The sequence below is a fragment of the Tenacibaculum haliotis genome, from assembly GCF_025215075.1.
In the GTDB taxonomy this organism is placed as follows: Bacteria; Bacteroidota; Bacteroidia; order Flavobacteriales; family Flavobacteriaceae; genus Polaribacter; species Polaribacter haliotis_B.
In genome coordinates this window covers 57,672-173,014 of the sequence record NZ_JAOBTH010000026.1, presented here as the reverse complement: position 1 = coordinate 173,014, position 115,343 = coordinate 57,672, and the positions used below count along the sequence as shown (strand labels likewise).

98 protein-coding genes and 1 pseudogene (2 of these 99 cut by a window edge) are annotated in these 115,343 nt (G+C 29.8%); 51 read left to right on the top strand and 48 right to left on the bottom strand.

The window, feature by feature from the left end:
* The 8 genes from lpxD to fabG form a co-directional block, all read left to right on the top strand.
* Positions 1-421 carry the 3' portion of a UDP-3-O-(3-hydroxymyristoyl)glucosamine N-acyltransferase gene (gene lpxD / locus N2251_RS06895; protein ID WP_260586011.1) on the top strand. It extends 620 nt beyond the left edge of the window, so 421 of the gene's 1,041 nt are visible here — the last part of the coding sequence; its start codon lies beyond the left edge, outside the window; the stop codon is at positions 419-421.
* Entirely contained in the window at positions 414-1,805 is a 1,392-nt protein-coding gene (locus tag N2251_RS06890; protein WP_260586010.1) for a bifunctional UDP-3-O-[3-hydroxymyristoyl] N-acetylglucosamine deacetylase/3-hydroxyacyl-ACP dehydratase, read from the top strand. The genes lpxD and N2251_RS06890 overlap by 8 nt, the downstream gene beginning before the upstream one ends.
* A 4-nt stretch (positions 1,806-1,809) precedes the next feature.
* Positions 1,810-2,595 (top strand): acyl-ACP--UDP-N-acetylglucosamine O-acyltransferase, encoded by a 786-nt coding sequence (lpxA, locus tag N2251_RS06885; protein ID WP_260586009.1) that lies wholly within the window; start codon positions 1,810-1,812, stop codon positions 2,593-2,595.
* A 64-nt stretch (positions 2,596-2,659) separates the two neighbouring features.
* Positions 2,660-3,226: an elongation factor P gene (gene efp, locus N2251_RS06880; protein ID WP_260586008.1), complete on the top strand. Its 567-nt coding sequence runs from the start codon at positions 2,660-2,662 to the stop codon at positions 3,224-3,226.
* A gap of 36 nt (positions 3,227-3,262) precedes the next feature.
* Positions 3,263-4,189 carry a UDP-3-O-(3-hydroxymyristoyl)glucosamine N-acyltransferase gene (locus tag N2251_RS06875; RefSeq protein ID WP_260586007.1) on the top strand — a complete coding sequence of 309 codons (927 nt, stop codon included), beginning with the start codon at positions 3,263-3,265 and terminating at the stop codon, positions 4,187-4,189.
* Between the two features lie 65 nt (positions 4,190-4,254).
* A complete protein-coding gene (sucD, locus tag N2251_RS06870; RefSeq protein WP_260586006.1) occupies positions 4,255-5,133 on the top strand; it encodes a succinate--CoA ligase subunit alpha in 879 nt (292 codons plus the stop codon).
* A gap of 104 nt (positions 5,134-5,237) precedes the next feature.
* Positions 5,238-8,207 (top strand): M16 family metallopeptidase, encoded by a 2,970-nt coding sequence (locus N2251_RS06865; RefSeq protein ID WP_260586005.1) that lies wholly within the window; start codon positions 5,238-5,240, stop codon positions 8,205-8,207.
* 92 nt (positions 8,208-8,299) lie between these two features.
* Positions 8,300-9,046: a 3-oxoacyl-[acyl-carrier-protein] reductase gene (gene fabG, locus N2251_RS06860; protein ID WP_260586004.1), complete on the top strand. Its 747-nt coding sequence runs from the start codon at positions 8,300-8,302 to the stop codon at positions 9,044-9,046.
* A 189-nt stretch (positions 9,047-9,235) separates the two neighbouring features.
* Here fabG and fahA read toward each other — a convergent pair whose 3' ends face one another.
* A complete protein-coding gene (gene fahA / locus N2251_RS06855) occupies positions 9,236-10,519 on the bottom strand; it encodes a fumarylacetoacetase (RefSeq protein ID WP_260586003.1) in 1,284 nt (427 codons plus the stop codon).
* Positions 10,520-10,710: 191 nt separating this feature from the next.
* Here fahA and glyA point away from each other — a divergent pair, with 191 nt between their 5' ends.
* Entirely contained in the window at positions 10,711-11,985 is a 1,275-nt protein-coding gene (gene glyA / locus N2251_RS06850) for a serine hydroxymethyltransferase (protein WP_260586002.1), read from the top strand.
* 89 nt (positions 11,986-12,074) lie between these two features.
* On the opposite strand, the gene N2251_RS06845 is transcribed toward glyA, so the two are convergent.
* Positions 12,075-13,418, bottom strand: coding sequence for a DNA recombination protein RmuC (locus tag N2251_RS06845; protein WP_260586001.1), 1,344 nt, complete (start codon positions 13,416-13,418; stop codon positions 12,075-12,077).
* A gap of 103 nt (positions 13,419-13,521) precedes the next feature.
* On the opposite strand from N2251_RS06845, the gene N2251_RS06840 reads away from it, so the two are divergent.
* The 5 genes from N2251_RS06840 (at position 13,522) to N2251_RS06820 (ending at position 18,413) form a co-directional block, all read left to right on the top strand.
* Positions 13,522-14,073 carry a 1-acyl-sn-glycerol-3-phosphate acyltransferase gene (locus N2251_RS06840; protein WP_260586000.1) on the top strand — a complete coding sequence of 184 codons (552 nt, stop codon included), beginning with the start codon at positions 13,522-13,524 and terminating at the stop codon, positions 14,071-14,073.
* Between the two features lie 115 nt (positions 14,074-14,188).
* Positions 14,189-15,517 (top strand): DEAD/DEAH box helicase, encoded by a 1,329-nt coding sequence (locus tag N2251_RS06835; RefSeq protein ID WP_260585999.1) that lies wholly within the window; start codon positions 14,189-14,191, stop codon positions 15,515-15,517.
* A 136-nt stretch (positions 15,518-15,653) separates the two neighbouring features.
* On the top strand, positions 15,654-15,845 hold the full coding sequence (locus tag N2251_RS06830) for a cold-shock protein (RefSeq protein WP_260585998.1): 192 nt from the start codon (positions 15,654-15,656) through the stop codon (positions 15,843-15,845).
* 251 nt (positions 15,846-16,096) lie between these two features.
* Entirely contained in the window at positions 16,097-16,561 is a 465-nt protein-coding gene (locus tag N2251_RS06825) for a cold-shock protein (RefSeq protein ID WP_260585997.1), read from the top strand.
* 316 nt (positions 16,562-16,877) lie between these two features.
* The gene (locus N2251_RS06820) at positions 16,878-18,413 is read left to right on the top strand and encodes an SDR family NAD(P)-dependent oxidoreductase (RefSeq protein ID WP_260585996.1); all 1,536 of its coding nucleotides are present in this window, start codon (positions 16,878-16,880) and stop codon (positions 18,411-18,413) included.
* 148 nt (positions 18,414-18,561) lie between these two features.
* On the opposite strand, the gene N2251_RS06815 is transcribed toward N2251_RS06820, so the two are convergent.
* The 3 genes from N2251_RS06815 to N2251_RS06805 all read right to left on the bottom strand — a co-directional run bounded on the left by N2251_RS06815 (position 18,562) and on the right by N2251_RS06805 (position 22,272).
* On the bottom strand, positions 18,562-18,975 hold the full coding sequence (locus N2251_RS06815; protein WP_260585995.1) for a helix-turn-helix transcriptional regulator: 414 nt from the start codon (positions 18,973-18,975) through the stop codon (positions 18,562-18,564).
* Positions 18,976-19,568: 593 nt separating this feature from the next.
* On the bottom strand, positions 19,569-20,897 hold the full coding sequence (locus tag N2251_RS06810) for a sensor histidine kinase (RefSeq protein WP_260585994.1): 1,329 nt from the start codon (positions 20,895-20,897) through the stop codon (positions 19,569-19,571).
* A 1-nt stretch (position 20,898) separates the two neighbouring features.
* Positions 20,899-22,272: a sigma-54-dependent transcriptional regulator gene (locus tag N2251_RS06805; RefSeq protein ID WP_260585993.1), complete on the bottom strand. Its 1,374-nt coding sequence runs from the start codon at positions 22,270-22,272 to the stop codon at positions 20,899-20,901.
* Positions 22,273-22,436: 164 nt separating this feature from the next.
* Here N2251_RS06805 and N2251_RS06800 point away from each other — a divergent pair, with 164 nt between their 5' ends.
* From N2251_RS06800 to N2251_RS06785, 4 genes are all read left to right on the top strand, one after another.
* Positions 22,437-23,681, top strand: coding sequence for an efflux RND transporter periplasmic adaptor subunit (locus tag N2251_RS06800; RefSeq protein WP_260585992.1), 1,245 nt, complete (start codon positions 22,437-22,439; stop codon positions 23,679-23,681).
* An 86-nt stretch (positions 23,682-23,767) separates the two neighbouring features.
* On the top strand, positions 23,768-24,469 hold the full coding sequence (locus N2251_RS06795; protein ID WP_260585991.1) for an ABC transporter ATP-binding protein: 702 nt from the start codon (positions 23,768-23,770) through the stop codon (positions 24,467-24,469).
* A gap of 18 nt (positions 24,470-24,487) precedes the next feature.
* Positions 24,488-26,914, top strand: coding sequence for an ABC transporter permease (locus N2251_RS06790; RefSeq protein WP_260585990.1), 2,427 nt, complete (start codon positions 24,488-24,490; stop codon positions 26,912-26,914).
* Positions 26,915-26,916: 2 nt separating this feature from the next.
* Positions 26,917-29,331 carry an ABC transporter permease gene (locus tag N2251_RS06785; RefSeq protein ID WP_260585989.1) on the top strand — a complete coding sequence of 805 codons (2,415 nt, stop codon included), beginning with the start codon at positions 26,917-26,919 and terminating at the stop codon, positions 29,329-29,331.
* A 466-nt stretch (positions 29,332-29,797) separates the two neighbouring features.
* Here the strand turns inward: N2251_RS06785 and N2251_RS06780 are convergent, their stop codons facing one another.
* The 8 genes from N2251_RS06780 to N2251_RS06745 form a co-directional block, all read right to left on the bottom strand.
* Entirely contained in the window at positions 29,798-30,607 is an 810-nt protein-coding gene (locus tag N2251_RS06780) for a helix-turn-helix domain-containing protein (protein WP_260585988.1), read from the bottom strand.
* 116 nt (positions 30,608-30,723) lie between these two features.
* Positions 30,724-31,356: a nitroreductase family protein gene (locus N2251_RS06775; RefSeq protein ID WP_260585987.1), complete on the bottom strand. Its 633-nt coding sequence runs from the start codon at positions 31,354-31,356 to the stop codon at positions 30,724-30,726.
* Positions 31,357-31,366: 10 nt separating this feature from the next.
* The gene (locus N2251_RS06770) at positions 31,367-32,029 is read right to left on the bottom strand and encodes an NAD(P)H-binding protein (protein WP_260585986.1); all 663 of its coding nucleotides are present in this window, start codon (positions 32,027-32,029) and stop codon (positions 31,367-31,369) included.
* A 1-nt stretch (position 32,030) separates the two neighbouring features.
* Positions 32,031-32,615: a TetR/AcrR family transcriptional regulator gene (locus N2251_RS06765; RefSeq protein WP_260585985.1), complete on the bottom strand. Its 585-nt coding sequence runs from the start codon at positions 32,613-32,615 to the stop codon at positions 32,031-32,033.
* Positions 32,608-32,982: a DoxX family protein gene (locus N2251_RS06760; protein WP_260585984.1), complete on the bottom strand. Its 375-nt coding sequence runs from the start codon at positions 32,980-32,982 to the stop codon at positions 32,608-32,610. Before N2251_RS06760 ends, N2251_RS06765 begins: the two co-directional genes overlap by 8 nt.
* Before the next feature lie 161 nt (positions 32,983-33,143).
* Positions 33,144-34,151 carry a hypothetical protein gene (locus N2251_RS06755; protein ID WP_260585983.1) on the bottom strand — a complete coding sequence of 336 codons (1,008 nt, stop codon included), beginning with the start codon at positions 34,149-34,151 and terminating at the stop codon, positions 33,144-33,146.
* Positions 34,152-34,164: 13 nt separating this feature from the next.
* Positions 34,165-35,268: a mechanosensitive ion channel family protein gene (locus tag N2251_RS06750; protein WP_260585982.1), complete on the bottom strand. Its 1,104-nt coding sequence runs from the start codon at positions 35,266-35,268 to the stop codon at positions 34,165-34,167.
* Between the two features lie 77 nt (positions 35,269-35,345).
* The gene (locus N2251_RS06745) at positions 35,346-35,807 is read right to left on the bottom strand and encodes a GbsR/MarR family transcriptional regulator (RefSeq protein ID WP_260585981.1); all 462 of its coding nucleotides are present in this window, start codon (positions 35,805-35,807) and stop codon (positions 35,346-35,348) included.
* Positions 35,808-36,131: 324 nt separating this feature from the next.
* On the opposite strand from N2251_RS06745, the gene N2251_RS06740 reads away from it, so the two are divergent.
* On the top strand, positions 36,132-36,776 hold the full coding sequence (locus N2251_RS06740) for a response regulator (protein ID WP_260585980.1): 645 nt from the start codon (positions 36,132-36,134) through the stop codon (positions 36,774-36,776).
* Positions 36,777-36,904: 128 nt separating this feature from the next.
* The gene (locus N2251_RS06735; protein WP_260585979.1) at positions 36,905-37,324 is read left to right on the top strand and encodes a hypothetical protein; all 420 of its coding nucleotides are present in this window, start codon (positions 36,905-36,907) and stop codon (positions 37,322-37,324) included.
* Between the two features lie 232 nt (positions 37,325-37,556).
* Here the strand turns inward: N2251_RS06735 and N2251_RS06730 are convergent, their stop codons facing one another.
* On the bottom strand, positions 37,557-38,168 hold the full coding sequence (locus N2251_RS06730) for a DEAD/DEAH box helicase (protein ID WP_260585978.1): 612 nt from the start codon (positions 38,166-38,168) through the stop codon (positions 37,557-37,559).
* 770 nt (positions 38,169-38,938) lie between these two features.
* On the opposite strand from N2251_RS06730, the gene N2251_RS06725 reads away from it, so the two are divergent.
* From N2251_RS06725 to N2251_RS06700, 6 genes and pseudogenes are all read left to right on the top strand, one after another.
* A complete protein-coding gene (locus tag N2251_RS06725) occupies positions 38,939-39,613 on the top strand; it encodes an NUDIX hydrolase (protein ID WP_260585976.1) in 675 nt (224 codons plus the stop codon).
* Between the two features lie 241 nt (positions 39,614-39,854).
* Positions 39,855-40,133, top strand: a pseudogene (locus N2251_RS06720) (nucleoside 2-deoxyribosyltransferase domain-containing protein); the annotation flags it as partial.
* Positions 40,134-40,143: 10 nt separating this feature from the next.
* Positions 40,144-41,598 (top strand): nicotinate phosphoribosyltransferase, encoded by a 1,455-nt coding sequence (locus N2251_RS06715; RefSeq protein ID WP_260585974.1) that lies wholly within the window; start codon positions 40,144-40,146, stop codon positions 41,596-41,598.
* Positions 41,599-41,931: 333 nt separating this feature from the next.
* Positions 41,932-42,693, top strand: coding sequence for a phosphoribosyltransferase family protein (locus N2251_RS06710; protein ID WP_260585973.1), 762 nt, complete (start codon positions 41,932-41,934; stop codon positions 42,691-42,693).
* Between the two features lie 813 nt (positions 42,694-43,506).
* Positions 43,507-44,706 (top strand): multidrug effflux MFS transporter, encoded by a 1,200-nt coding sequence (locus tag N2251_RS06705; RefSeq protein WP_260585972.1) that lies wholly within the window; start codon positions 43,507-43,509, stop codon positions 44,704-44,706.
* Positions 44,707-44,710: 4 nt separating this feature from the next.
* The gene (locus N2251_RS06700) at positions 44,711-45,406 is read left to right on the top strand and encodes a pseudouridine synthase (protein WP_260585971.1); all 696 of its coding nucleotides are present in this window, start codon (positions 44,711-44,713) and stop codon (positions 45,404-45,406) included.
* A gap of 101 nt (positions 45,407-45,507) precedes the next feature.
* On the opposite strand, the gene N2251_RS06695 is transcribed toward N2251_RS06700, so the two are convergent.
* The 16 genes from N2251_RS06695 to N2251_RS06620 form a co-directional block, all read right to left on the bottom strand.
* Positions 45,508-45,990: an Lrp/AsnC family transcriptional regulator gene (locus N2251_RS06695; protein ID WP_376741002.1), complete on the bottom strand. Its 483-nt coding sequence runs from the start codon at positions 45,988-45,990 to the stop codon at positions 45,508-45,510.
* An 80-nt stretch (positions 45,991-46,070) separates the two neighbouring features.
* Positions 46,071-47,123: a M14 family metallopeptidase gene (locus tag N2251_RS06690; RefSeq protein ID WP_260585969.1), complete on the bottom strand. Its 1,053-nt coding sequence runs from the start codon at positions 47,121-47,123 to the stop codon at positions 46,071-46,073.
* A 1-nt stretch (position 47,124) separates the two neighbouring features.
* Positions 47,125-48,591 carry an aminotransferase class V-fold PLP-dependent enzyme gene (locus N2251_RS06685; protein WP_260585968.1) on the bottom strand — a complete coding sequence of 489 codons (1,467 nt, stop codon included), beginning with the start codon at positions 48,589-48,591 and terminating at the stop codon, positions 47,125-47,127.
* Between the two features lie 215 nt (positions 48,592-48,806).
* Positions 48,807-50,198: a phosphoglucosamine mutase gene (gene glmM, locus N2251_RS06680; protein ID WP_260585967.1), complete on the bottom strand. Its 1,392-nt coding sequence runs from the start codon at positions 50,196-50,198 to the stop codon at positions 48,807-48,809.
* Positions 50,199-50,393: 195 nt separating this feature from the next.
* Positions 50,394-50,750 (bottom strand): hypothetical protein, encoded by a 357-nt coding sequence (locus N2251_RS06675; protein ID WP_260585966.1) that lies wholly within the window; start codon positions 50,748-50,750, stop codon positions 50,394-50,396.
* 108 nt (positions 50,751-50,858) lie between these two features.
* Positions 50,859-52,634, bottom strand: coding sequence for a 30S ribosomal protein S1 (rpsA, locus tag N2251_RS06670; RefSeq protein ID WP_260585965.1), 1,776 nt, complete (start codon positions 52,632-52,634; stop codon positions 50,859-50,861).
* A 376-nt stretch (positions 52,635-53,010) separates the two neighbouring features.
* Positions 53,011-54,372, bottom strand: a complete 1,362-nt coding sequence (locus N2251_RS06665; protein ID WP_260585964.1) for a TlpA family protein disulfide reductase — start codon at positions 54,370-54,372, stop codon at positions 53,011-53,013.
* Positions 54,373-54,418: 46 nt separating this feature from the next.
* Positions 54,419-54,889 carry an alpha/beta fold hydrolase gene (locus N2251_RS06660; protein ID WP_260585963.1) on the bottom strand — a complete coding sequence of 157 codons (471 nt, stop codon included), beginning with the start codon at positions 54,887-54,889 and terminating at the stop codon, positions 54,419-54,421.
* The gene (locus tag N2251_RS06655; RefSeq protein ID WP_260585962.1) at positions 54,876-55,361 is read right to left on the bottom strand and encodes an alpha/beta fold hydrolase; all 486 of its coding nucleotides are present in this window, start codon (positions 55,359-55,361) and stop codon (positions 54,876-54,878) included. The genes N2251_RS06660 and N2251_RS06655 overlap by 14 nt, the downstream gene beginning before the upstream one ends.
* 247 nt (positions 55,362-55,608) lie before the next feature.
* Positions 55,609-57,174 (bottom strand): GMC oxidoreductase, encoded by a 1,566-nt coding sequence (locus N2251_RS06650; RefSeq protein WP_260585961.1) that lies wholly within the window; start codon positions 57,172-57,174, stop codon positions 55,609-55,611.
* A 115-nt stretch (positions 57,175-57,289) separates the two neighbouring features.
* The gene (locus tag N2251_RS06645; RefSeq protein WP_260585959.1) at positions 57,290-58,156 is read right to left on the bottom strand and encodes a YkgJ family cysteine cluster protein; all 867 of its coding nucleotides are present in this window, start codon (positions 58,154-58,156) and stop codon (positions 57,290-57,292) included.
* Between the two features lies 1 nt (position 58,157).
* Positions 58,158-58,772 (bottom strand): IMPACT family protein, encoded by a 615-nt coding sequence (locus N2251_RS06640; RefSeq protein WP_260585957.1) that lies wholly within the window; start codon positions 58,770-58,772, stop codon positions 58,158-58,160.
* Positions 58,772-59,635: an EamA/RhaT family transporter gene (locus tag N2251_RS06635; protein ID WP_260585955.1), complete on the bottom strand. Its 864-nt coding sequence runs from the start codon at positions 59,633-59,635 to the stop codon at positions 58,772-58,774. The genes N2251_RS06640 and N2251_RS06635 overlap by 1 nt, the downstream gene beginning before the upstream one ends.
* Positions 59,632-60,246, bottom strand: coding sequence for an HAD-IA family hydrolase (locus N2251_RS06630; protein WP_260585954.1), 615 nt, complete (start codon positions 60,244-60,246; stop codon positions 59,632-59,634). Before N2251_RS06630 ends, N2251_RS06635 begins: the two co-directional genes overlap by 4 nt.
* Positions 60,239-61,330, bottom strand: a complete 1,092-nt coding sequence (ribD, locus tag N2251_RS06625) for a bifunctional diaminohydroxyphosphoribosylaminopyrimidine deaminase/5-amino-6-(5-phosphoribosylamino)uracil reductase RibD (RefSeq protein WP_260585953.1) — start codon at positions 61,328-61,330, stop codon at positions 60,239-60,241. The genes N2251_RS06630 and ribD overlap by 8 nt, the downstream gene beginning before the upstream one ends.
* Before the next feature lie 5 nt (positions 61,331-61,335).
* The gene (locus N2251_RS06620) at positions 61,336-61,797 is read right to left on the bottom strand and encodes an LEA/WHy family protein (RefSeq protein ID WP_260585952.1); all 462 of its coding nucleotides are present in this window, start codon (positions 61,795-61,797) and stop codon (positions 61,336-61,338) included.
* Positions 61,798-61,848: 51 nt separating this feature from the next.
* On the opposite strand from N2251_RS06620, the gene N2251_RS06615 reads away from it, so the two are divergent.
* Complete coding sequence (locus tag N2251_RS06615; protein ID WP_260585951.1) at positions 61,849-62,349, top strand: GNAT family N-acetyltransferase; 501 nt, start codon at positions 61,849-61,851, stop codon at positions 62,347-62,349.
* 2 nt (positions 62,350-62,351) lie between these two features.
* Entirely contained in the window at positions 62,352-63,239 is an 888-nt protein-coding gene (gene prmC / locus N2251_RS06610) for a peptide chain release factor N(5)-glutamine methyltransferase (protein WP_260585950.1), read from the top strand.
* Here prmC and pdxR read toward each other — a convergent pair.
* The gene (gene pdxR, locus N2251_RS06605) at positions 63,229-64,707 is read right to left on the bottom strand and encodes a MocR-like pyridoxine biosynthesis transcription factor PdxR (protein WP_260585949.1); all 1,479 of its coding nucleotides are present in this window, start codon (positions 64,705-64,707) and stop codon (positions 63,229-63,231) included. The genes prmC and pdxR overlap by 11 nt on opposite strands.
* 79 nt (positions 64,708-64,786) lie before the next feature.
* Between pdxR and N2251_RS06600 the strand changes: the two genes are divergently transcribed.
* Genes N2251_RS06600 through N2251_RS06575 form a run of 6 tightly spaced genes read left to right on the top strand, consistent with a single transcriptional unit; the run spans position 64,787 to position 68,992 of the window.
* Entirely contained in the window at positions 64,787-65,305 is a 519-nt protein-coding gene (locus N2251_RS06600) for a DinB family protein (RefSeq protein WP_260585948.1), read from the top strand.
* Positions 65,305-65,595, top strand: a complete 291-nt coding sequence (locus N2251_RS06595; protein WP_260585947.1) for a DUF1272 domain-containing protein — start codon at positions 65,305-65,307, stop codon at positions 65,593-65,595. Before N2251_RS06600 ends, N2251_RS06595 begins: the two co-directional genes overlap by 1 nt.
* 3 nt (positions 65,596-65,598) lie before the next feature.
* Positions 65,599-66,114, top strand: coding sequence for a GNAT family N-acetyltransferase (locus tag N2251_RS06590; RefSeq protein ID WP_260585945.1), 516 nt, complete (start codon positions 65,599-65,601; stop codon positions 66,112-66,114).
* Position 66,115: 1 nt separating this feature from the next.
* Positions 66,116-66,772, top strand: coding sequence for a pyridoxamine 5'-phosphate oxidase family protein (locus tag N2251_RS06585; RefSeq protein WP_260585944.1), 657 nt, complete (start codon positions 66,116-66,118; stop codon positions 66,770-66,772).
* Positions 66,773-66,810: 38 nt separating this feature from the next.
* Positions 66,811-67,722 (top strand): ATP-grasp domain-containing protein, encoded by a 912-nt coding sequence (locus tag N2251_RS06580; RefSeq protein WP_260585943.1) that lies wholly within the window; start codon positions 66,811-66,813, stop codon positions 67,720-67,722.
* Positions 67,712-68,992 carry a hypothetical protein gene (locus N2251_RS06575; RefSeq protein WP_260585942.1) on the top strand — a complete coding sequence of 427 codons (1,281 nt, stop codon included), beginning with the start codon at positions 67,712-67,714 and terminating at the stop codon, positions 68,990-68,992. The genes N2251_RS06580 and N2251_RS06575 overlap by 11 nt, the downstream gene beginning before the upstream one ends.
* A gap of 80 nt (positions 68,993-69,072) precedes the next feature.
* Here N2251_RS06575 and N2251_RS06570 read toward each other — a convergent pair whose 3' ends face one another.
* Complete coding sequence (locus N2251_RS06570) at positions 69,073-69,909, bottom strand: outer membrane beta-barrel protein (protein WP_260585941.1); 837 nt, start codon at positions 69,907-69,909, stop codon at positions 69,073-69,075.
* A 119-nt stretch (positions 69,910-70,028) separates the two neighbouring features.
* Between N2251_RS06570 and N2251_RS06565 the strand changes: the two genes are divergently transcribed.
* From N2251_RS06565 to N2251_RS06545, 5 genes are all read left to right on the top strand, one after another.
* Entirely contained in the window at positions 70,029-71,207 is a 1,179-nt protein-coding gene (locus N2251_RS06565; protein ID WP_260585940.1) for a class I SAM-dependent methyltransferase, read from the top strand.
* A 125-nt stretch (positions 71,208-71,332) separates the two neighbouring features.
* Complete coding sequence (fdhD, locus tag N2251_RS06560; protein WP_260585939.1) at positions 71,333-72,133, top strand: formate dehydrogenase accessory sulfurtransferase FdhD; 801 nt, start codon at positions 71,333-71,335, stop codon at positions 72,131-72,133.
* The gene (locus N2251_RS06555; protein ID WP_260585938.1) at positions 72,126-74,420 is read left to right on the top strand and encodes an FdhF/YdeP family oxidoreductase; all 2,295 of its coding nucleotides are present in this window, start codon (positions 72,126-72,128) and stop codon (positions 74,418-74,420) included. Before fdhD ends, N2251_RS06555 begins: the two co-directional genes overlap by 8 nt.
* Before the next feature lie 51 nt (positions 74,421-74,471).
* Entirely contained in the window at positions 74,472-75,092 is a 621-nt protein-coding gene (locus N2251_RS06550; protein WP_260585937.1) for an SPOR domain-containing protein, read from the top strand.
* A 13-nt stretch (positions 75,093-75,105) separates the two neighbouring features.
* A complete protein-coding gene (locus N2251_RS06545) occupies positions 75,106-76,626 on the top strand; it encodes a hypothetical protein (protein WP_260585935.1) in 1,521 nt (506 codons plus the stop codon).
* A gap of 637 nt (positions 76,627-77,263) precedes the next feature.
* On the opposite strand, the gene N2251_RS06540 is transcribed toward N2251_RS06545, so the two are convergent.
* From N2251_RS06540 to N2251_RS06510, 7 genes are all read right to left on the bottom strand, one after another.
* Positions 77,264-78,148: a PorP/SprF family type IX secretion system membrane protein gene (locus N2251_RS06540; protein WP_260585934.1), complete on the bottom strand. Its 885-nt coding sequence runs from the start codon at positions 78,146-78,148 to the stop codon at positions 77,264-77,266.
* Positions 78,149-78,181: 33 nt separating this feature from the next.
* Positions 78,182-84,838 (bottom strand): T9SS type B sorting domain-containing protein, encoded by a 6,657-nt coding sequence (locus tag N2251_RS06535; protein ID WP_260585933.1) that lies wholly within the window; start codon positions 84,836-84,838, stop codon positions 78,182-78,184.
* 218 nt (positions 84,839-85,056) lie between these two features.
* On the bottom strand, positions 85,057-85,194 hold the full coding sequence (locus tag N2251_RS06530) for a hypothetical protein (RefSeq protein WP_260585932.1): 138 nt from the start codon (positions 85,192-85,194) through the stop codon (positions 85,057-85,059).
* Positions 85,195-85,370: 176 nt separating this feature from the next.
* The gene (locus tag N2251_RS06525) at positions 85,371-85,505 is read right to left on the bottom strand and encodes a hypothetical protein (protein WP_260585931.1); all 135 of its coding nucleotides are present in this window, start codon (positions 85,503-85,505) and stop codon (positions 85,371-85,373) included.
* 54 nt (positions 85,506-85,559) lie between these two features.
* Positions 85,560-86,645 (bottom strand): hypothetical protein, encoded by a 1,086-nt coding sequence (locus tag N2251_RS06520; protein WP_260585929.1) that lies wholly within the window; start codon positions 86,643-86,645, stop codon positions 85,560-85,562.
* Between the two features lie 197 nt (positions 86,646-86,842).
* A complete protein-coding gene (locus tag N2251_RS06515; RefSeq protein WP_260585928.1) occupies positions 86,843-89,701 on the bottom strand; it encodes a sensor histidine kinase in 2,859 nt (952 codons plus the stop codon).
* Positions 89,702-89,791: 90 nt separating this feature from the next.
* Positions 89,792-90,541: a LytR/AlgR family response regulator transcription factor gene (locus N2251_RS06510; RefSeq protein WP_260585927.1), complete on the bottom strand. Its 750-nt coding sequence runs from the start codon at positions 90,539-90,541 to the stop codon at positions 89,792-89,794.
* Between the two features lie 189 nt (positions 90,542-90,730).
* On the opposite strand from N2251_RS06510, the gene N2251_RS06505 reads away from it, so the two are divergent.
* Positions 90,731-92,407 (top strand): RluA family pseudouridine synthase, encoded by a 1,677-nt coding sequence (locus N2251_RS06505; protein ID WP_260585925.1) that lies wholly within the window; start codon positions 90,731-90,733, stop codon positions 92,405-92,407.
* A 240-nt stretch (positions 92,408-92,647) separates the two neighbouring features.
* Here the strand turns inward: N2251_RS06505 and lon are convergent, their stop codons facing one another.
* On the bottom strand, positions 92,648-95,104 hold the full coding sequence (gene lon / locus N2251_RS06500) for an endopeptidase La (protein ID WP_260585924.1): 2,457 nt from the start codon (positions 95,102-95,104) through the stop codon (positions 92,648-92,650).
* A gap of 223 nt (positions 95,105-95,327) precedes the next feature.
* Between lon and N2251_RS06495 the strand changes: the two genes are divergently transcribed.
* The 3 genes from N2251_RS06495 (at position 95,328) to N2251_RS06485 (ending at position 97,171) form a co-directional block, all read left to right on the top strand.
* Positions 95,328-96,005: a tetratricopeptide repeat protein gene (locus tag N2251_RS06495; RefSeq protein ID WP_260585923.1), complete on the top strand. Its 678-nt coding sequence runs from the start codon at positions 95,328-95,330 to the stop codon at positions 96,003-96,005.
* Positions 96,006-96,010: 5 nt separating this feature from the next.
* Positions 96,011-96,541 carry a YfiT family bacillithiol transferase gene (locus N2251_RS06490; RefSeq protein ID WP_260585922.1) on the top strand — a complete coding sequence of 177 codons (531 nt, stop codon included), beginning with the start codon at positions 96,011-96,013 and terminating at the stop codon, positions 96,539-96,541.
* A gap of 72 nt (positions 96,542-96,613) precedes the next feature.
* Positions 96,614-97,171 carry an HNH endonuclease gene (locus N2251_RS06485; protein ID WP_260585921.1) on the top strand — a complete coding sequence of 186 codons (558 nt, stop codon included), beginning with the start codon at positions 96,614-96,616 and terminating at the stop codon, positions 97,169-97,171.
* A 1-nt stretch (position 97,172) separates the two neighbouring features.
* Here the strand turns inward: N2251_RS06485 and N2251_RS06480 are convergent, their stop codons facing one another.
* The 4 genes from N2251_RS06480 to N2251_RS06465 all read right to left on the bottom strand — a co-directional run bounded on the left by N2251_RS06480 (position 97,173) and on the right by N2251_RS06465 (position 101,979).
* Positions 97,173-97,787 carry a LysE family translocator gene (locus N2251_RS06480; protein WP_260585920.1) on the bottom strand — a complete coding sequence of 205 codons (615 nt, stop codon included), beginning with the start codon at positions 97,785-97,787 and terminating at the stop codon, positions 97,173-97,175.
* A gap of 50 nt (positions 97,788-97,837) precedes the next feature.
* Positions 97,838-98,872 (bottom strand): quinone-dependent dihydroorotate dehydrogenase, encoded by a 1,035-nt coding sequence (locus N2251_RS06475; protein ID WP_260585919.1) that lies wholly within the window; start codon positions 98,870-98,872, stop codon positions 97,838-97,840.
* Between the two features lie 133 nt (positions 98,873-99,005).
* On the bottom strand, positions 99,006-101,432 hold the full coding sequence (gene pheT / locus N2251_RS06470; protein WP_260585917.1) for a phenylalanine--tRNA ligase subunit beta: 2,427 nt from the start codon (positions 101,430-101,432) through the stop codon (positions 99,006-99,008).
* 253 nt (positions 101,433-101,685) lie between these two features.
* Positions 101,686-101,979 carry a hypothetical protein gene (locus N2251_RS06465; protein ID WP_260585916.1) on the bottom strand — a complete coding sequence of 98 codons (294 nt, stop codon included), beginning with the start codon at positions 101,977-101,979 and terminating at the stop codon, positions 101,686-101,688.
* A gap of 103 nt (positions 101,980-102,082) precedes the next feature.
* Here N2251_RS06465 and N2251_RS06460 point away from each other — a divergent pair, with 103 nt between their 5' ends.
* The 3 genes from N2251_RS06460 to N2251_RS06450 are packed head-to-tail and all read left to right on the top strand — an operon-like array spanning position 102,083 to position 104,709.
* Positions 102,083-102,709, top strand: coding sequence for an NUDIX hydrolase (locus N2251_RS06460; RefSeq protein ID WP_260585915.1), 627 nt, complete (start codon positions 102,083-102,085; stop codon positions 102,707-102,709).
* A 56-nt stretch (positions 102,710-102,765) separates the two neighbouring features.
* Positions 102,766-103,596, top strand: a complete 831-nt coding sequence (locus tag N2251_RS06455) for a lysophospholipid acyltransferase family protein (protein WP_260585914.1) — start codon at positions 102,766-102,768, stop codon at positions 103,594-103,596.
* A gap of 21 nt (positions 103,597-103,617) precedes the next feature.
* Complete coding sequence (locus tag N2251_RS06450; protein ID WP_260585913.1) at positions 103,618-104,709, top strand: M42 family metallopeptidase; 1,092 nt, start codon at positions 103,618-103,620, stop codon at positions 104,707-104,709.
* A 74-nt stretch (positions 104,710-104,783) separates the two neighbouring features.
* On the opposite strand, the gene N2251_RS06445 is transcribed toward N2251_RS06450, so the two are convergent.
* From N2251_RS06445 to N2251_RS06435, 3 genes are all read right to left on the bottom strand, one after another.
* Positions 104,784-107,303: a PIG-L family deacetylase gene (locus N2251_RS06445; protein WP_260585912.1), complete on the bottom strand. Its 2,520-nt coding sequence runs from the start codon at positions 107,301-107,303 to the stop codon at positions 104,784-104,786.
* Between the two features lie 210 nt (positions 107,304-107,513).
* Positions 107,514-108,128 (bottom strand): energy transducer TonB, encoded by a 615-nt coding sequence (locus tag N2251_RS06440; protein ID WP_260585911.1) that lies wholly within the window; start codon positions 108,126-108,128, stop codon positions 107,514-107,516.
* Between the two features lie 74 nt (positions 108,129-108,202).
* Positions 108,203-109,630, bottom strand: a complete 1,428-nt coding sequence (locus N2251_RS06435; RefSeq protein ID WP_260585910.1) for an ATP-dependent DNA helicase — start codon at positions 109,628-109,630, stop codon at positions 108,203-108,205.
* A gap of 102 nt (positions 109,631-109,732) precedes the next feature.
* Between N2251_RS06435 and N2251_RS06430 the strand changes: the two genes are divergently transcribed.
* The 3 genes from N2251_RS06430 to N2251_RS06420 are packed head-to-tail and all read left to right on the top strand — an operon-like array spanning position 109,733 to position 111,826.
* Complete coding sequence (locus N2251_RS06430) at positions 109,733-110,467, top strand: hypothetical protein (protein WP_260585909.1); 735 nt, start codon at positions 109,733-109,735, stop codon at positions 110,465-110,467.
* Positions 110,442-111,272, top strand: coding sequence for a DUF3822 family protein (locus tag N2251_RS06425; RefSeq protein ID WP_260585908.1), 831 nt, complete (start codon positions 110,442-110,444; stop codon positions 111,270-111,272). Before N2251_RS06430 ends, N2251_RS06425 begins: the two co-directional genes overlap by 26 nt.
* Positions 111,272-111,826: an RsmD family RNA methyltransferase gene (locus N2251_RS06420; RefSeq protein WP_260585907.1), complete on the top strand. Its 555-nt coding sequence runs from the start codon at positions 111,272-111,274 to the stop codon at positions 111,824-111,826. The genes N2251_RS06425 and N2251_RS06420 overlap by 1 nt, the downstream gene beginning before the upstream one ends.
* 59 nt (positions 111,827-111,885) lie before the next feature.
* Here the strand turns inward: N2251_RS06420 and N2251_RS06415 are convergent, their stop codons facing one another.
* The gene (locus tag N2251_RS06415) at positions 111,886-113,505 is read right to left on the bottom strand and encodes an ABC-F family ATP-binding cassette domain-containing protein (protein ID WP_260585906.1); all 1,620 of its coding nucleotides are present in this window, start codon (positions 113,503-113,505) and stop codon (positions 111,886-111,888) included.
* A 182-nt stretch (positions 113,506-113,687) separates the two neighbouring features.
* On the opposite strand from N2251_RS06415, the gene N2251_RS06410 reads away from it, so the two are divergent.
* Both N2251_RS06410 and N2251_RS06405 read left to right on the top strand, forming a co-directional pair.
* Entirely contained in the window at positions 113,688-115,043 is a 1,356-nt protein-coding gene (locus N2251_RS06410; protein ID WP_260585905.1) for a hypothetical protein, read from the top strand.
* 172 nt (positions 115,044-115,215) lie between these two features.
* Positions 115,216-115,343 carry the 5' portion of a DEAD/DEAH box helicase gene (locus tag N2251_RS06405; protein WP_260585904.1) on the top strand. It continues 1,732 nt past the right edge of the window, so the window shows 128 of its 1,860 coding nt (coding positions 1-128); its start codon is at positions 115,216-115,218; its stop codon lies off the right edge, out of view.

Genomic DNA, 115,343 nt, shown 5'->3' with positions numbered 1-115,343 from the left:
TAATGTTGATATCGGAGCAAATTCAACAATAGATAGAGCTACATTAGGATCAACAATTATTAGAAAAGGAGTGAAGTTAGACAATCAGATACAGGTTGCTCATAATGTAGAAATAGGGAAAAATACCGTAATAGCATCACAAACAGGTATTGCAGGTTCAACAAGAGTTGGTGAGAGTTGTATGATTGGTGGCCAAGTAGGTATTGTTGGGCATATTACAATAGGTAATAATGTACGAATACAAGCACAATCAGGAATAGGTAAAAGTATAAAAGATAATGATGTAGTTCAAGGAACACCAGCTTTTGGATATTCAGATTATAGTAAATCATACGTTAATTTTAAAAACTTACCAAAGCTAGCATCAACAGTATATAAAATTGAAAAAGAGTTAAATGCTCAAAAAATAGAAAATGAGTAAGCAACAAAGAACAATACAAAACGAAATTACATTATCTGGTGTAGGATTGCATACAGGTAATGAAGTAACAATGGTATTTAAACCAGCTCCAATAAATCACGGATTTGCATTTGTAAGAGTTGATTTAGAAGGTTCACCTATAATACAGGCAAAGGCAGAATTTGTAACCAATACTCAAAGAGGAACAAATATTGAGAACAAAGGTGTACAAATTCAAACATCAGAGCACGTTTTAGCAGCTGCTGTAGGTTTAGATATTGATAATTTAATTATAGAAATTAATGCATCTGAACCACCTATTATGGACGGTTCTTCAAAGTTTTTTATTAAAGCGTTAGAAGAAGCAGGAATTGTAGAGCAAGATGCTGACATTGTAGAATATGTTGTAAAAGAAATTATAACATATAAAGATGAAGTTACGGGGAGTGAAATTATCTTAATGCCTTCGGATGAATATCAAGTTACTACAATGGTTGATTTTGGAACTAAAATTTTAGGAACTCAAAATGCAACATTAGATAAAATTTCTGACTTTAAAGAGCATATTTCAGCAGCAAGAACTTTTAGTTTTTTACATGAAATAGAAATGTTATTAGAGCATAATCTTATTAAAGGAGGTGATTTAAATAATGCAATTGTATATGTTGATAAAGAATTATCAGCAAGCACAACTGAAAAATTAAAGAAAGCTTTTAATAAAGAAGATATTAAAATACAGTCTAACGGAATTTTAGATAACCTAGAATTACATTGGGCAAACGAAGCTGCACGTCATAAATTATTAGATGTAATTGGTGATTTGGCATTAGTTGGTACTCGTATAAGAGGTAAAGTTATAGCTAATAAACCAGGACATTTAGTGAATACATTATTTGCTAAAAAACTGGCTAAAATTATTAAATTAGAGAAACGTAATAACGTTCCTAAATATGATTTAGATCTTCCGCCATTAATGGATATTCACCAAATAATGGACATACTACCTCACAGGCCTCCATTTTTATTGATAGATCGCATTTTAGAATTGTCAGACACGCATGTTGTTGGTATGAAAAATGTTACTATGAATGAGCCTTTTTTTACAGGTCACTTTCCTGGAGCACCAGTAATGCCAGGGGTTTTACAAGTAGAGGCAATGGCGCAATGTGGTGGGGTTTTGGTCTTAAATACGGTACCAGATCCTGAAAATTACTTAACTTATTTCATGAAAATGGATAAAGTTAAATTTAAGCAAAAAGTATTACCAGGTGATACATTAACTTTTAAATGTGAGTTGATAACACCTATTAGAAGAGGTATTTGTCATATGCAGGCTTATGCTTATGCAAACGGAAAGGTAGTGGCAGAAGCAGAATTAATGGCACAAATAGCAAAAAAACAATAGTTTTATGAATCAACCACTTGCATACGTACATCCACAAGCTAAAATTGCTAGAAATGTAGTAATAGAGCCTTTTACAACCATACATTCTAATGTTGAAATTGGTTCAGGAACTTGGATAGGTTCTAACGTAACAATTATGGAAGGAGCTCGTATCGGTAAAAATTGTAGAATTTTTCCAGGAGCAGTAATTTCAGCAATTCCTCAAGATTTAAAATTTGATGATGAGGAAACAACTGTTGTAATTGGTGATAATGTTACTATAAGAGAATGTGTTACTATAAATAGAGGTACTTCTGACAGAATGAAAACTGTTATTGGAGACAATTGTTTAATAATGGCATATTGTCATATTGCACACGATTGTTTTGTTGGTAAGAATTGTATTTTTTCTAATAATACTACTTTAGCAGGTCATGTTACTATTGGCGATAATGTAGTATTAGCAGGTATGGTTGCTGTTCATCAATTTGCTTCAGTAGGTAGTCATGCATTTGTAACAGGAGGATCTTTGGTTCGTAAAGATGTTCCGCCATATGTAAAAGCAGCTCGTGAACCATTATCATACGTAGGTATTAATTCGGTAGGTTTACGAAGAAGAGGCTATGCAATTGAGAAAATAAGAGAGATTCAGGATATATACAGAATATTATTCCAACAAAACTATAATTATTCACAAGCGATTGATATTATAGAAGCAGAAATGGGAGCAACTTCTGAACGTGATGAAATTATACAGTTTATAAAAGATTCGCATCGTGGTATTATGAAAGGATATTTTAAATCAAATTAAGCATAAAAATTAAATAGTTGAAAAATTGATAAATAATTATTTCAACATAAAAATAAATTAAAGAATGGCTACAACATCAGATATTAAAAACGGATTATGCATGAGATACAACAACGATATTTATAAAGTTGTTGAATTTTTACATGTAAAACCAGGAAAAGGACCTGCTTTTGTGAGAACAAAATTAAAAAGTGTAACTAACGGTAAAGTAGTTGATAATACATTTCCTTCAGGAAGAAAAATTGATGATGTTAGAGTTGAAACGCATAAGTTTCAATATTTATACAGAGAAGGTGAAACGTTTCATTTTATGAATCAAGTTGATTATTCTCAAATTACATTAGAGAAAAGTGCTTTAGATTCACCTGATTTAATGAAAGAAGGTGAAGTGGTAACTATTATCATTAATTCTGAAGATGATATGCCTTTATCTGTAGATATGCCAGCAAGTGTAATTTTAGAGGTTACACATACAGAACCTGGAGTGAAAGGAAACACAGCAACAAATGCTACAAAACCTGCAACGATGGAATCTGGAGCAATTGTAAATGTACCTTTGTTTATTAATGAAGGAGATAAAATTAAGGTAGAAACTACCAAAGGAACTTATCAGGAAAGAGTTAAAGAATAAAACAATTCCCGCTTTAGCGGGAATTTCTTTTTTATAATGAAATTTAAACAAACACAAACCTTAGAACAAATAGCAACCTTATTAAAGGTTGAGTTTGTAGGTGATAAAAATTTTCCTGTAAAAGGAATTAATGAAATTCATGTTGTAGAACATGGTGATATTGTTTTTGTAGATCATCCAAAATATTATGATAAAGCATTAAACTCGGCGGCAACCACTATTTTAATCAACAAAGAAGTAGCTTGTCCTGAAGGAAAATCTTTATTGATTTCAGATGATCCTTTTCGTGATTTCAATGAAATTACCAAACATTTTAATCCGTTTATAGCATCAAAAGCAAGTATTTCTAACACAGCCATTATAGGAGAAGGAACAATCATTCAACCAAATGTTTTTGTTGGAGATAATGTTACTATCGGAAAAAACTGTGTTATTCATCCAAATGTTACTATTTATACCAATTCGGTTATTGGTAATAATGTAACTATTCATGCCAATACTGTTTTAGGAGCTGATGCTTTTTATTATAAAAACAGACCCGAAGGATTTGATAAATTAATTTCAGGAGGAAGGGTTGTGCTAAAAGATAATGTAGATTTAGGTGCTTCTTGTACTATTGATAAAGGTGTAACAGGTGATACGACAATTGGTGCAGGAACAAAAATAGATAATCAAGTACATGTTGGTCATGATACGGTTATTGGTAAAAAATGTTTAATCGCATCTCAAACAGGTATTGCAGGTTGTGTTATTATTGAAGATGAAGTAACAATTTGGGGACAAGTAGGAACCAATAGCGGAATTACAATAGGAAAAGGCGCTGTAATACTCGGACAAACAGGCGTAACAAAATCTGTAGCAGGAGGAAAATCGTATTTTGGTACACCAATTTCAGAATCAAGAGAAAAGTTAAAAGAGTTAGCAGGAATTAAACATCTGCTTAGAGAACAAAAAAAGAAATAAAAGCTTTACAAATCGATTACAAAAAACTATTTTTGTGAAGCTTAAAATTAAATAAAAATATACCAATGAGTGTTTTAGTAAATAAAGATTCAAAAATTATAGTTCAAGGATTTACAGGTAGTGAAGGTACTTTTCACGCTGGTCAAATGATCGATTACGGTACAAATGTCGTAGGAGGTGTAACACCAGGTAAAGGAGGTCAAGAGCATATCGGTAAACCAGTTTTTAATACAGTTGATGAAGCTGTGCAAAAAGTAGGAGCAGATACCTCTATTATTTTTGTACCACCAGCATTTGCTGCTGATGCTATTATGGAGTCTGCTGAAGCAGGAATTAAAGTAATTATTTGTATTACTGAAGGAATTCCTACTGCTGATATGGTAAAAGTTAAATCTTATATCGATCAATTAGAAGGTTGTACTTTAGTTGGTCCTAACTGTCCAGGAGTTATTACTCCAGATGAAGCTAAAGTTGGTATTATGCCAGGTTTTATCTTCAAAAAAGGTAAAGTAGGTATCGTTTCTAAATCAGGAACGTTAACATATGAAGCTGCTGATCAGGTTGTAAAACAAGGATTTGGTATTACTACAGCAATTGGTATTGGTGGAGATCCAATTATTGGAACTACAACAAAAGAAGCTGTTGAGTTATTAATGAACGATGAAGAAACTGAAGCAATCGTTATGATTGGTGAAATCGGTGGAAACTTAGAAGCAGAAGCTGCTCGTTGGATTAAAGCTGACGGTAACCGTAAGCCAGTTATTGGTTTTATCGCAGGACAAACTGCACCAGCTGGTAGAACAATGGGGCATGCAGGTGCAATTGTAGGTGGTGATGATGATACTGCTCAAGCAAAAATGAAAATTTTAGCAGAAAACGGAGTTCACGTTGTTGAATCTCCAGCTAAGATTGGTGAAATGGTAGCAAAAGTGTTATCTAAATAATTTATCAGTATAAAAACTGTTAAATTTTCATAATATATTATTTTTTAATCCGTTGAATTTGTAAATTCAACGGATTTTTACATTTAATAAAAAAATAAACCTTCATGAAAACAATTAAATTGCTATTCATTAGTATGTTACTTACTATCGCAATAGGATGTAAGCAAACAAAAACTTCAGAAAAAGAAGTTAAAACCGAGCAACAGTCAGATGCTAGCGGTTACAATTACGAAACGGTTACAAATGATCCAACAGGATTACGTTTATATACTTTAAACAATGGTTTAAAAGTATATTTAAGTAAAAATACGGATGAGCCTAAAATTCAAACCTATATTGCTGTTCGTGCAGGTTCTAATTACGATCCTAAAGAATCAACAGGATTAGCACATTATTTGGAGCACATGGTTTTTAAAGGGACTGATAAAATAGGAGCTCTTGATTGGGAGAAAGAAAAAAACTATTTAGATACTATTTCTAATTTATATGAAAAACACAGAGCAGAAAAAGATGCAGATAAAAAGTTAATTATATATAAAGAAATTGATAGAGTTTCTTTAGAAGCTTCTAAACATGGTTCTTCGGGTGAATATAAAAAAATTGTAAATTCTTTAGGTGCTACAGGTACCAATGCACACACTTGGTTTGAAGAAACGGTATACAAAAATAAAATACCTGCAAACGAATTAAACAAATGGTTAAACTTAGAATCTGAGCGTTTTAGTACGTTAGTATTACGTTTATTTCATACAGAATTAGAAGCTGTTTTTGAAGAGTTTAATAGAGGGCAGGATAACGATGGAAGAAAGCGTTATGCAATGATGTTAAAAGATTTATTTCCTAAACATCCATATGGGCAACAATCTACTATTGGTACAGCTGCACATTTAAAAAATCCATCAATGGTTGATATTCATAACTATTTTAACAAATACTATGTGCCAAATAATATGGCAATTGTTTTAGTAGGTGATTTAGATTTTGATGCAACCATGAAACAAATTGACGCTACTTTTGGTAAATTCGAAAAGAAAGAATTAACACACCCAACATTACCAAAAGAAGAAGCGATTACAACTCCTATTATGAGCGAAGTTTTCGGACCAACATCAGAAAGTATTTCTATAGCATACCGTTCTGGTGGTGTAAATACTGAAGATGAGAAGTTTGTAACACTTTGTGATATGATTATGGCAAACGGTAATGCTGGTTTAATCGATTTAAATTTAAATCAAAAACAAGCTGTACAATATGCTGGTTGTTCTCCAACATTTTTAAATGATTACGGATATCACTCTTTTTCAGGTGCACCTAAATCTGGTCAAACTTTAGATGAAGTTAAAGACTTATTATTAGCGCAAATTAAAAAATTAAAGAAGGGAGAATTTGATGAATGGATGATTGATGCTGTTGTAAATGATTTAAAATTAAGTCAAACACGTCAGTATGAAAACAACACTGCTTTAGCTTCTGCTTATTTTAATGCATTTATTCACCATGAAAATTGGGATAATAAAGTGCGCTTTTTAGATGATTTAAAAAAAATATCTAAACAAGAATTGGTTGATTTTGCAAATAAATTTTATCAAAATAATTACGTGGTAACTTATAAGCGTAAAGGAGAAGATGAAAATATTGTAAAAGTTTCTAATCCAGGAATTACACCAGTAAATTTAAATAGAGGGAAGAGTTCTGAATTTATCACCGAATTTAATAAAATTAAATCAGCACCATTACAACCTAAATTTGTAGATTATAAGACTGCAATTAAAGAAACTACAACTGAAAACGGAATTAAAGTTTCTTATGTAGAAAATGAAAATAATGATTTATTTGACATGAATATTATTTTTGATATGGGTAGTGATAATGATAAGAAATTATCTTTAGCTGCAGGATATTTAGAATATGTTGGTACTGATAAATATACGAATGAAGAAATTAAAAAAGAGTTTTATAAATTAGGTATTTCTTATTACGTAAGTGCAGGTAACGATAAAACATATGTAGGTTTAAATGGTTTAAAAGAAAACTTATCTAAAGGGTTAGAGTTATTAGAACATTTATGGGACAATGCAAAAGCAGATCCTGAAGCATATGATAAATATGTAGCAAAAATTCAGAAAGGTCGTGAAAATGGAAAAACTCAAAAAGGGAATATTTTATTTACAGGTTTAATGAACTATGGTAAGTATGGTGAAAACTCTAGATTAAGAGACATCATGCAAGTTGATGAGTTAAAAGCTATAAACCCTGAGGAATTAGTTGCAATAGTTAAAGATATGAAAAACTATAAGCAACGTATTTTCTATTATGGTAAAGATGTAAATGCAGCGGTAGCTTCTTTAAATAAAAACCATAAATTATATGGTGAATTAAAAGAGTATCCAGTAGCAAAAGAATACAAAGAAACTGAAACTGGTGGAAATGTTTTCTTTACAGATTATGATATGGTGCAAACTGAGTTAATGTTTTTAGCAAAAGGAGCACCTTTTAAAGCTGAGAATTTAGCAGCATCAACATTGTTTAATACCTATTTTGGTAGCGGATTATCATCAATCGTTTTTCAAGAAATTAGAGAATCTAAATCTTTAGCATACTCTGCATTTGCATCGTATAGTAACGCTTCTAAAAAAGGAGATTCTAATTATGTTATGGCATATGTTGGTACACAAGCTAATAAATTAGAGCAAGCTGTAGATGCTATGATGGATTTAATGAACAACATGCCAGAGGCTGAAAAGCAATTTAATGCAGCAAAAGAATCTACATTAAAAAAGTTAGCAGCGCAACGTATTACTAAATCAAACATTTTTTGGACTTATGAAGGTTTAAAAAAACGTGGAATTGACAATGACCATAGAGAAGCAATGTACAATACCATTAAGAACATGAAAATGGAAGATTTAAAAGCATTTTTTGATAAAAATGTAAAAGGTGAATCTTATAACGTAATGGTAATTGGTAATAAAAAAGACTTAAATGTTGAGTCTTTGCAGAAATTAGGTAAAATTAAAGAGCTAGATATCGACTATTTATTTAATTATGTAAATGAGAAAAAGATAAAATCTTAATAAAATAATTTATAACTATTTAAAATCCTGCTAAAGAGTATTCTTTAGCAGGATTTTTATTTTTATATTTGATCTATCAAAACAACTAGATAATGAAATTATTAGAAAATAAAACAGCTATTATAACCGGAGCTTCTAGAGGAATCGGTAGAGGAATAGCTTTAGAATTTGCAAAACAAGGTGCAAATATTGCTTTTACATACAGTTCTTCAGTTGATGCGGCAAATGCATTAGAAAAAGAATTGACAGATTTAGGTGTAAAAGCGAAAGGATATCAGTCAAACGCAGCAGATTTTGATGCAGCTCAGGAATTAGCGAAAGAAGTACATACAGAATTTGGAAGTATTGATGTATTGATAAACAATGCTGGTATTACAAAAGATAATTTGTTAATGCGTATTTCTGAAGATGATTTTGATAAAGTAATTGAAGTGAATTTAAAATCGGTTTTCAACTTAACAAAAGCTGTTATTCGCCCAATGATGAAACAACGTAAAGGATCTATTATAAACATGAGTTCTGTTGTTGGATTAAAAGGAAATGCAGGTCAGGCTAATTACGCAGCATCAAAAGCTGGTATTTTAGGGTTTTCTAAATCAGTAGCATTAGAGTTAGGTTCAAGAAATATTAGAAGTAACGTAGTTGCTCCTGGATTTATTGAAACAGAAATGACCGCAAAATTAGATGAAAAAGTAGTGGAAGGATGGCGTAATGAAATTCCTTTAAAAAGAGGAGGAACTCCAGGAGATATTGCAAATGCTTGTGTGTTTTTAGCTTCTGATATGAGTGCATATATTACAGGACAAACATTATCTGTAGATGGTGGAATGTTAACTTAAGATATACATATAAAAACAAAAAAGCAGCAATTTTAAATTGCTGCTTTTTTGTTTTTAGCGTTTTTATGAGCTTTATTTCAGAAGGCAGGATTTATTAAAAAGCCAAAATGTTTTTTGGTAGCTATATAAAAAAGCCTGAATAATAAAATAATTATTCAGGCCTAATTTATTTAAGATCAAAAATAGATTTTATAATTCAGTGGCAGGTAAAATTTTACCAGTACATTCTCCAAATCCGATACGAACATCATCATTTTGAGAATATCCTCTCATAATAACAGTATCGTGGTCGTTGATGAATTTACGCTCAGAACCATCATTCATTTTTATTGGGTTTTGACCTCTCCAAGTTAATTCTAACATCGAACCAAAACTATCTTTTGTAGGTCCAGAAATAGTACCAGAACCCATCATATCTCCAGCATTAATAGGACATCCGTTTACGGTATGATGCGCTAATTGTTGCGCCATAGTCCAATACATGTACTTAAAGTTCGAATTACAAACTACAGTTTCTTCTTTACCTTCTGGTTGAATAGCCATTTGTAAATTAATATCTAAACTATCTTTACCTTCTTTCTTAAGATAAGGTAAAGGTTCATGTACTTGCTTTGGGTTATCAACTCTAAAAGGCTCTAAAGCATCTAAAGTAACAATCCATGGTGAAATTGTAGAGGCAAAGTTTTTACCTAAGAAAGGTCCTAAAGGCACATATTCCCAAGCTTGAATATCACGAGCAGACCAATCATTAAATAAAACTAATCCAAAAATATATTCATCTGCATCTTCAATCGGAATTCTATCTCCTAAATCATTAGCTACAGTTGTAATAAAAGCCATTTCTAATTCAAAATCTAATAATTTTGAAGGTCCAAAGTTAGGCGTTGTACTTCCTTCACTAGGACGTTGTTGTCCAACAGGACGACGTACTGGTGTTCCTGATGGAATGATAGAAGAACTTCTACCATGGTACCCAATAGGAATGTGCAACCAGTTTGGTAACAATGCATTTTCAGGATCTCTAAATAAAGAACCAACATTGGTTGCATGTTCTTTACTTGCATAAAAATCGGTATAATCACCAACAGAAACAGGAAGCTGCATTTCAACTTCATCCATTCTAAAGATTACTTCGGCTTTATGTTCGGCATTGTCACGTAATTTACCATTAGTAACATCAAAAATATCCGCAATTCTATTACGAACTAAACGCCAAGTTTTACGTCCGTCAGCAATAAAATCATTTAAGGTATCTTGTAAAAAAATATCATCTGTTAAAGGGATACCTTCAAAGTAACCTAGTTGATGTAAAGCACCTAAATCAATAGCAAAATCACCAATTCTTGTACCAATTGTTATAATATCATCTTTCGTAATGAATACTCCGAAAGGAATATTTTGAATAGGAAAATCAGAGTTTTTTTCAACATTTAACCAAGATTTTCTATTAGGATTATTTGCAGTTATTTTCATCGAAGTAGTTGTGTTTAATTTTAGAATCAAACCTACATATTTTTTTCAATTAAAACCAATATCAGCATAAGAATTTATAAATTTTATAGAAATAATTAAGAAGTTAATTTCTGTTTAAAATAAGATAAGAATTGCATAAAAATTAATTAATAAAATTAGTACTTTTGGTTACTTATTTAACAACACATAAGATGCAAAAAGATCATCAAATATTCGATTTAATTCAAGAAGAGAAAGAACGTCAGCTAAATGGTTTAGAGTTGATTGCTTCTGAAAACTTTGTGAGCGAACAAGTAATGCAAGCGCAAGGTTCTATTTTAACTAATAAATATGCTGAAGGATATCCCGGTAAACGTTATTACGGTGGATGTGAAGTGGTAGATATTGTAGAGCAAATTGCAATTGATAGAGCTAAAGAATTATTTGGCGCTGAATATGTAAATGTGCAACCACACTCTGGTTCACAAGCAAATACCGCTGTATTTGCAGCGTGTTTAAATCCTGGAGATACTATTTTAGGTTTTGATTTATCTCATGGAGGGCATTTAACTCATGGATCTCCTGTAAATTTTTCGGGTAAATTATACAATCCAGTTTTTTATGGTGTAGATAAAGCAACCGGAAAAATTGATTATAATCATTTAGAGCAGCAAGCAAAAGAACATAAACCAAAATTAATTATTGCAGGAGCTTCGGCATATTCTCGTGATATGGATTTTGAAAAATTCAGAGAAATTGCTGATAGTGTTGGTGCTATTTTAATGGCAGATATTTCGCATCCGGCAGGTTTAATTGCAAAAGGAATTTTATCTGATCCTTTACCACATTGTCATATTGTTACTACAACAACGCACAAAACGTTACGTGGACCACGTGGTGGAATGATTATGATTGGGAAAGATTTTGAAAATCCGTTTGGATTAAAATTAAAATCAGGAAAATTAAAGAAAATGTCAACTTTGATAAACTCTGCGGTTTTCCCAGGAAATCAAGGTGGACCATTAGAACATGTTATTGCAGCAAAAGCAATTGCTTTTGGAGAGGCATTAACTGATGAATTTTTAGAATATCAATTACAGGTAAAAGAAAACGCAACAGCTATGGCGAAAGCTTTTGTTGCTAAAGGATACGATATTATTTCTGGAGGAACAGACAATCACTGTATGCTAATTGACTTACGTAATAAAAATCTTACAGGTAAAGAAGGGGAAGATACTTTAGGGAAAGCAGATATTACAGTTAATAAAAACATGGTTCCTTTCGATACTCAAAGTCCGTTTGTAACTTCTGGTATTCGTGTAGGTACTGCTGCTGTAACTACTCGTGGTTTGGTTGAAGAAGATATGCAAACTATTGTAGATTTAATTGACGAAGCGTTAATGAATGTTGGAAACGACGATGTTTTAAAGCAAGTAGGAGAGAAGGTATACGATTTAATGCATGACAAAAGATTATTCGTAATGTAAACCACTAAGTGGTTATTAGATATAAAAAAGTCCACCTGATTTAGGTGGACTTTTTTGTGTTTAATATTTATAAAAAAGAATGTTGCTTTTTATTCATTTTCTCGAGCTCTTTCAACAATATTTTCGGGCAATGTTTTTTTAGCTTTCGCACCCATTTTCTTCAGTTTTTCGACACTCGTTATAAGATTACCTCGACCATCTACTAACTTATTCATTGCAGCATTGTAATCATCTTTAGAGGCATCTATTTTTTTTCCTATGCCTATTAAATCTTGTAGTAATCCATCAAATTTATCATATAAAGCACCTGCTTGTCTGGCAATTTCTAACGCGTTTCGCTGTTGTTTTTCATTATTCCACATGGTATCAATAGTACGCAAAGTAGCTAATAACGTAGTTGGCGTAACAATAACAATATTTTTTTCAAATGCTTTATTATACAATGAATTATCCTGATTTAAAGCAATGGCAAATGCCGGTTCGATAGGTATAAAAAGTAGTACAAAATCAGGAGATTCTATCTTATAAAGATCTTCATATTTTTTTTCAGATAGTTGGGTTACATGTCTTTTTAAAGAATTAATATGTGCTGTTAAAAAACGTTCTTTCTCTAAATCATCATCTGTATTTACATATTGTTCATAAGCGGTTAGTGAAACTTTCGAATCGACAATCATTTTTTTATTATCAGGTAAATGAATCACCACATCTGGTAAAACACGTTTGCCATCATCATTTGTAAAAGACTGTTGCACAAAATATTCTCTATCTTTCTCTAATCCAGATTTTTCTAAAACACGTTCTAGTACTAACTCCCCCCAATTTCCTTGAATTTTATTATCACCTTTCAAGGCTTTTGTTAAATTGATAGTTTCTTTACTCATTTGTAGGTTCATCTCTTTTAAACCTACAATTTGTTGACGTAAAGCTGAATGATAATCGATACTTTCTTTATGTGTTTTATCAACTTTATCTTCAAAAGTTTTAATTTTTTCTTGAAGCGGATGTAAGATGTTTTTAATATTTTCTTTATTCTGTTCTGTGAATTTACTTGACTTCTCCTCTAAAATTTTATTAGCCAAGTTTTCAAACTCTTTGGTAAATTTATCTTGTAGTTTTTCTACTTCAATTTTGTTTTCGTTAAGCTTTATTTGAAGGTTTTTTAATTCCTCATTTTTTCTAGCTAATTCAACATTTAAGAATTCTTTTTCTCTGCGGATTTCTTCCGTTTCTTTTGCTTTATCAGTGAAACGACCTTGAATTTCAGTTTTTTGAATTTCTAAATTAGAAGAATTTATTTGTTGAGTTGTTATTTTTTTTTCTAAATCTGCAAACTGTTGTTTAACTTTTAATTTTGATAAAAGATAACCGATAACAAAACCAAAAATTAAGGTGCACAAGGCAACAATGCCAATTAAAAGAGAAGTATTCATTAGAATTTCGTAAGTTTATATGCTAACAAATATAACGTAAGATTGGTTAATTTTGTTTGAATTTTATATAGAAAAGCGTAATTTTGAATTTTATAATTAATAGATGATATCTAAATTTATATTTACAAAAATTTTAGGATGGAAGTTTGATGGAGAGTTTCCGAAAGAACTTAAAAAATACGTATTAATAGGAGCACCACACACTAGTTGGGAAGACTTTTATGTGGGTTTATTCTCTAGAAACATCACAAAAACCAAACTTAATTTTGTAGGGAAAAAATCATTATTTAAACCTCCTTTTGGCGTTTTTTTTAAAGCTTTAGGTGGAGCACCGATAGACAGAACTAAAAGTACAAATGTTGTTGATGCAATTATTGATATTTTTAATTCAAAAGAAGAATTTAAATTAGCAATTTCTCCTGAAGGTACAAGGCAATATGTAGATAAATGGAAAACAGGATTTTATTACATTGCTAAAGGTGCTAATATACCAATTGTAATGCTTGGTTTCGATTTTGAAAATAAGCAAGTAAAGTTATCAAAGCCGTTTTATGTAACGGATGATATAAAAGCTGATTTTGCTCATTTTTATGAATTTTATAAAGACATTAAAGGTGCAAAACCCGAATTATTTAATAACAAAAACCTGCTTTAAAAGCAGGTTTTTATTTTTAATAATAACATTATTTATAAGTCGTTATTTGAATAAAAGGAATATGAATTGATAGTATTTCTTATAAGTGTGATTATCTTTGCATAAAAAATATTTTATGCCAAAACAGTTTTCAGATTTAGGAATTAATACAGAATTACAACAGAGTTTAGCCGATTTACAAATTTCTGTACCAACAGATGTACAGGAAAAGGCAATTCCTGTGATACTAAATCAAAAAGAAGATGTAGTTGTATTGGCAAAAACCGGAACAGGTAAAACAGCTTCTTTTGGTTTACCTTTATTACAATTAATTGATGTAACTTCACCTAAAGTACAAGCAATTGTATTAGCTCCTACGAGAGAATTAGGGCAACAGATATATAATAATCTTATATCATTTTCAGCTAATAGTCCAAAAATATCAATCGCAGCAGTTTGTGGAGGAATACCTATTAAACCACAAATAGAACGTTTACAGTCTGATACACATATTGTTGTGGCAACACCAGGTCGTTTGGCTGATTTAATAAAAAGAAATGCGATAGATGTTAAGCATATAACGCATTTTATTTTAGATGAAGCTGATGAAATGGTAAGTGCTTTAAAAGAAGGATTAGATAGTATTATTAAAGAAATTCCGAAATCGAGAAGAACATTATTGTTTACGGCAACAATGCCTGGAACGATAAAACAATTGGTGCAAAATTATATGTCAAAACATGTAATTAATGTTGAAGCAGACATGACAACAGTTGGTCACCAAGGTATCAATCATCAATATGTTGTAGTAGCACCAATAGAAAAATTAGAAGTATTACTTCATTTTTTAAATTCAAAAATTGGTCAGCGAGGTATTATTTTTTGTAAAACGAAAGCTGCAGTTAACAAATTGGCTAAGAATTTAGCGATAAACAAATTCTCTTCAGGAGCCATTCATGGTAGTTTAACACAAGGAATTCGTGATCGAATTATGGGGCAATTTAGAGAAGGACATATAGATATATTAGTTGCTACCGATTTAGCAGCTCGTGGTATTGATGTAAAAGAAGTTTCTTATGTAGTAAACTATCATTTACCAGATACTTATGATGCTTACGTACATAGAAGTGGTAGAACGGCTAGGGCAGGAGCAACCGGACTTTCGTTAACTATATTGCAAGAGGAAGAAGTAAAAGATATTGCAGATTTTGAAAAGGAACTAGGGATTAGTTTCAAGCCATTTAAAAAGGCAGATGCTAAAAGTATTGAAGAAAATAATGGCTTAATATGGGCTAATAAAATATTTAAAACCAAACCTAACCGTAACGTTTCAGAAGATTTTAAAGCAAAAATAAAAACAATCTTTCATCATTTAACAAAAGACGAATTGGTAGATAAAGTATTAGCTAATTATTTAGCACAATCTAATACTACGAAAGTGGAAAAAGACAAAAAAAGAAAATAATAAGTTGGTTTAAATGAGCCATAACTAATATGACATACAAGATTTATTAAAAATAAATCAATTAATATGTATTTTATCAAAAATATGGCACCATCTTTGCAAACTGAATAAGTATTATAAATTTAATTACATTACAATGAGTAAAGGAATAGTAAAGTTTTTCAATGACACTAAAGGATTTGGTTTCATCACTGAAGAAGGAGTAACAAAAGATCATTTCGTACACGTTTCAGGTTTAATCGATGAAATTCGCGAAGGAGACGAAGTAGAATTTGATTTAGAAGAAGGAAAGAAAGGACCAAATGCGGTTAACGTAAAAGTTATCTAAAAAATATACTTTAAGTTTTAAAAGTCCATCATTCTTTGATGGACTTTTTATTTTCATAGAATGTAATTAGAAGTAATACTTTTTCTTTTAAATTTAGGTTTAAAAGAATTTTTAAGTGAAAAAATCAAAAAAAATCAAAAAAAATACGTAATTTAGGATTATATTGGGGCGATTATGATAATCTCCAATGAAAGGTATTTATCAATACTCTAAATTATAACTAGTATTAAAATTATATATTAATTAATCTTATGGCAAAATCTCAGCAATCATTTAATAAGAATGAAAAAGAGAAAAAGCGTTTAAAAAAACGTGAAGATAAAAGAAAGAAAATGGAAGCTCGAAAGGCTGATATAAGGGAAAATGGACCAACTGGAATTGAATTTGCATATACAGATGCTTATGGAAATTTAAGTGCTACTCCTCCTGATCCAGATCAAGTAATAGAAGAAATCAGTTTAGAGGATATTCAAGTAAGTGTACCTAAAACTTTAGAAGGAGATAAAGAAGCATTTGATCCTGTTAGAAAAGGAACTGTTTCTTTTTTCGATTCATCTAAAGGATTTGGATTTATCATCGATTCTGCAGATCAAGAAAAATACTTTACACACGTTAGTGGTATTATTGATCAGATTTCAGAAAACGATAAAGTAAGTTTCGAACTTGAAAAAGGGATGAAAGGTATGAATGCTGTAAAAGTAACATTGGTTAAATAATTAATCTTACTTTAATGATTATTGCTTTTTTAAGAGCAACTATAAATAAAAAAAGAGATTTACCAATATTGGTAAATCTCTTTTTTTTGATTTTAGCATTAAAAAATAGCTATTATAAAGTATTTTTTATTCTTTAATAGATAAAATAAATTCATTAAAAATAGGTAATTTCGCGCCTAGATATAAAGAGTATAGCAGAGATTTTTATTTTAAAGCTATGACCTAGATATCGAAGGAGTATTCTGAAGCTATTTCAGAATAATTTGTATAGTAAAAGGATATTAAAACTTCTAAAATAAAAATAAATAATTTGTTTATGAGTGAAGAAAAATCGAATATAGACATTGCATCTTGTATTACGACTTTACAACAATTATTGGAAGATACAAACCAACTTTTTGAATTACCAGAAGCCCAAAGAGTAGCATTATTTAAGGCTGCAGGTGAATTAACTAGGCCAAATCGTACTGAGTTTGAACGCCGAAGAAAAGATGCTAAAAAGGCAGCGAAGCGTAAAATGATTGCGAAAGATACACACGCAAGAAAAACTACAGGAATTCGTTCTGCTCGTGAAGCAGCATTATTTGTGGCACCTAAATTATTAGCAGCAGCTGCCATTGATGAAGATACTTTAGAGTTAGAATCTGCCAGAAACTGTTACGTTTGTAAAACCATGTTTACAAAACTCCATCATTTTTACGATACGATGTGTAAAGATTGTGGTGATTTAAATTATGCTAAACGTTTTCAAACTACTGATTTAAAAGATCAAGTAGCTGTAATTACAGGTTCGCGTTTAAAAATTGGTTATCATATTACCTTAATGTTATTGCGTTCAGGTGCAACAGTTGTAGCTACTACACGTTTTCCGGCAGATTCTGCTATCCGTTTTTCTAAAGAAGAAGATTATAAAGATTGGAGCGACCGCTTGCATATTCATGGTCTTGATTTAAGACACATACCTAGTGTAGAAATTTTTTGTAATTATATAGAGCAAAAATACGATCGATTAGATATTTTAATTAATAATGCTGCTCAAACAGTAAGGAGACCATCAGGATTTTATTTCCACTTAATGGAAAATGAAAAATTACCTGTTGATAAGCTTCCGAAGTTAGCGCAAAGATTACTAAAAGATCATGAAAGTTGTTTAGAAGAATTATCGAGTTTAAGTATAGGTCCTTCTAAAACAGATAAAAATAACGTGTTGCCTGTTACTTGGCATGGACCAGAACCAGGAATAGGGTTACGTAATTCAGCAGAGTTATCTCAAATTCCGTATAGTTTTGATAACTCTTTACAAACATCAGAAGTATTTCCTGAAGGACAATTAGATGCTGATTTACAACAAGTAGATTTAAGAAAAACCAATAGTTGGCGTTTACGATTAGGTGAAATAGAAACTACAGAAATGGTAGAAGTGCAATTGGTAAATGCTGTTGCCCCTTTTGTTTTATGTAATCGCTTGTCTAACCTAATGATGAAAGAAAACACTGGTAAGAAGCATATTATTAACGTAACTGCTATGGAAGGAAAATTCCATCGCTTTAAAAAAGTAGATAGGCATCCACATACTAATATGGCAAAAGCTGCTTTAAATATGTTAACACATACTTCTGCTTCTACATTTGCAAAATCAGGTATTTATATGAATGCGGTAGATACAGGTTGGGTTACAGATGAAGACCCTGCTGAATTATCTAAAAAGAAAGTTGAAGTTCATGATTTTCAACCACCGTTAGATATTGTTGATGGTGCTGCAAGAGTTATGGATCCTTTAATTGATGGAATTAATACAGGTAAACATTGGTGTGGAAAATTTTTAAAAGATTATTTTCCTATTGATTGGTAATATCTAACCTGAGCTAATAAAATAATACCATTTAAAAATGTCCCGTAGTAATTTTAAAATTACTACGGGACATTTTTTATTAGATATAAAAGCTCATTTAAAATCTAAATTATTTTCTTTTAAAGTGGTATTTAATAAAAGGACTGATTTATTGGTTAAACTCTTCAAAACTTCCGTCAGTATATAAAAGAACAACTTTTCGTAGTTTTTTTGTGTTTCCTGACAATTGCATATTTGAATTAATTACAGGTTCTTCTTCGGATATCGAATTTTCAGAAAATAGAGAAGGAGCTTCTTTTTCTTTTTTAATGTTTACTGTTGATTTTTCAATAGCGATTTCTTTTTCTTTTTTAGGAAAAGATCCTTCATTATATAATAACCAGTACAAATCTACTTCTGGAAATTTATCAACCACTTTCATAACAAAATCTAAACTTGGTTTGTTTCTGCCCGACAATAGGTGAGATATGCTAGAGCGTGGCACTTCTATACTATCCGCAAAAGTTGACGATGTTAAATCGTAATGAGCAATTATTTCTTTTAATCGAGTAAGTAAATCCATAGATAAGTTACAATTGTGAATTACATATATGAATTGTAAAGATACACAATTGTAAATTAAGGTAGGTAATTCAACAATACAACTTAATAACCTCTATTGTAGTCTATTAAAGCTATAGGTAATCGGTTATAAATTGCTAAAAAACAGATACTTATGGTTTTGTTATAGAGATTTTCAATAGTTTATACGGATTAGGTCGCTGTTATTAAAGGAATCAACTAGATACATTTGTAAATATATAACTTTACTTAGATGTTAGGTTACATATGTAAACAGCTTGTTTATTAATGCAAAAGAGGTATATTTAATAACGCATAAATAGAACTATAGCGATTAAAAATCAATAAGTGTATAGTATTTAAGGGCTTTAAAGAATACTTAATTAATATATATAAGTATATATATAAGCATATATATTAATTAACAGATAAACCACTTCATTTAAGATATATAAACTTAAAATAAGGTGATAATGAAGTATTTAATCATATTTACAATTGTAAATATCAATAATTCAGAGCATTTTTAGAATAAATCCTATTACTGTTTTAAAAAGCAAAAACACTTATAAATACATAGTTTACAATTGTGAATTACTTAATATTTATAAAAGTTAACTTAAAACAGGTCTCATTTGTATGTGATACAAACCGAATCGTTCCGTTGTGAGCTTCCATAATACTTTTACTTAAAGTTAAACCAATTCCAGAACCGTCTTTTCGAGTTGTAAAATATGGAATAAAGATGTTGTCTTTAATATCATTAGAAATTCCAATACCGTTATCTATAACAGATAAGTTTATTCGGTTATTCTCTTGATGTAATTTAATTGTGATTTTTGGATTTTCTATAGCAACTAAAGCATACAAACAATTAGATAATAAATTTATAAGTACTTGTTCTATTTGTTGTTTATCAGCATTAATAATTATCTCTTTAGAAACATCGAATTCTATATGTATTTTTTTAGATAAAAATTCTTGTTGAAAAAGTGTTAAAGTATTTTTAATAATTATAGTAAGATCTACTTCTACTTTTTGTGGCAAAGGTAATTCAGCTAACTTTCTATAAGTATCTACAAAAGATGTTAAATGGTATGAACGACGTTTAATTATTTGCAACCCTTGCGATAACTCTTGTATTGTTTCTTCATCAGTTTGATCTTCTTGTAAAAGAGAATCTAAATTTTCGGCTAAACTACTAATAGGAGTAATGGTATTAATTATTTCGTGCGACATTACATTCATTAATTTATACCAAGCTTCTTTTTCTTTCTTATCAATTAATTGCTGAATCGTTTCTAAAGAAATAATTAAATATTCATATTGATTGGTTTGTGTTACCGAGGTTTTTAAGAAAAAACTTTCTTTTATATCATTTACATCAATACTAATAGTATGCTTAACTTCTTCCCATTTAGATATGAAGTTAGCTAGGTTACCTAGTTTACCTTTTAATAAATTCCAATTATAAAATTTTGGTATTTTTAAAAATTCGGTAAACGCTTTATTAATTTGAAATACTTCAATTTGTAGATTCGTATCTTTTCTTAAAATAAGAATACCTGTACTTAAACTTTCTATAATATTGGTAAGAATTAACGCTTCAGAAGTTTTTAAAAGACTTTTCTTTCGGTTTTTTTCTAATAATAAAGCAGTTTTGTTGTGTAACGGGTTTTCTCTTTTTTTAGATGAAAAAGTATTCGAATAATCATCATGCAATAAACAATCTATCGATTTTTCGATATCAGCAAACAGTTTTTTTAGATAATCAAAAAATAAGAATAGTTGAAAAATAAACAAAAAAGAAAACCCAATAGTGTTAATTGAGTATCCGTTTAAATAGGTGAAAAAAACTAGAATTCCGTTTATTATCAATAGCAAAACTCTAATAAGTATCTGAATAAATTGAGGTTTTCCCATTTTATAATTGATGTTTTTCTAAGCGTCTATATAGTGCAGCTCGGGTTAAACCTAAATCTTTTGCGGCACGAGAAATATTACCTTGATGCTTTTGCAACGCTTGTTCTATTAACAACTTTTCAGTTTCTTCTAAGTTTAAACTATTAGCCAATGTAGCTTCTAGTTTTTTAGTTGAAAAATGTAAATCTTCTAACTGAATTTCAGTATTATCTGTTATAATTACTGCACGCTCTACAATATGTTCTATTTCTCTAATATTTCCAGGCCAATGATATTTTTTTAATCCACTAATAGCTTGTGTACTAAATCCGTTTATTTTCTTTCTGTATTTCTGGTTTAGTTTCTTCAAAAAATGATTAGCTAGTAACTCAATATCACCAATACGATCTCGAAGCGGCGGTAAGTTTAATTCGATGGTATTTATTCTAAACAACAAATCTTGACGAAACAATTGCTCTGCTACCATTTTATGAACATTTGCATTTGTAGCACAAATAATGCGCACATCAATAGCTCGTTCTTTACCTTCACCTAAACGTGTTATTTTTCTGTTCTGAACAACAGTTAATAATTTAGATTGTAAATGGAGTGGAAGGTTACCTATTTCATCTAAAAAAATAGTACCGCCTTTTGCTAATTCAAATCTACCAATAGTATCTTTATGAGCATCCGTAAAAGCTCCTTTTGTATAACCAAATAATTCACTTTCAAATAAATTTTCATTTAAAGAACCTAAATCGACATGAATAAAAGGATGGTTTTTTCTTTCGGATTTTAAATGTATTTCTTTTGCAAATACGTATTTACCTGTTCCGTTTTCACCTAAAATTAAAATAGTAGCATCTGTAGGTGCAACTTTTTGCGCCAAGCCAACCGCCGATTTCATTGCTGGAGAAGTACCAATAATATGTTCTGTTTGTTGATGAAAATCTTTATCGTTTAATTTTTGAACGGTTTGTAATTGTGTTGTTTTTCGTTTAGAACGTGATAATTCTATTCCCGAATTTACAATTCCGTATAACCTCTCAGTATTCCAAGGTTTTAATATAAAATCAGTAGCTCCTTTTTTAATAGCATCAACAGCTAAATTTACACTACCAAAAGCTGTCATTAAAAGCACGGTAGTTTCCGGACTAACTTCTTTAATATGCTTTAACCAATACAAACCTTCTTTACCATCTTCATAACCAATACGGTAATTCATATCTAACAAAACAACATCTATATGGGTTGAAGAAGTTAAATGATTACTTATTTTCTTCGGATTATTAGCCGTGATAATTTCGGTGAAATATTTCTTTAAACTTATTCTGGCAGAAAATAAGATATCATCATCATCATCTACTATCAATATGGTTGCTTCTTTTTTTCTCATACTACATAGTTAGTCAATTGTTTGAATATGAACAAAAAAATGTTCGTTTTTGAACACCTGAGAACTTAGTTGAAAACTTAAACACCTGTTTATTAGTAATTTACATATATATTTTCTAGTGGCACATTTATGGACTTAACTATGCCAAACGAAGACAAATTATAATGGATAAACAGATACAGACAAAAAATAAATCAACTAAAAAGATGCTATTATGGGGAATTCCAATCGTCTTATTAATATGTATTATTTTAATGAATTTAACACGTAAAAAACAAGTTAACATTAATAAAGATAATTTAAGTATTAGAGAAATTACTCGAGGAGATTTTGAAGATGTAATTTTATTTAATAGTACAGTTGAGCCAAAAACGTCTGTTTTAGTAAATGTTATTCAGGGTGGTTCAGTGTCTGAAATTTTTGTTGAAAGCGGGCAAATGATTAAAAAAGGAACGCCTTTATTAAAAGTTTACAACCCCAATGCTGAATTAAATTACTTAACGCAAGAAACAGCAATGATCGAGCAGATTAATAATTTAAGAAATTTACGAGTAAGTATTAAAAATCAGCAATTAAGTTTAGATCAGCAATTATTGAGTATTAATAATGATTTTAGAAATGCAAAACGTCAATATGATTTAGATAAGAAATTATTCGAGAAAGGAGTTGTAGCAAAAAATGATTATGAAAAATCTGCTCAAGAACACTCGTATCAAAAAGAGAGAAATGGCGTAATTAAAAAAAGTGTTTCAGAAGAAAAAAGGAGTAGAGATTTACAATTAATAAGTATAAATTCATCGTTAAATAACATGGGAAAAAGCTTAGAGTTATTACGTAAAAACAAAGAAAATTTTACTGTAAAAGCGCCGGTAGATGGTTTGTTATCTTCTTTTAACCCAATATTAGGAGAAAATTATAATCAAGGACAACCAATCGGAAAAATGGATGTTTTAGACGGTTATAAATTAGTAGCAAATGTTGATGAATACTATATTTCTAAACTTAAAAAGGGAATTAAAGGAAGCGTTTCTGCAAATAATGAAAATTATAAAATAGTCTTATCAAAAATTTATCCTGAAGTACAAAACGGACAATTTAAAGTAGAATTATTGTTTGAGAAGGATACTTTATCAAACAACATAAAAAGAGGTATGTCTTTAAATAGTAAAGTGTTTTTATCTGGTAAAACAAAAGCTTTATTAATACCTAAAGGATTGTTTTATCAAAGTACAAATGGTAAATGGGTTTTTGTTTTAGATTCGGATAATAAAGCAGTAAAAAGAAACATTAAAATAGGTAGAGAAAATCCTTTTTATTACGAAATTATTGAAGGTTTAAAGGAAGGAGATAAAGTAATTACCTCTAGCTATGATGATTTTGAAAAGATGGAAGAGGTAAATATAAATTAGAGTTTAAAAGTTGTAAAGTAATAAAGTTAATGTCAGTTCGAGCGGAGTCGAGAACTGTTAAATAAAAAATTAAAAAACATATTAAAATGATAAAAATAACAAATTTAGTAAAGGTTTACAGAACAGAAGAAGTAGAAACAACAGCTTTAAATAAGTTGAGTTTAGAAGTTAAAAAAGGAGAGTTTGTTTCAATTATGGGAGCATCAGGTTGTGGTAAATCAACTTTATTAAACATTATTGGTTTGTTAGATGCGCCAAACGAAGGAAGCTATTTATTTGATGAAACAGAAGTGGCAAAGTTTAATGAAAAAGAAAGATCAAGCCTGCGTAAAGCAAATATTGGTTTTGTTTTTCAGAATTTTAATTTAATTGATGAGTTAACAGTATACGAAAATGTAGAACTTCCTTTAATTTATAATAAGGTAAAAGCATCCGAAAGAAAAGTTAGAGTTACAGAAATTTTAGAACGGATTGGTATTGCGCATAGAGCAAAACATTTTCCGTTACAATTGTCTGGTGGTCAGCAACAAAGAGTAGCTGTAGCTAGAGCTTTAGTAACGAATCCTAAATTAATTTTAGCCGATGAACCAACAGGTAATTTAGATAGTAAAAGTGGTAATGATGTAATGGAATTATTAACTGAATTGCATGCTTCTGGAGCTACAATTGTTATGGTTACACACTCATCTTACGATGCTAAATTTTCTTCAAGAATTATTACTTTAAAAGACGGGGAAGTAATTTCTGAGAAAAAGAATGAGCATAAAGTTGATGTTTTAATTAACTAATCTAAAAAAGAAAAATTTATGTATCAAATATGGTTAAAAATATTTTTTAGGAATAGCAAAAAAAACTGGTTAAATACAATTATTAATATTAGTGGTTTAACCTTAGGTTTGGCTGGTTTATTAATTGTTTTATTATACTTAAACGAAGAGAAAAGTTATAATCAATGGAATCCTAATAAGGATGATGTTTATCGAGTAAACCTAAAACAGGCTAAAAATGATGAAGTTTGGTATACCGTAAATGCCGGAATGTATTTAACATTTCCAAAAGAGTTACCAGAAGTAACAGCATCTATAATGGTAAAACCATTTTATAGGAGTAAGGTAATTCAGTACAAAGATGGTTATGAATTTAATGACAAAACAATATTTACAGAACCTCAATTTTTTGACTTTTTCCCTTTTGAAATTATAGCAGGATCTTCTCAGAAATTTACTGAAACAAGAAAGAATATTGCATTATCAAAAGCATATGCTGAAAGAATTTTTAAAGGAGATAAAGCGGTAGGTAGTACGGTAAAAATTGATGGGGAAAATTATATTGTAAGCTGTGTATATGAAATTCCGAAGAATTCACATCACGAACCTGAAGTTTTAATTCAGTTTGATGAAGCATTTGAAGTTAATTGGGGAAATCATAATAATGAAGTTTTTTGCAGAATTACTAAAGGAACAGATTTGGAAGATTTACAACAAAAAATGAATCAAGTTATTATTGAAAAAGCATATAGACCTGAGGTTGAAAGTCATGGAATGACAATTCCAGAGTTTGATAAAAAATACGGAATTCCAACAGTACTTTTAGACAAACTAGATACGTTGTATTTGCATAATACTGCAAAAAGAGCAGGACCGAGCGGAACAGGAAATTATCAACTATTAATGGTTTTATTAGGTTTATCTATTCTTTTAATTGTTATTTCTTGTGTAAATTTCATCAATTTATCTGTAGCTACAGGAAGCCAAAGAGCTAAAGAAGTAGGAGTAAAGAAAACACTTGGTTTGCCTAAAAAACATTTACTTTTTCAATATATATTAGAAATTGTTTTACAAGGATTTATATCATTTCTTTTTGCTTTGGTAATTGTAGAATTATCGTTACCATTTTTTAATGAATTTGTTGAAACTGAAATTTCAATTTTACATTCAAATTCATTAATAACGTTATTTTTTACGGCAATATTTATATCTCTTTTTGTAGGTAGTATTCCTGCAATATATCTTTCTAATTTTAAAGCTATTGAAGTATTAAAAGGAAGTGTTTCTAAAAGTAAAAAAGGAAATTTAGCTAGAAACATAATGTTAGGATTACAGTTTTTAATTTCTGGTTTTTTTATTATTAGTATGTTAATTGTAGGAAATCAAATTAACTATATGATGGAAAAAGAGTTAGGTTTTGATAAGGAACAAGTACTTTCTGTAGATGTTTATAGTATGCCTAATAAATTTCAAAAATATAAATTAGCAAAAGAAGTTTTATCTAAAAAAGAAAGCATTATTGCTGTAACAGCAAGTATGTTCGTTCCAGGAGAAGGCTATGTAAATGGTACTGGATTAAGGCATAAAGTAAACGACAAAAGTTTAAATACAGCATCAAACGTTGTAGATTATAATTATATAGATTTTGCTAAAATTGAAATACTAAAAGGTAGAAACTTTTCTGATGAAAAAGCAACAGATAAAACCAATAAAATTATAATAAATGAAACAGCTGCTAAAGCATTAGGTATTTATAACAATCCTTTAGGAGAAAAATTAGCTTTAGGTTGGCTTGAAGACGAAGATGAATCAAACTCATTTGAAGTAATAGGTATGATTAAAGATTATCATTTTGATGGTTTTGATTCTAAAATAGCACCTATGTTTTTAGTACCATGGGAAGGTTTAGAGTTTACACATGGTTGGATTCCTGCAATTCAATTTAAAATAAAACCTAATAATATGGATAGTTCTATTGCAGAAATAGAAACATATTGGAGACAAAATATAGATGTAAAGTATCCTTTTTCATATGAGTTTTTAGATACGAAATTCGCCAAAACGTATAAAAAATATCAGAAGCAACAAACATTGTTTTTAGTGCTTTCTTTATTAGTTATTTTAATTTCTTTATTAGGGTTATTTGCTTTGGCAACCTTAACAATTCAGCAACGATTAAAAGAAGTAGCAATTCGTAAAACATTAGGCGCATCAGTAAATGAAATTATGATTCAGTTATTACAAAATTTTTTAAAGATTGTAATAATCTCTTCAGTAATACTAGTTCCTATTGCTTATTATTTTATGCAAAACTGGTTACAAAACTTTGTTTACAGAATAGACATGCCAATACTACCATACATAATAACGCCAATTATTTTAATTGTCTTAGTGCTCGCTGTCGTTGGTTTTAAAGCTTATAAAGCAACAAAAATCGATTTAATTAAATATTTGAAATTCGAATAATTATGTTTAAAATATGGTTTAAAATATTTTTTAGAAATAGTAAAAAGAATTGGTTAAATATAGTCGTTAACATATTTGGTTTAACTTTAGGTTTTGCTGGGTTATTATTGGTGTTATTATACTTAAATGATGAAGAAAGTTATAATATTAAGAATCCAAGTGCAAATGAAGTTTACAGAGTAATTCATAAAATGTCTGATGGAGAAATTTGGGCAAGTAGTAACAATTTAGAAGGAGAAAAATTTAATGATGAAATACCTGAAATAAATAACTTTTATTTAAGTAATAGCTGGACTCATAACACGCTAATTAAAGTGAATGGGAAACAATCATATGTTAGAAATGTGTTAAAAGGAACGTCTAGTTTCTTTGAGTTTTTTCCTTTTCAGATAAAAGAAGGTAGTTCAGAAGCTTTTAAGCAAGGTAGAAACCATTTAGCTATATCAGAAGAACAAGCTAAAAATTTGTTTGGAAAAACATCTGCAATTGGAAAAACAATTGATTTTCAAGATAGAAGTTTTATAGTTACAACTGTTTATAAAATAACTGGTAAGCATTATTTTATGCCAAAAATGGTCATTCAGTTTAAAGAAGATTTAGAAGGAAAATGGGGTAGTTTCTCAAATAATTTGTTTGTTAAAACAAATATAGGTTCAGACTTAAAAGAATTAAATAAGAAAGTAAATGCTGTTTGGTTTAAAAATGTTACAGAACCAGAAGCTAAAAAAGATGGTTTATCAATAGAAGATTTTTTCGGAAAAAATGGAACAACTGTTATTCTTGAACCGTTAAAAGACATTCGTTTAAAAACAATTGCAGATGATGCTGGGCCAGAAGGGAAAGGAAATTATCAATTAATTTTAATAATGTTATCCTTATCAGTTTTATTAATCATTATTTCTTGTGTAAATTTCATTAATTTATCAATTGCTTCAGCAACACAAAGAGCAAAAGAAGTTGGAGTTAAAAAAACGCTAGGACTTTCTAAACTTGCTTTAACACAACAATATGCTTTAGAAATTGTTTTACAAGGATTTATAGCATTCATTTTATCATTAGTTTTGGTAGAACTTATTTTGCCATCATTTAATGACTTTATGAATAAAGAAATTTCAATTTTAAATATAGAATTACTTTTAAAAGTTGGAATCTTAGCATTACTTATTTCATTAACTGTTGGTTTTATTCCAGCTATTTATTTATCAAAATTTAAAGCTGTTGAAGTTTTAAAAGGCAATATTTCAAGAAGCAAACAAGGTGTTTTTGCAAGAAATATTATGCTAGGTGTTCAATTTTTAATTTCTGGGTTCTTTTTAACAGGTTCAGTCGTCATTTATAATCAAGTAAATTATATGATGAATAAATATCTTGGTTTTAAAGGAGAACAAGTTGTTATTGTATCACTCAATGATTTTGATAATAGATTTAAAAAATATGAACTCGCTAAAAAGGAATTAATAAAACATCCAAATATTGATGTGGTTACAAGTAATTCCTTTACAATTGGAGGAGGGAGTTCAATGTCTACAAATGTAGATTATAAAGCCCTCTCAATACAAGCTTATGCAAATGCTTTTGATTTTAATTATTTGAAAACAATGGAAGTAACTTTGTTAAAAGGTAGGTTTTTAGACAAAAATAAAGCTTCAGATACTATTAATAATATTTTAATAAATGAAACATTAGCAAAAGAGCTTAATATTTATGATGACCCAATTGGAAAAAAAATAAAACCAGGTTTTAGTGATGAAACCAATAAAGTTAAAGTTTTTGAAATTGTTGGTATGGTTAAAGATTACCATTCATTTGGTTTAGATCGTAAAATAGTACCAACTTTTATGTTTCATTGGAATACTTTTGACTGGATTAAACAAAATTTTTGGCAAATACAGTTTAAGATAAAACCAAATAATGTATCAGAGACTTTAAAGCACATAGAGAATTATTGGAAAGAGAATGTAGAGCAAGGCTACCCCTTTAATGCACAGTTTTTAAACAAACGCTTTGCTAAAACGTTTAAAAAGTATCAAAATCAAAAAACATTATTTTTAATATTAACTTCTGTTGTGATTATTATTTCTTTATTAGGGTTATTTGCTTTAGCAACATTAACAATTCAGCAGCGATTAAAAGAAGTTGCTATAAGAAAAACATTAGGTGCTTCTATTAAAGAAATTATGGTTGAACTAATAAAAAGTTTTTTAAAAATTACTTTAATTTCTTCAGTAATATTAATTCCTATTGCATATTATTTTATGCAAACCTGGTTGCAGAATTTTGTTTATAGAATTGATATGCCAATACTACCATATGTTTTAACACCAATTATTTTAATTGTTTTAGTATTCGCTGTTGTTGGTTTTAAAGCTTATAAAGCTACGAAAATTGATTTAATTAAATATTTAAAATTCGAATAGTATTTTTGATTATTTAATGCATAAAAAAGGGCAAATTAAATTGCCCTTTTTTATCCCCTAATTTTTTAATATGTTTTCCCCTTATAAACATATTATACTTGTGTGTTATACAAATGTAAAAACTTTATAGTGCTTATAAATGTAAATAATCGTATATGTTTATTTTTTTAACATATTAATTGTTATTATGATTATTTATGAGCTTAAGTAATAAGATAAATACATGTTTGTGAAAGTAATAATTAATTTTACTTAACTTGTTATAAAAATAAAAATTCTTATTCTTTTTTTTAAACTAGAAAAAAATGAAACTTTAGAACACAAAAAAAAGTGCGAAAAAAATAATTTTCGCACTTTTTACCACTAACTATTTTTTGTTTAATACATTTTATTTAAAAGATGTTAAATTCTAAACGTTATCCAAATATAATCATCTATTAAAAATAGTAACTGTAAATAATCGTAATTATAAATCTTTGGAATATGCTTTTATCAAAGGATATTCTTTTTTAAAATATTCTTTAGGAGTTTTTAACATAAACAATTTAAAGTCTTTTATAAAGTGAGAATGATCGTGATAATTATACATATAAATAAGATCATTTAAATCTATTTCATTATTTTCATATTTTCGCATTAGTCTTGTAAAACGAATCAATCTAATATATTTACCAGGTGTTAAACCAATAATTTTTTTAAATTTTGTTTCTATAGATTTTTGAGAAAAAGGAATGATTTTTAGGAGATCTGCCATCTGAATCATTCCGTCATTTTCAGAAATATATGTAATAGCTTTATCAATAAACACAACATCTTTATCAACAATTAATTCTAAATTATCTATAAACTCTATTATCTCTTTTATAAAATCAGAGACGTTTTTTTCATGCTTTAAAAAAATAGGGTTTAATTTTTTAAATAATTCATCATTGACTTTCTCTAAAGAAACATGATTATTTGTGAACATTGAAACGTTTTTTCCTAAAATTTTATATAAGGCAGTAGGATGTAAATTTATTCCTAAATTAAAACTCTCATTATTTAAAAAGTATTCATAGTTACATGAAAACTGACCAACGATGGTTAAACTTTTAAAAGAGATTGTCTTTTTTTTATGAACGATTATTTGTTCTCCTCCAAAAAAATATGCTAAAGCTGGTAAAGTAGTAGGTATAATCGTTGCTGCAAATGGTAAGTCATCTTGCGTAAAAGCTAAGCTAAAAACATTATTTATAAGCCCTCTACTATCTTTTTTATCATAAAAATTAAATTCCATTTGTTTTTCTAAGTTTATGAGCAATTTTAATTATTTGTTGTTCTTTTCCTGAAAATAAATTTTGGCAAGATTTAAAAAAGACCCCTTTTCCTTTTTCAATAAACTTTTTACAAAAATTATGCTATTACAGTAACTAAATCTTTCATAGGTTTTCTAACCTTTACCAAGTTAACTAACCAATCTTCAGCTTCTTTTCTATATCCTAACGGTAATAAAACAGCGCTACGTAACCCTTTTTCGCGTAATCCTAAAATTTTATCAACAGCGTCTGGTTCAAACCCCTCTAAAGGTGTTGCATCTACACCTTCATAAGCAGCAGCTATAATGGCATGAGAAAAAGCAATATATGCTTGTTTAGCAGCGTGAATAAAATTTTCCTCAGCATCTTTTTGAGGGTACATACCTAATAACATTTGACGATAATTCTCCCAACCTTCGTTTTTAAAACCACGAATTTCATTCGTTAAATCGAACATATAGTTAATTCTTTCTACAGTATACGTGTCCCAGGCAGCAAAAACGAGTAAATGTGAGCAATCGGTAATTACAGATTGATTCCATGCAATTGGCTTTATCTGTTCTTTTATTTCTTGATTTTTAACTACAAATATTTCAAAAGGTTGTAATCCGCTTGATGTTGCAGCCAATCGTGCAGCTTCTAAAATACGTGTTATTTTATCCTCAGCTACTTTTTCGCCATTCATCGCTTTAGCAGCGTATCTCCAGTTTAACTTATCTAATAATTCCATAATTAATAATTTATATTGATGCTATTTTTTTTATTTCGTTTGAAGTAATAATGACTTCAGTATTGTTTGTTTTATTTGCTAAGTTTAGCATTGCTTGTGCAATAGTTTCAGCATTTATGATTTTGTACTGTTTTAATTTTCCGATAAATAATGGTTGAACAACTTTAAATACAAGCAACCCTATTTTTTCTAAAAATCTATGTTCTTTACGATTACCACCAATTAAAGAAGGTCTTAAAATAAACGTGTTCTTTATGTTTAGAGATAAGACAGCGTATTCCATTTCTCCTTTTGTTTTATTATAAAATACATTACTTTTTTTATTTGCTCCCATTGCAGAAACCACTAAAAAAGTAGCTATATTATTTTCTTTTGATAACTTAGCTGCTGTTACTGTAATACCGTAATCTATTTGTTTATAAGTGTTTTTGTCTGGCGTTTTTTTTGCTGTTGTGCCAATACAACAAAACACTTCATCCGCAGTAAAATCATTTTTAAAATCAGCTAACTTTAAAATGTCTCCTATAAACTGAGTTACTTTATTAGGTAACCCTTTAATTTTAGCTCGTGAGAATAATTTGATATTATTGTAGTTATCATCTTCAATTAATTTATGCAGTACAAGTGATCCTGTTAACCCTGTTGCTCCTAATATAATGGCTGTTTTTTTCATATTAATTACAAACTTTTATACTATTCCAAGCCGATTGATAAGCTTCTTCTAGATGAGTTTTATTTAATGTAAATGCACCACGTTTTTGAGAAGTCATTAAAAAAGATAACGGATTTATAGCGTAAGCATATAATAAATAATCAGACATCGATTTAATAATTCCTTCTTTTTTACCACGAGTCCAAAGGTCTAGTAGGGGTTGTAAATGCTTAATACCTTCTTGTCTACTTAGTTCATCAATCATTGGTGTATTATTACATTGCGCTAAAAACATGGCATTTTCACATTCTCTTAATTTAAAGTCTGCAATACGATGCCATATTAATTTAAACCCTTCTTCTACAGCTATTTTTTCATCAAAAGTTGCAAAAGCATAATCAGTATATTTTGCTTTAACGTCTATATATGTTTGGTTTACTAAATCTTGTTTGTTTTCAAAATATAAATAAATAGTCGCAGGCGAAACGTTTGCCATTTTCGCAATTTTACTCATTGGTGTAGCATGAAAACCATTATTATTAACCAACCCGATGGTTGCTTTTACAAGTGCATTTCTTTTATCAATACTTTTTTGAAGTTTAGCCATTATTTGTTTTTTTTCTAAGTTTGTAAGCCAAAGCAATTAAAACAAACTGCATTGGTAATCGTATTAGAGCTGCTTTATGGCTACCAATTGCGGGAACATCAGAAAAGACATCCCATATATGTATTGGTAGAAAAATTAGCATTAAAATTAAGATTCCACTTGCAGCTATATATTTGTATTTAGGAATTAGTAACATTATTGCCAAGGCGATCTCAATAATTCCTGAAGCAAAGACAATAAAAGTTTTATATACCAAGAAGTTGGGTACGAATGGACTAAAAAAATCAGGTTTAATAAAATGTTGAACTCCAGCATTTAGTATAAATAGTGCTAATAGTATCCGTAAAATATTCCAGAATGGTTTCATAAAGTTCTTTTAGATTACTAAGATACGAAAAAAATGAATATTCATTCTTTTTTATATTGAAATAAAAAATAAGCGTTCGTAAATATCTAGATTATAGACTTAAACGAACGCAGTTTTTATAGCAATTAATATCTATAAAATAGAGCGGGGGACTCTTACTATTATTTTTTAGTTTTTTTCTTTGCAAAAGGATCTATGGAAATACCTATTTGAAAGTATCCGGTAGCTTTTTGAGTATTTTGATAGATGTAATCTTTTGATGAAGCTCCTTTTTCTGTTAAACGATTGCTGATAAAATTTTGCAAACCTCCTTGAAAAGTACCTATCAAAAAATTATTAAATCGGTATTCATACATAACACCCGATTTAATTTCTAATTGACTGTATTCAAATGTTTCGGTATAAGCAGGGTTGTCTTTTATATTTACATAAAAACCATTACCGCCAAAACTACTACCAATTGAAAATCTACCATTTTCACCAACGAATCTTCTAAATAATAGACGTTGTGGTAGTATAAAATCTAATTCCCATTTAGAGTTTTTAAATTTGTGACTGTATGAAAAAGTAGGAAAAAAAGGTATTTGAGATGTTGGATCAACAAAAACAATGGCACCTAAAGTCATCATGGTACGTTGCGTTCTTTTTAAAATAAAAGATAAACCAACTAAACCTTTAACACGTTCTAAGCCTTTATTATTTCCATCAACAATAAATGAAGCATTATAAATTACAGGTTTTTTAAAAAGTGATGAGAAATAGGTTGAACTTATTGCTGTAGAAAAATTATGAAAATTTACAGTTCCGTTTTGTTCGAATATAGGTTGATTAGTTTCATTTACATTCTCAAATTCAAAGGAATTTAATAGATAATTTAAAGAACCAGTAACAGCCCATTTTCTGTTTTTTGATCTATGCAAAGGAATATTTGCAGATGCTTTAAAAGTATGTTGAGTCTTTATTTTAGCGTTATTAAAATTAACTCCTAATAACTCAGAATCAAAATTACGCGCTAATGACTGTCCGTATTCAAAATTAAGTAAACGAGCATTCGGAAATTTTTCTTTTACACTAATAGCTGTTCTTTTTTGTAACGATGCTGATTTTTCTTGTGCATTTGCAATTGATACGATAAAAAGAAGCGCTATAATTATTTTAAACTTATTCATTTTTAGGGAGTTCTTATTTTCTATTAAATTTATCTATTTGTTGATCTTGAAAAACCATTGTTCTGTGAGGAAAAGGAATTTGAATACCTTCTTTATCAAAACGTTTTTTAATACTTTCATATAAATCACATTTCATAACAAAGGCTTTGTCAAAATTTTCGGCCCAGGCCCAAGCACGTAATGTTACTGCTGAATCTCCTAGATTTATAACTCGAATAACAACCTTTTTTACATTGTTATATTTATCTAATTCACTACGATGATCTAGTATATTAGGATGATTTTCACACTCTTCTCTAAGAACATGTTTAGCTAAATCAATATTACAATTGTATGAAATACCGACTTCTATCCACTGGCAACACATACGTTCACCTAAATCATAATTAATCAACTTTTCTTTGTTAATTACTGAGTTAGGAATAACAATCATCTTGTTTTCATAATTTCTTATAATTGTATGGCGTAAGGTAATATCTGTAACACGACCTACCATTGTTTCATCTAGTTTAATGATATCACCAATTTTAAAAGGCTTAAAAGAGATGATAAAAACTCCGCCAACTACATTCGCCAAAGCTTCCTGAGAAGCTACACCTGCAATAACGGCAAGTACACCAGCACCACCTAAAGCGGTTTGGGCAATACCACGTAAAGAAGGGAAAGCAAGTATGGCTAATATGGCGCCAATAAAATAAATACTAATAAAAGTGATATAGCTTAAAAATTTATAGCTCGTTGGATCTTCGTTGTTCTTTGTTTTTTTGTCAATAGTACGCGTAAACCATGTTTTTGTTAATGATGCTGTGGTTATTGTTAGTACAGCTACGATGCCTAAATAAAAAACAAGGTAAAAATTTTCGGTAGCAGTTTTGTAGCTTTCTTTATCAATAAATATAAAAGCAAGTGCCATAATACCTAATACAATCCACAAAGAATTTAATATTTTTTGTGTTAGATGAATTGTTTTAGGTATTTCATTTGGACGTTTCTTTCGTGATTGCTTTTCTAATAAATTATGAAATAATTTGGTAAAAAAACGAAAGACTAAAACGACACAGATAACTATAAGTGCATATATGATTGCTTGTTTATTTGCAGTCCAAAATTTAATCATTTTACTTTTTGATGTTTTTTAGTTTTGTGTTAATTGATTAGTTCTGAATTAAAAGAACTATTTTTTGTAAAAAAAACTTATTTATTTTTCCAATTTTCAATCAATTTAATACTCTCTTTTTGATAATACTCTATAAATTGCGTAAAGTCTTTTAGTTGTGAATTAAATTCGGGTGTTTCGTTAGTTCTGTTATTAAGTATCTGAAGTACAACTTCGTTATAGCTTGTAAGTGCATTAATGCTATCTTTAAAGGAATTTCTCCATTGACCTAGTTTGGTATGAAAATACCTTTTTCGATCTCCTGGTTTTGTTTTGTAACCAATACGTTTTAGCATTAATAAATTATTAATAGCATTGCTAGTTGCACTTTTACTCAACTCTAAATTTTTACGAATCTCATCAAATGTTAGTTCAGGAGTATCAGCTACAATAAGTAGTGCATCAACACGAGCAGAGGCAGGTGACAATCCCATTCCTTCTTGAACGACTCCAAAACTCTCAATGAGTTCTTTTTGTTTTTGGCTAAGCTTATTTTTCATAATTAAAAGCAAATGTAATTAGTTTTTTAAGTTCTGCTATTATGAAATTTAAAAATAATTATCTGTTTCTTAAAATATTTTGGTTCCTATAATAAATTTAAAGAACCTTTAAAATAGTTATTGAAACTACTATAAAATTATTATTTACTAAGCTAGTTTTAGTATACTTTTGTTTTATCAATTTATTAATTACATATTTAAAGTTAGTACGCTATTTATTTTTAAGACAGAATAAAGATATTTAAAGACGAATTTTAAATTAACGCTACATTAAATAAAGCTAGCCTAATAACAATAAGTGGTTCTCTTAGAAGAATAAAAATTATGACAACACAATACTCTATAATTATAGCAGATGATCATAGCATGTTTTTAGATGGTTTACGTAGCATTCTTTCTGAAGAAAAAAACATAACGATAGTACTAACCGCTACTAAAGGAACGCAGGCGCTTAAATATTTACAAATTAATACGACTAAAAAAATAGATTTAGTGATTACTGATATTAACATGCCAGAAATGGATGGTATCACATTAAATGATGCTATTAAAACGCAGTTTCCTACAACAAAAACGTTAGTAGTAAGTATGTTAGAAGATCCTGTAAAAATACAGCAATTAATAACCGCTAATGTGAATGGCTATTTATCTAAAAATGCTGAAAAAACAGAGCTATTAAAAGCTATTAAAACGATTTTAAAAGGAGATAATTATTTTTCACCAAGAATAAAAAACATATTGATGGAAGCAATGTTTGTTGCCAAATCTAAACCTGAAATTTCTTTAACTAAAAGAGAAAAAGAAGTGTTAAAACTTATCGCTAAAGAATTTACAACGAAAGAAATTGCTGCTCAATTATTTTTAAGTACACATACTATAGAGAGTTATCGTAAAAATTTAATTTCAAAATTAAGTGTACGTAATATTGCTGGATTAACACGTTATGCAATGGAACACGGGATTTTATAGTAGCTTACATTTAAAGGTATCCCTGAAAATAGGGAGGTAAATTTCACGGTATTTGGTCTTAAATATATTTAGTGATTCATGCAACTTTGCAACATACAATTACACTAATCTATTAAAAACTAAAAATTATGATTTACGGAATTACATTAATCCTTTTAAGTATTATCGCAGTACCATCTTTGATTTTAGCAAAAAAACCAAATGCACAAGAGTTATTAGATAAAATTGAACCATACCAAGGTTGGATAGGTTTAGTTTTTTGTTTAGCAGGTGTTTGGGGAGTTATCTCTGCTTTTTTAAATATGGGATGGATTACATCATTACCTATTTGGTGGATTACTCTTTTAGCAGGAAGTTTAGTTCAGGCAGTACTAGGTTTTATGTTAGGTTTTGGGATGATTAATAAAATATTACTGAGTAAAAACGAAGCAGCACTACAAAAAGCAGCAGCATTAAGAGAAAAATTAGCGCCAAAATTAGGGAAGTTAGGTGTTTTTGGTCTTATCGTTGGTGGTTGGATGATTGTAGCTTCTTTACTTTTTATATAAGCTTAAGAAACATTGAACAAGAAGGGGGATCTAAAAATTAGTTTTTTTAGATTATTTAAAGCCTGTACAATTATAAATTGTACAGGCTTTTTTATTTATTGATGTTTTCAAATAAAATTAAAGAGCGCTATAATTTATATATAACAAACAACACTTATTAAATAGTACTGAGTAAGCTTAACTTCCTGAATGAAGAATTTTATAAAATTTATTTCAAATCTTGTTTAGCTAGTTAAACAGTAATTGTCTTGGCATATTGCATAAAATAAGATTCTAAACGCTTTAGAATCGGGTGCATTTTTTTTGAATATAATACAAACTGACATTTATTAAGACTCTGAGTAATTGACATAAGAGCAGTATATGAAGCATTATTAACTAAAAAATCAGCATCATGTATACTAAATATCTTTAACTGAGAAATACTTAAACCTTCTAACAAAAGTAACTTGTTTACAATTTTAGGAGTCGCTATTAGAACATCAACACCTTCAAATATTTCTGATTTTAACACATCAATATGCAATTTTTCATCACCTAAATATACACGTAACGGGTGATATCTAGTGTATTTTAAAAAAGCATTATGAAGTTCAGTAGCTTTTTTATTATCTCCTACTAAAACAATGGCTCTTGGGGCATTACCAACAGCTTCAAATTTTAATTTTTGTAAAGTAGTTAGTATTAGTGTGGTTGTTTTTCCGCTACCTTCTGGAGCAGTACAATAAATATTAGCACCGCTTTTTATTACAGGAATACTCGCTTTCTGAAAAGGAGTAGGTGTTGTTATTTCAAGAGATTCTAATTTCTCTTTTATATCGGAATGTAATTTTTTAAAAGGCATAAAAATAAAAAGGATAACTGTTTAGTATACTATTTTTAGTAAGAAATGCAAATATACAATTAAATGGATGCTATTATATTTTTGTTAAAAATATAATTAAAGTTTAACAGCTGCTTATTAATAGGCAATAGTTTAAACTATATTAATTTTTTCTACCTATAAAATGTATTTGATAATAGCAAAATTAGTTGGTATTAGTATTAAATGCACAGGCAGTAATATTTGGTTTCATGCACAGCTATCAAGGATTTGTAGGAGTGGTTAATAGCTTTCTTTTTTGGGTTGATTTATTTAATAACCAAGCGAAAACTATTTCCTTTACTATTTACATATATGATTTTTGACATACTTATTTATGATTTCATTGTCTGTTTTTGATGCTTCACTATAAATAAAACAACAACTTTATCTCATAAAATTCTAGCCTAATAATAATAATAATGATAATAAGTTATTTCTAGGTTATCATCCAACGGGTAATTATCTAGAAAATACAATGAGATGTAATCTGAATTTACTTGAAAATAGTGTATTGAAAAAATCAAAACATTTGCACTATAATGTTCTGCGTTATCTTATTTTGCTTTGGTAAAAGCCGTTTGCAGAAACAATCTTACTTTTATTTTTTTCTTCTCAAATGTTTCTTTAAAAATGTAATAGAATACGTTTTGTCCGAAGCGACGATAGGAGTGAAGTGGTAATGTGTATTGAATGGAATTATAGTTCTAATTATTATTTTTGCATATATTAGCGTAATAAATACGCATAAAATGCAACAAGCAATTAAACTTTCTGTAGATGCTGTAGTCTTTGGCTATGAAGAGCAAACAATTTCTGTACTACTTATTAAAAGAAAATATGAACCTTTTAAAGGAGAATGGGCAATTCCTGGAGGCTTTGTTTTAAACAATGAATCTTTAGAAGAAGCAGTAGAGCGAGAACTTAAAGAAGAGACAGGTATTAAAATTAACTACTTAGAACAGCTATATACTTTTGGTAACCCTAAAAGAGATCCTAGAAGTCGAGTAGTATCTGTTGCTTATTTTGGTCTAATTAAACCTAGTGCTTTTAAAATATTTGCATCAACCGATGCAGAAGCAGTACAATGGTTTAAAATTGATGAACTACCAAAGTTATCGTTTGACCACAAAGAAATCTTGAAAATGGCTATTACCAGATTACAAGGTAAAATAACATATGAACCAATTGGTTTTGAGTTATTAGACACTAAGTTTCCTTTTTCAGATTTAGAAAAACTATATACAACCTTATTAGGAAGATCAATAGATAGACGCAATTTCAGAAAAAAAATGTTAAGTCTTAATGTTTTAGATGAGCTCGATGAAAAAGTTTATAAAGGTTCAGGAAGACCTGCTAACTTGTTTAAATTCAATAAACAAAGATATTTCAAATTAAAGAAAGAAGGAATTTTTTTCGAGATTTAGTAAAGTAAAATCAGTTTTATGTAAAAAAACACAAATAAACTTGTGCGAAATCTAAATCAATTATATATTTGTGTTATAATTACGCAAATACAATTATTTTGGTTTATACATCAGAGAAACAATTACCACAAGAGAAAGGAAATTATGTTTTCTTAGCAGGAAGTATTGATAAAAGATATTTTGGTAACTGAAGAAAAACAATAATTGAAGAAATAGGAGATAGTAATATTATTTAGACCCTACAAATAGGAATCACGATAAATTGAGTGATAAAGAAATGAAGCTACATATTCAATGGGAGTTAGATACTTTATCAAAAGCAGATATCATTTTATTAAACTTTCTTTCTGACTCAAAATCACCAATATCTCTTGTTGAACTAGGTCTTTACGTAGCCTCTAATAAATTAATTATTATATGCCCTAAAGAGTTTTATAAGAGTAAATATGTATATACATTGTGTGAGAAATATAACACACCAATATTTGATAATATAAATAAAGCATTAGTTAAATTTTAAAAAAGAAATTATGAACGGATTATTATTAACTGACGGTTACAAAACAGGACATCACCAACAATATCCTAAAGGAACAGAAGAAGTTTATTCTAACTGGACACCTAGAAGTAATAAATATGCTCCAAAGGGTTGTGATAAAGTAGTTTCATTTGGACAACAATACGTTTTTCAATGGTTACACGATTATTTTCAAGATAATTTCTTTTCAAAACCTAAGGCAAAAGTTTGTAATGAGTTAAAGGAAGAATTGTCTTTGTATTTAGGTACTGATTATGATGTAACACATTATGAAGAGTTACACGATTTACAATATTTACCAATAAAAGTGAAGTCACTTCCAGAAGGAGTAGAGGTACCAATTAGAGTTCCTATGGTTACTGTAGTAAATACAGATAAAAAATTCTATTGGATAACTAACTTTTTAGAAACTATTTTATCTACTATGTTATGGCAACCAATGACATCAGCTTCTATAGCATTACGTTATAAGAGAATTTTTAAAAATTGGGTGTTAAAAACGGATAAAGAAAATGAAGCTTTTATAGATTTTCAAGGGCACGATTTTTCAATGCGAGGTATGGGAGGTTTACAAAGCGCTATATCTTCAGGAATGGGACACGGAGCAGTATTTTTAGGTTCTGATACTTTACCAATAATAAGTAGTTTGAGAAAATATTACAAAGCAGAAGGTTTTGTAGTAGGTTCGGTGAATGCAACAGAACACTCTGTAATGTGTGCAGGAACAAAAGATGATGAAATAGGTACTTTTAAAACTTTAATGAATACTTATTCTAGTGGGATCTTATCAGTAGTAAGTGATACTTGGGATTTATGGAAAGTATTAACAGATTATTTACCACAATTAAAAGAGGAAGTCTTAGCAAGAGATGGTAAGCTAGTAATACGTCCAGATAGTGGAGACCCTGTAGATATTATTTGTGGTGAAACTAAAACACTTGGCGGAAAAGCACCAAAAGATAAAGGAGTAGTAGAGTTACTATGGGATATTTTTGGAGGAACAGTAAACGAACAAGGTTTTAAAATTTTAGATAGCCATATTGGAGCTATTTATGGAGATAGTATTACTACGGAAAGAGCAGAAAATATTTGTCAACGATTACACGATAAAGGTTTTGCTTCTACTAATGTAGTTTTAGGAATTGGTTCTTTCACTTATCAGTTTAATACAAGAGATACTTTTGGTTTTGCAATGAAAGCTACTTCTGTAGTAGTTAACGGAGAACGAAGAGAGATTTTTAAAGACCCAATTACAGATGATGGAATTAAAAAATCTGCAAAAGGTTTAATTAAAGTAGATAAAGTTAATAATGAATTTGTTTTAATAGACCAGGTTACTTCTGAAGAAGAGAACAAAGGTGAGTTACAAGTAATTTATGAAAACGGTAAATTTTTAAATCCAATTACTCTACAAGAGATTAGAGAAAGAATTAATACTAATATTTAATTAAACAGCAAGATTATTTAGCTCATAAAAGTCTATTTGTAGCATTTGATTATGATAATACAGTTTTCGATTACCATAGAAAAGGTATTAATTATGAACCTATAGTAGAGCTTTTAAGAATCTGTAAATCCTATAGATTCACGTTAATATTATTTACAGGGAATGAAGGAGAAAAATTAGACGTTATAAAGCAAGATTTAATTGAACGTGATATTCCTTTCTCATTAATTAATGAGAATCCATTAATGAAAACTAGAAAGCCTTATTGTAATATATTATTAGACGATAGGGCTGGATTAAAAGAATCGTACAATAATTTAAAAAGATTGACAGATGAAATACGAGATAAAGAAATTTAAAGACGGACAAGTATCTGCAAAGATTACTAAAGACGGAGATATTCATATTAAAATTCGTGGTAATAGTTATGAAGATTTATTTAGAGCTGGTGCTATTAAAGAAGCTTGGGATGCAGAGAATTCTGAAAACAAAACTACTATCGCTAAACTGACTATATTTTGTTTAATAGGTCAACGTTCAGACAGGCGCTTTAATAAAGGAGAATCTTTTGATTTAAAAATCATCAGTAAGTTTATTAATTCTATGCAATTTGATAAAGTTTTTATTTTACATCCACATAGCTCAATTTCTTTAGCGTTAATAAATAATTCAGAGAAAATCTCTCATTTTGAATATGTTGAAAAAGTATATAAAACAATAGGTAATCCAGTATTAGTTAGTCCTGATGCTGGCGCCTATAAAACAACACACGAAATTGCAGAAGCATTAAATGCTGATTTAGTTCCTTCTAATAAGGTTAGGGTAGAAGGAGCGCCTGTAATTAGTATTCAAGGTGATGTAAAAAACAAAGAATGTTTAATTGTTGATGATTTAGCTGATGGTGGTAGAACATTTAAGTTTTTAGCCAAAGCTTTAAAAGAGCAAGGCGCATCAAAAGTGTTTTTATATGTAACTCACGGACAATTCAATTATGGTTTTGATGAATTAAAAGAAACAATTGACCATATTTATTGTACAAATAGTTATAAAGATATAGATGATAAATTTGTAACACAACTAGATGTATTATGTTAAATAGAAGTTAGAATTATAAAGAACGGCCTCAGAAGGTTTTGGCTAAAACAATAGGTGAAATGAGAGTGAATATTTTAGATTTTTAGTACTAAACACCATTGATTTCACAAAGTTTAAAAGAAAATTAACAAGTTAGAATGTATTCTAAAATATAGCGAATGAACCGTGATTGTTTCCAAAGGATTCTGAAGCCTTTATTTTTTGTTTTTTTTGCATCAAGGCAAAAGATAACGCAAGAAATTAAAAGGATAAATTGAAACTACAAAGTTAGCAAGTGTACAGAAATTATCTCGTCAGAGTAATTTTGTACTGTTGCGTATATCTAACGAGAATCTTCTGAAAAAAATATAAACGGAATCATCTTCAAATACGAGAATTTCAATAGAAACGAAATGTTAGCTTTACCCGGTTGCAAGCGTTGGCTAATTGTGTTTAAAAATAAAAGCCTTTTCGGCTTTAAGTTTTAAAAAGCAATCCGAGCGATTTTGGCAAGAGGCAATTTTACATAATGTCTAATTATAGCTACAAATGTATAGTTAGAATGTTTCTTGAGAATCGCTTATTTAAAAAATGTTGAACTATTGTACAGAATACTCAAATTAAACGAATAGCTTAATACTAATGTTCAATGACCCAAGTAATATAGATTCTTGTAAAACGTAAACACTGTGGGATATTTTACATAATATAGAATTATAGCTATCTAATGGATGAAATACATCTGTACTATAATTAATATTATGTTAAATAGTTTATTTTATAATAAAGAGTATATAAACAATCCTACTCAAAATAAACACCTATTTTTGCCGAATGCAAAAAAACAAGTCAAAATTAGAGTTTATAGGTTTAATGGCAGCCTTAATGTCGTTAGTTGCATTATCTATAGATGGATTATTACCTGCTTTAGAACAAATAGGAATTAGTATAAACATACAACAAAACTCAAATGATAATCAACTATTAATAACAATGATATTTTTAGGATTGGGGTTTGGACAATTAATTTCGGGACCTATATCCGATAGTTTAGGAAGAAAACCCGTTATCTATTTCGGATTTAGTGTTTTTGTAATTGCTAGTTTTATTTGTATCAGTGCAACGAGCATCGAAATGATGGTTTTTGGAAGAATTTTACAAGGTATTGGTTTATCTGCCCCAAGAACAATTAGTATTGCTATGGTAAGAGATAGTTTTGAAGGCAATTACATGGCTAAAATAATGTCATTTATTGTAGTGATATTTATTCTAGTTCCTGTTGTAGCACCTGCTATTGGTAAATTAATGTTAGATGCTTATGGTTGGAAATTTATATTTTACAGTCAATTAATATATGGGTTTATTGTTATGATTTGGTTATGGAAGCGCCAACCAGAAACATTAAAAAAAGAAAACAGAACAAAACTATCTATCAGTCTTTTTATTGAAGGAACAAAAGAATTTTTAAAACATAAACAAGCCGTTGTATTTACTTTAATATCTGGTTTTATAACAGGTTCATTTATGGTATATTTAAGCGCTTCACAACAAATTTTTCAGGTACAGTATGACTTAGTAGAAGAATTCCCCTATATTTTTGCAGGATTAGCTATTTCGGTGGGATTTGCTACTTTTTTAAACGGAACTTTTGTTATGAAATTCGGGATGTTTAAACTGATTACTACTTTCTTAGTAATTTTCACACTGATTCCTGTATTATATATCGTACTGTTTTACGGGAAAGAAAATCCGGATATAAACGTATTGTTAGCCTTTTTTGCTTTGCAGTTTTTCTCTCTCGGTTTTCTATTTGGTAATATCAGAGCATTAGCTATGCAACCAGTAGGTCATATTGCCGGAGTTGGTGCAGCTATAAATGGTTTTGTTTCTACAATTATGGCAGTTCCTATTGCTACATTTATAGGAACTTATGTTAAAACCACTACCCTGCCTTTATTTCTAGGTTTTTTAATTTGCGGAATATTCTCATTAGTTTTATTAAATTTTACCAAGCTTAAAATCACAAATAATTAAATTTATGAGCCTTACTATTCTTTTTGAAGACGACTATATACTTTGTGTTTCTAAACCAAATAATGTAGTTGTGCATCATGCGTATCATTCACGAAATGTTTCTGATGAAGATTCTTTATTGCAGTTGTTGTTCAATCAATTCGGACATAAATTTTATCCGATACATCGGTTAGACAGAAAAACTTCTGGAGTTATTTTGTTAGCAAAAGAAACCAAACATGTGTCTAAATTTCAGGAATTATTTACAAATAATGAGATTCAAAAAACATATTACGGAATTGTAAGAGGGCATTCTCCTGAAAGTAAAGTAATTGATTCTCCTGTAAAAGGAAGAGATTCGGATGTTTATAAAGAGGCTGAAACACATTTAAAAACAGTTGCTAATGTTATTGTTGATATTCCTGTAAAACCCTATGATAGTTCTCGATATAGTTTAGTAGAAATGAAACCTGCTACAGGAAGATTACATCAACTGCGTATTCATATGAATAAAATCAGTCATCCACTTATTGGTGATCCTAAATATGGTGACAAAAATCACAATGTAATGTTTATTGATCATTTTAATTGTGAAAACCTTTTTTTACACGCATATTCACTAGAATTTGTACATCCTTTTTCTAACGAAAAACAACTAATAAAGGCTGATTTACCAAATGACTGGAATATTGTTTTTAAACGTTTTAATTGGGATATTTAAATAAATAAAAGCTATCTGTGGATTATAAAAACTAGTATTTAAAGTTAATAAAAAAGGGTTGTATATTTAAATATACAACCCTTTTTTTATATGATTTATTCTTAAATTTCTTGAAAAATAGCGTGCATTAAACGCTTTTTATCATTAATGCTTTCTTCTAAAGAAATCATCGTTTCTGTACGATTAACTCCGTTAATATCATCTATTTTGTAAATAACATCCTTTGCATCGTTTGTACTCTTAGCTCTCACCTTACAAAAAATATTGTATTTCCCTGCTGTTACATAAGCAACAGTTATATTAGGAATTAAGCGTAAGCTGTCTAAAACGTGTTGTGTCATTGATGTTTTTTCTAAATACACACCAACATGGGCAATAAAGGTATAACCCATTTTATCATAATTCAACGTTAATGTCGAACCCTGAATGATTCCTTCATCTTCCATTTTTTTAACACGTACGTGAATTGTTCCTGCTGATACTAATAATTTTTTTGCAATGTCAGTAAAAGGAGTACGTGCATTTTCAATTAAAATATCTAAAATTTGATGATCAATTTCATCTAATACAAACTTTTTCATTATTTCTGTTTTCTTCAAGTAATACTGCTAAAATATAATTTTTTTCTAATTTAAAAACACTTTTGTTGAGAAATATTTAATTATTAACATTCTTTGTTAAATTCCTCATGTGCTATATATGAAGATAAATCACCTTCATTCTCTTTAATTAAAATCTTGGTAAATTTACCGTTTTCTAATTTCTCTACATACTGATAAGCGACATCTTTTTTATTATTTTTATCCCTATAAATAACATCATAGAAGTTCTTGATATTGTTAGGGATAGATAAATAATCTAAATAATTTGTGAAATTTTCAGTTGTTGAAATATGATAAATCCCTTGTAAAAGCGCATAAAAATTATATTTTCTTACAATTTCTCGTTCATAATCATTCGGATAATGGCCTGCTTCAATTAGAATTGTATTATGTCCTAATTTCTGAAAATTATCACCTGTTGCCGTTGGATAAAACTCATCAGTATAACGACCAATATGATTGGGTATTAATTTTTGTAACAAGTTGTTCATCGAAATAATTACATTCATGGTTTCTTTACGACCTTGTGTAATTTCTCTATTTTTTTCTTCAGACGGAGCTAAAAAAGAAATTGTAGCTGGCTTGTTGCTTCCTTCCACTCCAAATATTGTTCTTTGGTCGTGAAGATTAAAACAAAAGTCAGGTTTAAATTCATCTAATATTTTTCGTAATAATTTACTTTCTTTTGCCGCTAAAGCAACTGCATCTCTATTTAAATCTACTTCTTTTGCATTAACACGTGTATAAACTTCTGCTCCATCAGGATTTAACATCGGTATAATAGTAATGCTACAATTATTTAAAATTGAAGCTACAATTTTATTATTGGCATATAATTTAATAAAGTTTAAAAAATCAAAAACAGCTTTGGTTCCAGTACTTTCATTACCATGCATTTGGCTCCAAACAAGTATTTTTTTTGCTCCTGAACCTAATTTAAGTTGATAAATATCTCTTCCTTGTTCTGATTGACCAATTATAGCTGACTGAATAATTGTATGTAAATCATTATAAAGAGGTTTTATATCTTTTAAAGTAATATACCTACCTCCTATTTTTTCTTCTTTTATTTTAGCGTAGGTTTCTTCTAAAAAAGAGGGCGTTAATAAATTCATATTATAAGGTAAACCAGTCAGCAATTATTTCTTTTTCTATTGGTTCAGTAAGTTTATGAACATAATCATTTTTAGCCATATCATATTTATAATCTTTCGACCATTCTGCTATATTCTGAGTTAAGGTATTTAATGAATTGCAAATAAACGCTATTTCCTTATCTGTTACTGTAGGGTGTACAGATAAACGTACCCAACCTGGTTTATCAGTATTACATCCTTCAGAAATTTGATCTTTAATTTTATGTGATGTATTTAAATCTACATTTAATAAAAAATGTCCGTAAGTACCTGCACAAGAACAACCTCCTCTTGTTTGAATTCCGAAACGATCGTTTAACAGCTTAACAACTAAGTTAAAGTGATACTTTTCATAATAGAAAGAAAAAATACTCAATCGATCTTTATTGTTTGGTGCTAATATTTTTACGCCTTCTAAATTTTCTAAACACTTAAAAATAATAGGATTTATTTCATCTTCACGTTGCTTCATTTTATCAGTTCCCATCTGATTTTTTAGCTGAATAGACAATGCTATTTTCATTGTTTGTAAAAAAGCAGGCGTTCCGCCATCTTCACGAGCCTCAATATCATCAAAATAATCATGCTCTCCCCAAGGGTTTGTATAACTTACAGTACCTCCACCTGGGTTATCAGGAATCATATTTTTATATAATTTCTTATTAAAAATTAATACTCCAGAACTTCCTGGCCCTCCTAAGAATTTATGAGGAGAAAAGAAAATTGCATCTAAATATTCATTTTCATTTTCTGGATGCATGTTTATATCAACATACGGTGCAGAACAAGCAAAATCTACAAAACATAAACCGCCATACTTATGAATTAATGAAGCTACTTTATGATAGTCGGTTTTAATACCTGTTACGTTAGAACCAGCAATAATCGAGGCAATTTTTATTGGTCTATCTATATACTCTTTTATAATTTCTTCAAATATATCTAAGCATATATTACCTTCACTATTACAAGGAATAACTGCTACATCAGCAATCGTTTCTACCCAAGATGTTTGATTAGAGTGATGCTCCATATGGCTCACAAAAACGATAGGACGCTTTTCTTCTGGAATATCTGTATGCTCTTTTAAGTTTTCTGAAACTTTTAAACCTAAAATTCGTTGAAACTTATTTACAACACCTGTCATTCCAGAACCTTCTGTAATTAGTACATCATCTTTTGATGCATTTACATGACGTTTAATAATATTTCGTGCTTCGTGGTAGGCTAAAGTCATAGCAGCACCTGAAGTTGATGTTTCGGTATGTGTATTTGCTACAAATGGCCCAAATTTATTTAATAATTGTTCTTCTATAGGTCTGTATAATCTACCACTTGCGGTCCAGTCAGTATATATCATTTTTTGTTCTCCGTAAGGAGATTGATATGTTTGGTTGATACCAACAATGTTCTTTTTAAACTTAGCAAAATATTGCTCTAAATTCATAATCTGATACTGTATTTATGATATAAAATTAAGAGTATCTTAAGAGCTAGCCTAAAAAGATGATACTTTTAACTTATTTGTAACTTTTGTTTATTATACAATGAACATTCCTCCTATTAAAAAAAATATTTTTGTAATATTAAAAATGATCTAATGATTGTTCACTGAATTTGCTATTATGAATAGTTTCCGAATCAGTAAAAAACTAGATAATTTTATTTTATAATTTGTGCTATTTCTGCTATAAATCGTTCTGCAAGTGTATCTGCATTTTCTTGACTGGTACTTTCGGTGTAAATTCTAATAATAGGTTCAGTATTAGATTTACGTAAGTGTACCCACTCGTTTTCAAAATCAATTTTTACACCATCAATCGTGTTAACGTCTTCGTCTTTGTATTTAGAAGCCATTGTTTCTAAAATTTTATCAACATCGATTTGTGGAGTTAGCTGTATTTTATTTTTACTCATAAAATAACTTGGGTACGAATCTCTTAATGCTTTACAAGACATTTTTTTATGTGCCAAGTGCGATAAAAATAAAGCGACACCAACTAACGAATCACGACCATAATGAGAAGCTGGATAAATGATTCCTCCATTTCCTTCACCACCAATAACCGTATTGGTATCTTTCATCATTTGCACCACATTAACTTCACCAACTGCAGATGCAGTATAAGTTCCACCATGCTTTTCTGTAACATCACGCAATGCTCTTGATGATGATAAGTTAGAAACCGTGTTTCCACCTCCTAATCTTCCTAATACATAATCTGCACAAGCTACTAAGGTGTATTCTTCACCAAACATAGATCCATCTTCAGATATCAACGCTAAACGATCAACATCAGGGTCAACTACAATACCTAAATCGGCTTTTTTCTTAACTACTAATTTAGAAATATCTGCTAAGTTTTCTTTTAAAGGCTCTGGATTGTGAGGAAACTGACCGTTTGGCTCACAGTATAATTCTATACATTTAACACCTAATTCTTTTAACAAAGCAGGAATAAAAATTCCTCCTGTAGAGTTAACACCGTCAACAACTACTTTAAACTTGGCTTTTTTAATTGCTTTTACATCAACTAAATCTAGTTTTAAAACCTCTTTTATATGTTTTTTTAAGTACTTTTTATTCTTTTTATAAGTTCCTAAATCATCAACTTCAGCAAAAGTAAAATCTTCACTATTTGCTAATTTCAAAATTTCTTCTCCATCAGCACCATTTAAAAACTCTCCTTTTTCATTCAACAATTTTAAAGCATTCCATTGTTTCGGATTGTGAGAAGCAGTTAAAATAATTCCTCCTTCAGCTTTCTCTAACGGAACAGCAACTTCAACTGTTGGTGTGGTAGACAAGCCTAAATCTATTACATTAATTCCTAAACCAACCAATGTGTTGGCTACTAAATTGCTTATCATTTTACCAGAAATACGAGCATCTCTACCTATAACAATATTTATTTTCTTTGCTTCCGGATTTCTCTTTATGATAAATGCTCCGTAAGCAGCAGCAAATTTAACGGCATCAACCGGAGTAAGGTTTTCACCTGTGCTACCTCCTATTGTTCCCCTAATTCCTGATATAGATTTTATAAGTGTCATCGTTTCTTTTTATTTATTACAAATATAGTAGTATTTAAGAATATACGAACACTTCATAATGGCTTTAACTGTAACAATAGTTACATATAGTACTAATTATTTTTTACATTAAGTTTGAGAAATAGGATATAAAACAAATAAAAACTCCTTAAACTAAATTTAAGGAGTTTTATATTAAATATGATGGTAATTTTATTAATCTACCACATTAGATGTTGTAGTAATAGTATTATTTTCATCTATAGTTATTTTATAAGTTCTACAAAATTCCATAGTAACTGTTTTAACTACTTCCGCTCCACTTTTTAATACAATAGTGAATTCTACTTCACCAGATGCATAACTTACAGAATTAGAAGACATTCCTGGTTCTATTTTATTTATATTTTCAGTATTTCCTCCAGAAGTTTTAATTTGTACACTCACATCTTCTGTTCCGTTATTAACAACTTTTGCTGAAGGATTTTGATTGTCACATCCTGAACAACTATTTAAAGTTATAGCAAAAATAAACACTAACAAAACACTTGTAACTCTTTTAAATAATTTCATAATATTCTTAGGGTTTAATTTGCAATATAATAATAATTTAACTGGTTTTTTAAGACATAAAAAAACCGCTACTTACGTAGCGGTTTTAAAATTTATGATTTCAGGAGCTTATTTTCCTTCCATTTTTCTTTTTAATTCAGCTAATCCACCAATATCTCCTAAAGTAGTTTTTTCTACATCAGCAGCTTTTTTAGCAGCAGCCTTGATGTTTTTCTTTTCTTCTTCTTTGAAAAGAGAAGTATGAGAAACAACAATTCTACGGTATTCTTTACTAAATTCAGTAACGATGAACTTTACAGCATCACCTTTTTCTAATTTAGAACCGTCTTCTTTTTCTAAGAAACGAGTTGGAGCGAATGCTTCGATACCATCTGCAAATACTACAGTTGCACCTTTATCATTCTTCTCTTTAATAGAACCTTCGTGAGTAGATCCGATTGCATACGTAGCTTCATGAGCATCCCAAGGGTTATCTTGAGTTTGCTTGTGACCTAAGTTTAACTTACGGTTTTCAACATCTAATTCTAATACTTGAACCTCTAATTTATCACCAACAGTTACAAAATCTGATGGGTGCTTAATTTTCTTAGTCCAAGATAAATCAGAGATATACACTAATCCGTCAATTCCCTCTTCTAATTCTACGAATACACCAAAGTTAGTGTAGTTACGTACAGTACCAGTATGAGTTGAACCTACAGGATATTTAGTTGTAATATCTGTCCATGGATCTGGGTGTAATTGCTTCATACCTAAAGACATCTTACGATCTTCACGATCTAATGTTAAGATTTGAGCTTCTACTTCATCACCAACTTTTACGAAATCTTGCGCAGAACGTAAGTGTGTAGACCAAGACATTTCAGAAACGTGAATTAATCCTTCAACACCTTCTTCAACCTCTACGAATGCACCATAATCAGCTAAAACAACAACTTTACCTTTTACTTTATCACCTACTGCTAATTCAGTATTTAAAGCTTCCCAAGGGTGAGCAGATAATTGTTTTAAACCTAATTGGATTCTAGATTTGTTATCATCAAAGTCTAAAATTACAACATTTAATTTCTGATCTAATTCAACAACCTCATTCGGGTGGTTGATACGAGACCAAGATAAATCAGTAATATGTACTAATCCGTCAACACCACCTAAATCAACAAAGACACCATAAGAAGTAATGTTTTTAACAACACCTTCTAATACTTGTCCTTTTTCTAATTGACCGATGATTTCTTTTTTCTGATCTTCTAAATCTGCTTCGATTAACGCTTTATGAGATACTACTACGTTCTTAAATTCGTGGTTGATTTTCACAACTTTGAATTCCATAGTTTTCTCTACATACTGATCGTAATCTCTAATAGGTTTCACGTCAATTTGAGAACCTGGTAAGAATGCTTCAATACCAAATACATCAACGATCATACCTCCACGAGTTCTACACTTAACAAAACCGTTAACGATTTCACCAGTTTCATGTGCATTATTAACACGTTCCCATGCTTTAATTACACGTGCCTTTTTGTGAGATAACACTAATTGACCAGAAGCATCTTCTCTTTTGTCAACTAATACCTCTACAGCATCACCAACTGCTAAACTTGGGTTGTAACGGAATTCGTTTAAAGAAATTACTCCCTCTGACTTAGAGTTGATATCGATAATTGCATCTCTATCAGTAATTCTTGTAACTTTACCTTCAATTACATCACGTTCGTTTACAAAACCTACTGTACCTTCTAAGGCTTTTTCGAATTCTTGTAATTTAGATTCATCAACTTCATCAATACCTTCTTCGTATTTATGCCAGTTAAATGTTGCTAAAAATTCTGCTGGATTTACTGTAACTGCTTCTGCAGTTGTTTTTGTTTCTTCAGACATTCTGAATAATACTTTGTATCTTTTTGTTAGCCAGATTCTTAACAACACTAACGCCAAGAGAAATTTATATAATTTTTATTTTCTCATTCCTTTTATAAATCTGTTATTGTAAAAAGGAGTGCAAATTTACGAAGTTTTATTTAAAAAACCTATAAAGCTTTTGATTTTAAGTGAGTTGAGACAATCTCTTTTTATAGCAAAATAATTATTCTTATTATGTTATATCTTTTTCGTTTTGTGAATTTGACATCAGAAAATGGTTCAAATGTCTTATATTTTTAAGTTTCTATTGATTTATAAAACAAAAAAAGTAATATTCCTAACATTTATAATGCTATGAATATTACTTTTTTTTAAAACCCTTATATGGGTATACTTAAATTTTAAGCTCATTAAATAAATCAACAAGTTTCGTATCAGAAGGTCTTGGAGCATCAGAACTTACAATATTACCAGCTGGATCAATTAAAATAAAACGAGGTATTCCTTGAATACCATAATCAGTTACAAATTTCGATTTCCAATCATTATCTGACATTAACTGAATTCCACCTAACTCTTTATCAATAATCATTTGCTTCCAAATACCATGATCTTTTTTAACATCAATTGAAAGACTTACAAATTCGATATTTTTATCGTGATATTTTTTTTCAATTTTCTTTAATGACGGAATTTCAGCTTTACATGGTCCACACCAAGTTGCCCATACATCTATATACACATATTTTCCTTTTAAATCGGCTAAAGATGTTGTTCCACCTGCATTATTTTCATAATTCTCAAATACTGGAGAGGTTTTTCCTTTTGCTAATTTTTTAACAAGATTAAATTGTGCTGTTAATTGTTTTTTCAAGATTTCATCTGAAGAAAGCTCCATAATTCCATTGTACAACTCCTCTGAATTAGGATTACGTGCCGATACTTGACGAGAAAGACCACGAAGTATGTTATCCCTTATTATTTCGCTTTTATTTTCTTTAACCAATTTTAAAGCAGCTGTTTCGAAAGAGATTTTTTCTTTTTCAGAATTTTCTCTAGCTACGGTATTAAAATTAGATCCTACAATACCTTTATAAGCAGCAGAAGATTTATAATGCTCTTCATTATTAAAATCAAAACCTTTTAAAACATCAGGAAAAGAGTCAGAAATTTTAAAATCTTTCTTTTTTGCAAAATAACGATGCGCAGGTTCGTAACTTAATAAATGACTAATATGGTCATAATTTAAACTTACTTTTTCTTCTTTTATAAAATCAGCATCTAAACCTTCTAATGATTTTTCTAGCGTTTCTTTTTGCGCATTCATTTTTTTTAAATAAGCTGTTTCTTCTAAAGAATAAAGCGCTGATGTTGTACCTGCTCTTTCTTTTATTAAATATTTTTGTGCTAAAAAATTATTTACATCACTACCGTTACCAGAGTAAACAATACTTTCATCAAACTCTTTAGCGTCTAAATTTAAATTAATGGTATATCCATTCTTTAAATATATTGATGAACTTTCCTTTCCATCATCAAAACTATAATAACCATTTGTGTTAAAAATAGTATCGGAAAAAACTCCTGAATCAGAAACCTTAATTTCTCTAACAGTTTCATTTGAACTGTTAATAATTGCTATGCTTTCACTGTTTGCGTTTTTAATGGTTCCTGTAAATAACGTATAATCAACAGGTTTTGAGTTGTTACACGAAATAATAGTAATGGCAAGGGCGCCAAAAAGTAGTTTTTTCATAATGTTTTTTATTTTTTAAATAATCGACAATATAGTTAAATATTAATTATTCGTTTTTTATAAATTTAAGTACCGATTTTAAACTTTCTTTAGGGCTTTCTTCCATTGGGGTATGCCCTACTTCTTTTAAAGTTACTAAACTATTATTAGGTAAGTCTTTTTGAAATTGATACGCATTTTTTAAGGGAATTAAAAAATCTTCTGCTCCCCATAGTATCAATGTTGGTTGCTTGATTGTTTTAATTTTAGCAGACGAACTTGCAGGTGATTTCATATTAAAACGATCTACAAAAGCTTGACGATTTCCTTCTCTTAAGGTTAATTCAAAATACCTTTCAACCATTGAATCGGTTACTTTAGATTTATCATGGTACACATTTTCTACACTTGCTCTTACCATAAAACGCGGAGTTACATACAGTAATAATTTATTTAATAATGGAGTTTGGGCGACTTTAAAAGCCATCGGGACACTTTTCGATTTCATCGGATAACCAGCTGCATCAATTAAAATCATTTTTTTTTACATTATTTGGATAGTTTACAGTGAAATTCCATGCTATTTGTCCACCTAATGAGTTTCCTCCTAATATACATTCTTTAATTTTTAAGGATGATAAAAAATCATGTATAAACTTCACGTAATTGTTCATTGAATAATTTCTATCAGGAAATGGCCCCGTTAATCCGTAGGCAGGTAAATCCATTCTAATTACTCTTTTAGTTTTCTTTAATTCATCCGTCCAAGCATCAAAAGTGTGTAAACTTGCTCCTGTTCCGTGAATTAAGACTATAGGAATACTATCTGATTTTACTCCTTCATCACGATAATGAACATCCATCCCGTTAATAGCAACAAAAGAAGATGCTTTATTCGCATATTTTTCTTTTAATTTTTCAACCGGAATATCTTGGTATCCATAAAAAACGACAATGCTTGTAAAAACCAAAGCGATGATTAATAAGGTTACTTTTACAATCTTTTTCATTGATAAATATTTTAGTTTATATCTGTTATGCATTAATAAATTTTATTATAACGAAAATGTCAGTTCGAGTAATTTTCTGTTAGATTGAGCATTGCCTTCAATCAAAATGTATTTAGATTAAAGGTAGCGAGTATAGTTCGTTGATATCAAAGAAAATTGTATCGAGAACAGTTTTTTAGCTAGAGAATTTAATTCTCGATAAAAATGTTCTGGATTGTAATCCAAGATATTTACTAGAATTGACAAATTAGTTTACATCCTTTTTTAAAGGAATTTGACTCATGGCTCTTTCTGCAATTGCTGTAATTGATAACGAAGGATTTACTCCCGGATTTGCAGAAATCATAGCACCATCAATAACATATAAATTATCATATCCGAAGATTTTATTATTTTTATCAATAACTCCTTCTGATTTATTTTCTGCCATTACAGCGCCACCTAATACATGTGCTGTTGATGGAATCCCTACAAGTGTTTCCAATGCAAAAGACGTACTAACTCCGTTTACGGCCTTACTATATTCGTTTACTAATTTTTTAGATTCTTTGATAAAAGGCGTTGGTTTTTTACCTGAATTAACGGTTGACGTCATAAATCCGAAGATATTACGTTTAAATTTCAGCGTACTATCTAACGTTTGCATAAATAATAATACTACCGTTTTTTCTGCCCAATTATTAGTAAAATAGACTTTAAAATATTTTATAGGTGATTTTAATAACGAAACAAACATCATCATTAAACGAGCAAACACGTTTTTATTGGTTACATAGGGTAAATGTAAAAACTTCCAAGCGTTTGAACCTTTTCCGTATCGTACAATCTCTAAATGACTATTTTCATCCGTATCTAAAATACTTCCGATTGCCACACCTTTTGAAAAGTTTTTATCTTTATCTAAAGTAGATACACTTACTAAGGTTTCGTTATTGGTTCTAATATCCAATCCTAATCTGTTTGAAATATTTGGAAGTGAATCTTTTTTTAATTTTAGTAATAGTTTGATTGTTCCTAAAACTCCACCAGAAAAAACGACCGCTTTTGTTTTAATCTTTTGACGTTTTTTTAAAAATTTTGTACTTGTTTTTATAAATACTTCATAACCGTCATCAGAAGGTTTTACGTCGTAAACTTCGTTTTCTGATATGATTTCTGCACCCAATTTCTGAGCTAAATACAAGTAGTTTTTATCTAAAGTATTTTTAGAGTTATTTCTACAACCAGTCATACAAGCCCCACAAAAATTACATCCAGTTCTTTCAGGGCCTTCTCCATTAAAAAATGGATCTTTTTTAGTCACATTTTCTTCACCAAAGTAAACAGCTACATTGGTTGCATTGAATTTATTTTTGATATTTAATTCTGATGCAATATCCTTTAAACCATTATCTCCATCAAATAACTTCGGATTTCTAGTAGCTCCAAGCATTCTTAAAGCTTCTTTATAATACGGTTTTAACTCATTTTCCCAATCTAAAAGATTGCTCCAGCTACCTGTGTTAAAAAAAGTAGTTTTAGGAATAGGCAACGTATTGGCATACACTAAAGATCCGCCACCAACACCTGTACCCGAAACAATAGCAACGTGTCTAAAAATGGTTAACTTCATGATTCCAAAAAAGCGTAATTTCGGCATCCAAAGCCATTTTTTAAAATTCCAATTTGTTTTAGGAAAATCCTTGGCTTTAGACCACTTACCTTTTTCCACAACCAAAACTTTATAGCCTTTTTCTGATAATCGCAATGCACTTACCGAACCACCAAAACCACTACCAACAATTACGTAATCGTATTCTTTTTTTAAAAGCACACACCCCTTTTTATATATCTATTATTTTACTTCAGATATTGTTAGAACGCCAAGTTATAAGATTTTATGATAACAATCAAACTGTTATTACTTTAGTGAATAATAAAAAAGAAAATTACTCTTTGGCTCCGTGACTCTTTGCTATTTCTATCCAATGTTCAGAAATTCCTTTGGTATCAGCTCCTAAACCTCTAGATAAATGTAAAGCCACAGCAATTATTAAAGCTGATGCCTCTTGAAGTTCTTCTAAAGTTTGAATGCTACCAAATGCTTCTTGTGATTTTTGAAGCAATAAATCGTTGTGTTTTTTTGCAAATGATATAGGATTTTCAGCATCAATAGTAATTTTAGGAAGCATTAAGCAATCTAACCACTCTTGCCCTATTCTTTTGGCTGATAATTCGTGTGATTCACTTCCTGATGCTCTCCATAATGCTAATGTTTTAGTATTTCCAGAAGCAGCTAATCCTGAATCTAACAATAATTCGAAACCAATATCAGCGATATTTTGCATCACAATTAAATATTCGTCCAATGCTTTTTCAAACTCGCTTGCTTTTTGTCCTTTAAGATACTCGCCAACACTTAGTTTTGGTAAATCTAAAACTTCAGCACAATCCGTTAAACAAGGAAATTGCTTTCCTTCATAAATAAAATCTACTTTATCGTATTGTACTTGACGACCTAGTGGATACAAACGACAAGCCAATGGGCGACCTAAATGCACACTACAACCTGCGTTATCTACATATTGGCTACATGCTTTTTGTCCTTTTTTATCGGTTTTTCCATCAAACAATAATTGAATTCCACCATATTCGGTATACAAATTACGAAATTCAGATACTGAAACCTTTTTTTCTTTACTAAAATGAAATAATTCCCATGGGTTAAGCATCACGTCTTTACCAAAACAACAGGTTCCAGATCTTGAACAAGTAAGTGGTAATATACTTTTAGAGGTAAGTTTGGTTATTTGCATTTTACTCAACTTCTTTTATTTCAACCTTAAATAGGTTCTCAAAAATATCAAAAATCATTTGTGCATCTTTTTTACGCACAGAAATAATATATTGGCAATCCATTTCTAATTTTTGATTGGTTATATTTAAATTTCTCTCTTTAATGATACGTTGTACTTTGTTCATCATATCATATCCAAAAGTTAATTGATAATCAATATCAACTGTTTTTTCTTTTATTTCTGATATTTCTAAAGCTAATTGCGCCGAAGTTCTGTAAGCATTTATCAATCCTCCTACACCTAATTTTGTGCCACCAAAATAACGAACAGAAACTATTAAAATATTGGTTACCTCAAAGGCTTGAATTTGACCATATATTGGCATTCCTGCCGAATTACTTGGTTCACCATCATCATTTGCTCTAAAACGTGTTTTTAGAGTTCCTAATTGCCAAGCGTAGCAAAAATGACGTGCCGAATGGTGTTTTTTCTTTAAACCATCAATAGCTTCTTTAACATCATCTTCAGTAAAAACAGGAAAAGCATAGCCAAAAAACTTACTATTTCTGTCTTTAAATAATGTTTCTTCTGAAGCTACATCAATTGTTTTATAAGTGTCTTTTATTTCAATCATTACGCCGAAGCTACTAATAAAATACTAATTACAGCCAATCCTATTCCTATCCAATTCTTTTTAATCAATTTTTCTTTAAAGAAAACTAAAGCAAAAACAGTGGTTAAAATAACAACAGATACATTATTAATCGTGAATAAAGTTGAACTTTCTAATCCTTCGGTTTGTAATGCTTTTAATAAAAATTCCATCGAGTAATAATTCGGAATTCCTAAAGCAATTCCTCCTAAAATATTTTTCCATTGAAATTTAAAACTCCCTTTTATTAGTTGTGCCATTATAAAGATACAACCCAGTATAAAGGCACAACCAAAAATAGTAGCTAAAAACATAGGTACTGCTCCGTTTGACACGTAGGTTGTTTCAGTGTATTTTAAACCAGCATCTATACACCCTGAACCAATAAATAACAATAATGGATATATTAAGTTTTTAAATTTTACAGGAGAAATATCACTTTTAGCAGAAGATAAATAAACAGCGATTAACGCCATTAATATTCCGATAACTTTCACAAAACCAACACTTTCATTATATAAAAACAATCCAGCTAAAATAGGTATAACCACCGACATTTTACCTGCAACTGAAGCAACTGATAATCCGTTTTTTTGCGCTGTTATCCCCATTACATTAAATATTGTGATAAACAAAAAACCTAAACAGAAAGCACCTAAAAACCAAGGTTGTTGTGGTATTTGCGTAATTGATAAAGGTACATTTGAAGTAAATAAACCAAAAGACAATGCGATAACATAATTTACAACAATGGCTTGTGATGTGTTTATTTTAAAAACATCAAACAATTTAAAAATTACAAATAATAAACTAGAAACTAATACACTTAGTACTAAATAAATCACGCTAAAAATTCTTTTCTTTTTAATAAATCAACTACATCTTCTTTTCCTGGAATTAAATTCCAAACTTGCATTCCTAATTCTTTAGCTGCCTCGGTATTTTCTTTTAAATCATCAACAAAAATAGTTTCTGATGCTTTTAAAGCGTTTTCATTTAATACAAATTCGTAAATATTTGCATTTGGTTTTCTGAAGTTTATTTCATGCGATAAATAAAATTGTTCGAAGCAGTTTTTAAACTCACTGTATAAATCAGCTCCCCAATTATTCTGAATCCAAGAAATATGTAAATCGTTTGTATTGCTTAATAAAAATAATCTGTATTTATTTGACGCTACTAACTCTTTTAAAAAAGCTAATCTGCGTTTCGGAAAATCTAATAAAATAGCATTCCAAGCATTCACTAAACTTTCACGACTTAATTGCGGAAATTTGGTTTTATAAAAATTCACAAACTCATCCGTAGAAATTAAACCCATTTCATATTGATGATAGGTTGTTATCATATCTTCAGAAATATTGGTTACGCCCAGTTTTGCTAACTCTTTATAAGTTGCTTCTTTATCTAAATTGATGAAGATATCACCAAAATCGAAAACAATATTTTTAATCATTTATATATGTCTTTAATACATCGCCTTCGATGTTTTCTTCTTTTTCTAAACTTCCTTTTATAACCGGACCTACTACCCCACTTTTAAACGATGCCTTTCCTATAAAAACTTTTGCTTCATCCCAAAGATTAACATTTATAAAAGTTTGCAATGTTTGCGTTCCTCCTTCAATAATTACAGATTGAATATTGTGGTTTTGCAATACATCACATATTTGTTCCGCTACGCGGGATGAAAAATCGATAGATTCAAAAACAAGTTCTTTACTGCATCTCATCTGCACTCGATGTAAAACATTAGATAAAGAGTTGTCTTTTTTATCTTCATTTTTTTCTTGTTTATCAAAAAGAACAATCGTTTTTACTTTCTCATCGAATACTATGGCATTTTCAGGGATTCGTAAGTTTTTATCTATTACAATTCTAATCGGATTATTTCCCGACCAACTGCGTACTGTTAATGACGGATTGTCTGCAATTACAGTATTTGTACCCACTAAAATAGCATGTTCTTCACTTCGCCATTTATGAACTAACTGTTTTGAGTATTCATTAGAAATCCAAACAGGTTTTTGTTCATTTTTTGATAACGGTGCTACAAAACCATCCGAAGTTTCGGCCCATTTTAATATTATATACGGACGCTTTTTATTCTGGACAGTAAAAAAACGTTTATGATGTTGTTTGCATTCTGCTTCTAAAACACCTACAATTACATTGAGTCCTGCTTTTTCTAAACGCTCAATTCCTTTACCTGCAACCAAACTATTCGTGTCAACACAACCAATTACAACATTGGGTATTTTATGTTTTACGATTAAATCGGCACAAGGCGGTGTTTTCCCAAAATGCGCACACGGCTCTAATGTTACGTAAATCGTTGCTTCTTTTAATAACTCTTTATTTACAACTGAGTTTATCGCATTCACTTCTGCGTGATTACCACCATAAACACTTGTATATCCTTCACCTATAATTTTATCATTATAAACGATAACAGCTCCAACTGACGGATTTGGGCGTGCAGTACCTATGCCATTTTTGGCTAATTGTAAACAACGTTGTATGTAGTTTTCGTGCTTCAAAAAAACTAGAATTTTATTTTAATATCTTCCGTTTTATCAATCGGATATACATCAGAAAAACCTAAAACGCGATATTTTAAATCTCCTTTAAACTGTACTTTTATACTTTTGGTTAAAATCGAATTAATCAAACCTCCTAAAATTCCGTTTTTAGTATCTCCGAATATCTTTTTAGCAGGAATTACCACTTTTAACGGAATATTAAATTCTTTCCGTGCTGGAACTTCAAACTCATCAGAAGAAACCTGAGCAACTTCTTCGCCATTTACGATTACTTTAATTTCGTCTGTTGCTAATTTACCTCCAATATCATTCGGGTTTTTAAAAAATGCTGTTGCTTTTAATCGAATCGTATCTGATGCTATTGACATAATTTTAATGTCATCAACCTTTATAAATATTGGTTTCTTTTTTACAGAACAACTCACAATAAATAAAACAACTATAAAAAACCCCCATTTCTTCATTTCAATTCTTATTTTTTTAGGTAATTTGCAAAGCAAAAATAAGGTATTCCTATGACTCCTTCTGATTTTATTATCCGAGAAATTAAACCCAATGATAATCAACAAATAGCGAGCGTTATTAGAACCGTTTTAACTGAATTTGGCGCACCTAAAGTTGGTACCGCTTATGAAGATAAAGCAACTCACGAAATGTTTGAAACGTATCAAAAAGAAAAAACAGCCTATTTTGTAATAGAACATCAAAATAAAGTAATTGGTGGTGTTGGTTTTGCTGGTTTACCTGATTTTGAAGAGACTATTTGTGAACTACAAAAAATGTATTTTTTGCCAATAGCAAGAGGAAAAGGTTTAGGAAGTAAGCTAATTAATTATTGTTTATCTAAAGCAAAAGCCCAGGGATACAAACAATGTTATTTAGAAACCATGCCTTATATGAATGCGGCTAGAGCTTTGTATGCCAAAAACGGATTTGTTAATTTAGAGGCTCCTATGGGAAATACAGGTCATTTTTCTTGTAACGTTTGGATGTTAAAAGATTTAATAAAGGCTTAAAAATGATTTTAAAAGAATTCAAAACATATTTTACACAAGAATTATCAGTAACCTATCCGCAAACAGAAATCGATTCTTTTTTCTTTTTATTGATTGAGGGAAAATTAGGTTTTCAACGAATTGATTCCGTTTTAAAAGCTGATTTTAATATTCCTTCGGATGTTTTAGAGTTTTTTAGTCTCACCATAAAAAGACTTCAAAAGGAAGAACCTATTCAGTATATATTAGGAAATACCGAGTTTTATGGATTGCCTTTTTTAGTGAATAAAAACACGTTAATTCCAAGACCAGAAACCGAAGAATTGATAGAATGGGTTTTAGAAGAAGTTGCTGTTCTGCAAAATATACAAGATGAAAAAATTTCTATATTAGATATAGGAACCGGAACTGGTTGTATTCCTATTTCATTAAAACAGCAGTTACCAAATGCAACAATTTCAGCTATTGATGTTTCTTCGGATGCTTTAATTACTGCTAAAGAAAATGCCAAACTAAATTCAGTTAAAATTGATTTTTTTGAAGCTGATATTTTAAAAACCAATAATTTGGAGGAAATTCTGAAACAGGGTCAAAATGACGTGAAGTTAGATATTATTATTTCCAATCCGCCATATGTTCGAGAGCTTGAAAAAGCAGAGATTAAAAATAATGTTTTAGAAAACGAACCACATTTAGCTTTATTTGTTGATGACAATAATCCGTTAATATTCTATGATAAAATAGCCGATTTAGCGAAACTTCATTTATCAAAAAATGGACTGTTATTTTTTGAAATCAATCAATATTTAGGAAAAGAAACCGTGAAAATGCTAGAAGATAAAGGTTTTAAAAAAATAGAACTAAAAAAAGATTTTTCTGGAAACGACCGAATGATAAAAACTAGTTTTTAAGCGTTAACATTGTTGTTTTTAATTTAGCAATTAATTCGTAAATCTCTTTTTCATTATAACTTGCAAAACCAATTCTAATCGCATTGTGGTTTGTATTAACAGCTTCATAGCGAGAATAATCACCAATTTCTAATTGGCTTTTTAAAGCCTCTTTTGCAACTTGTTTCCACGAATATTCTTGATTTAAAATCGTCCAAACAGCCATTCCTCCTTTTGGCTTATCAAACTTAAAAAAGCCACCTAATTCTTTGTCTAACAAGTAACAAAACAAATCTCTTCGTTGCTTGTAAACCTTCATTACTTTTCTAATATGCCTATCTAAATCCCCCGATTTTATAAAATCTGCAAATGTTAATTCTAACAACTCATCTCCTTGCCTATCCACTATTTTTCTACGATTTGCAGCTTCATCTACAAATTCTTTAGACGCTATTAAATACCCAACTCTAAAAACAGGCGCCACCGTTTTGCAAATTGAACCAATATAAATTACATTTTTATTTAAATCATGACTTTTTAAAGGTAAAATTGGCGCATGATTGTAGTTAAAATCATAGTCGTAATCATCTTCAATAATTGCAAAATTATATTGTTTTGAGAGGTTTAATAAATGAATTCTTCTTTCTGCTGATAAGGTTACCGTTGTTGGGTGATGATGGTGAGAAGTTACATATACAGCTTTAATTTGTTGTTTTTTACAAATAATTTCAATCTCATCAGTCATAATTCCATTTTCATCAACTAAAACAGTTTTCAATATTGCTTTTTGACCCGAAAAAGTTGCATTAGCCGAAGCATAATTTGTTTCACCAACTACAATAATATCATGCTCTTTTAATAATAACTGTGAAGATAACCAAATCCCCATTTGACTTCCGCGAGTTATTAAAATATTCTCTTTGGCTATTTGTAATCCTCTTGTTTCATTTAAATAATTAACTAAAACTTCTCTTAATGTATCACTCCCATAAACTGAGTTATACCCCAAATGTTTATATACATTTTTTTTAACTGCAATTCTTCTGTAAGTTCTTGCAATTTCATCCATTGGCGTTAATCTGCCGTCAGAAATACCGTCATTTAAATAGATAATAGTATTATCTTTCTTTTTAGAATTATTTTGATGTTTGCTATTTTTATAGAAAGAAAAACCCGTTTGTGCTTCTTCAGTATTAAAATCAGATTTAGAAAATTCAGTTTGTTCTAATAAAGGTAAATTACGATGTACAAAAGTCCCTTTTTTAGCAATACTTTCTACCCAACCTTGTAACATTAACTCATCATAACAAGCAACAACCGTTTTTCTATGCACATTTAACAACTCTGCTAAACTTCTACTTCCTGGAAGTTTGGTTTTAGGTTTTAATTTTTGTTCTTTTATCAATTGAATAAACTGATTAGACAATTGTAAGTACAAAGATTGAGAACCTTTTCTATCTAATTTTAAACTGGTTTTATATGGAAACATCTGGACTACTTATTATATCTCTTCTGGATGATTATAACAACCCATAAATATATTATTTTTGAACAAAAAAACATTAAAAATGACAAAACAAAACGTACAACCCAACGAACATGATGCGTATTACAAAAGATATTTAGATAAAGTAGCAGATTCGGTAGATTTAAAGACAGGTTATGAAGAGGATAAAAAAATGGTCATCGATTTCTTTTCATCTGTACCTAAAGATAAATTAGAATACCGTTATCAACCTGAGAAATGGACAATCAAGGAGCTTTTACAACATATTATTGATACCGAACGTATTTTTATGTATCGCTTTTTACGAATAGCAAGAAAAGATACTACTGCTATGGCTGGTTTCGATCAAGATATTTATATAGATCCATCAGGAGCAAACGATAAATCTATGGATGAATTATTAGAAGAATTTACTGTTTCACGTATGTATTCAGTGAATTTAATTAATAGTATTTCTGATGATAATTTAATCAATTTAGGAACCGCTAGTAATTCTCCAGTATCTGCAAGAGCATGTGCTTTTATACTATTAGGGCACAGCATTTGGCATATTGATATTATTAAAGAACGCTACCTATAATGTTAGAAATAAGACCAAACTGTGAGCATTGCAATAAAGATTTACCTAGTAATTCTACTGATGCCATGATTTGCTCTTTCGAGTGCACTTACTGCAAAACATGTGCTATAGAAATATTCGAAAATGTATGTCCTAGTTGTGCTGGTAATTTTGTAGAACGCCCTATAAGAACATCAGAAATGATAGCAAAGTATCCTATTTCAACAAAAAGAGTATATGCTCCGAAAAATTTAGAAAAAGCGAAATTTAATTCTGATAAATTTAGAGGAATAAAACCTAAAAATAGATAATTGATGATTACTTTTAAAATAGCAACAACTTCAGATACAGAAGTCATAGCCTTATTAGGTAGAATTACTTATACAGAGTCTCATGGTCATTTTATTGATGATAAAAATGATTTATTAGCTTATTGCGCGAATGCTTTCTCTATCAAAAAAATAACAGAAGAATTAGAAGATAAAAACAATCTGTTTCATATCGCTTACATAGATGATTTACCTGTTGGTTTTTCTAAAATTGTATTAAACCAATCATTTGAAGACAAAACAGCAAATAGTAGCGCAAGATTAGAAAGAATTTACATTTTAAATCAGTTTTTACCAATGAAAATCGGGCAACCTTTTTTAGATTTTATTATTGATAAAATCAAAGAAAAAAAGGCCACTGCAATATGGCTTTCTGTATATATTAAAAACGAAAGAGGTATTCGTTTTTACCACAGAAATGAGTTTAAAAGCATTGGTGATTTAAACTTTAATGTAAACGGAAAAGAGTACGACAATTACGTTTTATCAAAAGAAATTTAACATGGAATACGAACAATCAAAATTAAATAGAATAAAGCGCGGAGCAAACAGAGCTACTTATGATGTAGCAAAGATTAACACCATTTTAGATGCAGGTTTTTTATGTTATGTTGGCTATATTTATGACGGTAATCCTATCACAATTCCGATGGCATATACCAGAAGAGATGATAAGATTTATATTCATGGTTCAACTGCGAACAGAATGTTATTATCGATTTTAGAGAGTGGTAAAACTTCGATAACAGTTATGCATTTAGATGGACTGGTTTTAGCGCGTTCTGGCTTACATCATTCTGTAAATTATCGTTCGGTAACTCTTTTTGGGAACTTAAATAAAGTTGAAAAAGATACTGACAAGACGGAAATTTTAAAATGGATTGTAGATCAAATGGTTCCTAACCAATGGGATTCTTTAAGACCTATGTATCAAAAAGAATTAGATAGAACTTTAGTTATAGAATTTACTATTGAAACTGCTTCTGCAAAAGTACGAGATACTGGCGTAGCTGATGAACCTGAAGATTATGATTTACCTATTTGGGCGGGTATTGTACCTATAAAACAAGTAGCTGAATTTCCTATCTCTGATGATAAATTAAAAGAAGGTGTTGAAATTCCTAAACATGTGTTAAACTATTATAATCAACATAAATAGTCATTTTATAACATCGTAAATTATTGTAAATTTCGAGCATGAAAATTTACGATGTTATAATTCTTACAGAAAACAGGTATCTAAACCCAACAAAAGTTGATATCTACTCAAAAAATGTCTTAGATGAAGACAATTATGTAAAAGTCGCTTTAGAAAGAATAGGCTTAAAAGTTGGTCGTCTTTCTTGGGATGATGCTACTTTTAATTGGGCTACAACTAAATATATTTTATTTAGAACTACTTGGGATTATTTTGATAGATATGACGAATTTTCTAAATGGTTAAATAACGTTTCTAAACAAACTGTTTTACTAAATTCAGAAGCTATAATTCGTTGGAATATTGATAAACACTATTTACAAGACTTACAGAAAAAAGAAGTTCATATTTGCGAATCTTACTTTATAGAAACTACTGAAAAAAGAAGTTTACAAGAATTAGCCACAAAACATCAACTTAACGAGTTTGTACTAAAACCTTGTATTTCTGGTGGCGGAAGACATACTTACCGAATAAATACTCAAAACATTTCTGATCATGAAGCTGTTTTTAAGCAATTGATTCCTAAAGAAGCTTTAATATTACAACCCTTTCAACATAATATTGTAGAAAAAGGTGAAATTTCGTTAATCGTTATAAACGGTAAATTTACACACGCTGTTTTAAAAATTGCTAAAAAAGGAGATTTTAGAGTTCAAGATGATTTTGGTGGCTCAGTTTACGACTATACTCCTACCCAACTAGAAATCAGTTTTGCAGAAAAAGCTGTAAAAGCATGCGACAACCTTCCTATTTATGCCAGAGTTGATGTTTTTACAGATAATAACAATAATTTAGCACTTGCAGAATTAGAGCTGATTGAACCTGAATTATGGTTTAGAAAAAACCCGAAAGCTGCCGATGAATTAGCAAAAGGTATCCAACAATTAATCAATCAAAATGAAGAATAAAATATTAAAATTTTTAGGTGCAATAGTATCAACTCTTATTATTGCTATTAGTGTATTCTATTTCGCTAATAATGAAAATATCCCAGAAGGAAAACAAGGTAATGAAGCCGATTTACTGGCTAATAAAATGCTAAAAGCAATTAATCATGAAGCTTTTAAAAATACAGAACTTATCGAATGGTCTTTTAGAAATCAACATTTTTATAAATGGTATCAACAAGAAGATAAAGTGGAGGTTTCTTGGGGTAAAAACAAGGTTGTTTTATACACAAAATCAACAGAAAAAAGTACCGTTTCTGTCGACGGAATTATAGTTAAGGATCCATCACTTTTAAAAACAGCTACAAATTATTTTAATAATGATAGTTTTTGGCTGATTGCACCCCATAAAGTTTTAGACAACGGTGTTGAAAGACGTATTGTAAATTACAAAAACAAAGATGCTTTATTAATAACCTATACCTCTGGTGGCGATACTCCAGGCGATTCTTATCTATGGATTTTAAATGAAAATGGTTTTCCTACTGATTATAAAATGTGGACAAAAATTATTCCCATTGGCGGAGTTTCGGCTACTTGGTCTGATTGGAAAACAACCAATGCTGGTTTTAAATTACCTACTAAACACAAACTTTCGTTATTCGGTGTGGAATTAAATATGGGCAATGTAAAAGCATCAAATCCAAAAGCTGATGTATTGGCTAATAAAATATTAAAAGCAATAAACCATGAAGCGTATAAAAAAACAAATACTTTAGAATGGAGTTTTGGAGGAAAACGTCATTTTAAATGGGATAAAAAAAATCATATCGTAGCTGTTTCTTGGGATTCAATCCTCGTAAACCTTCATCCAAACAGCATAGAAAAAAGTACCGTTTTCTTTAATAAAAAACCACAAGAAAAAGTGGATACTACCTTAGTGAAAAAAGCATGGAATATTTTTAATAATGATTCTTTTTGGTTGGTTGCACCCCATAAACTATTTGAAGACGGAATTATTAGAACTATAAAAAAAGTAGATGGTAAAGATGCTTTATTAGTGAAATATACTACTGGTGGCTCAACCCCTGGAGATTCTTATTTATGGACTTTAGATGAAAATAATATTCCTATAAGCTATAAAATGTACGTTCCGAGTATGAAAATGAACGGAGTTTCTGCTACTTGGCAAGATTGGATTACTACTGAAAGCGGAACACTTTTACCTACAAATCATTCATTCGGAAAAGGCAGTGTTTTAAGTATGGGAATCGTTAAAGGTTCTAAATAAATAGATCAATTATTTAACCAAAAAAAAGGAACAACTTTTCAGTTATTCCTTTTTTTTGTTAATCTTTAAGGGTAATTGTCTTACTTCTTAAAAGTATAAATTACACCAAAATTAAGTCCAAAAGAAGAATAAGGAGCATCAAACTTTTTTCTTTGAGTATCAGATGGATTATTTGAATATGTAAACTCATCAAAAATAGAAAGTTTGTCTTCCTCAAAGAAAGCACTTGCTTGTGGATTACTTTCAATTAAAGCTATTAACTGATCTCTTCCAACAGGTTGCCCTGCCAATGTTCCTGAGTATCTTGTTAAGGTAGATTTATTTGGAACAACATCTATACCTTGGTATTCCATTTCAGCAAAAACACTCCAATTACTAGTTACTTCAAACTTAACACCAAACGCACCAACAAAACCTAAAGGAAATTCCCCAGCATTATCTCTATCAAATTCAACTTCTAAAGATAGTGTTTGACCAGACCCTGCTAAAGCAGGATTAACCCATTCTCCAGGAATATCTAAATCTAAACTTCCTTCTGCAATACTTTTACCTCCAATTTTAGTAATTAAACCTGCGCGTACATAAACATTATTAGATAAGTTATAAATAGCAGCTAACGAAGCTCCAAAAGCCCTTGCTCTTGCATTAATGCTTAAATAGTCATTTCGTATTTGTTGATCTTCACCATGTAGATAACCTACACCTAAATCGACACCAATTTTTTCATTAAAAAAATAACCTCCTCTTACTTGAGTCTGAATTCCCTCACCGTAACTACCTTTTAAAGCTCCATTTGAAGTAGATAATAACTTCATATCTGCCTTATTATGTACTCCTCCACTAACTGAAACATAATATTGTGCGTTAACAGAAAGTGATGTTAAAACAATAATTACAGATAAAATAATTTTATTCATTTTTATTCTTTTTTAAAAATTTAGGCGGCAAAAATATAAATAAAATAAGAACACAAGCCTGCATTTACTGTATAATATCAGTAAATTATTATAGCTTTGCTTTTAAAAACCGAAGGTTGTTGAATACCAGTATTTTAGATAAAAACGTACAAGAATTTATTGATAAGAATTTAAATTCTGATATCACAAAACTGATTTTAAAAGGAAGTCCGTTTGAGATGGTGTTTATACAAGAATTATCGAGTCAAATTGTTAGCAAACAGAAAGCTAAAAATAAATTACCAAGTTGGTTTAATGTTAAAAACATATATTATCCTCCAAAAATAAGTATTGAGCAAACCTCTTCTGAAATAACTGCCAAATACAAAGCAAGCTTAGTTTCTGGTAATAATTTAATTGATATAACAGGCGGATTTGGAGTTGATGTTTTTTATTTTTCTAAAAAATTTAAGAACGTAATTCATTCAGAAATCAATGAGGAATTATCTAAAATTGTAGCACATAATTATCAACAATTAAAAATAGATAATGTGCAAACCATAGCTTCTGACGGATTAGAGTTTCTTAAAAATTCTTCCAAAAAATTTGATTGTATTTACATTGATCCTTCTCGTAGAAATGATCTAAAAGGAAAAGTTTTTTTATTGAAAGATTGTTTGCCTAATGTTCCTGAAAACATAGATTTTTTATTCACAAAATCAGAAACAATTCTGATTAAAAACTCACCAATGTTAGACATTAGTTCAACATTAAATGAGTTAAAATATGTAAAAGAAATTCATGTTGTAGCTGTAAATAACGAAGTAAAAGAATTGCTTTTTTTATTAGAAAAAAAATGCAAATCAATAATTAAGGTAAATGCAGTTAATTTACTGAAAAACAAGAGTCAAGAGTTTACTTTTAATATCAATAACGAACAAAATTCAAAATACTCTTTACCAATTAATTATTTATATGAACCTAATGCCGCTATTTTAAAATCTGGTGGATTTAACGAAGTAGCAAATCAGTATAAAATAAATAAGCTACATCAACATTCACACTTATACACCTCTGAAAAATTAGTTATTGATTTCCCTGGAAGAACATTTAAAATAGAAGAGATTTTTCCTTACAATAAAAAGAAATTAAGGAAACAATTAACTATTTCAAAAGCAAATATTACCACGCGAAACTTTCCTAAATCAGTTGCCCAAATTAGAATTGAAACGAAACTGAAAGACGGTGGTGATACTTATCTTTTTTTTACTACAAATTGTAATAATGAACTGATTATAATTTGCTGCTCAAAAATTTAGCAGCTAAATTTATATTATTAATAAAACATGCTATAACCTGAATATTTCAATAGTATTTATTGATAAAATATCTTCTTAAGCTTAACTTTTCAATTCATTTACTTTTAAGTACTTTTGTTTGTAAGATGAAACAAGCAAGTACCTACCAATCTATTAAATTATCAGAAAATTCTTCTCTAAAAGTAGAAGATACACTTGTTATTGAAGCACCGCTCCAAATAAACATAAACAGTGAATCTTACACTGTGGTTATGAGAACTCCCGGAGACGATAAAGAACTTATAAGAGGGCTTTTATACGCAGAAGATATTTATAAAAGCAATGATGAATTAAAGATAGATATTATTGAAATTAATAGTGATTTTTCTGCTGTTTTAAATGTTGTTATTCCAAAGGAAAAACTAAGAAAAGGCTACCTAAATAAACGCACACTTTTATCGGTTTCATCCTGTGGTATTTGCGGAAAAAAAGAATTAAAGGATTTAAAAGCAAGTGGAAATCCACTCAATAAAAAAAGTAATCAATCAATTGATATAACATTTGATATGTTTTTAAAAATGAATGAATTACAGTTTTTATTTAAGACAACTGGCGGAAGTCACGCTTGTGCTTTATTCGATATAAATAAAGAACTTTTAACTATTAAAGAAGATATTGGTCGTCATAATGCAGTTGATAAATGTATTGGCGATTTAATCAATAAAAAAAACTTAAAAAAAGTAAGCTATATGCTTGTAAGCGGACGCGTTTCGTACGAGATTGTTTCGAAAGCTTTTTTTGCTAAAATCCCTAGTATTATAGCCGTTTCTGCTTGTTCTTCTTTAGCCGTTGATTTTGCGAAAGAATTCGGGATTTGCCTGATAGGTTTTAGTAGAAATAATAGAATGACAGTTTACTCAAATCCTCAATATATAAATCATGAGTGATAAAAAAATACACGCACAGCCACCAGAAAAATTAACAGGAATAAAATTAATTGATATTCCTAAAAAAGCAGTGGGTACAAAAGCAATACAATCAGCCTTAAAGCATGTTTTTTCAGAGACAGGTGTTGCTAAAGGAATCAGTTTACTTAAAAACATCAATCAAATTAATGGTTTTGATTGCCCAGGTTGTGCTTGGCCAGATCCTGATCAAAAAAGAGCTTTTTTAGCAGAATATTGTGAAAACGGTGCGAAAGCAGTTGCAGAAGAAGCTACAACTAACAGAGTATCTCCCCTATTTTTCGCAACACATTCTGTGCAAGAAATGTCTGAATGGTCTGATTACGAAATTGGTAAAAGTGGACGAATCACCCATCCGATGATCTTAAAAGAAGGATCAGATAATTATGAAGAAATATCATGGCAAGCCGCTTTTAATATAATCGGAACAGAGTTAAATAAATTAAATTCTCCTGATGAAGCAATTTTTTATACTTCAGGAAGAACCAGTAATGAGGCTGCTTTTTTATATCAACTATTTGTACGTCAGTTTGGAACTAACAACTTACCTGACTGCTCTAATATGTGTCATGAAAGTAGTGGTAGCGGACTTTCAGAAACGCTCGGAATTGGTAAAGGTTCTGTTACTTTAGATGATTTTAATCATGCTGATTTAGTTATTGTTATAGGTCAAAATCCGGGAACAAATCACCCTAGAATGCTTACTGCATTAAAAGATACTAAAAAGCATGGCGGAAAAATAATGACTATAAATCCGTTGCCCGAAGTTGGATTAATGAATTATGTAGATCCGCAAAACCCGTTAAAATGGTTAGGTGCTGGTGATAAGTTAACCGATTTGTTTTTACAAGTGAAAATTAACGGAGATGTTGCCTTACTAAAAATCATTTTAAAAATGATGAAGGCACAAGAAGAGAAATCAGGTGATGTTTTTAATCATCAATTTATAAAAGAAAAAACACACGGTTTAGAGCAATTTCTAGTCGATTTAGAAAAATATTCAATAGAAGAATTATTACCTCAAACAGGCTTATCTTTAGATAGAATTAAAGAAGCTACAGATATGATTATCAGCAATGATAAAATTATTATTTGTTGGGCAATGGGATTAACGCAACATAAAAATGCGGTTGATAATATTCGAGAAGTTGTTAATTTATTATTATTAAAAGGAAGTATCGGTAAAAAAGGTGCTGGTACTTGCCCTGTAAGAGGTCACTCGAACGTGCAAGGAGATCGAACTATGGGAATATGGGAAAAGCCTAAGGATGATTTTTTAGATAATTTAGAAAAGGAATTTCAATTTAATGCTCCTCGTAAACACGGTTATGATGTTGTTGCCGCTATTGAAGCCATGCATCAAAAAAAAGCAAGTGTTTTTATTGGAATGGGAGGTAATTTTATCTCAGCAACTCCAGATACAACATATACAGCAGAAGCTTTAAAAAACTGTGATTTAACGGTTCAAATATCAACAAAACTAAACCGCAGTCACTTAATTCATGGTAAACAAGCATTAATTTTACCTTGTTTAGGTCGTTCAGAAAAAGATATGCAAGATAGCGGAGAACAATTTATTACCGTAGAAAATTCGATGGGTGTTGTACATCAATCAAACGGACATTTAACTCCCGCTTCTAAACATTTACTAAGCGAACCTGCTATTGTTGCTGGTATTGCTGAAGCTACATTGAAAAATACTAAGACTGAATGGAGTAAATTAATTACTAATTACGATTTAATTCGTGCTAAAATAGAAGCCACCATTGCCGGTTTTGATAATTACAACGAAAGAGTTCGTGTAAAAGGAGGTTTTTATTTACCAAACAATGCGAGAGAAAAAGACTTCACTCCTACTTTAACTGGAAAAGCAAACTTCTCAACAAATTTACCTTCGGATGTTGTTTTAGATAGTAATCAATTTATGATGATGACCATTCGTACACACGATCAATACAACACTACTATTTATGGTTTAAACGATCGTTACCGTGGAATTTTAAATGAACGAAGAGTAATTTTCATGAATCCTGATGATATGAAAAATCAAGGGTTAATAAAATTAGACAAAGTAGATTTAACGAGTCATTTTAAAGGGGAAGAAAGAAAAGCTAACGGATTCTTAGTAATTCCGTACAGCATACCAAAACAATGTACTGCTACTTATTTTCCTGAAGCAAATGTATTAGTTCCGCTAAAAAGTAAAGCTAGAATTAGCCACACACCAGCTTCTAAAACAGTGATTATAACTGTTAAAAAGCAAGACTAAAAAAAGATTTGTACTTTAGTAAAATATTTCAACAAAAACCAACCTATAATTATGCCTTTCATAGAAGAAGAAAAATTCACATTAATGCAAGAGGACTTAGATAATGCTAAGTTAAAAAGAGAAGCCGCAGAAAATGAATTAACCCAAGCAGAAGAGAAAATTACTTCGTTAAAAAAGGGATCTATGATGCTTCCTATTATATTGGGCATATTACTAGGTGCTTCTTTAGGAGCTGCTTATTATTTTTACGCTAATAATAGTGGTGTTTCATTTCCTTCATCAGAAGAAATAGCAACTATAAAAAAGAGCGAAAACATAAGAATATTAGACAGTATTAAAAGAGCAAATGCTAGAACTCAAAGAAAGGTTGATGCAGGCATGGCTGTTGAAGACTTGAATAAAACAATTGATGCTGTTGCAGATAATATTAGTGATAAACCTATATACTCTGTTCAAATTGGTGTTTTTTCTGAAAAAAATCATTCATTAATTTCTACAGCAACGATACCATCAACTGTAACTATAAAAGATGATTATTTTAAATATTCTATTGGTTTATTTGAATCTTTGGATGAAGCAAAATCATTAAGAGAAGAATTAATAAAAATAGGATTTAAAGATGCTTTTGTAGCTTCATATATTAATGGCGAACGTCAAAAAATACACCCTTAAAAATAATATATAAATGCTATTTAAAATTAGTAAAAGAGCACTCTTGGTATGTTTTACCTTGAGTGTTCATTTTTTATATGCTCAAACCAATATTCCTAAAAAGGAAACTCAAAAAGGTTTCGGACAACTCGATTTTTTATCTATAAAAATGCCTGAAGGTGAAACTAATATGGATTTTACAGGAATTCATTACAACATAAAACCCAATAATTGGAGCTATGTTGGTTTAGGTTTTTATGGTGCAGTTGGTGGAATTCGGGGTGGTTTTTTTACTTTAGGAATCAATGCTGGTATTCAGCATAAAATTACCGATAAGTTATTTATAGATACTGGTTTTCATTTTGGAGGTGGTGGCGGTGCTGCTGCTCCAGATGGTGGCGGTGCTTTTATTTTACCTCATTTTAATTTAGGATATAACTTTAAACACTTTGCTACGACTGCGGGGTATAGTTATGTTAATTTTTTTGATAAAGGAACAATTAATGGAAGTCAATTTAATGTAGCTGTTCAAATACCTTTACTTTTTGAAACTACAAACTTTAAAGAACGCGAACACTCCTTCATGCTAAATCAATTAACAAATAGTTTATGGAACACTCCTGCTAATAAAATTTCTTTGCTAGTGCACTTAAATAACTTATCAGTTACAAAAGGTTCTTACAAAAACAAAACGATACGCTTAGCTGGGTTCGAGTTAAATTCATACATCAATAAAAATGTTTTCTTTTTTGTAAAAGCTGACGGTGCCTATCACGGAATTAAAGCGGGATATATGGATATTCTTTTAGGCGGTGGATATCATTTATCAATGAATAAAAACCGTACAAATATTCTAGCTAAATTCGGAGTTGGTGCTGGCGGTGGCGGTGGTGTTGATACCAAAGGTGGATTTTTAATATATCCTGATATTTCTATTGAACAAAAATTGTTTGATAATATCTATGCTTCAATTAATAAAGGATATTTAATGTCGCCTGATTCACATTTTACTTCTTCTACACTAGGTTTTGGATTAAAGTATTATATAGATAAAGACGGAATTATTTCAGAGAACGATAACTATACAAAAGGAAAGTTTAAAGGCTTAGAAACAATTATAAAACAAGATTTATATTTAAATGCTGCAAGAGATAATAACGGCGGATTTACTCAAAACATGCACCAAATCTCATTGCAAATCAACTTTTTCTTAAATAAGTATATCTATGGAGCCGGACAAACATCATTTGCTAATTTTGGTGATGCAGGCGCTTATGCTGAAGGTATTGTTGGTTTAGGAATACAGTCAAACACTTTCTTTAATAACACAACCTCAATATTCGGACAAATATTAGGTGGTGCTGCTGGTGGAGGTGGAATTAGTACAGGACAAGGTTTAATTGTAAAACCGAGCATGGGACTTAGTTACAAACTAACGAATAAATTAAATATACGTGGTGGATTAGGGTACGTTAAAGCACGAGGAGGGAATTTAAGTAGCACTTATTTAAACTTTGGTGTTAGCTATAACTTTTCTTTTTTAAGCGTTAAATAATTACATCATCTATATAATATAGCTAAAGAGTCTATTTAAAATGAATAGGCTCTTTAATTATATTAAAAGAATAATACTAAATTATTTTACCATAACGATTTTACTGCAACCTGAATCTTTACCATATAATTGAAAACAAAAAAGTCCTAACGGTTGTTAGAACTTTTTCTATTTGTTTAAAGTCATTTTTACTAAACTTTTGAAATCAACTTAAATTTTTTAGTATTTAAAAAAAGTTGTCTAGCGAAACCTTTAAAACAAACAAATTAAGGGGAGGGGACTATAATGTTATATTTCCTTTATAAAAACTAATCTATGAACGTATCATAATTAATTATGCTGAATCTATACCAAGAGCTAGCTTAATGGATTGAATTATATTTTTTTTTAAAGTAGATTTGATTAATGTTAAAAAAAGATACTTGTTAAATACTTTACTTTCATAATTTTAAATAATTATATTATATACAATAATACTCGCTTTTAACAACATTATTACCAATCACTTTGTGAGTAGCAATTTGGCTTTGTAAACGATTAAAAATGTAAGTATTTTCTTCTTTTTTATGCACAAAAAAAGCCCTAACAGTTGTTAGGACTTTTGTTCTTAAAAGTTGATTTTTAATAATTAATAAATCTAAAAATTAAACTTAAAAATAACTTCATGAGAACCATTACTATATTTAGAAATATCATTTGTTGCATGCTGATATGCATACCCTAACTTAAATTCTTTAATAAATTGAAACATTAACAATCCACTAAATGATTCCTGTAATCTATGAGATACTCCAAACTCTACCTTGTCTAAAAGACCAACAGTAGCTGTTACATCTAATGATAATGGAACTCCAGACACATAACGTGTCATAAATGAAGGGGTAACTTTTAATTTATAGTCATTTTTTAAATCAAATGTATATCCTGCTCCTAAATAAATATGTGGTTTATCGGATGCTCTGGTAACCGTATTTCCTTCTTTCTCATAACGCTTGCTTTCTAATAATACAGGTACTGATAAACTTGCGTAGTAATTCTCGCCTTTTAAATAAGCTCCTGCACCAAAATTAGGATTCGTACGATTTACATTTTGATCAAAAAGTGGATCATTAATATCTAATGATGTTAAATCAACACTAAAAAATGAAACCCCTCCCTTTACTCCTAAAAATAAATTAGTGCTTTCTGATAATTGTAATTTATAAGAAAAATCTACATAAACATCTGTTTCTTTTGCTACAAAAACTTGATCATTTACAATCGATAATCCTAAACCTAAATTTCTACCAACTGGTGATGATAATGATAAAGTTTGAGTAGTTGGTGAGTTTTCTATTCCTGTAAACTGACTCTTTATCATGGTTGTTAACTCTAAACCATCTGATGACCCTGCGTATGCAGGGTTTATCAGATTCATGTTTAGTTGATACATGGTAAATGAAGGATCTTGTTGTCCTTGTACTTGTACACATAACATTACTACGATTAAAGTAAGTATGTATTTTATATTATATAATTTCATTTTTATTTTTATTTTGAATGATTAGATTTATTATTAGTAATTTATATATAACCAACCTTTAATAGGCGTAAATCCTGGTTCATTTAAATTGATAATATATAAGTAAGAACCTACTGGTAATTTGTCGCTACTACCTCCTCTTTGGTTAGCTTTACCATCAAAATCATTCTTATAATCACTTACTTTATAAACTCTTTCTCCCCAACGATTAAAGATCTCTACAGTGTTTTTAGGATAATTATCTATATTCTCTATTACCCAAGTATCATTTTGGTTATCTCCGTTTGGTGAAAATCCTTTATTAAAAACAATTTCTTTACTATCACATGCATCCGAAATACCGTCATTATCTTCATCTGGTCCTGTAATTGTTACAATTGCTGTACCTGTAGCTGAATTACCGCTAGTATCTGTAACTGTTAATGTTACTGTTACATCTCCTAATGTTGGACAATCAAAAGTACTTTGATCTAAACTCATTGAAGCTATTCCACTACAACCATCACTACTTCCATTATCAATATCTCCTGTTGTAATTGATACACTTCCATTAGCATCTAATGCTACTGTAATATCTTGTGTTACAACTGTGGGTGCTACCGATTCTGAAACTGTTACAATTGCTGTATTTGTTGAAATGTTTCCATTTACATCTTCTACAGTTAATGTTACGTTGTTTGCTCCGATATCTGAACATGTAAAATCTGTTATATCTAAACTTCTTGAGTCGACACCACAATTATCACTACTTCCGTTATCTATATCAGTTGTTGTTATTGAAGCATTTCCATTGACATCTAACTGAATTGTAACATTCTGTGTTAAAACTACTGGTGCTACATTATCTTCAACCGTTACTGTTGCTGTTGTACTTACACTTGTTGCTCCCTCAATCGCTGTTAATGTAACTGTATTTGTTCCGATATTAGCACATGTAAAGTCTGTTACATCTAAACTTAAGGTTGGATTACTGTTACATCCACTTCCTGATCCATTATCTACCTGTTGTGGTGTAATGGTAACATTTCCACTAGCATCTAATTGTACCGTAATATTTTGAGCAATTGCTGTTAACGTCTGATTTGGATTTGGATCTACCGTTACTACTGCTGTAGCTGTATCGCTATTTCCATTTACATCTGTTACTGTTAAAGTAACTGTATTTGCTCCTAAATCTGAACAGGTAAATGCAGTTGTATCTAAACTCATTGATGCAATACCACAATTATCAGTACTTCCGTTGTTAACTTGTGTTGGTAATATTGATGCATTTCCATTTACATCTAACGTAATTGTAACATTTTGTGTTACAACGGTTGGTGCAATATTATCTACAACGGTTACTGTTGCTGTATTATCTGCACTGTTTGCTGATGAATCTACAACCGTTAATGTTACGATGTTTGCTCCGATATCTGAACAAGTAAAGTTTGATTTATCTAAACTACTTGAATCAATACCACAATTATCACTACTTCCATTGTTTATATCTGCTGTTGTTATTGAAGCATTTCCATTGGCATCTAACTGAATTGTAACATTCTGTGTTAAAACTACTGGTGCTACATTATCTTCAACCGTTACTATTGCTTGCGCTGTATCTGTTGTTGATCCGTCTGTGGCTGTTAAAGTAACTGCATTGTTTCCTAAATCTGCACAAGTAAAAGCTGTTTTATCTAAGCTTAAGGTTGGATTATTATTACATCCACTTCCTGATCCATTATCTACCTGTTGTGGTGTAATGGTTACATTTCCACTAGCATCTAATTGTACCGTAATATTTTGAGTACGTGCTGTGAATGTTTGATTTGGATTTTGTGATACCGTTACTACTGCTGTAGCTGTATCGCTATTTCCATTTACATCTGTTACTGTTAACACTACATTGTTTGCGCCTAAATCTGAACATGTAAATACAGTTTTACTTAATGTATAGGTAGAAATTGAACAATTGTCTGATGATCCATTGTTAATTGCAGCAGCTGTTGTTGATGCATTTCCGTTTACATCTAACGTAATTGTAATATTTTGTGTTACAACGGTTGGTGCAATATTATCTACAACGGTTACTGTTGCTGTATTATCTGCACTGTTTACTGATGAATCTACAACCGTTAATGTTACGGTGTTTGCTCCGATATCTGAACAAGTAAAGTTTGATTTATCTAAACTACTTGAATCAATACCACAATTATCACTACTTCCATTGTTTATATCTGCTGTTGTTATTGAAGCATTTCCATTGGCATCTAACTGAATTGTAACATTCTGTGTTAAAACTACTGGTGCTACATTATCCTCAACCGTTACTATTGCTTGCGCTATATCTGTTGTTGATCCGTCTGTGGCTGTTAAAGTAACTGCATTGTTTCCTAAATCTGCACAAGTAAAAGCTGTTTTATCTAAGCTTAAGGTTGGATTATTATTACATCCACTTCCTGATCCATTATCTACCTGTTGTGGTGTAATGGTTACATTTCCACTAGCATCTAATTGTACCGTAATATTTTGAGCACGTGCTGTGAATGTTTGATTTGGATTTGGATCTACCGTTACTACTGCTGTAGCTGTATCGCTATTTCCATTTACATCTGTTACTGTTAACACTACATTGTTTGCGCCTAAATCAGAACAGGTAAATGCAGTTGTATCTAAACTCATTGATGCAATACCACAATTATCAGTACTTCCGTTGTTAACTTGTGTTGGTAATATTGATGCATTTCCATTTACATCTAACGTAATTGTAATATTTTGTGTTACAACGGTTGGTGCAATATTATCTACAACGGTTACTGTTGCTGTATTATCTGCACTGTTTACTGATGAATCTACAACCGTTAATGTTACGGTGTTTGCTCCGATATCTGAACAAGTAAAGTTTGATTTATCTAAACTACTTGAATCAATACCACAATTATCACTACTTCCATTGTTTATATCTCCTGTTGTTATTGAAGCATTTCCATTGGCATCTAACTGAATTGTAACATTCTGTGTTAAAACTACTGGTGCTACATTATCTTCAACCGTTACTATTGCTTGCGCTGTATCTGTTGTTGATCCGTCTGTGGCTGTTAAAGTAACTGCATTGTTTCCTAAATCTGCACAAGTAAAAGCTGTTTTATCTAAGCTTAATGTTGGATTATTATTACATCCACTTCCTGATCCATTATCTACCTGTTGTGGTGTAATGGTTACATTTCCACTAGCATCTAATTGTACCGTAATATTTTGAGTACGTGCTGTAAATGTTTGATTTGGATTTGGATCTACCGTTACTACTGCTGTTGCTGTATCACTATTTCCATTTACATCTGTTACTGTTAACACTACATTGTTTGCGCCTAAATCTGAACATGTAAATGCAGCTCTATCTAAACTCATTGATGCAATACCACAATTATCTGTACTTCCATTGTTAACTTGTGTTGGTAATATTGATGCATTTCCATTTACATCTAACGTTATTGTAATATTTTGTGTTACAACGGTTGGTGCAATATTATCTACAACGGTTACTGTTGCCGTATTATTAGCACTGTTTCCTGCGGTATCTTCAACAGTTAATCTTACTGTGTTTGTTCCAATATTTGAACAAGTAAAGTTTGATACGTCTAAATTTCTTGAAGCTATCGCACAATTATCACTACTTCCGTTATCTATATCAGTTGTTGTTATTGAAGCATTTCCATTGGCATCTAATTGTACCGTAATATCTTGTGTTATAACTATTGGAGCTACATTATCTACTGAAGTAATTGTAATTAAACTTGATGCTACATTATTTACATTACTTGAATTTTGTGCTACATCTTCAGGTACTTTTAATGTTACTGAACTAGCACAAATACTTGTTGGTGTTACAACAACCGTATATTCTGTACCACTAACTGCTGTAAAGTTGCTTAAACTAGCGCCTGTTACTTGAATATCACTAACATCAAAACCTGTTACTGCTATATCGAACTGAATCGTAGCTGTAAAGGCTGACGAGATACTAGTAGGCGGTGTTATAAATGTTGGTGTGGGTGCCGGTATTAAACTAAATGTTGCTGTTACCGTTTTATCTGCATCCATTGTAATATTTAATGGACTTGTTGTTCCACTTGCATCTCCACTCCATCCATCAAATTGATAACCTGTAGCAGGTGTTGCTGTTAATTCAACAATTTGTCCATCATTATAAGTTCCATTGGTTGGATTTGGATCTGTTGCTACTGTTCCGTTTGTAGCGTTTATTGTTAATGTTCTATAAATTGGTGCTGAAGAACCAAATTCATAAGCACCCATATCTACCGTAGTATTAAAAATACGATGGTTACCTAATAAATCTAAAATTGTTGTTATAGCACTGTTATTTCCTGTATTAGCGGCTGGTGAACTAGCTGCTGATAATGTAAAGTCACTACTTGATGTAAATAGTGGATCTGCATTACTTGTATTTGTTTTAGACCCTGCAGCTATTGAAGAAAAACTATTTTCATCTATACTATTTTCAACAGTTACAGTAGCCATTGTTTCTGTTAAACCTGTTATAGATCTTGAAACAGTACCACTATTTGCACCTCTATTATTATAAAAAATATTATTACTTACACTAGCATTATGGGTTGCAGCTGCATTATTTTTAGTTAAAGCTAAAGTTGCTCTTGTAAAATTGTTTAAACCAGTAGCTGTACCTGTATCTATATTATTTACAAATGTATTATTTACAATAGAAGTAGTAAGAGTTGAATTTGTTCCTGTAGTTCTCAACCAAGCTGCACTACCAGAGTTACCTACATTATTTGCATTATCTTCAGCAATATTCCCATTAAATAAAGTGTTTGTAATCGACACATTAAATGTTGAACTAGCTGGAACGCCAACATAAATACCTCCTCCAGATCTAGCATTATTACCTACAAACTTGCTCGCATCTATATTAAGATTAGCGTTAGTAGTATGAGGTAAAGAATATATAGCTCCTCCTCCACTTGTTGCTTTATTATTTAAAAAAGTTGATTTACTTATAGTAACTGTACCTGGATTTCCACTTGATAAATACTGATATACTGCACCTCCACTTAGTGAGAAATTTTCCTCAAAAACACTTGATTCTATTGTCATATCTCCTAAGTTAAAAATAGCTCCCCCATTTCTATGACTTCCATTTCTGAAAAATTTACAATTTGAAACTACCACATTATTTGCCGCAACATTATTAATTCCACCTCCATCTTTAGAGTATGTTGCCATTCCTGCGGTAATTGTAAATCCATCTATAGTAAAACCATCACTAATAGTAGTTAAATCTATAAGTCCTCTTGTATTATCTGATCTTGTAGCATCTATATCATAAAGAACACCAGTAGCATCATTACCATTAATATCCCCAGAAATAATAGATTCATTCATCCCTAAAACTCTTTGAGACAACAATGTTTCTGTACCTGCAAAACCACCATAAAGGCTAACATTAGGTTTATCTATATTAAAACGTACGTTGATGTTTGAACTTTGTGTTTTGTAAGTACCTCCAGCAACCCAAATTTCTTGTCCGTCACTATCTATATCTAATGCACTCATTAAACTAGTAAATGCATTTTGCCATGAAGACCCGTCATTAAGTCCTGTAGCAGTATCATCCACATAAATTGGACCTAATGTTCTAAAACTAATTGGGTTTGACCAATTTGACGTTAAACCCGAAGCACATTGCTCACGTATATAAACATTATAATCTGTTGAAGCTTGTAAACTAGCTATGTTAACAGTTGAATTTACATTGCTTAAAATAGTTGCATTTGCAAGACTTTCTGATTTTAAGCCATAGGCTATATCGTAAGTATTTGAATTAAGAGATACATTTATTGTTGCTGAATTTTCTGTTATTCCGGTTGCCGAAATAATATTGTTTTGCGGTACTAAACAATAACCATCTTGTGTTGCAAGCGTTAGTATTTCACTAGCATCTAAAACTCTAGAATAAACAAAATAATCATCAAAATAATCTTTATATTTATTAACACTACTTAGGTTTCCAACCCTATTATTACCTATAGCAAGCGTTCCTGAATTAAAAGGAAATGTACGTACTGCTCTTGTAGTATCATATGTATTAGAAGCATCTAAAACACCATCTATATATATTTTAGTATTAAGATACCTATCAATAGTACCATTAGTATAAAACACAACTGCTACATGATGCCATGTATCATCAGCTATTACACTAGATGTTAAAGCGCGACCTATATCATTAAAAGCACCATTATTTCTTTCTTCTTTAATCCTAGTATAAAGTATAATTCCTCCATTTCTTAGATGGATATCATAACCATAAGTTGTACTATTATAACCAGCTCCAGGTCTATCTGAATCTCCAATTATAGTCTCACTATTATTATTATTAGTACTTGTTTTAACCCAAAAAGCGTGCGTTACAGATCTTGTAGTAGGAATGTTCGCCCTAGAAAAATCATCACCATTAAGCTGAATAGCATCACCATTGCTACTATTAAACCTATCTGTAGCGCCTGTAGCTAAAGCTCCGTTTTGGGTTAAGTTTGCTACACCTACCTGATCTACTAAAACAGCACCAGAGTCAAATTTATAATACCCCTGAATATCTGTAATAGGGAATGTTTGCGCATAGGACATGCTAAACGCAAATAAAAAGAATAGATAAAGTAATTTTACTTTCATAATTATTAGATTTAAATTTTACCCCAACAGTACTACATTCTATTAATATTATCACAAACCACTTTGTGAATGGCAATTTGGCTTCGTGAATGAAGAAAAACAACTTAAATAAATATTTTTTTTCATGAAAAAAACTCAACCATTACAGCTGAGTTTTTTTATAAAAAAGGAAATATTAGAATAGGGGATTTCAGTTTATCTAAAAAAATAGTTTTAAGCTATTCAGATATTTGATCAATATATTCTTTAATTTTTTGTTGGGTCATTGCAGCAACTTTGGTTTTATTTTTACTGTAAAAATTACTGAATGAAAAATAAGACCAATCTGCATTCTCTTTATTTGAAGGCATCACCATTACAAAACTTTCGTAATCATAAAAAGCCCGATGTCATAGTAAAAGAATGGAAAGCCTAACGCTTCACTCTCTTCCTTTTTATATTTATATATTGCAGGCATACATTTTTTGCAAGCTGCAATTGCTAATACTTTATCTTTTCCAAATATTCCATACTGAAAAATTTTAGTTTTAGTTTATTTGTTACCAATACCTCTTTCTGCTTCTAACAAATGATAGGTTCCATTAATGGCTTTAGTAGGTATTGCCCCTTGATAAAAAAGTAAATAAGGTGTAAGTAGTACGATAAAATAAGTGAAAAATGTTTTCATAATTTAAAAAAAGTTAGATAGTATTTTACACATTATCTAACTTTATATTATTAATTAATTTACGCTTACAGTTTTACCACAACCTGAATTTTTACTATACACCTTTCGGTTTGTAGATCTTCCGTTAACTTGTATATAGGCATTTTGACCGCAATTCCATTTTGCTGAACCTCCTGCACTAATTTTTGTCCCTCTATTTTTACTTGAACCTCGACCTACATAAATATCTCTTCCGCTAGTGTTATGTAGTGTTACCACATCTCTTTTCTGAGCACTTTGGTAATTTGCTTCATTCTGTCTTTTTCTTCGTTGTAAATCTTTGTATTCTGGAGTTGCTTTAACAGAATCGTTATATCTTTTAGAATCTGCCCAAGAAGCTTCCCTTGCTTCTGCCGCTGCTTTCTTTGCTTTCTTTGCTGCTAATTCTGCGGCTATTTTTAGTTTTAAAATATTTTTATCAGCTTGCTTTTCTTTTGAAGTTCTAGCATCTTGCTTTACCTTCATTGATACTAAATAACCCGTTACCATTTTTCTTATATTCTCAGCTATAAATGAATCATATTCAGGATTGCTTGTTGCAGATCCTCTACCATCTGTATTTCTGGTTAACAGTGCACCAAGACCTCCTGCTTTCATTGCTGCTTCAACTTTTAATTCATAGGCACTCTTCTTTTTCTTTTTTACCTTATCCTTCTTAGCAGACTCTGCTACTTTAATATATACATTTTTAATAGACTTAAAAGAGGTTAAGTCTTTTGAAATTCCGTCAACCTCAAGAACATACTTATCAACAGATATATATGCACGTTTACCATAATTTACCGTTAACATAGATTCGTAAGGATAACCTACACAATTATTCTCTTTATCTACAGCATCTTTAGTGAAATATTGTTGCCCTGCATTATCACCGCTATCTAGAATAGCCGTTAATTTAGTAGTTTCACCAGTTGGTAATGATTCTTTTTTAAACTTAACGAAACCTGGGGCTAGTCTTGATTTAAAGAAACCTTGTTTGTATTCATATATCGTCGAATACCAACGGTATTGGGTTTCTTCTGAAATGTTATTAAATAAACTGTTTTGAGCAATTGTTACAGTTGTAAGTAACAATAGTGCTCCTAAAATTAGTTTTTTCATCTTTTTTAAATTAAATACTTAAACAAGAATACAAAATGAAAATCATTATATATCAAACTAATTTATGAATGGCAATTTGAGTTTGTGAATGGTAATAAAAGATGCTTATTTCTTATTTTAAGCACAAAAAAAAGCCCTAACATTTGTTAGCACTTTTTCTTCTTTATTAAAACTTAGTACCTTTAATTAAAACAAGTTTAAAATTTGTTTTTATAAGGCATTGTTAAAGTTACCCTGGTTCCTATAGCTATTTTATTTTCATATAAATCCTCGATAAAATAGCCTATGTTTTCCGAGTATTGGTTTTTAAATATTTTTAATCTTTTTTCTATTGCACTAAGTGCAAATGACTCATGATGATTACCTTGACGGCTTGCAATTTTATCAGCTTCTTTTCTACCAATACCATTATCGGTAATTATACACTGTAAAACATCAGTAGTGAGTTTAAAAGTAATTTCAATTTCTTTTGCTCCTTTTTTATGCATTAAACCATGTACCAAAGCATTTTCAATAAAAGGTTGTATTAGTAAAGATGGAACTTCTATTGAATCTTTTTCATTAAAATTTATCGTATAATTAAATGCATCGCCAAATCGTAGTTTTTCTAATTTTAAATACAATTTTAAAAAATCTAATTCCTTTTCGATTGATATAAAATCTTGATTCGAATAATTTAATGTATTTCGCACTAAATCAGCAAACATAGTAACATAATCATAGGAAGCATTTGTTTCTTCTTTTAATATTAAATCCTGTATAGAGTTTAATGCATTAAAAATAAAATGTGGATTCATTTGTGATCTTAATGCCGTTAAATTAATAGATATTAACTCTTTTTCTAATGATACCTTTTCTAATTGTACTTTCCGTTCTTCTTCTTCTTTTATTAATTTTCTTTTATAATAGAATACAGTACTTCCAAAAAGAAGAATTAAAATACTCAATATAAACCACCAAGTTTTCCAAAATGGTTTTTTTATAATAAATTCAATTGATTTCATTTTATTTACAAGAGGTTCCTTACCTAAAATAGGTTGCACTTGAAATATATATTTACCTGCTGGAAGACTGTTATATTTAACTGAATTTACTCCTTTATCTGTTAACAACCAATCATTATTAAAGCCTTTTAATCTGTAATAATATTTATTTTTATGATTGTATAAATAACCATTTACATTAAATCCTATTTTTATAGAATTCCGATTATAACTTAAAGTATAATTAGAGGTTATTAATGTATCTTTTTCATTAATTTTTACTTCATTAAAATATAATTTAGGAATTTCTTTTTTAAAAAAGTGATTTCTTTTTATAGAAAAAAGACCTTTATTAGATGAAAAATATACTTTATCATTAAGTATTTCAATACCTGAAATATCATAAGATACAATCCCATCTCTTTTTGTTAATGTTTCTATTTTATTGGTAGTAACATCTAATAATTGTATACTATTTTCTAAAGTAATCCATAATTTATTTTGAACAGCTTTTATTTTCCCAACAGTATTTGATGTTAATCCATTTTTACTTGAGTACTGTTGTATAACAGTATTATTTTTAATTCCGAAAATACCATCATTAAAAGTAGCTACCCAAATTATACCATTTTTAGTTTGGGTTATTGAATTGGCAAAAATAGGCTTGTTTTTATACTGAATATCATTAGGATCCCATGTACTATCATAACGTATTAACCCTTTCATATAGGCTATATAAACCGATTTATCTATTGAGTTATAATAAGAAGCATAAGTTCTAGTTTTTTCTCCCTTTAATAAATAATTTATATCCGTACTAAATTCAGAATCACTTATTACATTTGCATTGTTATGTTTTGTAAAAAGTAAATCATTACCGGGTAATATTGTTATGCTTTTTCCTGTAGTAAATCTCTTAAAGTTTTTAACACTTTTATTAGCAGGATCATAAATATACCCAGATAAATCTTTACTGATGTAAACTTTGTTTTTTATGGGATGGTATTTTAATACAGAAACACGATCTTTTGTGGGTAAGTTTATAATTTTTTCTGAATCATTTAGAGTATTATAAAAACCTATGCGCCCTTTAATATTACCAAAAACTAACGTACTATCATTTACAACATCTATACTACTAATATTTTTATTGTCTATTGAAATAGATGGTGTTTCTATATTAATATTTGGAATTATATATATACCATCATTAAGTGTCGTTAACCAATAATTATTATTTGCATCTTTTATTATTTTTGTAACGTTGTTATTTTTTAAAAGTCTCTTTTTTAATAGATAAGATTGTAAAATACGTTCATATATCCAAACGCCGGAACTTGTTGCAAACCAAATTTCATTGTCGTTTTCAAATTGATGGTAAATACGTTCTTTTTCTATAGCTCTAAAATCATTTACAACTTTTTTGGAACCTACTTTAAAATTTAACTTAATAATAGTATTTTTATTATGTCTTCGTTGCCTGAAAAATATATCAGTAGCTGTTTTAAATAAAATAGGATTATCAACAGCTACATTATTTCCGTTTTTATCCTTAAAAGGAAGATTAATGGCTAATTTTGATTTCAATTGATTCTTTGAATTAATACTAAAAACAGCATCTATATTTGCAAAATAAATAGTGTCATCTAATTTAAAAGGGGCTCCAAGAATTTTTACATCTTTAGCATTATGAGTAAACTCTATTTTTTTTGTAAATAAGTTTACTTTATAAATTTTATAATGCGTAAAAACCCATAAATAGTTTTTTTTAATTATAAAATTAGCTAGTTGTCCTTTTAAATTTTCACTTAAATCAATAAATAATTGTAGTTTATTATTTTCAATATAGAAAAATTGCCCAGAAATATTATTACACCAAACACGCCCTAAATAATCTTCTTGCCCATTAAAAACAGACAAGCCTCGTTGTTCTTTGTGTTTATAGTTTTTATACTTTATACCGTTATATCTAAACAAACCTTTATCGGCACACAACCAAATAAAACCTTTACTGTCTTCAATTATATCATAAAATTCTTTATCACGTAAACCATCTTTATCTGAGAAATGCACATAAACAGGTTCTTGTGCTTGAACATTAAAGTAAACACAACAAAAAAGGAATAATAAAATATATCTTTTAATCAAGGAGTATCTAATAACTTATAACTGAAAAACACTCTCAAAATGCTCTATTTTAGATCTTGAAAGTTTGGCTTTTACAGTTTCTTCTGCTAATGTAATCTTTAAATTAGTTTTATTTAAAGATTCTATATAAATTATATTAATAAGCCAAGCTCTATGTGAACGAAAAAAAGTAGCTTCTTTTGGCAAAACCTCTTCGAAGTATTTTAAATTTTTACTTGTAGTAATTATCGATTTATTTTTTAAATAAATCTTACTATAACCACCATCTGCTTCAATAGCAATAATATCACTTAAGTTAACAATACGTCTATTCCCTATTTCTGGTATGATTATTTTTTTATATTCTTTTTCTTTTATTGTTGTTAATAAAACCTCATAATCTACTAACGTAGCTTTTTGCTTTAATTTATTTTCTAATTTCTGAATTGTTACGTTTAACTTTTCTCTATCTATAGGCTTTACTAAGTAATCTATAGCACTCAGTTCAAAAGCTTTTATTGCATATTGATCGTATGCTGTAACAAAAATAATTTCGAAATTTATATCATCAAAAAAACTAGAAATCTCATAACCTGCATAATTTGGCATTTGCACATCTAAAAAGACAACATCGGGCTGCAATTCTTTTATAGACTTAACACCTTCTTCTAAATCTTTACAAGTTGCAATAATATTTACATTAGCATGCGCTCTTGTTAACAAAGTAGTAAGTACATTTCTTGCACTTTGTTCATCATCTATAAGTATAGCCTTAATTGTATTCATAAGTATAAATATAAGCAAAAGACTATTGTTTTAGGTAAAAGACTTTGTGAATGGCAGATTAAGCTTGTAAAGCGATAAATTTCATTTAAACTTTTTTATTAGAAGTACTATACCTGTCTTTATTATCTTGCTTTTTAAAAAAAACAGTGCAAAAAAAGTATCTTTGTTTAAAATTTTATTCGACCCATTTTGCAAACCTTTTTTCAATATTTTTCGACTTCTATAAATGAAATAAAACTTCCTACAAAGTTTACTTTTCCGTTTTATTATGAACCGCATTCATTATGTAAGTTAGCTACAAAAGAAGTGCAGGATTATTTAAATGAACAAACGGATTTTGAGCATAATTTTGGATTAGATACTTCTAAAGAAGGCGCTATTACAGGAAAAATGTTCGGAGTTTTAGTCGTGCAAAATAAACAAAATGAAATTGGTTACATAACCGCTGTTTCTGGGAAATTAGGCGAAAAAAACAACCATAAAAAGTTTGTACCGCCTGTTTACGATATGCTTGTTAAAGATTCATTTTTCTTAAAAGAAAAAGAAAATTTAAACAATATAAGTATGGAGTTAGATTGCTTGGAGAATACTACTGAATATTTAAAACTACTTACTCTTTACGAACAAGAAACAAACAAGGCTACTGCTGATGTTACAGAAAAAAAAGAAGCTTTAAAAATAGCTAAAGCTGCTCGTAAACAAAAAAGAGAAAGAGCATTTACCGAGTTATCATCAGAAGCGTATGAAAACTTAAAAGGTGCTTTAAGTAAAGAAAGTTTAGATGCCAAACATTACCTAAATAATGTAACTCGTTTTTGGGAGCATACTTTAAAACCAATCAAAGAAGAATTATTGGTTTTTACCAATAAAATAGCTTTATTAAAAATAGCACGTAAAACTAAATCGGCTGCTTTACAAGTATACATTTCTGAACAATATCAATTTTTAAATTCGAAAAAAGAGGTTAAAAATTTAGGGGAATTATTTACGAACATTTCCGTACAAAATATTCCTGCCGGAACTGGCGAATGTGCTGCTCCTAAATTATTGCAATATGCTTTTTTACATGATTTAAAACCGATTGCCATGGCGGAGTTTTGGTGGGGAAAATCACCAAATAAAGAAATACGAAAACATCAACAATTTTATCCGGCTTGCCAGGGAAAATGCAAACCTATTTTAACACATATGTTAGATGGTATTGAGATGGATACGAATCCGTTATTAATAAATCCTGCGGTTGGTAAAGAATTGGAAACTATTTTTGAGGATGATGACTTAATTGTAATTTATAAACCTAATGACTTTTTATCGGTTCCAGGAATTCACATTCAAGATTCGGTATTTACTCGCATAAAACAACAGGTAAATGATATTTCTGGTCCAATTATTATTCATAGATTAGATATGGCTACTTCTGGTTTATTGGTGTTAGCTAAAAATAAAGAAGCTCATAAAAATATTCAAAGTCAATTTATAAATAAAACTGTTAAAAAAAGATATACTGCTTTATTAGACGGAATTATTACTGATGAAAGAGGAACTATAAATTTACCTTTAAGAGTTGATTTAGATGATAGGCCACGGCAATTGGTTTGTTATGAACATGGTAAACCTGCTAAGACAACTTGGGAGGTACTTGAACGAAAAAACGGAAAAACAAAAGTACACTTCTACCCTATTTCTGGTAGAACACATCAATTACGAATGCATGCTTCTCATAACTTGGGTTTAAATACTCCTATTATTGGGGATGATTTATATGGTACGAAATCTGATAGGTTGTATTTACATGCTGATACTTTAGAATTTACACATCCTACGACGAAGCAAAAAATGAGTTTTCATAAAAAAGCAGGTTTTTAATTAGTTTTCAGAAAACTAGGTAAAATAACTTAGCCCCGATTGAAGCCTTTGTTTGAGCTCCTCGCAGAGAGCGAGTGCGGAAAGCGGGAAATAGCTTCAAAAAAAAATCTGCCTAAAAAGTAGCGATTTGTCAACCTAAATTCATTTTAGGTTCTCATAATGATTGATGATCAGTATGATGATATTCTGAAATAAATTTAGAATGACGATTTCAAATACTTTTTAGACAGCCTTTTGCAATTATACTAATTTCTTAGCATTTTTTACTTTTTGCTTGGTAAGTGCAAGGTCAATTACCTCTTTCATTTCGGTTACGTAATGGAATGTTAAGCCTTTTAAGTAACTTTCTTTTATCTCTTCAATATCTTTTTTATTCTCTGCACACAAAATAAGTTCTTTAATATTTGCACGTTTTGCTGCCAATATTTTTTCTTTAATTCCGCCTACTGGCAATACTTTTCCACGTAATGTAATTTCACCAGTCATGGCTAATTTATTTTTTACTTTACGTTGTGTAAATACCGATACCAACGAGGTTAACATGGTAATACCTGCACTTGGCCCGTCTTTTGGTGTTGCACCTTCTGGTACGTGAATATGGACATCGTATTTTTCTAAAACTTGTGGATTAATGCCAAATTCTTCGGTATTTGCTTTGATGTATTTCATGGCAATTGTTGATGATTCTTTCATCACTTTACCTAAATTACCTGTAATAGAAAGGTTTCCTTTTCCTTTTGATATAATTGACTCTATAAATAGAATATCGCCACCAACGCTTGTCCAAGCTAAACCTGTAACTACACCAGCAACATCGTTATTTTCATATTTATCACGCTCTAAACGTGCTGGTCCTAAAATAGTTTCAATATCCTCGTTAGTTAAAGCAATGTTGTACTCCTCTTCCATTGCGATTGATTTTGCAGCAAAACGTATCACTTTGGCTACTTGCTTTTCTAAACCACGAACACCTGATTCACGCGTATAACCTGCTACAATTTTTTCTAATTGCTTTTTTGCAACCGTTAAATGTTCAGGAGTTAAGCCATGTTCTTTTAATTGCTTTGGAAATAAGTATTTTTTAGCTATTTCAACTTTTTCTTCAATCGTATATCCGGTAACGTTTATAATTTCCATACGATCACGTAACGCCCAAGGAATTTGACCTAAGTTGTTTGCCGTAGCTATAAATAATACTTTAGAAAGATCGTAACCAACCTCTAAATAATTATCATAAAACTCCGTATTTTGTTCAGGATCTAACACTTCTAACATTGCTGAAGAAGGATCTCCTTGATTACTTTGACTTAATTTATCAATTTCATCTAAAACAAATACAGGGTTTGAAGTTCCTGATTTTTTAATATTCTGAATTAAACGCCCTGGCATGGCTCCTATATAAGTTTTACGATGCCCGCGAATTTCAGCTTCATCACGTAAACCACCTAACGACATACGCACGTATTTACGCCCTAATGCTTCTGCAACCGATTTACCTAATGATGTTTTACCAACACCTGGAGGTCCGTATAAACAAAGAATTGGAGATTTCATATCGCCACGTAATTTTAAAACAGCTAAATGTTCTATAATACGTTCTTTAACTTTTTCTAATCCGAAATGATCTCTGTCTAATATTTTCTGAGCTCTTTTTAAATCAAATTTATCCTCAGAAAACTCATTCCAAGGTAATTCTAACATCAGCTCTAAATAATTACGTTGCACACCATATTCAGCCATTTGAGGATTCATTCGCTTTAAACGACTTAATTCTTTCTCAAAAGTTTCGGCAACCTCTTTATTCCATTTTTTAGTTTTAGCTTTGATTCTCATCTCATCTAATTCCTGATCATGAGAAACACCACCTAATTCATCTTGAATGGTTTTTAATTGCTGATGTAAATAATATTCGCGTTGTTGCTGATCTAAATCAGAACGTGTTTTAGATTGAATATCGTTACGTAATTGTAGTTTTTGAAGCTCTTTATCTAAGTTTTTTAAGGTTAAAAGAGCGCGTTCTTTTAAGTTGTCTTTTTCAAGTAAAACTTGTTTTTTAGCAACACTTAACTCCATATTTGATGAAATAAAATTCACCAAAAACGAATTTGATTTAATATTTTTAATTGCAAAAGATGCTTCAGAAGGTAACATTGGGTTTTCTTTAATAACCTCTAATGCTAGTTCTTTAATAGATTCTATAATTGCATTAAACTCTTTTTCGTCATCAACCTCTTTATCATCTAATGCTTCATGAACCTTTGCTTTTAAATATGGTTCTTCTTGTGTAATTTCGTCAATTTCGAAACGCTTTTTTCCTTGAATAATAACAGTTGTGTTACCATCAGGCATTTTTAAAACACGTAAAATTTGCGCTACAACTCCTGTTTTATGAATATCATTTAACCCAGGATCTTCTACATTACCGTCTTTCTGAGCTACAACTCCAATTACTTTATCACCTTTGTTTGCATCTTTTATTAACTGAATAGATTTATCTCTACCAGCAGTAATAGGAATTACAACACCTGGAAATAATACGGTGTTTCTTAACGGTAAAATTGGTAACGTTTCAGGAACTTTTTCTTTATTAATTATTTCTTCATCTTCAGGCGTTAATAAAGGAATCAATTCTGAATCTTCATTAAAAACGTCTTGAAGCGACAAATTGTCTAAATGTATTATTTTTGATTTACTCATAATCTTATATATGTGTCATAGTGACATTTTAACGGTTATTTAAAACACTGTAAAATTCACTTTTTACTTTTTAAATATTTAATAAACAACAACTTAGTGTTACTTACATTATTTTACTTGTTTTTATAAGTCAATTGTTATGCCAAGTAAAAAACGTATTACTTTGTAACTAATTATTACATAAGTCGTCTTATTTATATATTTTTACCAAAAGCCACCGAAAATGAAAACTAAACTACTTTTTCTTGCTGTTTTATTACTTTTAATAAATTGTACTACAAGTAAAAATTCTAATGATTTTATAAAAAAAGCTACAGGACGTTATTTTTTTAATGCTGATGAAATTATAGCCGTTAAATTTAATGAAGAAAAATTACTTTTAACGTGGCGTAATCAAAATTTAGAACCTTTAAAAATTAATGATAGTACTTTTTATGTTAGAGAGTTAAACGAAAAATTAATTTTTAATACTTCTGAAAACAAGATTCAACTCGCTAAAAAAAGAGAGCATAAAGATGAAGTTTTTGTTTTTAATAAATTAAAGGAAGGTGAAAAAACTCCTAGCGAATATCTTTTAAATAACAATTTTACTGCCGCTTTAAAGGGCTATAAATTGATTAAAGAAAAAGATAGCTTAAGCCCTGTAATTAGAGAAAGTTCTTTAAATAGTTTGGGATATCAATATTTAAAAGATGAACAACATAAAAAAGCTATCGAAATTTTTAAAATCAATATAGAATTATATCCAAAAAGTTCTAATACTTACGATAGTACTGGCGATGCCTACTTAAAAACAAAAGATACTGTAAACGCCATAATTTACTACAAAAAAGCATTGGCTATTAACTCTGAAAACAGAAGTGCTAAAAGAACTTTATCTAAGCTGACTAAAGAACAATAAAATTAATGGAACATTTAAAATATCCGATAGGAAAACCTATTATTCCTACAGAAATTTCATCAGAAAAAATTAATGAATGGATTGCTGTTTTAGAAGAGTTTCCCACTAAACTAGCCACTTTAGTTAAAAATTTATCAGAAGAACAATTAAATACACCGTATAGAGATGGTGGTTGGTCTGTAAAGCAAGTGGTACATCATTGTGCAGATAGTCATCACAACTCATATACGCGGTTTAAATGGGCTTTAACTGAAGATAAACCAGTAATTAAAGCTTATTATGAAGATCGTTGGGCTGAATTATTTGATTCTAAGTCTGCTCCTATAATTTTATCTTTAAACGCTTTAAAAGCTTTGCATGCTAAATGGGTGTATCTTTTAAAAGGTTTAACTAATGATGATTTAAATAAGCTTTTTATTCATCCCGAAGGAAACGAAGAAGTTAGTTTAAAAGAAAATATAGGCATTTATGCTTGGCATTGTAAGCATCATTATGCGCATATTAATCAGTTACTTTTAAAAAATTCTTGGAAATAATACAAAATGCGTATTTTTACCTAAAATAATAAAGTGCTATTTATTATTTAAGTTCAGATAAATATTGAAAATATGATACGAAACTACAGGAATGAAATGTGGAAAGAAATAGTATTTGATAATAAAATCTCTGAAAAAGAAAAATTTAAAATATCCAATTACGGTAGAATCATCAACTGTAAAAAGGAAGAAGAAACTTTGGTAAATGAATATTTTATAAACGGTTACCAAAACTTACCTTTAAAACAACGAGTAAACGGAAAAAATACCAGTAGGTATGTTCATAAACTCGTAGCTGAAAGTTTTTTAGATCGTAAAGAAGATGAGTTATATGTAATTCATTTAAATTATGATAAAAAAGATAATAAAGTAGAAAACCTTAAGTGGGCTACAAAAAGAGAAAAGGAAGTACATCAATACACCAACCCCGAATACGTTAATAAGGTGCATAAGTATAAACCTAACACAACAAAACTTACAGAAACCAAGGTTATGTTGCTAAAACGGAAATTAAACGACCCAAATAGACGAACTCGTTTAAAAATGATTGCGAAACAGTTTGGTGTTTCAGAAATGCAATTGCATAGAATTAAAACGGGTGAAAATTGGGGATATGTTACCGAAGATTAATTTATAGTAAAATTAATATAGCAATGGCTATAAAAACTACAATTTGCGCCCATTTTAGGAACACTCCTATTTGGGCGTTCTTTTTTATTGATGTTGATATTGTTCCTGCCAAAATAGCAATTGTAGAAAATATTACAAAAGAAGTAAGTATAAACAAGCCACCTAAAACATAAAACTGAATTACCGTAGAAATTGTTTCTGAAAATAAAAACTGCGGAAAAAATGCCAAAAAGAAAATAGTAACTTTCGGATTTAAAACATTCATCCAAAAGCCTTTTTTAAATAATTCGAAAGTTGATTTCTTAACTATATTATCTGTTGAAAACGCAATCTTTGCGTCACTTTTATAAACTTGGTACGCAATATATAGTAAATACAAGGCTCCGAATAATTTGATAATAAAAAATAAATTCGGATTTTGTTTTATAACTTCCGAAACACCAAAGGCAACCAAAGTAGTGTGAATAATACAACCTGTCATTAATCCAATAACTGTTGCTAAACCATATTTTTTGCCATGTACAATACTTTGTGTTAGTACAAAAATATTATCAGGACCTGGTGAAAAAGCTAAAGTAGCCGTAGCTAAAACAAACGAAATAAGAGTTTCAATCATTAATTAAATAATTATAAAAAGCTACTGAAATTAGTTCAGTAAAAGTTAATTTAAGATTGATCTAAAATAGCTTTATTGATTCGCTTTACCAAACTCGGTCCTTCATAGATAAATCCTGTATAAATTTGTACTAAATCGGCACCTGCATTAATTTTATCTAAGGCATCTTTTTCAGAATGAATCCCTCCTACTCCGATTATAGGAAATGCTTTGTTTGAGTTGTCTGCCAAATATTTAATTACTTTCGTACTTCTTTCTTTAACTGGTTGTCCGCTTACACCGCCATTACCAATTTCTGATAATCGTTCTTTAGAAACCTTTAAATTATCTCTATTTACTGATGTATTTGATGCAATTACTCCATCAATTTTAGTTTTAGCAACCAACTCAATTATTTCATCTAATTGCTGATTATTTAAATCTGGAGCTATTTTTAATAATATTGGCTTTTGAACAGCTTCCTTATTGTTTAATTGCTGAACTTCAGTAATTAACTCTTTTAAATACTCAACATCATCTAGTTTTGCATGGCTCCCAACATTAGGACAACTTACATTCAATACAAAATAATCTACATACGGATGCAATCCTTTAAAGCACTCTAAGTAATCTGCTGTATAATTTTCAGGAGCAGTATGGGTGTTTTTACCAATATTACCGCCAATAATTATTTTCCCTTTATTCTTTTTTAATTGTTTAATAGCAATGGCTAATCCTTCATTATTAAATCCCATTCGGTTGATGATTCCTTGATCATCTTTTAAACGAAATAGTCTTTTCTTCGGATTTCCTGCTTGCCCTTTTGGTGTTACAGTTCCTATTTCAACAAAACCAAATCCGAAGTTTGCTAATTCATTATATAAAACCGCGTTTTTATCAAATCCAGCAGCTAAACCAACAGGGTTTTTAAAAGTTAACCCGAATAAATTACGCTCTAGTTTTTTATCATTTACCTGATATAAACCTCTGAATATGGAAGCTACAAAAGGAATTTTTGTCATGAATTTCACTAATGAGAAAGTAAAATAGTGAATCTTTTCTGGATCAAAAAGAAAGAAAATCGGTCTTATAATTAGTTTATACATGTGTTTGTTTTTTTGTCATGCTGAATTTATTTCAGCATCTCATAATTAACTTATATTGATGTGATTCTGAAACAAGTTCAGAATGACGTGAAATTTCATAAAAAAAGCCCCAATAAAAATTGGAGCTTTTGAATTACCTTAAAACAGCATCTAAATTTTTCTCGAATGTTTGCTGTAATTTTTGCATTATTTTATCAATCTGTTTATCTGCCAATGTTTTGTTTTCATCTTGAATTACAAAACTTACTGCATATGATTTTTTACCTTCAGGTAATTTATCACCTTCATAAACATCAAACAAATCTACTTCTTTTAATAATTTCTTTTCTGATTGAAAAGCAAGATTGTAAATTTCTTTAAACTCAATTTTATCATCTAATAACAACGCTAAATCACGTTTTACTGACGGGAACTTAGCTAAATCTGATACTTTAATTTTCTTATTACCTGCTAAGCTTAAAATGTTTTCCCAATTAAAGTCGGCAAATAAAAGTTCTTGTTTAATAGAAAATTCTTTTAAAACAGCCCTTTTTATAACTCCGAATTCAACTAGTTTAGTTTTTCCTAAACTTAATACTATACCTTCAGAAAACACATCTGTTTTAATAGGTGAAGTTTTTAAATTATCAAGTCCTAATCTACTTAATAAGTTGGTTACAATTCCTTTTAAATAAAAGAAATCAGAAGCTTGAGTAGTCGTTTTCCAACTATCTTTCGTTCTATTTCCTGTAACAAACAACGTTAAGTGCTTGTCTTCCTGATATCCGCTTTCGTATTTATGATATGTTTTACCAAACTCATAAAGTTTTAAAGCGTTATTTTTTCTGTTGATATTATAAGAAACAGATTCTAAACCGCTAAACAATAATGATTGTCTCATTACTTTTAAGTCGTTACTTAACGGGTTTAACATCTCTACATTATGTGTTTCATTTAAACTTTCAGACAACGCTACATAAGATGCTTTTGTTAACGAGTTAGCCATTGTTTCGTTAAATCCTAATGAAGTTAACTGATCTGCAACAATGTTTTCTATCTTAACTTCTTTATCGCTATCAAAAGATATTGAAGTATTTAATTTGTGAGAAAACTCAATATTATTGTATCCGTAAACTCTTAAAATTTCTTCAATAATATCAGCTTCACGCTGTACATCTACTCTGTATGAAGGTATTGTTAAACCTAAACCACCTTCAGTTACACTGTTTATTTTAATTTCTAAAGAAGCTAAAATATTTTTAATAGTTTCTTTAGGAATTTCTTGGCCTATTAATTTATACGTGTTTTCGAAAGATAAAAACACTTCAAAATCTTCTATTTTCTCTGGATAAAAATCTAAAACATCCGAAGACATTTTTCCACCTGCGTACTCTTCAATTAATAAAGCAGCACGTTTTAAAGCGTATTTTGTAGAATTGATATCGATTCCTCTTTCGAAACGGAAAGAAGCATCGGTATTTAATGCGTGACGTTTTGCTGTTTTACGAACAGAAACCGGGTTAAAATAAGCACTTTCTAAGAAAACTGCTGTGGTATGCTCTGTTACTCCCGATTTTAATCCGCCGAAAACACCACCTAAACATAATGGATTATCATCTGCATCACAAATCATAATATCATCTGCATCTAACGTTCTTTCTACTTCATCTAACGTTTTAAACTTCGTTCCTGCGGCTAATGTTTTAACAATAACTTTATTACCTCTAATTTTATTAGCATCAAAAGCATGTAAAGGTTGCCCTAACTCATGTAAAACATAATTCGTAATATCTACAATATTATTTTTAGGCACAATACCAATAGCTTTTAATCTATTCTGAATCCATTCTGGAGATTCTTTTACTTCAATATCGGTAATTGTAATTCCGCAATAACGAGGCACTAAATTTTTATCTTCAATTTCGATATCAATCTTTAAAGTACGTTCATCTACATGAAAATCAGACACCGAAGGAGAAATTAATTCTAAATTTGTTCCTTGATGCATTAAACCGGCACGTAAATCACGTGCAACACCGTAATGGCTCATTGCATCGGCACGGTTTGGTGTTAAACCTATTTCAAAAACATAATCTGTTTCGATATTAAAAACATCGGCACCTAAAGTTCCTGGAGCAATAGCATCATCTAAAACCATAATACCTTCATGACTTTTACCTAAACCTAACTCGTCTTCGGCACAAATCATTCCTTGGCTTTCTTCACCTCTTATCTTCCCTTTTTTAATTTTAAATCCTTCTCCTTTTTCATCATATAAAGTAGTACCTACAGTAGCAACAGGTACTTTTTGACCAGCAGCTACATTTGGCGCTCCACATACTATTTGAACCGGATTACCATCACCTAAATCTACCGTAGTAATTTTTAGTTTATCAGCGTTTCGGTGTTTTACACATGTTTTTACTTCACCAACAACGATACCATTTAAGCTACCTTTGATGCTCTCTACCTTATCTATTCCTTCTACCTCTAGACCTAAATCTGTTAATAGTTCTCCTGTTTTTTCAGCTTCCCAGTCGGTTTGTAAAAATTGTCTTAACCAATTGTATGATATCTTCATAATCAATCTCTAATTTGAGCCTGCAAATTTACAGAAAATAAAGGAAAAAACGATAATCATTTCCAAGAGTATTCATTAAATTGATTTTTAATTGTTTGTTATTTAACATAACCATCATTTTGAAATAATTAGAACTTGATAAGGTTACTACCTATATAAAAAATCAACCTCTTCTATTATAATCACGCAAAAGTTTTATCAAAAAAAAAGGACAATCATTTAGAGATTATCCTTTTACTTAAAATAAAAAATATTAAATTTCAATTGTTTTTTTTGATTCCTTAGTGCTAAATACATACGTAAATAGCCACATTAGTGTAAAAGTTGGTATTACATCTAAACCAGGCATTGCTTCTTCAATAAAAGCAACTCCAGCAGCAATTTTTCCTTTATTACCTTTATACATGCGAGTCATTATATAAGCTGATGCTGGCGCCCAAACTACATCTATTAACTCACCCACGCCAGGTATTACATACGACACAAATCCTATTGCATCAAATAATAAACTAAGTGCTAATTTTTTATATTTATTTTCTTTATCCATTTATTTAAAATTAATTCTGTTAATTACAAATCAAAATTCAAGCCAAATTATTTTATATTTAACTCTGTAAATTAATATGTTTGCTCTAAAATACTAAAAACGAATGACTTTTTCTGATTTTACAAATCAACTTGAAGAAATACAACACAAACCTTTAGGCGGATTAATTTCTCAATTTAAATTGGCTCCTAAATTAAGAACTCAATTTTCACAGGAATTAATTGACAGTAAAAACCCAAAAAAAGCTGCAGTTTTAGCATTATTTTATCCTGATAAAAACAATAAAACTTGCCTATTATTAACACAAAGAGCAAGTTACAAAGGAAGTCATTCAGCTCAAGTTAGTTTCCCTGGAGGAAAAATAGATCAAAAAGACAATAATCTTAAAGAAACTGCGTTAAGAGAAACATTAGAAGAAGTTGGAGTTATACCTGAAGATATTAAAATAATTCGTCAACTTTCAGATTCTTATATTCCGCCAAGTAACTTTTTAGTAGCTCCGTTTATAGGTGTCATCAATAAAAAACCTGTTTTTAAACCTAATTATGAAGTTGCCAATATTATAGAAGTGTTTATTAGTGATTTGTTAAACGACAATAATTTAACTTCTACAGAAATGGAAACATCTTACATGAAAAACATTAAGGTACCTTGCTTTAAACTAAATGGTTATATAGTTTGGGGAGCAACAGCTATGATGCTTTCAGAAATTAAAGATTTATTTAAGTAGTCATGTTTTCTATTTCTTTTGTAATTTAGCTCTTATCACTAAAAATATAATTACAAATGCCTTTATTTAAAAGGAACCCATTCGGTCATATTTTATTCATAAAACGCTTCCTTATTCAAGTATTGGGAGTTATATCACACGGTCGTTATCGTAAATTCAATAATTTACAAATTGAAGGCATGGATATACTTCGTAATTTACCTGAAAAAAATGTCTTATTCATTTCTAACCATCAAACTTATTTTGCGGATGTCGCTTCGATGTTCCATGTATTTAACGCTGCTTTAAAAGGTCGTGATGATAATATTAGAAATGTAGGTTATCTATGGAACCCAAAATTGAACCTTTATTATATTGCAGCTGGCGAAACTATGCGAGCTGGTTTATTACCTAAAATATTTGCCTATGTAGGCTCTGTTTCTGTAGAAAGAACCTGGAGAAGTAAAGGAAAAGAAGTAAAAAGACAAGTAAAAATGTCTGATATTTCTAACATCCGTAAGGCATTAGATGATGGTTGGGTAATTACTTTTCCGCAAGGAACTACCACGCCATTTAAACCTATTCGTCGAGGTACTGCTCATATTATAAAAACATATAACCCTGTTGTAGTACCTATTGTTATTGATGGTTTTAGACGTTCCTTTGATAAAAAAGGATTGCTTATAAAAAAACGAAATGTTTTACAATCAATGGTTATTAAAGAACCTTTAGATATTGATTATGAGAATGAGGATGTAGCTAGTATTGTTGAAAAAATAGAATATGCTATCGAACAGCACCCATCATTTCTAAAAGTTTTAACTCCAAAACAATTAAAAGAAGAACAAGAATATCGTGAACAGCGACGTTTTTGGGGACCAGATTCTAAAAAAGAAGAAGAGGAATAATAAAACAACATTACATATATTATGACTAAAAATAACTCAATTTTAAACGAGAAGTCAATAGATTTCTTAGCTAAATATTTAAATAACGCTGCTCCTACCGGATACGAATGGGAAGGGCAAAAAATTTGGATGGATTACCTAAAACCTTATGTTGATGAGTTTATTACTGATACATACGGTTCGGCTGTTGGAGTAATTAATCCTGATGCTAAATATAAAGTTGTAATTGAAGGACATGCTGATGAAATTTCGTGGTATGTAAACTATATTTCAGACAACGGATTAATTTATGTGATTCGTAACGGAGGTTCTGATCATCAAATTGCACCAAGTAAAATTGTAAATATTCATACTAAAAACGGCATCGTAAAAGGTGTTTTTGGATGGCCTGCAATTCATACACGAAATAAAGGAAAAGAAGAAGCACCAAAGCCTGATAATATTTTTATTGATACTGGTTGTGCAACGAAAGAAGAAGTGGAAAAATTAGGAGTACATGTTGGTTGTGTAATTACGTACCCAGATGAATTTCATATTTTAAACGGTGATAAATTTGTGTGTCGTGCTTTAGACAACAGAATGGGAGGATTTATGATTGCCGAAGTTGCGCGTTTATTAAAAGAAAATAAAAAGGAATTACCTTTCGGATTGTACATTACAAACTCTGTACAAGAAGAAATTGGTTTACGTGGTGCCGAAATGATTGCACAAACTATAAAACCGAATGTAGCCATTGTTACCGATGTAACACATGACACAACTACTCCGATGATTGAAATGAAAAAGGAAGGTCATTTAGAGCTAGGTAAAGGTCCAGTAATTGCATACGCACCCGCTGTACAACAAAAATTACGTGATTTAATTATTGATGCTGCTGAGGCTAACGAAATTCCTTTTCAACGTTCTGCGTTATCAAGAGCTACTGGTACAGATACTGATGCTTTTGCTTACAGCAATGGTGGTGTTGCCGCTGCATTAATTTCGTTACCTTTACGTTACATGCACACTACTGTAGAAATGGTGCATCGTGAAGATGTTGAAAACGTTATTAAAATGATTTACGAAAGTTTATTAAAAATTGAAAACGGAGAAGATTTTTCATATTTTAAATAAACCTACATATTATAAGCACAAAAAAGCTCGATAACAGTAATGTTATCGAGCTTTTTACTTTAGTAGTAATTATACTAAAATTTTACTTCCTTTTGTTTTTGTTTGGTTTCTTTTCCAACCGATAACATATTCGCAAATAATTTATAAGCTCCGGAAACACCTGCTGGCAATTCTCTAAAGAAACTTAAACCAGTATATATATAATTTCCTTTTCCGTATTTAGCAATTAACAAACTACCTTCTTTAGTTGTTTCTCCTTTATCATTCATAGCTAAAATTGGCGTATATTCTTTACTCCATTGATTCGGAAAATACAACCCACGTTCTTGAACCCAACCTTTAAAATCAGCTTCAGTAACTTTATTCGGATAATTTAATATCGAATGATTTTTAGCCAACAAAGTAACCTTTGCATTTTCATCAGTAACCCTATCTCTCGATAATTTTAACTCAAACGGTGCTTTTACATCTACTCTTCTATTGGTATTGTATTGCACAATCATGTTTCCACCATTTTTTACAAATTCTAACAAATATTTTTGTTTAAATTGTAATTCTTGCAAAGTATTATAAGCTCTAATTCCTACTACAACAGCATCAAAATCTTGTAAATTTTTATCGTTGATATCTTTCGGGTTAATTTCTATAACAGTATATCCTATTTGACGTAAACTTTCTGGAATTGCATCACCTGATCCTTGAATATAAGCAACCTTTTCGCCTCTTTTCTTAATATTTAAACGAACTAATTTTGCTTGTGATGGCAATAATATCGATTGTTTCGGAATATGATCGTAGTTAATTTCTACCAATTCTTTATCATACGTTTTATCATTAATCGTTGCAATTACTTTTAAAATCCCTTCGGATTGATTTTTAGATGGTGTAACTTTAAAATCTACAACTTGTTTATCTCCCTTTTGTTCTATATTAAAATCTGCTATTTTAGGAGACACCTCCCATCCGTTAGGAACTTGTAAAGCAACAGTTCCGCTTACGTTTTTAGCTCCTGAACGAACTTCTAAAGATACTTTTTGAGCAACATCTTCAGAAAAAATAATAATTTTACTTTTTAATTTTGTAGTTACTTTTGGTAATACTTCAAAAGGCTCATAAATTTCTCCTTTATCTCTTTTAGAATATCTGTAAACAACCGGAATTACGAATTCAATTGATTTTCCATCAATAATCATATTATAAACAATATGAACTGGTCGTGAACTTTCTGGATTTCCAATTAATTTCTTATCATCAACAGTGTACATTCCTAAATCCCAAGGTTTTGTTAACCAATATGGAGACGAATAACCAACGTTTTTAATTGTAATATTTTCTTTAAAATTTTGTTTCGAATTTGGCAATAAATCTAATTCTTTTAAAATCGTTTTTTCACTAGGTAATATTTTAATAGATGCTAATTCAATTGATTGATTACTCCTATTTAACACTTCAAAATCGACGTTAAATGTACTATTAGGTGTTGCACTCGATTTATTTGCTGATGCTTCTAAATACAAACCTGCACACGACTTTATAATTAATTTTAGCTCTTTTGATTTTATATTTTTCCAATGTTCATCTTTTAAATTCTGAACCAACTCATAAGCTTTCATTAATTCAGGTAAATGCTTCGACGGATTTACAAAATCGAAATTCTTTTCAACCTCGTATAAAATGTCGCCAATTTCGCCACCACCTTCTACTCTATTCCAGGTAGTATTAATTCCTGAAAAAATATCTTTTTTATCCTTCGGAAAATCTCCTTTTAAAAACTCAACCCATTCTGTTTGGCTTCCACGTGTTGTTAATCGACCAAAACCTTGACATAAATGCTGGCTACTTGCCATAGAAGCAACTTCATTATTCGACAATCCTTTTAATGGATAATATGCGCCTACATCAAAACTTAACATTTTACTCTTATCCGCTTTCTCAAATTTTTCTTGACTCCCATAAAACCACCAAGAAGTATTAAAAAATAAGCGTTGTGGTTGCCAAGTACTAGTATTTTTAAGCTGACTAGCATATTTTGTTTTATCGTTTGACAAATCGAAAGCTTCCATACTTAACATTGCTGATGAAGTATGATGACCATGTGTAGTACCTGGTGTTCTGTGATTAAAACGATTGATAATTACATCTGGCTTAAAAGTACGAATAGCCCAAACTACATCTGCCAAAACCTTTTCTTTATTCCATATTTTTAACGTTTCATCTGGGTGTTTAGAATACCCAAAATCGTTTGCTCTCGAAAAACGTTGTTCTCCACCATCTACCCTGCGAGCAGCCAATAATTCTTGTGTACGAATTACACCTAATAATTCTCTCATTTCTGATCCAATTAAATTCTGACCTCCATCACCACGAGTTAATGATAAATAACCTGTTCGTGCTTTTTCGTGATTTGATAAATAAGCGATTAAACGCGTATTTTCATCATCAGGATGGGCTGCAATGTACAATGCGGTACCTAAAAAGTTTAGTTTTTGAATTTTCTCATAAACTTGGTTAGAACTTAGTTTATCAGGTTTTTGTGCAAATATTGATACAGATATCAATAAAAAAGAAAGGCTAAAAAGCGTTTTTTTGTACATCTTTTATTGTTTGGTTGATAAGAAATTTGGTGAACCTAAATTTATTTCAGATTCCTAACTTAATTATAAAACACTATGAAATTCTGAGATAAATTCGGAATAACCTAAAATATTATAACAAACAAATGTACTTTTTTTAGTTAGAACTTTTATTAAATTAACAAAACACTAACATATATTTTTACTCTATAAAAAACAAAAAACTCGCGATTAACTTAATGAAAAATCCATTTGAAAATTATAAGAAACACGCACTTCTTTTCCTTCTTGTTTCCCAGGGGTAAACTTAGGAAGTAAAGATATAATTCGGATTGCTTCTTTTTTTAAGATATCGCTATTTAAGCTTTTAGATGACACTTCGATATTTTCAATATTTCCGTTTACATTTATTATAAAACTAACAAATACAAGAGCTTCTAATTTGTTAATTAATGCTTTTTTAGGATAAATTAAATTACTTTTAATATGATCAATCATCTTTTCATTAAAAGAATTTTCATTCCTTTTTGATAAAGGAAATAAAGGTGTTTTTTCAACTTTTTGAAAGGAAATTATACTTTTTGTTTTACTTATAGATGAAATTATATTCGCTATTTTATCTTTACTTTTAAACGACTTTTTAAGGTTTCGTCTTCGCTTAAAAGCTCTTTCATTTAAACGATTTTTAGTAATATTTTTTTCTGCTTTCAAATTTTCAATTTCACACTTTTTTATAGCGATTTCATTTAAATCTTCGAAATTAGATGCTTCATCGCTAACACATACTGATTGTGCAAAATTTTGTTGATATATGCAGATAATTAAAATTAGAGTTATTCTTTTCATGCTATTTTTTAAACCTTTTTAGTAGAAATACTATACCTTAAGACAACAAAAAAATAAAAAGTCACATAAAAATTTTAATCTAAAAAATAATCGTCTTTAAAGCCAATTAAATACAATTTATCTTGCGCTCTGGTAATTGCAGTATATAACCATCGTAAATACTCAACACTTGGCCCGTCGGGTAAATAAGGTTGCTCAATAAAAACGGTATTCCATTGTCCTCCTTGTGATTTATGACAAGTCATTGCATACGAGAATTTTACTTGAAGGGCATTAAAATACTTGTTCTTTTTTACCCCCATAAACTGTTTATACTTCGATTTTTCATCTGCAAAATCTTCTTTTACAGCTTCGTATAACTTATTAGATTCTTCGTAGGTTAAAGACGGACTTTCACTAGAAAGTGTGTCTAACAACAATACTGTTTCAAAGGGATTCATATCAGGATAATCAATCATACGAACTTCTACTTCAGCAAATTTAAATCCGTATAATTCTTTAATAGTATTAATTCGCATTACTTCACAAATATCTCCGTTCGCTATAAAACCTGCAGAAGAAGAATCTTTTAACCAGAAATAATTATTCTTAACAACCATTACATAATCTCCAGTAGAAATTTCGTTTTCTTGACCGCGAATTTTTGTTCTAATTTGATCATTATACTGGTTTGCTCTTTTGTTTGATCGCACTATAAATGCGGTATCCTCTACGCCAATATCTCCATCATACGCCATTGTAATAGCATCTTGAATGTCGTAACTATCTTCTAATCGAATAATATCAGGATAATTTACATCAAATTGAAAGTCTATAATATTATTTTGTATCAATAAACGTAAATCGGTTGCATTTGCTAAGATTCCAGAATTTTGCTGTTGCCTTACTACTTCATCCAATTCAATTTCAATAACATCTTTATTAAAATCAAAAGAAAGTCTATCAGCTTCTAAAGCGGGACTTATCGTTAATTTAACAGGCGGTAATTGCGCAGTATCCCCTATAAAAACAATTTTACAATTTTTACCAGAGTACACATACGAAATTAAATCATCTAATAAAGAACCGTTTTCAAACAGTTTTGAGTTTTGCCGAGAATCGGATATCATTGAAGCTTCATCAATAATAAATATCGTATTTATGTGCTTATTTGGCTGCATTACAAAGCTTACGCCCCCATTCCCTTCTTTTTTCGGAAAATAAATTTTCTTATGTATTGTAAAGGCTTGCTTTTTAGAATAGCCCGAAATTACTTTAGCTGCACGACCTGTTGGCGCTAATAAAACGGCTTTTTTACCCGCTTTCCATAAATTATTAACAACAGTACTTATTATAGTTGTTTTACCAGTACCAGCATATCCTTTTAATAAAAATAAGGCATCTGTATTTTTTCCAAATATAAAATCCGTTAACTTATCTAATAACTCATTTTGCTTTTGAGTAGGTTGATATGGAAATTTTTGAAGTATTTCTTTATAAAAATTAGAGGCAGATTCTATCATATTTTAAATAATGGCCAAAGATATATCTATTTATACAGAAATATTTTTATGATTGAAAAAAAATTGTAGATTTGCGTATATCATATTATTAAAACAAAAAAAATGAATTTATTATTAATGATTTTAGCAGCCGTTGTCGTTGCAATTCTTTTAGCTGTAGTTATAGTTAAATTTGTACCACTGAAAATGAGATGGTTAGTTTCTATATTACTCTTAGCAGCCACCGCTTATTTAGGATATCTTATTTACGGAGGTATTATGGAACCTATTCATTTTGCTAAAGAAAAAGAAGTACGATACGCTAAGGTTATTAAGAATTTAAAGTTAATTCGTGATGCTGAAGTTAAGTACAAAGAGGTTTACAGAACGTATACCGACAGTAAAGACTCTTTAATAAACTTTATTGAGAAAGGGCAATTGGCTTTAATTGAAACTAGCAATATTGAAGAAGAAGTAGATAGAGGTGGTGGAATTATGATTACTATTTCTAAAAAGAAAATTGATACGATTGGTTATGAACCGGTATCAAAATATTTTGAAGGAAAAGATTATAAAGGAATGTTTAACGTTCCTGGAACCGACAAGCAATTTGAAATAGCAACTGGTACTGTTGAAAAAGTTACAGGTTTATTTGTACCTGTTTTTGAAGTAAAAGCTGACAAATCTTCTGTTTTAAAAGGAATGAGTACTTCTTTAGTAAAACAAGAATTAGAAGCTTTAGAAACTGATCAAATTAAAGGAGCTTATGTTTCTGTTGGTTCTTTAGCAGAAGTTACTACTGGTGGTAACTGGCCTCCTTCTTACGATAAAGGTGAAGCGGTTGTTAAAGAAGACTAAAAAAAGTAGCGCAATTGCGCAAAATAAAAATCTATCCATCCAATTTAGTTTGGATGGATTTTCTTTTTGTATCGCTAATTCTGATACCAAAGAAATACTCTTATTTACTGAATACACGTTTAAAAATTCCTTAGCTTCTCCTGAAGCTTTATTAGATAAAATTATTACCATTTTTGCTACTGATAAAGATTTACAACAAGATTTTATAACCGTTTTTGCAATTCATCAAAACAACTTAGCTACGCTTGTTCCTAACGAATATTTTGATAGAAGTAACTTAGAGGCCTACTTAAAATACACTGTTAAAACTCTATCTACGGATTTTATAACTTATGACTCTTTAGAAGCTATAACTGCAAATACAGTATACATACCATATGTAAACATCAATAATTATTTGTTTCAAAATTTTGGTGAATTTGAATACAAACATCATTCAACTATTTTAATAGATAAATTATTAAATTTTTCTAAAGAAGATTCTGAAAAGCAATTTTTTGTACAGGTTTCACCTAATCAAATAGATATTGTTGTTTGTCAAAAAAATAACTTAATTTTATACAATTCATTTTCATTTTCTACAAAAGAAGATTTTATTTATTATATTTTATTTGTTGCAGAACAATTACAGATGCATCCGAATGAGTTTCAATTAACACTTATTGGGGCTATCGAAAAAACGTCTGAACTTTATGATGTTGCCTATAATTATATACGTAATATTCATTTTTTTAAACCTATTTCAAACTTCTTTACAGAAAGTGAAGAATTTTCAAATCATTCTAATTTTATCTTAGCAAATTAATGAGAATTATATCAGGAAAATATAAAAGCAGACGACTTTCTGCTCCGAAAAAATTACCAGTTCGTCCTACGACCGACATGGCTAAAGAATCGTTATTTAATATTTTAAACAACGATTATTATTTTGATAGTATTGCTGTATTAGATCTTTTTGCAGGTACTGGTAATATCAGTTATGAATTTGCATCTCGCGGAACCTTAACAATACATGCTGTTGATGCACATTTTGGATGTGTAAAATTCATAAATGACACTGCTAAAGAATTAGATTTTGATATTAACACCTACAAAAGTGATGTATATAAATTCTTAGAAAAAACAACTATAAAGTCGGATGTTATTTTTGCAGATCCTCCGTATGATTTTGAAGAAGAACAGTTTTTAAAAATTGCTGACCTTGTTTTTGAGCGTCAACTTTTAAATGAAGAAGGTACTTTAATAATAGAGCACTCTAAACACACCGATTTAACAAAACATCCAAACCATAGCTACGATAAACGTTATGGAGGTAATGTTTTTAGTTTTTTCGAAATAGAAACAACTACAGAAGAATAATCATAAAAAAAAGGAAGCTATTTAATTAGCTTCCTTTTTTTTATGTGATAAGGTATTTATTATGAATACATTTTTTTTCTTAATTCCTTTACCTTAGAATCAGATAAATATTCATCGAAAGTTGAATACTTATCGATAACTCCTTTTGGTGTTATTTCAATAACTCTGTTAGCTACTGTTTGTGCAAACTCGTGATCATGAGTAGAAAACAATACAGTTCCTTTAAAGTTAATTAAAGAGTTGTTTAAAGACTGAATAGATTCTAAGTCTAAGTGATTGGTTGGCTCATCTAACAAAACAATGTTTGCTCTTGTCATCATCATACGAGATAGCATACAACGCACTTTTTCTCCTCCAGAAAGCACATTACTTTTCTTTAAAGCTTCTTCACCAGAAAAAATCATTTTCCCTAAAAAACCTCTTAAAAACACTTCTTCTCTTTCTTCTTCGGTTTGTGCGTACTGACGTAACCAATCTACTAAATCTAACTCTCCATCTTGAAAAAATGATGAATTATCTGCTGGTAAATAAGATTGCGTAGTTGTTACTCCCCAATTGTATTTTCCAGAATCAGCTTCTTCATTTCCAGCGATAATTTCATAAAATGTAGATACTGCTTTCGAGCTTTTTGAAATAATAGCTACTTTGTCTCCTTTATTTAAGTTTATATCAATATTCGCAAATAACGGACTTCCTTCAAAGTTTTTAGATAGCCCTTCTATATTTAAAATCTGATCTCCTGCCTCTCTATCTCTATCAAAAATAATTGCTGGGTAACGACGACTAGAAGGTTTAATTTCATCAACATTTAACTTATCTATCATCTTCTTACGAGAAGTAGCTTGTTTAGATTTTGCCATGTTTGCAGAAAAACGACGAATAAATTCTTCTAATTCCTTCTTCTTGTCTTCTGCCTTTTTATTTTGTTGCGCTCTTTGTTTTGCAGCTAACTGACTAGATTCATACCAGAAAGTATAATTTCCAGAAAAGTGATTTATTTTAGCAAAATCAATATCAGAAATATGTGTACAAACGGCATCTAAAAAGTGACGGTCATGTGATACAACGATTACGGTGTTATCAAAATTAGCTAAGAAGTTTTCTAACCAAGCAATAGTTTCAAAATCTAAATCGTTGGTAGGTTCATCCATAATTAATACATCAGGATTCCCAAATAAAGCTTGTGCTAATAAAATACGTACTTTCTTTTTAGATTCTAAATCAGCCAATAGAGTATAATGATCTTCTTCTTTAATACCTAAATTAGATAATAAAGTTGCAGCAGCAGCATCGGCATTCCAACCATCCATTTCTTCAAAACGAACTTGCAACTCCCCTATTTTCTCTGCATTTTCATCAGTATAATCTGCATATAGAGCATCTATTTCTGATTTAATTTTATGCAATTCTTTATTCCCCATTAAAACAGCTTCTAACGTAGTATACTCATCAAAAGCGTAGTGATCTTGAGTTAAAACAGACATTCTTTTTCCAGGTTCTAAATGAACATGACCAGATGTTGGTTCTTGTACCCCTGATATAATCTTTAAAAAAGTAGACTTTCCTGCTCCGTTTGCCCCGATAATACCGTAGCAATTTCCTTGAGTAAATTTTGTATTTACTTCATCAAACAAAATACGCTTACCAAACTGAACTGATAAATTAGATACTGATAACATTTATAGCTTTTTAAATTGGCTGCAAAAGTATAAAATATACTGACTTAAAAAGAATTTGCAAGGAAATATTTAACATCTTACATTTGACGCTTTTAATTCTTTTAACAATGAATTAACAACTAAATTATATAGAGATGTTTATTTTTGAACATTATATCTTTGTAAAAGAGAACCGCAAAAACATGACTAAATATTTAGTACCCTTTATATTAATTTTACTCATTAGTTGTAATGAACCTGAAGCTGCAAAAGCTACTTATTTTGGTGGTAAAATCATCAATCCAAAATGTAGTTATGTAACGCTTTCAGACAATTATAGCTTTAATGATACTATTTATTTAAAGAAAGATAATAGTTTTTTAGGTTCTTATAAGAATTTTAAAAAAGGATTATATTTATTTGAGCATGGACCAGAACACCAATATGTATACTTAGAGCCTAAGGATAGTTTACTTTTTAGGCTAAACACTTGGGATTTTGATGAATCTTTGGTTTTTAGTGGTAAAGATGCTGCACGTAACAATATCTTAATTGAAGCTTTTTTACAAACGGAACAAGACAATAAAAATTTTTCGAAGTTTTATAACTTATCTCAAGATACGTTTCTAAAAAAAATTGACTCTCTTAAAAAAATCAAGCATAATATTATTAACAATTATAAAAATAGTGATAATACAATTTCTAATGATTTTATAGAAATACTAAATATTTCTTTACTATATCCTATTTATGCGAATTTAGAACAGTATGCTATTCATAATTTCAAAAAAGAAACCCCTGAAAAATTAGTTGACTCTTATTTTGATTATCGTTCTGACATCAATTCAAAGAAAGATTCTTTAATTTTCTTTAGTCCGTATTATAGTTTTATGATTGATAAGTTATACAATGACGTATATCTTAAAAAAGACAGATCAGCTAATTTTACTGTTGATTTATTACATAATATAGACTCAAATATAACATCCGAAGAAATAAAAAATAAATTATTATACAACACCGTTGTACGCCACTTCTTTAAAGAACCTAATAAGAAAGACAAAAATAAAATGTTCTTTACTTTTTTTAAGTTGAATACAGATATAGAACAGAAAAAAAACATACAACGTTTAATTAACGATCTTAAAGTACTACAAACAGGAGAAAAACTACCTTCTTTTAACTTAATGAATGCCAAAGGAGAAGAAAAAAATATTTCAGAAATAATAGGCAAGAAAAATACTGTTATTTTATTTAAAGATTATAAGCATGCTTCTGATGAATGGATTGCATCTCGTACTAATTATTTAATTAGAAAAAATCCGGAAGTTAATTTTGTGGTTGTTAATCTATCTACAGCTTCTAAAAGATATACTAAGAAAATTGATATAAAACACCAGTATACTTTACCTAAAAAAAGTACTGTTTACAATTTTTCATCTAGTAAGTTTCCACGTTTAGTTTTAATTGATAATAAAGGTGTTATAACTAACGGATACACTAGTTTATCTTCTAAAGGAATTAATCTAGAAGTAAGCAATTTACACAAAAACAAATAATCCTCTATAATCTATATTATTTATCATACCTTTGCGGGATTTTATTTTTGAAATAAAATGAAATTTAGATTATTAACTACCAGATTATTAGCCATATAATCTATTGTCCAAATTAAGAATCAGGTTTACAGATACTGGCGTCTGTGAATCTAAAAAGAACACAGACGTATATATGTCAACATTTTTAGATTTAGGTTTAAAAGAGCCTATCAACAAAGCATTAACAGATTTAGGTTACGAAAAGCCTACTGTAATTCAAGAAAAAGCAATTCCACAAATTATTTCATCTACGGCAGATTT

Excerpts from the sequence above, each read along its gene's own strand:
- N2251_RS06890 (WP_260586010.1), top strand. The coding sequence starts at position 414 with ATGAGTAAGCAACAAAGAACAATACAAAACGAAATTACATTATCTGGT.
- lpxA (WP_260586009.1), top strand. The coding sequence starts at position 1,810 with ATGAATCAACCACTTGCATACGTACATCCACAAGCTAAAATTGCTAGA.
- efp (WP_260586008.1), top strand. The coding sequence starts at position 2,660 with ATGGCTACAACATCAGATATTAAAAACGGATTATGCATGAGATACAAC.
- N2251_RS06875 (WP_260586007.1), top strand. The coding sequence starts at position 3,263 with ATGAAATTTAAACAAACACAAACCTTAGAACAAATAGCAACCTTATTA.
- sucD (WP_260586006.1), top strand. The coding sequence starts at position 4,255 with ATGAGTGTTTTAGTAAATAAAGATTCAAAAATTATAGTTCAAGGATTT.
- N2251_RS06865 (WP_260586005.1), top strand. The coding sequence starts at position 5,238 with ATGAAAACAATTAAATTGCTATTCATTAGTATGTTACTTACTATCGCA.
- fabG (WP_260586004.1), top strand. The coding sequence starts at position 8,300 with ATGAAATTATTAGAAAATAAAACAGCTATTATAACCGGAGCTTCTAGA.
- fahA (WP_260586003.1), bottom strand. The coding sequence starts at position 10,519 with ATGAAAATAACTGCAAATAATCCTAATAGAAAATCTTGGTTAAATGTT.
- glyA (WP_260586002.1), top strand. The coding sequence starts at position 10,711 with ATGCAAAAAGATCATCAAATATTCGATTTAATTCAAGAAGAGAAAGAA.
- N2251_RS06845 (WP_260586001.1), bottom strand. The coding sequence starts at position 13,418 with ATGAATACTTCTCTTTTAATTGGCATTGTTGCCTTGTGCACCTTAATT.
- N2251_RS06840 (WP_260586000.1), top strand. The coding sequence starts at position 13,522 with ATGATATCTAAATTTATATTTACAAAAATTTTAGGATGGAAGTTTGAT.
- N2251_RS06835 (WP_260585999.1), top strand. The coding sequence starts at position 14,189 with ATGCCAAAACAGTTTTCAGATTTAGGAATTAATACAGAATTACAACAG.
- N2251_RS06830 (WP_260585998.1), top strand. The coding sequence starts at position 15,654 with ATGAGTAAAGGAATAGTAAAGTTTTTCAATGACACTAAAGGATTTGGT.
- N2251_RS06825 (WP_260585997.1), top strand. The coding sequence starts at position 16,097 with ATGGCAAAATCTCAGCAATCATTTAATAAGAATGAAAAAGAGAAAAAG.
- N2251_RS06820 (WP_260585996.1), top strand. The coding sequence starts at position 16,878 with ATGAGTGAAGAAAAATCGAATATAGACATTGCATCTTGTATTACGACT.
- N2251_RS06815 (WP_260585995.1), bottom strand. The coding sequence starts at position 18,975 with ATGGATTTACTTACTCGATTAAAAGAAATAATTGCTCATTACGATTTA.
- N2251_RS06810 (WP_260585994.1), bottom strand. The coding sequence starts at position 20,897 with ATGGGAAAACCTCAATTTATTCAGATACTTATTAGAGTTTTGCTATTG.
- N2251_RS06805 (WP_260585993.1), bottom strand. The coding sequence starts at position 22,272 with ATGAGAAAAAAAGAAGCAACCATATTGATAGTAGATGATGATGATGAT.
- N2251_RS06800 (WP_260585992.1), top strand. The coding sequence starts at position 22,437 with ATGGATAAACAGATACAGACAAAAAATAAATCAACTAAAAAGATGCTA.
- N2251_RS06795 (WP_260585991.1), top strand. The coding sequence starts at position 23,768 with ATGATAAAAATAACAAATTTAGTAAAGGTTTACAGAACAGAAGAAGTA.
- N2251_RS06790 (WP_260585990.1), top strand. The coding sequence starts at position 24,488 with ATGTATCAAATATGGTTAAAAATATTTTTTAGGAATAGCAAAAAAAAC.
- N2251_RS06785 (WP_260585989.1), top strand. The coding sequence starts at position 26,917 with ATGTTTAAAATATGGTTTAAAATATTTTTTAGAAATAGTAAAAAGAAT.
- N2251_RS06780 (WP_260585988.1), bottom strand. The coding sequence starts at position 30,607 with ATGGAATTTAATTTTTATGATAAAAAAGATAGTAGAGGGCTTATAAAT.
- N2251_RS06775 (WP_260585987.1), bottom strand. The coding sequence starts at position 31,356 with ATGGAATTATTAGATAAGTTAAACTGGAGATACGCTGCTAAAGCGATG.
- N2251_RS06770 (WP_260585986.1), bottom strand. The coding sequence starts at position 32,029 with ATGAAAAAAACAGCCATTATATTAGGAGCAACAGGGTTAACAGGATCA.
- N2251_RS06765 (WP_260585985.1), bottom strand. The coding sequence starts at position 32,615 with ATGGCTAAACTTCAAAAAAGTATTGATAAAAGAAATGCACTTGTAAAA.
- N2251_RS06760 (WP_260585984.1), bottom strand. The coding sequence starts at position 32,982 with ATGAAACCATTCTGGAATATTTTACGGATACTATTAGCACTATTTATA.
- N2251_RS06755 (WP_260585983.1), bottom strand. The coding sequence starts at position 34,151 with ATGAATAAGTTTAAAATAATTATAGCGCTTCTTTTTATCGTATCAATT.
- N2251_RS06750 (WP_260585982.1), bottom strand. The coding sequence starts at position 35,268 with ATGATTAAATTTTGGACTGCAAATAAACAAGCAATCATATATGCACTT.
- N2251_RS06745 (WP_260585981.1), bottom strand. The coding sequence starts at position 35,807 with ATGAAAAATAAGCTTAGCCAAAAACAAAAAGAACTCATTGAGAGTTTT.
- N2251_RS06740 (WP_260585980.1), top strand. The coding sequence starts at position 36,132 with ATGACAACACAATACTCTATAATTATAGCAGATGATCATAGCATGTTT.
- N2251_RS06735 (WP_260585979.1), top strand. The coding sequence starts at position 36,905 with ATGATTTACGGAATTACATTAATCCTTTTAAGTATTATCGCAGTACCA.
- N2251_RS06730 (WP_260585978.1), bottom strand. The coding sequence starts at position 38,168 with ATGCCTTTTAAAAAATTACATTCCGATATAAAAGAGAAATTAGAATCT.
- N2251_RS06725 (WP_260585976.1), top strand. The coding sequence starts at position 38,939 with ATGCAACAAGCAATTAAACTTTCTGTAGATGCTGTAGTCTTTGGCTAT.
- N2251_RS06715 (WP_260585974.1), top strand. The coding sequence starts at position 40,144 with ATGAACGGATTATTATTAACTGACGGTTACAAAACAGGACATCACCAA.
- N2251_RS06710 (WP_260585973.1), top strand. The coding sequence starts at position 41,932 with ATGAAATACGAGATAAAGAAATTTAAAGACGGACAAGTATCTGCAAAG.
- N2251_RS06705 (WP_260585972.1), top strand. The coding sequence starts at position 43,507 with ATGCAAAAAAACAAGTCAAAATTAGAGTTTATAGGTTTAATGGCAGCC.
- N2251_RS06700 (WP_260585971.1), top strand. The coding sequence starts at position 44,711 with ATGAGCCTTACTATTCTTTTTGAAGACGACTATATACTTTGTGTTTCT.
- N2251_RS06690 (WP_260585969.1), bottom strand. The coding sequence starts at position 47,123 with ATGAATTTATTAACGCCCTCTTTTTTAGAAGAAACCTACGCTAAAATA.
- N2251_RS06685 (WP_260585968.1), bottom strand. The coding sequence starts at position 48,591 with ATGAATTTAGAGCAATATTTTGCTAAGTTTAAAAAGAACATTGTTGGT.
- glmM (WP_260585967.1), bottom strand. The coding sequence starts at position 50,198 with ATGACACTTATAAAATCTATATCAGGAATTAGGGGAACAATAGGAGGT.
- N2251_RS06675 (WP_260585966.1), bottom strand. The coding sequence starts at position 50,750 with ATGAAATTATTTAAAAGAGTTACAAGTGTTTTGTTAGTGTTTATTTTT.
- rpsA (WP_260585965.1), bottom strand. The coding sequence starts at position 52,634 with ATGTCTGAAGAAACAAAAACAACTGCAGAAGCAGTTACAGTAAATCCA.
- N2251_RS06665 (WP_260585964.1), bottom strand. The coding sequence starts at position 54,372 with ATGAAAAAACTACTTTTTGGCGCCCTTGCCATTACTATTATTTCGTGT.
- N2251_RS06660 (WP_260585963.1), bottom strand. The coding sequence starts at position 54,889 with ATGATTTTAATTGATGCAGCTGGTTATCCGATGAAATCGAAAAGTGTC.
- N2251_RS06655 (WP_260585962.1), bottom strand. The coding sequence starts at position 55,361 with ATGAAAAAGATTGTAAAAGTAACCTTATTAATCATCGCTTTGGTTTTT.
- N2251_RS06645 (WP_260585959.1), bottom strand. The coding sequence starts at position 58,156 with ATGCAAATAACCAAACTTACCTCTAAAAGTATATTACCACTTACTTGT.
- N2251_RS06640 (WP_260585957.1), bottom strand. The coding sequence starts at position 58,772 with ATGATTGAAATAAAAGACACTTATAAAACAATTGATGTAGCTTCAGAA.
- N2251_RS06630 (WP_260585954.1), bottom strand. The coding sequence starts at position 60,246 with ATGATTAAAAATATTGTTTTCGATTTTGGTGATATCTTCATCAATTTA.
- N2251_RS06620 (WP_260585952.1), bottom strand. The coding sequence starts at position 61,797 with ATGAAGAAATGGGGGTTTTTTATAGTTGTTTTATTTATTGTGAGTTGT.
- N2251_RS06615 (WP_260585951.1), top strand. The coding sequence starts at position 61,849 with ATGACTCCTTCTGATTTTATTATCCGAGAAATTAAACCCAATGATAAT.
- prmC (WP_260585950.1), top strand. The coding sequence starts at position 62,352 with ATGATTTTAAAAGAATTCAAAACATATTTTACACAAGAATTATCAGTA.
- pdxR (WP_260585949.1), bottom strand. The coding sequence starts at position 64,707 with ATGTTTCCATATAAAACCAGTTTAAAATTAGATAGAAAAGGTTCTCAA.
- N2251_RS06600 (WP_260585948.1), top strand. The coding sequence starts at position 64,787 with ATGACAAAACAAAACGTACAACCCAACGAACATGATGCGTATTACAAA.
- N2251_RS06595 (WP_260585947.1), top strand. The coding sequence starts at position 65,305 with ATGTTAGAAATAAGACCAAACTGTGAGCATTGCAATAAAGATTTACCT.
- N2251_RS06590 (WP_260585945.1), top strand. The coding sequence starts at position 65,599 with ATGATTACTTTTAAAATAGCAACAACTTCAGATACAGAAGTCATAGCC.
- N2251_RS06585 (WP_260585944.1), top strand. The coding sequence starts at position 66,116 with ATGGAATACGAACAATCAAAATTAAATAGAATAAAGCGCGGAGCAAAC.
- N2251_RS06580 (WP_260585943.1), top strand. The coding sequence starts at position 66,811 with ATGAAAATTTACGATGTTATAATTCTTACAGAAAACAGGTATCTAAAC.
- N2251_RS06575 (WP_260585942.1), top strand. The coding sequence starts at position 67,712 with ATGAAGAATAAAATATTAAAATTTTTAGGTGCAATAGTATCAACTCTT.
- N2251_RS06570 (WP_260585941.1), bottom strand. The coding sequence starts at position 69,909 with ATGAATAAAATTATTTTATCTGTAATTATTGTTTTAACATCACTTTCT.
- fdhD (WP_260585939.1), top strand. The coding sequence starts at position 71,333 with ATGAAACAAGCAAGTACCTACCAATCTATTAAATTATCAGAAAATTCT.
- N2251_RS06555 (WP_260585938.1), top strand. The coding sequence starts at position 72,126 with ATGAGTGATAAAAAAATACACGCACAGCCACCAGAAAAATTAACAGGA.
- N2251_RS06550 (WP_260585937.1), top strand. The coding sequence starts at position 74,472 with ATGCCTTTCATAGAAGAAGAAAAATTCACATTAATGCAAGAGGACTTA.
- N2251_RS06545 (WP_260585935.1), top strand. The coding sequence starts at position 75,106 with ATGCTATTTAAAATTAGTAAAAGAGCACTCTTGGTATGTTTTACCTTG.
- N2251_RS06540 (WP_260585934.1), bottom strand. The coding sequence starts at position 78,148 with ATGAAATTATATAATATAAAATACATACTTACTTTAATCGTAGTAATG.
- N2251_RS06535 (WP_260585933.1), bottom strand. The coding sequence starts at position 84,838 with ATGAAAGTAAAATTACTTTATCTATTCTTTTTATTTGCGTTTAGCATG.
- N2251_RS06530 (WP_260585932.1), bottom strand. The coding sequence starts at position 85,194 with ATGGTGATGCCTTCAAATAAAGAGAATGCAGATTGGTCTTATTTTTCA.
- N2251_RS06525 (WP_260585931.1), bottom strand. The coding sequence starts at position 85,505 with ATGAAAACATTTTTCACTTATTTTATCGTACTACTTACACCTTATTTA.
- N2251_RS06520 (WP_260585929.1), bottom strand. The coding sequence starts at position 86,645 with ATGAAAAAACTAATTTTAGGAGCACTATTGTTACTTACAACTGTAACA.
- N2251_RS06510 (WP_260585927.1), bottom strand. The coding sequence starts at position 90,541 with ATGAATACAATTAAGGCTATACTTATAGATGATGAACAAAGTGCAAGA.
- lon (WP_260585924.1), bottom strand. The coding sequence starts at position 95,104 with ATGAGTAAATCAAAAATAATACATTTAGACAATTTGTCGCTTCAAGAC.
- N2251_RS06495 (WP_260585923.1), top strand. The coding sequence starts at position 95,328 with ATGAAAACTAAACTACTTTTTCTTGCTGTTTTATTACTTTTAATAAAT.
- N2251_RS06490 (WP_260585922.1), top strand. The coding sequence starts at position 96,011 with ATGGAACATTTAAAATATCCGATAGGAAAACCTATTATTCCTACAGAA.
- N2251_RS06485 (WP_260585921.1), top strand. The coding sequence starts at position 96,614 with ATGATACGAAACTACAGGAATGAAATGTGGAAAGAAATAGTATTTGAT.
- N2251_RS06480 (WP_260585920.1), bottom strand. The coding sequence starts at position 97,787 with ATGATTGAAACTCTTATTTCGTTTGTTTTAGCTACGGCTACTTTAGCT.
- N2251_RS06475 (WP_260585919.1), bottom strand. The coding sequence starts at position 98,872 with ATGTATAAACTAATTATAAGACCGATTTTCTTTCTTTTTGATCCAGAA.
- pheT (WP_260585917.1), bottom strand. The coding sequence starts at position 101,432 with ATGAAGATATCATACAATTGGTTAAGACAATTTTTACAAACCGACTGG.
- N2251_RS06465 (WP_260585916.1), bottom strand. The coding sequence starts at position 101,979 with ATGGATAAAGAAAATAAATATAAAAAATTAGCACTTAGTTTATTATTT.
- N2251_RS06460 (WP_260585915.1), top strand. The coding sequence starts at position 102,083 with ATGACTTTTTCTGATTTTACAAATCAACTTGAAGAAATACAACACAAA.
- N2251_RS06455 (WP_260585914.1), top strand. The coding sequence starts at position 102,766 with ATGCCTTTATTTAAAAGGAACCCATTCGGTCATATTTTATTCATAAAA.
- N2251_RS06450 (WP_260585913.1), top strand. The coding sequence starts at position 103,618 with ATGACTAAAAATAACTCAATTTTAAACGAGAAGTCAATAGATTTCTTA.
- N2251_RS06445 (WP_260585912.1), bottom strand. The coding sequence starts at position 107,303 with ATGTACAAAAAAACGCTTTTTAGCCTTTCTTTTTTATTGATATCTGTA.
- N2251_RS06440 (WP_260585911.1), bottom strand. The coding sequence starts at position 108,128 with ATGAAAAGAATAACTCTAATTTTAATTATCTGCATATATCAACAAAAT.
- N2251_RS06435 (WP_260585910.1), bottom strand. The coding sequence starts at position 109,630 with ATGATAGAATCTGCCTCTAATTTTTATAAAGAAATACTTCAAAAATTT.
- N2251_RS06430 (WP_260585909.1), top strand. The coding sequence starts at position 109,733 with ATGAATTTATTATTAATGATTTTAGCAGCCGTTGTCGTTGCAATTCTT.
- N2251_RS06420 (WP_260585907.1), top strand. The coding sequence starts at position 111,272 with ATGAGAATTATATCAGGAAAATATAAAAGCAGACGACTTTCTGCTCCG.
- N2251_RS06415 (WP_260585906.1), bottom strand. The coding sequence starts at position 113,505 with ATGTTATCAGTATCTAATTTATCAGTTCAGTTTGGTAAGCGTATTTTG.
- N2251_RS06410 (WP_260585905.1), top strand. The coding sequence starts at position 113,688 with ATGACTAAATATTTAGTACCCTTTATATTAATTTTACTCATTAGTTGT.